This window comes from Williamsia muralis (assembly GCF_002735905.1).
GTDB classification, from domain to species: Bacteria; Actinomycetota; Actinomycetes; order Mycobacteriales; family Mycobacteriaceae; genus Williamsia; species Williamsia muralis_A.
Genome location: NZ_PEBD01000004.1, coordinates 682,602 through 797,944, shown reverse-complemented (window position 1 = coordinate 797,944; position 115,343 = coordinate 682,602). Strand labels below are relative to the sequence as shown.

The window sequence follows — 115,343 nt, the reverse complement described above, 5'->3', positions numbered from 1 at the left end:
GGCAGCGACCACCAAGAGCCTGCGTGCCGCGCTACGGTTCGTTGTCCTGTCGGCGCGGCTGGACGAGGTTATGTAGGTCTATGGACGACAAAGCAGAGGTTCCCGTACATGTGGTTCTCGCTGAGGTACCGCCCGGCGCAGCGCAGGACGACGACGAGAGCTGGTACACGTTCCCGGACGGGACCCCCGAGCAACTAGCCCGCGATCCTGGCAGCCTCGCGGAACGTCTCGATGATGTGCAGGTAGTTCTTGCGACCGTCACCGCCGTTGGCGGCGTTGTAGGACAACGGACTCGGGTGTGGGCACCTGAGGATGACGGTGTCGCGGATTACTTCAGCGTCTATCTTCCAGGCGATCCGATCCCATGCCTTCTGCGCCTTGTCCCCTGACAACACCAGGACGCGGGGCGGCTCACTCAACAGTCGTATGAAGTCGACAAGGTACGGAGCTGCACGCGGAGCCTCCTTGTTAACCGTGCGACCTGGGAACAGCGGGTTGTTTGTCGACCACCACGGCACGACGTTCCAGTTCAAGGTGATGTCGTATGGGACGCCGGCCGCTTCAGTGGCCTCGTAGTAGTTGCGCGCCGTTGGATCGTTGTTGTGTTTGCTGATGAAGCCGGAGTCACCCTCGGCAGCTCCCGAAGGGTCTTGGAAGAGCATGAGAATGCGGACACCCTTGCTCGCGGCGTCGGAGTCCAGGTACGGAATTGACTCGTTGGTCTCAGCCCGCACCTCTTCGACCCACTTGTTCAGACGACCTACTTCGCCGTTGAATCGGCGTGCGAGCCGGGCTTCTACGTTGCGCGGGGCGTGCTGCTTGCTCAGCAGCTCACCGCGCTGGTACGCCAGCTTGTTGTAGACCGTCACGAGTGGATAGTATGCCGAGTTGATCTGACAGCTCGGCCCGCCGACAGTGTGCGGTGTAGGTCCGTCGTCCGCTCGACAAGGCTGCGGCCAGATCGCTAAATCAGATCAGCCATCCTGCTGTCGCCGAACACGCCAACGTCGGCCTTGTGCTCCCGGCGCAACACCTTGAGCACGGCTCTCGCCTCAGATTCATTGAGCTTGGACCGCTGACTCAGATCGATGCCTGTGTGCCCGGCGACGACTCCGAGCGGAATGCCGTGCTTGAACAGCGCCAAGGTAGCCGACGGTATGTAGTCCTGCGAATCATTCGCATCCTCGGTGAATCGGTCGACGAATACGACCATCGCAGGACGGGTCTGCATGTAGGTCAGGAGAATGTCACCCTTCTTGAAGGTCCAGTCAGGCACGAGCCAGACGGACTTCGGGTCTCCACCGGCCATTACTTGCCAGTGATCCCGCAGCGCCTCTCGCCAGTCCGTTGAATGCGGGCGCCCGACGTAGAGGGACTGCCCCGGCTTGACGGTGGGAATTGTGTTCGTCAGCTCCATGGTTTGAGTATGCCGATCAAGCCTTGCCCTGCGTGCTCATGTAGTCCCAGATCGCCGCGTCCAGCGCTCCCGTGCTGCACCCGTACTCCTTAGCCGCTGCTTTCACCAGCTCAGACACCCGGTCGTAGTCGTGCGAGTACGTGATCCCGGCATCCTTGGCGAACCCCTTGATGTGCATGTCCACAGGCACGTGCTCAGCCGAGCCGGCTAGTACCGCGATGTAATCGACGGTCTTTTGACCCACGTACGGGATGCGACGAAGCGACCCACGGAACTCTGGACCGCGATCCTGGTCAGCCAGCACTTCTACGAGGTCAGCGACCGTCTCGATGCCCGCAGCATCAAATTGCTCGACCAGGCGAGTGATGACTTCGAGCTTCTGTGGCCCCCGCCAGTTGATTGTTTTGCTCAGGCCCTCCGAGGCGATGCGTGTTTTGAACCCCGACAGCGTGTCCGCATCCGGCCACTCTTTGATCAGGCGTTGCACCCGTGGCAGGACCGTTGACTTGTACTTCGCCTGTCGCTGCAAGGCGGCGTCGCAGATGATCGCCCCGATGTGGTTCCAGCCGCGGGCGGACTCTTTGGGCTCCAGACCAGTGGCCCGGACGTGGTGGAGTAGTTGCCGGACGTCATCTGATGAGGCCATGGGGTGATGGTTACACGTCGTAGACGTCGGGTTTGGTGTTTGATAGTCCGCATGCCAGACCAAGATGATGAGCCGGACGAAACAACACGGCCAACTATCGACAGACCCGTGAGCGTAGTCATGCGGCGTAGGTCCCGTACAACGCATTGGGTGATCGGACTCGGGCGGAACCAACGCATCGTGGCACTGGTTGGTGCAGTACTCCTAATTGTTCCGCTACTCATCATCGTTATTGATGGTCAGATCCTCCCTCTCCCAAACGGCTACACCTACCGAGCCACAGATGAAGATGGCATCTTCAACAACGATACGATCAGATTCATAATGTTCGTTGCCATCGCTGCCGGGCTTGCCATCTGGATACTAGTGTGGCAAACAATCGGAGAGGGAAACGAGACCCGCGCTCGGACGCTGGAGGCCTTGGCAAAACTCCAGAATGATCCAGGAACCAACTCCACAGACTTTGACTCCCTATGGCAGGACAATCGGAAGCGGTTGAACATCTACCATGATTTGGTCACGAGGTACGCACAGTCCACGCGTATTGCCACAATAGCCACGATCGGCGTGGGCTTCGTCTTTATCGTCATAATCAGCGTGATCGCGGTGCTTGCGAAAGACACGACAGGAGCGATAGCCTCCTCTGTCATCGGCGCTTCAGGAGCCCTTTTAACGGGATTCATAGCCAACGCGGTACTAAAGAACGCCGCAAGTTCCCAGAGTGAACTACTGTCCTTCTTCTCGCACCCGCTCGAAGTGGAACGCGCCTTGAGTGCTGAGCGCATAATCAACGACATCGGTGATCCTACCGAAAAGGCCGCATCTCAGCGCATTCTCATCGAGTACTTGACTGGACGCAAAACGGAAAGCGTATCGGATCAACCCACAACCGAGCGCGCCGAACACTGACTGACTTCGCTCATAGTCGAACTCTCTCCGCGCGAGATGCGCAAGGACACAAATGAATATGGGTAGAACTAGAAAGCTAGTGTACAAGAAGGTCAAAGCTGAACAGTTCGTTCGACTTTGGCTGGAGGCAGTCGAGAACCGCGAGAGCATCGCCTGGATCGCCAACCGCGTTGGTTGCAGCGATCAGTATGTCTCTGTGATGGTCGCGACCCTCCGCAAACAAGGCGTCGAGCTGCCGGCGATACGTCGCACGTTTGTCGAGACGATCAAGGTCGAAGACCTCAACGCACTAATACGAGAGAAGTTCGGTAACTAGCTGTGCCGCTTCTTAATTACACCACCAGCATCGCACCGACGAAGACTGTCATGGAAATCCAGGCGGCTCTAGCGAAGGGGGACGCGTCGGCGATCATGGCGAACTACGACGCTAACGGCAACATCGTGGCGCTCAGTTTCAGGATCTTGGCGGACGGTCAGGAGATCGCGTTCAAACTACCTACCGCCTGGGAGCCCGTGCAGAAGACTCTATAAGCAACGGGTGTCGCCGAAGTACCAGACACCAGAGCACGCCCTCCGAGTCGCTTGGCGCATCACCAAGGATTGGGTCGAAGCCCAGCTCGCAATAATCGAAACCCAGATGGTGACGCCTGCCCAGGTGTTCCCCCGTGCGCAGTGACCCGCGATGGATCGACTGTCTACGAGTACATGGCTGCGAACTCTCAGATGGGACTGCCCCCGGTTTGGTTGACATCTGACCTGTGAGATTCTTTCTCGCAGTGAAAGGATGTTGTCATGCCGAAGGAGTTCCGCGCCGATGTGATCGCTGTGGCCCGCAAGGGCAAAGCACCGATCCGTCAGGTTGTAACTGATTTCGGGATCTCGGAAACCTGCCTGCAGCGGTGGCTCAGAATCGCCGACCGCGACGACGGAATCGACCGCAGCGCTTTGCCAGCTGCCTCCGCTGTGTCTGACGAGTCGGCAGAGCTGCGAGAAGCCCGTAAACGGATCAAACTGCTCGAGCAAGAAGCCGAGGTGATGCGCCGGGCAGTGGGCTACCCGTCTCAAAATATCAACCCAAAATGATGTACCCGCTGGTCCGCGACCTTGCTGGCGACGGAATCCCCGTCACAGTGACCTGCCGGGTTCTCGGATTCTCGACTCAAGCGTTCTATAAATGGTGCAAATACCCAGTCTCTCAACGCGACTGGGACAACGCGCATCTGATCAACGCCGCACGCAACACATCCATGCAGACGACCCCGCGTTCGGTTACCGGTTTATCGCTGACGAGCTTCCCGAGCACGGCATCGTTGCCGGCGAAAACCGTGTAGCCCGATTGTGTAGTCAGGAACAGATATGGTCGGTGTTCAGCAAAAAGCGTGGCCTCAACCGCAAGTCGGGGCCACCGGTCCACGATGACCTCATCGACCGCAAAGTCACTGCCGACAAGCCCAACCAGGTGTTGCTGACCGACATCACCGAACACTGGACCGACGAGGGCAAGCTGTACCTGTGTGCGATCAAAGACCTGTACTCCAACAAGATCGTCGGATACTCGATCGACTCACGCATGAAGGCTTCGTTGGCGGTGCGAGCGCTGCGAAACGCTGTCGATCAACGCGACCCGGGCGCCCGCGATCGTCCACTCCGATCGTGGCAGCCAATTCCGATCGAGATAATTCGTAAAAGAGCTGTCCCACAACAATTTGAAGGATCTATCGGCAGAGTCTGGGCGTGCGGAGACAACGCCGCCATGGAATCATTCTTCGCCCTCCTTCAGAAGAACGTCCTCGATCGTCAACGCTGGTTCAGCCGCGAACAATCGCGACTGGCGATCGTCATCTGGATCGAGCGGACCTGCCATCACAAGCGCCGCCAACGCCGGCTCGGACGACTCACGCCCATCGAGTTTAAGACAATCAACCAGACCGCAACCGCGGCCTGAACCGCTCAACCCCACGAGTCAACTGGAGTGGGTCAGTCCCCCCGATCACGTTTGTGTGCGGGGACCTGTCGCTGTACCAATCCGGAACCGCCCTCTACTCAGACAACACCACCGGCTACGAGGCGTCATGCGATACGTACGTGCCGCCGACCGGCATCTAGGACCAGAACGGGTTCGGCGTGATCAGCGGATTCGAACCTTGCGGGATGGCATGCGGCGAGGACCCGACGAGCGGTGAGTCGCAAGCGCAATTCGGATGCGAACAAGGTTACGTCACTGGGCCGCTGTGCGGTGATGTGGGATCAGCTCCGCAATAGTTGACACAGCGGGGGCGCGAAGCGGTTTCTTAACCGATTTCTTCGCTCTGCGACCTAGGTCGGCAGCGGGAGCCCGCCCACTGTGCGCAGACGAAGGCAGCCTATGTACTGGCCAGCTATGTACTGGCGAGCCGAACGGGGTTTCATACTTCGTCCCCAACGAACCGTTTTGTGGAGGCCATCCACTCATCGCTTTCTCCGAACAGTCGTTGCGGAGTGCAAACGCAGTCTAGGGCACGGCGGTGGCCATCAGTCTTGGATCTCGGCGGCGAGTGTCGCCATAAGCGAGACTCGATGTGCGCGCATCGACATTGTGATGATTGCGACGCGAAGGTATCGACGACGGCAACGATGCGCTCGTCGCCGCCGACTAACCGATACTTGGTTCACTGCATCGGGCGATGAGTAGCTCTCAGTTCAAACGAGTCCACCTTTACCACCAGACGTCGCTACGCGTGCGCGAAAGCGCAGATTGCGCATCACAACACGCCCAACCACCCTCGGCCCGACTATTTACCTTGGGTAAGTATTGGAAAAGCCCCGCCGCAAGGTCTGACTGAAGACCTAGAGATGCTAGCGGAGACACGTGTGCGACTTGCAGTTTGCAGAACGAAATCTATGGGGCTGCTACAGTAACGTGGTGCTCCAAGAGGAGTCGCGGCATCCATCCAATAACGAGGCGGCTTTGCTACCCGCCTCAACATACGGTGGTGACTCAACTCATCGCCTGCATGATGCATATTTTGCCTGGATGGAAGCCAGATGGCTCTGGGCACTCCCGTGCCCAGAGCCATCCGGAGGACAAGTCGATGTGGGGAAATATCGAGTCAGATATTTATACTCTAGCAACGGCCAAAATAAAATCGTTCGAAGCCTACGCCAAGTGGGTATCTGACGAAAACGGTCGTCGTCAAAAAAGAACTATTGGCAAACCCTCACCAATTAGCGCCATCCGACCGGAATATTGGGCTCATGCCCCCGGTCACGACCCTTATCATGTCCGCGCTCGGCAGTCCACCATTGCGCATTCGCTCACCGCGAAACTGCGGGCGGGATCTTATCGCCCGCACTCACCCTCAGGCTATTTCGTTCCAAAACTCGGAGGTGGTGAAAGGCTAGTAAGTTGCTTCGAGATTGCGGACGAGGTGGTATCGAGACGGCTCTTTACATCGCTTATGTCAAAGAACCGAGCGCGTCTAAGTGCGCGTGCGTACGCATACAGAAATGACCTCACCCCCCACGATGCACTCGAATACATTGCAAGCGAGTTTTCGCGAAAGCAACGCATTTTCGTAGCAGAATACGACTTTCGGAAGTTCTTCGACACGATCGATCAAGGCAATCTTCTCAGATTATTCGATGATCTTAAGTTGCGAGTTACCTCGGCGGAGAGGTCGATAGTAGAAGCATTTCTCTCTGCACCTCAACCGATAGTGAACCCCCTCCCGTCTCTGGTGCACCCGGGACCTAGGACTCGCGGCATTCCGCAAGGAACATCAGTTAGCCTCTTCTTGGCGAACGTGGTAGTCACACCGCTAGATCGAAGGCTCGAGAGTCTAGGCGTCGGATTCGTGCGATACGCCGATGACACTCTCATCTGGAGTCATGACTATTCCTCAATCTGCCGTGCCGTGGACGAATTGCATGCAATTTCGAAAGAAATTGGCGCTGAAATTAATCTCAGCAAAAGTCCCGGTATTCACATACTCACCGCCGAGAATCAAGCGGAAATGAACAGTGTTACTTCGGTCGACTATCTTGGTCACACGATCAGACTTACGAAGCTATCCATGAAGAGCGCTACGGAAAGAAAGATCCTCCAGAGGGTCGACTCGTTGATCTACTCTAATCTACTCCGAGAACCCTTGAACGGCACCCAGAACCTAGCAAGGGTATCGACGGAAATTGACTTCGACTATGTAACATTCATCTGGCAATTGCGGCGATATCTCTACGGAAATCTGTCTGAGAGCAAGCTGCGGAAGCTTGAAAGTTCGACAGTACCGCTTATGAACTTTCACGGAGTAATGTCCTATTTCCCTTTAGTCGATGACGACGAGCAACTCTCCAACCTTGATCTCGCCATTATCTCTAGGACAGCTCTCGCACTAAAAAAGCGGTCCGCCCTGCTTTCTCCTCGCCTTGGCTATTCTGCACCACCGATTTGGAGCCTTCCGAAGTCCGAGTTACGGTACCATGTTCACAAGAGTCCCTCTAGTTCGAACATTGATTTGAGGTTCCCAACGCTATCGATCATGTCCAAGGTCATCCGGAAGGCAATCAATACCCATGGCCTTGGCGTCGTGTCGGGGAAGGTGATCGGATACAACTACAAATCTAACTAGACACCTTGATATAATTATCGTGATCGTCAATGACGACCCATCACCATCGTTTTTCAACCAAGACTATTCGGTGCGGACCGCCAACCAAATCGTCTGGCTAATACCTACTGGGCTCTCATGCTCCCAGAACCTGAGCACCCCCCATCCCAGGGATTCTAAAGCAGCTGAGTTCCGTCGATCACGGTCCATATTGGCGTCTAATTTTTTCCGCCACCATTCAACATTGTTCTTTGGCTGGGTAGCATGTACTGGACAGCCGTGCCAAAAACAGCCGTCAATAAAGACGACAACCCGTGGTCGGGTGAACACGATGTCACCCCTGCATCGCAGCGATGCCTCCGGGCGGAAGTCCACACGATATCGAAGTCCGGCCGCATGTAGGCGTCGACGGACCTGCAATTCAACTTTGGTGTCTCGTCGGCGCTGCGTTTGCATACGACGCCGAACGGAATCGTCGAGAGGCTCAGGCACCATCAGAGCGCAGACATGGTCTTAATATGTTGCAACAAGGCGTCTTTGAACGGCTGCCCTCCACTTCGCAGCCGCGAATTAGTCAGCCGCGTGTAGAAGCCAGTTGTCGCCTTGACTGACAGCGGATCGAATCGCCGGTTCAAGAGGCTGCTGATGGTCACACGCGGTACAACGAGAGGCGCTTCCCCGAGACTCCACTGCTGCCGTTCTCCCCTGATGGAAGACCCCGCGCCAGGCCACCGACTCCCGACAGCGAACTGCCGGGCGACGTCGAGCGGCTCCCCGGGGGCAATTAAACGTTGCCCCACCCACTCCGCAACCGGAACTGTCACCGCGTTTCCGACCATCTTCCAGCGCTCCCCTGGTGTTGCGCTGCCTTCGGTCCAGCCAGAGTCGAAGCCCTGCAACTGCTCGCCGACTTCGACTCGAGGTCGGACGATCGCGACGCCCGGCGAGGCCGCCTTGCGCCAGACGGCAGGAGGTGACGGAATCCCGAGCTTGGATCCGCCTTTCAGAGTTGGGACGACGTCGTCACCCCACCCAACGCCGCGGTTACCCTCCGTCCAATAGAACCCGTGTGCACGTGCCGAATTAGTAGAGGACGGCGTGTGATCGTCGACAAACAAGACCCAGCGCGGGTCTTCGGTGCGCGATGCGACGATGACGACTCGGCGTCGGCGCTGCGGTACACCAAAGTGTTGGGAGTTGACCGTCCGGTAAGCCCAGTTCCACTTCTTTTCGTCAAACCAGTCGGTGATCACCCGAATTGGCTCGCCGCCGTGGAGGCTGAGCATGTTCGTCACGTTTTCGAGCACAACCCAGGTCGGCTTTGCGCGATCGATGAGGCGAAACACTTCGCGGACAAGCCCCGACTCCTCGCCGCCGATGCCAGCAACCCGGCCCACCTGACTCAGGTCGGTGCAAGGAAACCCTGCGGTGACGACGTCCACCTCGGGAAGCGCGCGGAGGTGGCGAATGTCGCCTACAACCGGCGCATCAAACCTTCGTGCCAGCACTTGCGCAGCGGGCTGCCAGTACTCACACAGCATCTCCGTAGATACACCTGCGAGGTCGAGACCACGCTCGATCCCACCCACTCCCGAGAACAATCCCGCTGCCCGCACTCAAGCATCCTCGAGGATTTCTCGCCATTTCACAAATGGTGACGTCAGAACACCGGCACACAGAGCGTTCATGCCGAACGGCCCCGCAGAAGAACCCAATCCTTCGCCCCGGAATGGTCTCTAGATGTACCGAACTGCCCGGTTGCCGTCGGGATTCCTGGATGAGCTGCCCTACGATCGTAGGTGCTGACATTGACCACCCCCGGGCGTCAACCTGCAGGCATGAAAGAGTCGGAACTCTCGTTCTCCTTCACACCCAAGTCGATGTCCGTCGAGGAATAGGGCGTTCTCAGCCGGCCCACGCTACTTGAATCCGCCGAACGCCTCGAGCTGTACGAAGGAACGCATCGCCTTGACCCGCGAGTGCTTCTGCACCACTCTCATCCATGATAATTCTACTATCCGTCGCAGTCTTTACGCGCAAAGCGAGCTGGGATGGCAAATTGGATCGAATGGTCGTTGAAATAACATCCGCACTCGGGCGCTGCGTCGCCGCAATAATGTGTATACCAGCGGCTCTAGCCTTAGCCGCCAAACGACGCAGTAGACCCTCAATCGCTGCTTTTTCTGTAGGGTCGCTGGTCAGATCTGCGTATTCGTCGAGCACGATAATCACCCACGGCTTGCGGTCTTCTGGTTCCACCGTCATGTTGTAATCCACGAGACTTCTTGCGCGAACCGGCCTCATCAACAGATAGCGGTTCTCCATCTCCATGACCGCTGCCTCTAGCATTTCGATTGCGTCCTCCGGATAGACCCCAATCGCACCGTCAACGTGGGGATCTTCTTCGAAATCGAGCAACTCAGTACCTTTAGGATCGACCAGTCGAAGCCGAACCAGCTCTTCCGGATATCGGCACAGGCCGCGAAGGATCGTCTCCAGCGCGACCGATTTGCCGCTCCCAGTTGTGCCGGCAACAAGCAAATGCGGAGAGTCGGGCGACGAGAACTCGATCGATACAGCTTCTCCAGAGATGTCAACACCAACGGGTACTTTTAGTCGACCAAGATCAACCGGGCACCGATCCCATAACGCCTGAGCCGAAGCCGCGTATCGTTCGTCGGGCGACTTAGGTACCTCAAAAACAATGTTCCCGCGATCCAGGGAAGTACGGATCTGAAGCTCCGATGGCAATCGGAGCGCTAGCGCAATCTCCTTGACCCGGTTGACAACTCGATCAGCTGTGATTCCAGTTTGCGGAGTGACACGGAGCACATAAAAACCGGGTCCTTCAATCCATGGGTCGTTCAATGCTGGCTCAACTGCAACTTTGTGCTGATCCAGAACATCTAGCAACTGCTCGTATCGCCGTCGCAGCTCCGAGGCTCCCAAACCGTTCTCTTCGGCAGCTTTTTGACCAGGCCGGAGGTCAGACTGCGAAGTCCCTGCACCGTCCACAGAAGTTCCATTCGAAGCAGCGTCAGACAACTCGAAGGGTCGCGCGCCAATGTGTCCACCCGAGTCTTCGAGACTCCATATCCGTGCGCTCGGTTCTTCGCGACGCACTATGCATTCGATGATCTGCTTGAGTTCCAGCCGATTAATGCGGAGCAAGCTGTGCCGTCCGAGGTTACCAATGGGTGGCGCCGGAGATTCATTAGCTGCCGCGATCGCAACCGCGACCCCTCCCACTTCACCGAGGACAATTTGACCGGAAAAGATCGAGCCCATAACTGTTTGCATCAGCGACTGTGTGCCCAGCTCCTGAATGGTGCGCGCAGGTAGATCGCAGCTCGGTAGCACTAACCCGCTCGTCCGCTCTATAGCAGCGGCTAGCTCTTGTAGCCAAAAAGCGCTGTCGTCTGGAGTCGTGTCGCCTGACGCGAACGCAGCACGGCATAGATCAATTGTCCGGTCGAGTTGCTGTTCTGCAATTCCAACGTCGAAAATCTGACGGAATTTCGATTCAACCACTAAGATGTCAAGTCGCATCGTGTCGTCATCTTCGAGAGTAAACGTGAATCGCCCAAGGTCGGCGCGAGTGCGTTGGACTCGTCCGAACCAATCTTGCAACTCATCGAAGCTTAGCCAGACAACGAGATGTGGACGATCCAAAGACGAGGGACGCCATCGTTCGACGGCAAATCTACTGGCGACCAAACCGACAATCTCACTCGCCGCACTCCCGATCCCGAGTGCACGAAGCACGGCGCCTGGGACCACATTTCGTCCGACGTCATATATTCGCTCGGCAACATGATTGGTGTGTCCCTCGACCAATCGCATCTCGGCCAGCTTCCGACCGAGCCGCTTAGCGACAAATCGACGGCCGGTACCTGAACTAACTATTAGGGTGTAGGCCTCATTCTTTCCGACTCCGGGGCGTACGAGAATTACATCCGGCTTATCCTCAAGAGCATCAATTTGATCGCGCCCCACAAAAGCATCTAGTGTTACGACCCAGTGCGCGATTCTGTGCAGCTCGATAAAGAGCTTCTGTCGCTGATCGAATCTAACTTGCATCTCGAAGTAGTCGGTGTTCAACTCCTGCTGCGGCGCAACGGCTGAATGTGCATCGTGTCTTACGCATAGTGTGGACCATGACTCAAGCAACGGATCGCTCTGCGATGGAAGCATCGCCCTGACAACATTCTGGCTGGACTCTCGAAGGTCATGACTTGAATCGTGAAGCAGGGGATCGTATTTACCAGCGATAAACGCTGTCGAGTCCTTGGTTTTGGCATGGAGGGTAGTCCGAGTTCCAAAGAGGGCAGGGGCCAAAGCCAGATCAACGCGGTCGATGAAACCCCTCAGGTCGGGATCCGATTCGGTCGACCAATGTTGCAGCAGCAGTTGAACCTCCGGGAATAGCCTGCCCTCCGGGAGTTCATCCTCCCCGAACTCCGAATCGAACGCCTGTACAAGGTCATGATGGTTCCTACGATCGCTAAACACTATTAATTCCAATCGAACACCCGAGACGCGCGCACGGAGACGTCTCGCCAATCGCGTAGGTAGCTGGGTCGTGCCATCACGATCAAGCAGAAGAACGACCAATCCGTCCCGTTTATGTGGATACGTCTCGACGTACGAGACCGACACCTTCACCAACTCATCAACTGCTGCATCGTCAACAGCAGCCAGCCAGTCACGGCCCTGAGAGGCTCGGCCGCTGATCGGTGTGTACTCTTCGTGCCCGGCGGACTCTCGTACAGCAATCGCCACAGTTTCGTCCTCGCCTACTACTAACGGCGGAGTCCCGTGGGGTGAAATACGTTGGATCCACTCAAAAAACAATTCTGTGTTCTCAAGGTTTAGGTTCAAGCCGCGCGATAGAGCAATTATGGAAAGCTCAGTCATCCTTCTCAGGTGGCTTGCCAGCCAACGAAGGCGAAGGGGATGGGATCCGAGCATAACAAGCTTATCGTCAGATAGCTGCAGGATGTCAGTCAGTACCACGCCAGCCAGATCCTGATCAGGCGAATTCGCCGGCACCAGGATCGCTCGCGCCTCATTGACCACTGGTTCCCACGCAGCAACATACGCGTCCAACAAATCCGCGTCTATGCCCTCCCGCCACGCAGCCGCGTGTCGATGTCGCAGTTCAGATAGTCGCGCCGAAAATGGTCCCAATGGACGGCTTTCGCCACGCCTACTAGCCCATTCTGTAGGAAGTAGCAAGCCGTCAAAAAAGTTGTCAAATCCTGTTTCGAACTTTTGGCCGGGATCGAAATTCAAACCGCTCAGCAGCGCCCCCAACCCCGGCAAACCCGGCGTACTTGAAGGATCCCAACGAAACCTCCGTGCGCCTACCCCATTCATCTCAAGGCATAGGCGAACCGGACCCCACGCTTCGGCGGGGTCGAATTCGTCGGCAGAACCACCATCCTCGGGTCGTAGAAAATTGCAAAGACGACCATCGACGGCGAATTGGAGACGTGAATCTACAGTCAACTCCGCCATTTGTAACAACGTGCGCCCGTACAGAATCGCGAACAGCCATCTGGTCCACGGCGAGGCTTGGGTGAGCCCTTCCAACTTCAATGCAACACTATGCTCTTCACCGTCATCGAGGACGTGTACTCCATGCAATATCGCTCTCAGCGGGTCTGGCGCAAGTTGTGCGTCAGGAAAGGCGACCTTCTGCACCTGCCGGCGGAGTTTCGGTGACACGATTTCGACGAGTGCTGCAAGATCTTCGGGCGGCTCCGCCCGCACTAGCCGTTCGGCAGCTTCTTGGTCACTGTCGTTCAGACCCGGTTCAACCTCAAGGTCATCAAATTCTTCGACGCGTGTCGAGTCCTGCCGTGCAAGATCCTCGCGAAAATGCGAACCAAGACCTCTACGATCCGGCCTACGGTCGAACAGAAGTAGCCATAGCTGCAGGTCAATGGACGCTCGCGCCTCATCACCTCCCTGCAGAACTCGTCGCATAAGCGCCCTCGTAGTTTCGACCGACAGGCCCGAACTCGCTAGAAACGTTTGAGGCGGTTCGAATGATTCAATTCGTTCGCGCAAATCGTCGTCCGCGATGGCGGCGCCGCTTGGCTGCCGGAGATCACTCACATTCAGGTTCTTGGTGAGCCGAGACCGCGCAGCATTTGCCACATCGAACAGTAAATGGTCAGCGAAAAGACCTAGTGCGAATAGCGCCTCTCCCGCAGCACGGGAGACCAATTCCGGCGTCAAGAGGTCCGTGGAGTTAGCGAGTTCGCAGGTCTTCAATACGTATGCCACCCAGCGCCGTAGCGATAGACGATCGTTTGGAACAATGGCCTCGCGAACTTCACTCAACACCGATGTCAACTTGCTCGGTACGGTCGCAGTCCCGGCGACTGCTTTCCACGCCGAGCCAACGACGTCGCGAAGAATCACCTTAACTTCATCAGAATCAGAAGAATTGAGGAGACTGTAATCGTCTAGGCGTGTTATTGCAGCGAGTCCCTCTTGGTCGCCCTGTACATCCCAATCGAAAAGCAGGATTGCGGAAACCTCGCGATTCCGCCAGTATGTCAGTGTCTCTTCATCGCCAAGTAACATCTCCCCGGGAATACCCTCGATTGCCTGCCGTGTTCCGACCTTGACTATTAGACCCTCAATCGCAGGCCTCGCTGAAACTAGTAGATGCTGAACTGCTGCCACTGTTTCTTCCGCCTTGAAACCCGTGACTCGAAGGGCAGGCCGAGCTCCTCCCACCCCCTGGGTGAGCATTCTTTGCGCAGTAAGCGCGACGACACTCCCTACAATACTCTCAACATTCGCAGTCATCGCTGATCTCCGTGGACTATGCTTGTGGCGTCAGAATAATGAGTTAAAAGTCCAATAGATCGCAGGCGGGCTTTGAACGCATCTGAGTTCAGTACGAAAACCCCAGCATCTATTGAGGAGGTAAACCCAGCTTTCCCCGCAGATCTATCGTCGATCACAATCCCCAGTTCGGCAAACAAGCGAGCGCAAAAATCGTAGTACTCCACCTCGGTATTCGGCGGAATCAGCGCTGAAACTACAGACTCAAGAAGCGGGGGCTTAAAAGTAAAGTGCCGCCGCCCTACTGTCGAATTCAACGCACCCACGGCAGCTAGGCTTTCTGAGAAGAATGCGCGAGGAGATTTAGTGTAGTTTGCGTTGGCCGACGTGTACGTCTCCCAGCGAGAAACATCTTGGTCGTCACCGGATTCAGCAGCATCTGCATGCTTTTTGACCGCGTGGCTGATCAACGCAGCTACAATCTGACCGCGGAATGCTTCCAGTTGCTCCTGGGAACCCCTGCGAAGCGGGTTCGTGTTTCGAGTGGCGTCGACGAGAATCGCTTCCCTATCAAAGCCTTGGTGTCGCCGCGCCAGATGCAGTTGGTGCCGTGCTAGGCAGTAAGGAACCCAATGCATCAAACGCTCAATTCGCTGTGCCCGTGGGGCCCCCACGCGCGTGACGATCGAATTGATCCCACTGCGTAAGAGATCTGGCCACGGACTGACGGAATCAAAGCTCTGCGTCTCTGATTCTGACAACTCGTCGAACGGCAGGCTACGTGCTGAATCGTGAGAACTCAGGGCCGCCGCAACGCGACCCAACGAAGTGTTGCTGTTTCCTACAAGATCTTTCATTGCGTTGCGCGTTGCGTTTCGGCGGGATGTGTCGCGATCGGTTCGCAGAACGTAGTACGCCCAGCCACCGCCGTCGCGAAAGAAGTATCGCTCAATCGCAGGCTTGCCGCGGCGTTCCACGGCATCGTAATGTACAAGCTCTCCGACGAAAGGATAGAGGTGAGCTGCGAACCAACGCGGAGCTTTCCTTCTGCCGGGAATCTCGACAATGAGCGAGGCGAATAAGGCCTCAAGTGTTTCGTGTGTACTCGCACCTTGGAGTGCCTCGTCAAGTTTTTCGCGATCGACGTCGCTGCCTACTGCAATTCGACGCGCGATATCATGAGAGATGCGGTCGATTCGAATTGGCGATTCGTCCGGATCCAACAAGTTTTCTGGAGAATGGTTAACAACTCCCCTAGCAATTGCCAATAGTTCGAGAGCGACATAAAAACCTCTGCCTTGTTCTTGGAGGTTGACGCCAAAAACTTCCTTAACTAATTCTGCCCCACCTCGATCACGCGCCGCCATCTCAAAGCCCTCCCGAGCGAATACGATCACCGACATCGATTGTCAATGATCGTCGCTCCCCGTTGACCAATACTTCAATCTCGTCGGTACCCGACTCGGGGGGTGCCAACGTGGCAAGCAATCTCGTTAGACTGCGGATCTCGCCTTCATATTGACCCCGCGTCGTCAGACCGCCCGCCCATCGGCGAAGCAATTCAAAAAGCATAAGGTTTAACGGAATAGTCACGTTTCCGCTCGAACCTGAGATCTTTAAATACACCGTTCGGCTCGACCACTCGACAGCGATAGGCATGATTGGCTGCTCGGTACACGACTCCGCCCAATGCTGCACGTGAGATTTAACGTTAACGTTAATGCCCTGCACGCGCGCAGAGATGACAGCGGCTCGGTTCCGATGCGAGAAGAACGCCGGATCGAGGACCAGGAAATCTGGGGACTCTCCAGGGCGCCGGACGCCTTGCACGGCCTCAAGCCCCCGCAGCAGCGTGTCGCGGACCTCTACCCTAGGCGCAGATCCGGTGGCGATCTCGACGAACTCCGTGCCAGAAAGTAGGCCCATGCGACGAGCGTGATCAGTACCGCTTTCAAAGAACTCAAACCTGCGGAGAAATCCGATGTGAGACTTCATAAGATCTGATTGCCGAAGCGCTTCGCGCCGGGAACGCACACTTTGGTCGTCGTTCAGTTTCGGTGGAAGAAAAGTGATGGGTACGTCGTCTGGCTCTAGCTGATCGTCGAACTCTCTAAGCGAAACGGATCCTGGATCTAGCTGACGCAACGATGAGAACGCTGGGACCTGGCCGCGGTTAGAGGCCGACAACAGATCAGCAAAGATGGCCTGGTGGTAAAGGTGTGGATATTGCCAAACATTCCCTTGCCCACGGGTATATTTTCGATGTACATCCTGGCAGGTCAACCCGCCGGTCACAGCATACGAAATTGCCGCGAGCGCCTGGCGCGTTGTGATTACTGATCCCATTCGTTCGGCCGTAGAGAATAAGCTCCGAATGCCACCACGCCGCATAGTGCCTCGCTCACTATCGGAAAGGCTCTGATGGTTCGCATATATTGGGCACACATGTCTGGCTTCACAGCGTTGACAGGGACGCCATCGCCTACCGTCGGCTGCCCATTCTCGAATCGCCCAATCCACCAATCCGTCTCCCTGGTCCGGTGCGGTGGACTGAAAATTGAGATTGATGACGCAAACACCAGATTGCTGGTTCGCGACCGTTCCGAACTCGATGCCGTCTACGAGAGTCTCGATAATTACCTGAGATCGTCCAGTCACGTCCGCACTTACACAATTGCGTAGGTGTCCCTCGTTGGCGCAGATGATCGTGACCGCGTCGGGGGGTGTGTCGACCAATCGAGCTAGGAGCGGGGCAGCGGACTCCCGAGGCGACTCACTGAGGTCACTGAGCAGTCTCAGCGATCGACCGCTATGAGTCCGCGCAACTTCTTCTACCCCATGGCCACGTTGCCGGATTGCGCGGTGCGCCTCCACAGAATCTAGCCCCAACCGCTCTAGCACGCGGGCGCAGAGAGTGGTCTTTCCGTGCCCGGCGTCACCTGTTAAGACGACTAAACGTACGTCTCCGTCTTCGATGAGCATTTCCAGGAAGCCCAGCGTCACCGGCTCAAAGTGCCTGTCCCCGGGTTTGGTGTGCTCGTAGACAAGCTCGGCACTGCCAGTTTGGAAGGGCTGAAAGCCGCGCAGACGCAGTACGTGCGGATTTACTTCCAGAGTCATGCACGCCTCATCTACTCGATTGTCATCAGCCCGTGCGAAGATACCGGCAGCGCCCGACAATTGTGGAGCATACGGCTGTTCCGATCGACGCATGGCCGCGGGTGTGCGGACGAATCGGTCCCTTATCCCTGATTCTCTAGCGCTAAAGGTCTTACTCGCAGCGATGCACCGGCCGCAATCGTCTAGGAGGTCCCCGCCCGGTAGCTCGCTGGAGTGACTCCACGGTCACTGAGCGCTCATGTCAGATAGCTTCTGTAGCGTCCATCAGGTGATGACCTCAGCCCGTTCGCTCCGAGAGGGGACACTCGCGATGGACTTGCACTCCCTGCGGGGGGAGGTGCGACCCAACTTTGAATGTTCAAGCCCGGTGCTTTCAGTTGTAGACCTCTTCGCGGGCTGCGGCGGACTGACGCTCGGGGTCGCGCAAGCGGCAAGCCGAAAGAACCTCGGCATTGAGGTTCGGCTTGCGGTGGACTCGGAGGGCACACCGATCCGCGTCTTCGGTCAAAACTTCCCCACCGCCAAGACTGAAGTCGCGCTGGTCGAGTCGCTATTTGATGGCGACCTTGGCTCCGACCTCACGCCGACAGAGCGCAGAACGCGCTCATCGATCGGTAATGTGGATCTAATTCTGGGGGGTCCACCATGCCAAGGCCACAGCAGCCTGAACAACCACACTCGCCGAGCAGACCCGAAAAATCGCCTATATCTTCGGATGGCGCGCGCTGCAGAAGTCCTCAAACCTTCGGTTGTCGTGATCGAGAACGTCCCAGCCGTCGTCCACGACTCGGAGCACGTCGTAAAGGTAGCGACGGCTTCCCTCCACAATGCTGGATACGTCGTGACCGATGCGGTCGTCGAGCTCATTCGGGTTGGCGTGCCGCAGCGGCGCAAGCGGCACATCTTGGTCGCCGCGCGACGCGATTCCGTAAGAGAAGGACTTGAGTTTGCGAGCCTCCTGACCTTCGACGAGAGGCCTAGCCGCACGCTCCGGTGGGCAATCGGTGACCTTGAGCACGCAGGCAGCCGTTCCTGGCTCGATGTACCATCACGAGCTTCAATCCAGAACGTACAGCGTATGACGTGGCTCTTTGAGAACGACGCCTACGACCTTCCAAACTCGCTGCGCCCACCGTGTCATCAGGGAAAACATTCATATAACTCCATGTATGGCCGACTTCGCTGGGATCGACCGGCGCAAACGATCACAAGTGGGTTCGGGAGTATAGGACAGGGTAGGTTCGTGCATCCGTCGCAACCCCGTAGCCTCACACCGCACGAAGCGGCGCGAATTCAGGGATTCCCCGACTACTTCACATTCGAAGCAGCGGCCGGGCGCAAAGAATTGGCAGTCATCATTGGAAACGCCGTTCCTCCACAATTAACTGAATCGCTGGTAACCAACCTTATTGACGCCGAACTAATGAAACCGAAACGGGAGACGCGTCAGCCTTGATAGCGCGCACGCTGCGGCAATGTTGTCTCGCGAGAATCAAGTCGTCTCAAAGCAGCATGTTCTCCTCGCCAGCCGCAACACCACCCCATCCCCCAAATGCTCCCCGCTATCTGCATCCCTACCTGCTCGCATCTTCCGTCCCCCCAACCGGCACACTGATCGCTGTTTGACCCGTCAGATTCGCTGGATCACGTGAACCCCTGCCACGCGGTATGGGCCACACTCGACGCTCTTAACACCGAGGTGCGCCGCACCGTCAAGCAACGTCGCAGCACACCGCGACAAGCCCGATCCACCACCCACGACGAGGAGACCGCATGACCATCACACCGACTGGTTCATTCACCCCGCGCGACGAGGGCGACGCAGTGGCGTTCGTTCGTACCTTCCGTGCCCCGATAGACGACGTATGGGCAGCGGTCACCGAATCTGACCGGCTCGCACGGTGGATCGGCTTTTTCACCGGGGACCCTGAACAGGGCTACGTCGAGTTCACGATGAACGCCGAAGGCGACGATGTCACGCCCGCGCGCTACAACATCGAACGTTGCGAGCCACCACGAGTGCTGCGGGTGCGCACCACTGCCGAGTTCGGGACGTGGGACCTCATCGTCGAACTCTCAGAGGCCGACGGGGTCACGACACTGACCCTGAGCCAAATCATCTACGACCCAACGACAATCGAGAACACCGGACCAGGCTGGGAGTATTACCTCGACCGCTTGGTCGCCGCTCTGACCGGCGCGGACCCAAGTGCCATCGACTTCGACGACTACTACCCCGCCCAGCAGGAGTACTACCTAGGGATCCAGCAACAGGTGACCGGAGGGAAGTAGTACCCACGCGCATATCGCCCGGTGGGTTGAACGTCAGGATTCGAACCCTTCCCCCAACCATCCACCGATCTCAGCAGCAGCCAGACTTGCCCCGGTAGGAGACCCATCTCGAATGGGCCCACCAAAGTGAGTCCCTTCCACCCGCACATGCGTCACGTCATCCGACCCCAACGCGCCAACCATGTCAAGCGCATCTTCCGGGAAACATGCTTGATCCCCGGTCAATTCGACGAACAGCGTCGGTACCTGCACGCCTGAAGCACAGCTTACGAAGGCAGCGTTGCTCGACAACCCCGACCACGTCGACAACCACGCATCTGCGGTAGACAGCCGGCTGAACCCGACCAACCCATAGTTGGTGAGGTCAGGCCGACGACCGAACAACGAGCCGTACGGCCGGTCGTTCGGACTCAGTGACGGGTCTACAAACCGCAGATCGGCGTCTGTTCGATACACCGTCATCAGCCGCGGTGCCAACGCGACACGTCGATCCGCCGGATCACCCGAGACCTTGAATCGTGCACGCGCATCGGCACTCTCCGCAACGTGCGCCCGAGCGGCAGCATCAAGCCGCTCCACCCTCGCACGCTGCGCCGCCCGATACTGCTCCACGAACTCCGGCGCATACGACGACGCATCAGGCGCATCCACAAAGCCGTTGGCCGGATCAAACGGATTCAACGCTGGGTCCACACTCAACGGATCGTTCTCGTCAACCACCGACGGATCGATCAACCGCAGGAGCAACTCCCCCTGCCCAGGATGCGGCGCCATAAATAACGCACCGTCGGGCACCGGCATCTCCGCCGATGCAAGGGCAACTGGCCGGCCTGCGGGCGTGCGCGTCAGCCGCTCATCAGGAGCCAGTCCTGCCTGTTGGTGATAGAACGCAAACAGCGTTCCACCCCCGGAGTGACCCAGCGACACCACCGAGTCAAAGCCCCTGTCCCGCAGAAACACTTGGCCCGCCGCGACATCAAGCAGCGCCTGCTCGTGGATCAAGTTCAGATCGTTGTTCACCGACCGCGTGCCCTGCGTCCACACCGCAAACCCGCGGGCCAGCAGTTCAGGAACCAGCACGTGGTGGGTCAGATCCTGACGCGGATGCATCAGCGCGACCACGGTCCGCGCCGACGGGACAGTCCGCAGCACCCCAGACACCTTCGCACCGTCAGACGTGGTCAGCTCATGCACCGACGTCACCGCGTTCGACGGTTGCTCCGCGGACTCGATGTACCGGCCTGCGCCTAAGCGCTTCCCAGCATCAGCAACGGTCACAGCGGTTCCACCTTCAAGGCGTCTTTGTCCCACTGGGTGATTCGTGACGCTCCTAGTCCGGCGACGCAGCTGTACCAGACGGCATGGCGACAGCCGGTGGATCGCCGGTCGACCACGATGGCCGAATCAGCCGACACCCGGTAGTACGGCCCCACGTGATCCACGGTGACATCGGGGTCCTCGCCCGCCACGGCAGCGACCGCCTTGTTCTCGGGCACATCCAAGATGAAGAACGTGGTCATCGTCCGACCTCCACCACATCAAGCGCCGACTGCGCGTCCTGCTCCTCTTGCCACTGCGCTGCACGCTGAACGATCAGCTCAGCCTTGCGGGTCAGCAGACCGGCCATGCTCGGATTTGGCGCAGACACAACGTCGATCAACGCGTCGATGGTCAGGTTCGCATCAAGATCTTCCTGGGGTGTCACCGGACGCATCGCTCGGGTGATCTCGATCATGTAGCCGTTAGGGTCATGGGTGTAGATCGACTCGATGGTCTCGTGCTGGATCTGCATCTCCACCGGCCAGTCACTGCCGTCGAGGCGTCGACGGTATTCGAGTAGGTCGTCCTCGTTGTCGACGTGGATGGCCAGGTGCCGCGACCGGATGAAGAAGATCGGAACGTCCTCGGCGAAGCGCGAATACGAGTCGCCCTGCGGTCCACCCTCGAACGGTTCGAGGCCGAAGTAGTAGAAGAACGCAAGCCGGTCGTCGTTACCGATGTCGAAAAAGAAGTGGATGAAGTCGGGATGCTTGTCCGGACCCCAGCCAGCGGCACAAATCGAGTGCACCACAGGGAAACCGAGCACGTCGCGATAGAAGCGGACGGTGCCCGCCGGGTCGAATGTTGGGTATGCGACGTGGTCAACACCGCGCACCTTGTGGTCGAGCTCGCTCATGAGTACGTCCTTCTGTTGAGCTTGGGAATGTCAGGCCGGAACGGAAGTCACGTCTGCGCGCAGCAGACTGCCGGCACCGTCGATGGCCACGGGCAGGCCGAGGCCACGCAGCAGGCTGTACGCGCCGGCGGTCGCCGCCGACAGGACGGGAATGCCGAACTCACGCTCGGCGTCGTCGATCAGGGCAAGTGACGGCATCTGCACGCAGCACGAGAGCACCACAGCGTCGACGTCGGTGAGATCAAGCGACCGGGCGGCTTCCATCACGCGGTCGCCGGGAATGCAGCCGACCTCGGCGTTGTCAGCCACTTCAAGTGCGCGCCAGTCGACCACCGCGAAGTCCTCGGCCTCGAGGTACTCGACAACCTTCTCGGCCAGCGGGCGCAGGTACGGCGTCACGATTGCGATGCGCTTGGCATCGAGGGCACGCAAGCCCTCGACCAACGCGCCGGCACTCGACCGGATGATCGCCTCCGAACCGCCCGTCGCCAACTGCTCGGCAACGGCACCTTCCACCCGCTGGTGCTCCCCCGGTCCACCGACCATCAGGGCCACCAGGCAGGCGTAGAGGATCGCCTCAGGCGCGGCGTCGGCAATCTCCATCACGCACCGCTCACGCTGGGCGTTCATGGCAGCGAGCTCCTCCGGAGACACCCGGTGCATCCGCATACGCGTCGAGTGAAAAGAGAACTCCGAGGTGGGATGTCGCCGCAACAGGGCGGGCATCTCGGTCTCGACGGTGACGTTGGAGCTTGGCACCACCAGGCCGATTCGGTGAACGCTCATCTGGCCGTCCTTTCGAGTTCAGGCGCCAAAGACGGCACCATCGAACGTCGCGTTGACGTCTACGACGATTATTCGACGCTCACGACAATTCGTCAAGCGGCAATCTGCGCGCCCCTGAGCTGCACAAACTTCGGCGCACGCGGCACAATCGGTGAGGCGGCTCACATTTCCTGCTTGACAGCTGAGCAAACGCGTCGAATACTCAACGTCGACGTAAATGAACGAACTGCGCGGCAACTGAAGGAGAACCTGGCCATGGCATACGTGATCGGAGTGGACGTCGGAGGGACGTTCACCGATGCCGTCCTCGATGACGGGAACGGTCTGCTGATCGGCGGCAAGTCGCCGTCGACGCCCCCGGACTACTCACAGGGGGTCATGGACGTCCTCGGTGTGCTGGCGGAGCAATTGGGTCAGCCGCTCGACGAAATGCTGGCGAACACCCACCACATCGCGCACGGCACCACATCGTCGCTGAACGCCTTGGTGATGGGCAACGTGCCTGACGTCGGGTTCCTGACCACCAAAGGCCACCGCGACTCGATCTACATCATGAACGTGGAAGGCCGGTATCTCGGCCGCTCCCCCGAGCAGCTGCAGAACGTGATGGCGCAGAGCAAGTCTCACGGTCTTGTGCACAAGCGCCACGCACTCGAGGTCACCGAGCGGGTCGACCGTGACGGTCGCGTGGTGGTGGCACTCGACGAAAACGAGGTACGCGCCACTGTCAGAACCCTTCTCGACGACGGCATCACAGCAATCGCTGTGTCGCTCCTGTGGTCGTTCCGCAATCCCGCCCACGAACAACGCATCCGCGACATCGTCCACGAGATCGACCCCACTGTCTTCGTGTCCCTCTCCAGCGAAGTCAGCCCCCGCATCCGTGAGTTCGCGCGCAACGCAACAACAATCATGAGCACCCAGATCGGGCCCGGCCTGCGCGACTACCTCGGTGAGCTCGAAGGCAAGCTGCGCGAGCACAAGCTCGCCGGTCCCCTGCTGGTCATGCAGAGCAATGGTGGCGCGGTCGCCGCGTCGGAAGCTCCCGGCAACGCGATCTCCACCGTGGGTTCGGTGCTGACGGGCGGTGTTGTCGGTTCGGTGTCGCTCGGACGCCAACTGGGACACAGCAACATCATCGCCACCGATGCCGGCGGCACCACGTTCCTCGTCGGCATGATCGTCGACGGCGAACCGGTCCGATCGTCGAGCACCATCATCAACCATCACCCCATCAACGTGCCGACGCTCGAAGTCCACGCGATCGGCGCCGGCGGCGGAGCGATCGCCTGGCTCGATGCCGGCGGCAACCTGCAGATCGGACCGCACAGCGCGCAGGCCGTCCCCGGGCCGGCGTGTTACGGCCAGGGTGGCACCGAGCCCACCAACACTGATGCCAACCTGGTCCTCGGCATCCTGCCCGAACGCGGCCTGCTCGGCGGCCGTAAAGCGCTGGACCTCAACTTCGCTCGCGAAGCCATCCGCACCCGCATCGCAGAGCCACTCGGACTCTCTGTCGAAGAAGCCGCCGCCGCGATCTACGCGGTACAGAACGCCCAAACCGGAGATCTGCTGCGCAAGACGGTGGTGGAGGCAGGACACGATCCCCGCAACTTCATCGTCTACGCCTTCGGCGGTTCCGGCCCGGCGCACTGTGGGCTCTACGCCCAGGAGATCGGGGTGTCGCAGGTGGTGGTCCCCCTCGGCCAGGTGGCCTCCGCCTTCTCGGCCTACGGCCTGGCCTCCTCCGACATCGTTCTCGCCAGGGAACTCTCGGACCCAGCTGCGTTACCGCTCGATCCCGCGCGCGTGGAGCAGAACTTCAAGGTCTTGGAAGAGCAAGTCCGCGAACAGCTCGACCGGCAGGGCCTGACGTTCAAGTCGGTGGAGATCGAACGCGAGATCGACATGCGGTACGCGATGCAACTGGCCGAGGTGGCCACACCGATTCCGTCGGGCTCGTTGACCTCTGCTGAAGTTGCCACCGCCGCAGAGACATTCGAGACCCGGTACGCCGAGCTCTACGGCAAGGACAGTGGCTTCCGCGAGGCCGGGATACAGGCCATCACCTACCGGATTCGCGGCACGGGTGTCCTCCCCTTCACCCCGGAGCTCCCTGAACTGGAGGTCGCCGACTCACCGGACGCGAGCGCCGCGCACCTCGGCGTCCGGAAGGTGTGCCTCGACGGCCGCCAGGGATACGTCGACACCGACATCTACGACTACGCGGGTCTGCGGGCCGGCCACGTACTGCGTGGCCCCGCGGTCATCGAGGTACCCACCACCACTGTTGTTGTGCCGCATAACACCACGGGCGAGATCGATCGCCTCGGCAACCTCATCATCACGGTCGACCAGACCTAAAGCCACAGGAGCCCATTCATGACCGCACCGATCCCCGGCTCAGAAGTCTTCTCCAGCCGGCCGATAGATGTCGACGCCCTCTCCAGGTCGTTGCCCCCGTCACTCCCCGTCCACACCGTCACCCAGGAACAGATCGACCAGCTCGACCCGCTCACCTACGAGGTGATCCGACACCGGCTGTGGTCGGTCACCGACGAGATGGGCGACGCCCTCAAGCGCATGTCGGGATCGCCGATCGTCACCGACGCCAACGACTTCGACTTCGCCGTCAGCGACGAACTCGGACAAGAAGTGCAGGTGGGCCTCTACAACACCATGCTGGTCGGCGCCGTCGACCTCGCCATCTACTGGACCCTGCAGCACCGATCCACCAACCCCGGCATCACCGAGGGTGACATGTTCCTCTGCAACGACCCCTGGGTCGGCGGCGGACTGCACCAGAGCGACGTCATGGTCTACCAACCGGTCTTCTACGACGGCATGCTGTTCGGCTGGACGAGTGCCATTTGCCACGAGCCCGACCTCGGCGGCTCAGGACTCGGCTCGTTCGACCCGGCGGCCAAAGACGTGTTCTCCGAATCACTTCCGACGCCACCTATCAAGGTGGTCCGGGACTTCCAGCTGCAACGCGACGTCGCCGACGTATGGGTTCGACGCTCCCGCGTACCCATGCTGGTGGGGCTGGACCTGCGCGCGAAGATCGGCGCGAACAGCGTCGGCCGTGAGCGGCTGCTCGCAGTCATCGAACAGTACGGCGCCGACACCGTCAAAGCTGTCATGAAGCGCATGATGGCCGATGCCGAGAGTCGGCTGCGCGCCAAGCTGACCGACCTGCCCGACGGCACCTGGCACGCCACCGGCTATCAGGACCAGTCGAGCGTCGGCGATCGGGAGGTCCACAAGATCACCCTCGCAATGACCAAGAAGGACAACCACCTCTCCTTCGACTTCACCGGCACCGACCCGCAAACCGGCGTCATCAACTGCACGTACGCCGGCATGCGCGGCGGCGTGATGCTGGCCCTTCTGCCGATTCTCGCGGGTGACATCCCCTGGTCTGCAGGTGGTCTGATGCGATGCTTCGACCTGATCGCCGAAGAAGGCACCATCAACAACGCCACGTTCCCAGCCGCGGTCAGTCGCGGTCCGATCGGGCCGGCGTGGCTGACGGGCAACCTCGTTGCCGAGTGTCTGGCGCAGATGCTCGACCGCCACATCGAGCTCGGCAAGAACGTGATGGCGTCGTGCTGCGGCACGTGGGATACTGCGGTGGTCGCGGGCCTCGACGAACGCGGAGAACAACCCGTGCCCTTCCTGAACATCCTGATGGAGCCGATGAGCGGTGGCTACGGCGGACGCCCTGTGGCCGACGGCATGGACACCGGCGGATTGTTCTGCATCCCCATGGGCCGCATCCCCGACACCGAGATGACCGAGTTCCTCTACCCACTACTCACGTTGTGGCGCAAAGAAGAACCGGACTCGGGCGGTCCCGGACGCCATCGCGGCGGCGTCAGCGCATCGCTGGCCGTGACCCCGTACGGCACAAGTCTGCCGATGGGATTGATCTTCGCCTCCGCCGGCAAGGCGGTCGCACAGAACTCCGGATTGGCCGGAGGTCTGCCCGGTAACACGGGATTGGAAATCCTGGCGCGTAACTCCGGCATCACCGAATTGCTGGCGAGCGGTGCCATTCCGGGCTCACTCGACGATCTGGGTGCCAACAAGGAGATCGGAGCCTGCTACGCCGAGAGTCACCTCGCTCCGGGTGAGGTGCTGTACATGCACTGGCAGGGCGGTGGTGGTTACGGCGACCCCCTGCGCCGCGACCCCGAATCGGTGGCGCTTGATGTCCGCAACGGCAAGGTGACGGTGGACGGCGCTGCAGTGGGTTATGGCGTCGTGGTGAAAGACGGTGAGCTGGACACCAACGCGACCGAACAACACCGTGCTGCACTGAAAGACGAGCGCCGCGAGCGTTCCGATGTGCCCACCGGGCAGGAGTCAACGCTCGACCTGACCCGAGCCAGGCGGCTCGACGACAACCTCGTGGAGGTGACCATCGGCGACGCCCGAGTGGTCGGTTGCGCGCACTGCGGGCGACTTCTCGGCGACACCAAGACCGGCAAGCTGTCGCTGGCCGTGTACGAGGGCCCGTCGCACACCGCCGGGCCGCAGGTCACATCGGATCCTGCCGAATACGTCGACACTCCAGTAGTTTTCCGGCAGCAATGCTGCCCCGGGTGCTGGACTGCGGTGTACTCGGGCATCGTGCCGGCCGACCATCCCGACCACGTGGCCGAGCTGACCCAGCTCCTCCCGGCGGTGGCAGGCAAATGACGGTCGCCACGCCGACCGGCCGCTCCCGCTGGGGAGCTCGGCTGGTCGACTATCCCGACGAGCGGGCCGAGCGGTATCGGCGGTCAGGGTCGTGGACCGACCGGACCGTTGCCGATCGACTGCACGACACGGTGCAACGCCATCACGATCGGGTTGCGGTGGTCACCGAATCCGGGTCACTCACCTACGGGGAACTGGGCAGGCGAACTGACCAGATCGCCGTAGGGCTGGCCGACCTGGGTCTCCAACCCGGTGATCCCGTGCTGTTCCAGGCCACCAACCGTATCGAGACCGTCCTCGCCTGGTACGGGTGCCTCAAGGCCGGATTGGTGCCGGTGGCAACACTTGCCGCGCACCGTGGGCACGAGATCGGACACATCAGTCGAGCCGTGGGCGCGGTCGCCCATGTGGTGGAGGCGGGTCTCTCGTTCGATCTGGTGTCGTTCGCCCAAGAGCAAGCCGACGGGCATCCGACGATGCGGACGGTTCTGACGGTCGGGGTGACGGACGGTGCAGCCGGAACGCATGCGGTGGAAACCTTGGGTTCGGATATTGCGGACGACACCGCACGCGAACGAGTCGAACGCATCCAGGCCACGATCGATCCCCTTGATGTCTGTGCGTTCCAGCTGTCCGGCGGCACAACCGGGGTTCCCAAGGTGATCCCCCGCCGTCACGTCGAATATTGGGACAATGCACGGCTTTACGCCGAGCGACTTGGCTGGACCGAGCAGACCCGGGTCGCGCACCTGATCCCTTTGATCCACAACGCAGGCATCACGTGCGCATTGCATGCCGCACACGCGGTGGGAGCGTGCCTCGTCCTGGCCACTCCCGATGCGCCGAGCGCATTCCGGTTGATGGCCCGAGAACGCGCGACCGATGTGCTCATCGGGCACGGGCACTACCAGGCAGTGACGACCGCAGCATTCGACGAACCACGACCGCATCTGCGAACTGTTGTGCTCTCCGGCGCGAAGCCGAGTCCCGAGTTGTTCGCCCGAGCCGACGGTGACGTCGACCAGCGGGCGGGCCAACTGTTCGGGATGTCCGAGGGCCTGTTCCTGGTGACACCTCTGGACGCGCCTGCGTCAGCCAGATCGACCACCGTTGGCACTCCGGTCGCCGACGACGACGAAGTCCGGATTCTCGAGCCGGGGTCAGAGACTGTTCTTCCTGACGGCGACGTGGGCGAATTGTGTTGTCGCGGGCCGTACACCATTCCTGGGTACTTCGACGCGGCCGATCACAACCGCTCGGCATTTACGTCCGACGGTTTCTACCGGACCGGCGATCTCGCCCGCGTCACGGTGATCGACGGGGTCCGTTACGTGTCGATCGAGGGGCGGATCAAAGACCTGATCAACCGTGGCGGCGAGAAGATCAACGCCGAGGAGATCGAGCTGCTGCTCGTCAAGCATCCTGGTATCGCCAACGCCGCGGTGGTCGCGATGCCGGACCCTCGGCTCGGCGAGAGAACATGCGCTTACCTCGTTGCCGCACAGGGTGATCAGCTGTCGATGGCTGATGTGCAAACCCATCTGAATGCGCTGGGAGTCGCGAAGTTCAAGTGGCCCGAACGGCTCGAATGGCTGACAACCTTGCCGCAAACCAACGTGGGAAAGATCGACAAGAAGCAGCTGCGCGCCGATGTGGCGAGCAAGCTCAGCGCGTCGGTCCCCGTGAACCAGTGAGGACAATCGATGAAATTGCAGCGTGTCGCCGTGCTCGGCGGAGGCCCCGGCGGGCTCTACGCCGCCCGGCTCTTCAAGCGCAGTCACCCTGCCGCCGAAGTGACCGTGTACGAACAAGGCTCCCCCGATACGACTTTCGGTTTCGGTGTGGGACTCGCGTCGCGGACCCAGCGCAATCTCCGAGAAGCCGACCCGGCCTCGCTCGATGCGATCGTCGACGTTTCTCACGGGCATGAGATGTCGATGCAGGTCGGTGATTCTGTGGCCCGGCTCTCGCACGGCGAACTGCTGGCCATCGCCCGCACGTCGCTCCTGGATGTGCTGCAGCGGCACGCGACCGAGGCGGGTGTGCGCCTGCAGTTCGGACAGCGACGCACCGTCGCTGACCTCGACGCCGACCTGATCATCGCTGCTGACGGTGTCGGTAGCCCGACGCGGGCCGAGATGTCGGATCAATTCCGCCCGAACATCACCACCGGCAAGGGCTTGTACCTGTGGTGTGGAACAGATTTCGCACTGCCGAGCGCTATCTTCACCCCGGTCACCACCGAGCACGGCACCTTTGTTGCCCACGCGTATCCGTACGCATCCGATCGGAGCACATTTCTCATCGAGACCGATGAAACCACTTGGCGCAATGCCGGTTTCGACGTCACGACGCAGAACACCGGTCCCGCCGACAGTGACACCCAGTCGCTGAAGTATCTCCAGGATGCCTTCGCCGGCACTCTCGGAGGCCACTCCCTCATCGGCAACCGCACACGGTGGCTGAGGTTCCGGACGGTGACGTGCGAACGCTGGCATGCGGGCAATGTGGTGTTGCTGGGTGATGCTGCACATACAGCGCACTATTCGATCGGGTCTGGCACCAAGCTGGCCATGGAAGACGCCATCGCCCTGAATCAGTCTGTGCGCGAGTCAGAATCGCTGAACGAGGCTTTGACGGCGTACGAGGCTGCGCGCCGACCTGGTGTCGAGTACCTGCAGACCATCGCTACCCGCAGCGAATTGTGGTGGGAGTCGTTTCCCACCCGCACCGGCATGCCCGTCGACCAGCTGATGGTGGCGTACATGACCCGCGCTGGGAAGGTCAGCCTGGATCGATTCGCTGAATCGGCTCCGGACGTGGCGCGACGCGGGCTCGCCGACTACGCGGGCGTGCCGTCCGACGAAGTTCCGGGTAGCGGTGTCAGCGAATGGACGCTGCTGCAGCCCTTCGCGCGAGATGGGTTCTTCGCCGACAGCCGGTTGGCCGACGCGTCGCTGCGGTCGGATCCCGACACCGCTGTCGTCACCGTTGACCTCGAATCAGCGTGGGGCAATCCGGCTGACGAACTGCTCGCTGGCCTACATGGGCGAGTTGTGTGGTTGACGGGTGCGCCGCATCGCGGCGCAGTGCTCACGCGTCTCGACCTGGGCGAACGTGCGCGCAACACCGGGCGGATTGTGGTCGTGGAGGCCCCCGAGGCGTACCGGAGCGATCTGGCGGCGGGGTTGGCGAGCCAGCGGACGGACCTGGTGCACATCGTCGATGAGGCGGCGATCGACGGCGCAGCCGAGGACGTTCACGCGGCAGCGGTGTGACGCGCACTATTGTTCGCTCATGACCAAGTCGACGCCGGACGGGACACCGTCGACCGCGACCGGAAAGCCGGGCGTGCGCAGCAACTCGCGCCGCGAGCTGGTGGAGCGCGAGATCATGGAGCAGGCCACCCGACTCTTCGCCGAGAAGGGACTGGCCAGCACCACGTTGCAGGACATCGCTGACGCCACCGGCCTGACCCGTCCGGCGATGTACCACTACGTCAAGAACAAGGATGAGTTGTTCGCCCGGCTGGTCAGTGAGATCGCCGAAGAGCCGGCGGTGTTGCTGCACGACATCAACCAGCGCACCGACCTCGACCCGGCTGCCAAGATCCGCGAGATGGCGATGTCGATTGGGCTGCACCAGATGCAGACTCAAGACCGTTTCCGTCTGCTCATCCGTTCCGAAGCAGAGTTACCGCCGGCGTTGGCTGAAACCTATCGACAGAGCCGTCGTCGAGTGTTGCGGGAGATGACCACCGCGATGAACGAGGGAATCGCAGCCGGGCTGTTCCGTGCTGCGGACCCTCGTGTCGCGGCGCTCGGCATCATCGGAATGCTGAACTGGATCGCCTGGTGGCATCACCCCGGAGACACCGACGACGACCGCGACGTCGCCCAGCAACTCGCGGACATGGCCGTCAGCTCCGTTCTCGAACCCGACGCCGATGAAACCGAACCCGGGCCAGACCGCATCATCGCGAGGATGCGGCAGAACTTGGACTATCTGGAACAGTCGTTGCGGGTTGAGGAGTGACTCGCTGGCGGGTCCCTGTTTGCTCAGATGACGGCTAAAGCTCGCAACCGATCGGGCCGTCGTCGCGTCTAAGACGCTGGGTACACTCGACCCGCGGTGGGGACCGCGATCAAGTTGGCCGCGAGGGCGGTTATGTAAACGGGGGGAACGATGACACCAAAACCGACAGGTCCTATTCCGGCAGCGCCGGGACCCGTTCCGCAGCCTCCCCCTCAGTTCGGCGTCGACTCCGACGAGATTTCCGGAGTCTCTACCGCCTGGTCGGCAGCTGCCGAGACGATCGGTGGGTTGAACTTCTCCCCCGTTGCTGAAGTAGTAGGCACGGGAAGCGACACTCTTGCCGCCGCCCGCCAGTGCGGTGTGCCGGCGACCGACGCGATCAAGTCGATCAGTGCACGCATCGCGTCGATGGCTTCATCTGTCTCAATTTTCAGCAAGAACACGGACACCACTGACTCGTCCTCGGCTGACCAACTGAACAACCTGACCCCGCGTTGATGAGACCGGCCATAAGCCAGCTCAGAGCTTGGAATCTCGGAGGGTTGTCAACTGCGGGAAGCACCGTGGCCTCGAATGCCGCGAACCTCGATGCCGCGCTGGACGAAGTGCAACGTGCGATGGACAACGCCGGCGAATGGACCGGCCGTACACACGATGCCGCCAACACAAAAGTGGTCGAAGAGGTGGATCACGGACACGAGGTACGCAACGTCTTCAATCGACTCGCAGACGCACTCGGCGACGCGGAGCGGGAGTTGACTCACGCGCGGGAGTACACACTGGGCCAGGTCGATTCAGCGCTGGCGCAGGGCTTTTCCGTCTCCGACTCGGGAGATGTGACGCATCGAGATGCCAAACGGAAGCCAGACGCAGACCATCTAGCCTTCACCATAGGGAACGGGCTGGACGAGGTGGAGCGCCTCGACACCACATATGGAAAGGCGATCGCCGACGCGGCCCTTGATCTGGGCGCCATGAAGAACGGGCAGCCAGATATCACGCTCCCGGACGGGCGGGTTGCCGATCCTGATGACGTGGTGGCGGGTCTGGCCGGCATGTCGGCCGATGAACGCGCAGCGTTCCTCAACTCGCTGAGCCCGGACGCTATGCAAGCACTCATCGACGCCGATCCAGAAACAATGGGCAACACGGACGGAGTTCCCTTCCCCGCGAGGATTGCAGCCAACGAGATCAACATCCGCAACGCGCTGATCGATGAACGTCAAAAGGCAGAGCCTGACGAGAAGCGAGTCAACCAGCTCGCCTCGATGTTGGCGCCTGTCAAGGATCCCGAGTCAGGCGGCGCGCTCGATAAGCCCGCGACGTATGACGGCCAAAATGCCAGTACAAACGATGGAATGATGAACAAACAGTTCATTGCTTTCTCACCGACTGGCAACGGCCGAATCATCGAGATGATCGGAACACTCCATCCCGGCAACAAAGGAGTGGGCGTCTACGTACCTGGCACTGGTTCGAACCTCAACGACAGCAACACCAACCACAACGCTGCCTGGAATCTTGCTCAGTTGAGTGACTCTCCCGTGTTCCTTTACATGAACGGCGACCTCCCCCAGGAGCTCATCTCGGAGGCGCCCTTTCCCGGCGATGCCAGCTCGATGGCGCCAGGGCTGGTGGAGTTCGGCAAGGAGATAGACCGGGCAGTGGACGCGCATTCACCGGGCACGCCTGTCACGTACATCGGCCACTCGTACGGCGGATCGGTCGTCGGGTCGGCCGAACAGCTGGGGCTCCGGGCCGATCGCATTCTGTACGCATCGTCCGCGGGCACAGGCGTTTACGACGGGCCTTGGAACAACGCGAACCCAGACGTTCAACGCTTCTCGATGACCGCGCCCGGTGACATGATCGGTGCTACTCAGTCCATCGATCAGCGGGTGAACCCGCATGGGGGTGATACCGACGAAGTCCCCGGTGTGACCAGGCTTGACACCGGTTACTACAGCGCCCGGAACGGTGAGCATCCCGGCGAAGTCATCTTCGGACCCGATGGTCATGGAGACTACTGGAACGATCGAGACTCCACTGCGTTTCAGAATATGGTCGGTGTCGTCAGCGGCGGCGAGGTCACCGGATACGTCGAACGCGGGATTGAGTCCAACAACATAGATGTGGACCTGGGCGACGAGGGTGACGGATTAGACGAGGGCATCGATGGCGCCAAAGGGATTGTACTACCGGGCATTTCCGGGTCGACACTACCTCATATACCTGGACTACTACCCCCAATCACATTGCCCGAGTTCGCCGAGGACCCTTACGGCAACCCGGTCGTTACCGACAACGCAGAGTTAGGACCGAGAATCGATGTCAAATAAACGCCAGATGATCTACGGGGCGCGTACATCAATGCTCCCGGCGATAGCTATTGCGTTGGCGTGTGGATGCTCTGTGAGCGGCGGCGATGATGACGCTCCGAGCGCGGTCAAGTCGGAGGCTGAAGCTCGAAAGGTGGTGACCGACAACGTCCGGCTTGTCTATCCGGGACACACTGTCGTCGCACCCGAGCATGCAACTCTGACACCGTGCACCAATTTCGACAAGAACGCGATCGGCCTCGGTCCACCATGGATCGTGAGCGCCACTGAATATCTCGCACGTCCGGAACAGATCGCGGAGGCAGTGCGACGGGTCGACGCCCTTACCGAATATGGTTATCGGCTTCAGCCAAAAGGCCCGCTTCCTAGCTATCCAGAACAGCGCGTTTACAAGGACGACCGTGGCTATACCGTCGGCATCTCGGCTTCAAAACTCCCAGACCGAGTGGACTTCGATGTGTTCTCGATGAGTCCGTGCACGGTCGACAGGCCTTGATAGTGGCACGATTCACAGGAGCCCTAGGCAGCACTGAATCCCCGAAGGCAACGCGATCGAGCTATGCGAGCCCAAAACATCGGTCTGAGCCAGATAATCCCAATAGGCATCTGGATTCCTCGGCCAGCGCTGGACGTACTGGAACTGAATACGACTACGCCATGTGTGCGCTTGCTCTGCCATTTGCGGCGCGTCGGACCGCTGCAAACTGTGGGGCCCCAGGCGGCGAAAATCGCTCGCGCTAAATGCTTTTGATCCTCCCTGTTTCACAGACCGGTTCCCGAAGGTACATTCTCCACCCACTGACGAAGCTTTACTGACCGCAACCAGTCGCCTGAAATCGCAACCGGGCAGCTTCTCGCTGATCTGTTAAAGTTCACATCGCACAAATCGAAAATCCGGGGGGATGACTACCTCAAAAACAGTGGGAGCGATTACACGGTCGATGTCGACGCCATGCTCTCCGACATGCCCGGTTTCAAGGCTTCGGCGGACGATCAAGCGACCAGTTCGCTAGCGCAGACCCGAAACATGCTGCCAGCAGGCTATGAAGGGCCTGTCGTCTTCGAGGGAACCTACGGCGGCGATTACGGCAGATTTGAGCCGGAATTGGCTTCGAATCCGGATTGGTACATGGCAGTGCATGCATACAGCTTCGAGTCCAGCGGCGTTGCGATACCTAGCTCAGACGGAGATGGATATGAAGTTTCCTACCAGACCAGCGTGTACGACTACTACAACTGGGACACAACTGACAAGCACTGGTACCCAGAACCTTCTGATCTCAACGATCTGCACCGAGCAGGCTGGGGTCAAAACTTCGACGTAGTCGGAACATCCGGAACCCGAAACACCTCCTGGTCAACGCCGAGGTAGAGGGTGCGGCCAACTGATGCAACACGCAGACAAAGGATTACGCAATGAGACGACCGTCGGCAATGACCCAACTATTGCCGCGTTGTTCAGTCCGCGCTCTCGTCCCAGCTCTTGTAGTCGCGACAGGTGTCACGGGTTGCGCGTTCGGCATTGACATCGATACAGACGATCCCGCGGAGGCCGCGACTGTACTGAAAGTCTCGCTACCTGACAGCGCCGAAGAAGTTCAGGCCTACAGCGATTCCTCGGCGAAGGGAAACTGCACTGACTTATCGTTCCTGATGCCCACGGATCAGTGGCATCCGTACGTATCTGCCTACTTCCCAGGGCAGTTGTCAGAGGCATTCGCGAACATTCTGGTGTGCAACAGTCCCCGACCCCCATGTCCGGAGAAAGATCGTGCCTCTCGATTCGAAGCACACGACCGCATTCTGGTGGACAATTCCCCTCAGGACCGGACCGTGTTAGTCATCACGGAGTGCACGCCAGGACAGACTCTGATTGCGTGGAAGAGCAGCAAAAGCTGACGGACAGCACCATCTCTTCGCTAGGACGTCAGAAGGCCGGTCAGTAGCAAGGTTGCCAGCGAAACGCTTGGACCTACTCGCGCCACAGTCACCTCCATCGGCTTTGGCGAACGGCGCGTTTTATGGCCTCCGACCATACGACTTACAAACCGCGGGCCGCCTCGCAATAGTCATTTGTACTGGTCATCTCCATCAAAGCGTATGCAGGATGAGGACGAAATCAGCTCGTACGATCGGGTGCCGTCTTGTCCGACGTCAACCCACAGCTGGACAGCATAACCAGCGTCGTTCTCGATCCACTTGTTCTCTGAATTAAGCTTTGCCGGATTGTCGAAATACGAATATTGGCGAGCTTCTAGCGCAGCAAAACCCATGTTGATTTGTTCAATTTCGAGAGGGGTGGGCTCCAGCAAACTCTGAGCGACCCGCATACTCCAGGGAGGCCCTGACGCAAAGCTGTTCTTCCCGGTCGTGCACCCGGTCATGTTGGGCGGAGGAGACAATGGGTTCTCCGGGAACGGGTAATTAGGATCCCACGAGGGAACGACTTCATGAAGGTTATTGTTTATGACCCGCCACGCTTTGTCGCGTGGGATGTCGCGAACTTGCACCTCCGCGTCGTTATAGCTATAGCACCCGGCCAGGAGAAGGACCGCAACAACAGCCATTAAAACCACCGGACGGGTTTTCATGATCACCACGGCAGTTTCGGCGGAACGTCGGGGAGGGGTCCTGGCAGGTCGAGATCCCCGTGAAGCGGATCGGTGGGCTCACCAGGATTCCAGCCACGTAGCTGGGAGATCGTCGGACGCATCAGCGCGGCATCAACCTGGTGAAGGAATCGGCAGTGGTGCGATCGTTCTCACTGGACGTCACCGTGAAGGTTCGCAGACTCTCACCAAGCGTCGTCAGTCTGGCGCCAATCGACTCGGTCGCGTTGGTGGCGGCCACATTGCACGCCACAACCGCAGCGAAGGTTCGTGATCCCGCGCCACTGGCACACGCCATGCCAGAGAAATCGAGACCGTTTACAACGACGCCCTGTTGCTGCCACGTGCTTGCGGTCGCCATGACCTCCGCCGGACTGATACTGAACGTCTCGCTGACATCGTTCGGAGCCACCCCTACCCCCAGACTCATCCGCGCCGAGCGCGGTCTACTTACGTTCGGCCTTCACGAAAAGCGGATGACCGAACGACTCCCCCGGTCGGAAATGGTACATCGCCCGCCTGACAGTCGCTCGCGGTGCAGTACGCCACTCGACGGGCCGCATCTGATCCCCTCAGCACCTAGATGCCCCCACTCGCAACGCCAGTCACAACCCGCTCACGAAACCCGAGTTTGCTCGGTCCGTAGGCCGAGCAAACTCGAGAACAATGAGCGAATGCGTTGCGCTAGCGGACGGTCAGGACACCACATGCCGGTCGGCAACAGTGAGCGCGGCATCGAGGATGGCCAGGCCCTCTCGTACCTCGTCGGCGCTCACCGTGCACGGCGGCACCGCGTGGATGCGGTTGAAGTTCGCAAACGGCAACAGTCCCTTCGACTTACAGGCAGCAATCACCTCGTTCATGGCGGTGCTGGTACCCCCATATGGCGCCATCGGCTCACGCGTGGCCGGATTGGCCACCAACTCGATGGCCCAGAACACTCCGAGCCCCCGCACCTCGCCGACCGACGGGTGACGGGTAGCCAACTCCCGCAGTCCCGGACCGAGAACGTCGGTACCGATACGGGCCGCATTCTGGACGATCTTCTCTTCCTCCATCGCATTGATGGTGGCGACCGCCGCCGCCGTGGCGAGCGGATGGCCGGAGTACGTCAGGCCGCCCGGGTACGGTCGGTCAGCGAAGGTCGCGGCGATGGCATCGCTGATGGCAACGCCGCCGAGTGGGACATACCCGGAATTCACACCCTTGGCGAAGGTGATGAGATCCGGGGTGACGTCGAAATTGTCGATGGCGAACCACTGCCCGGTTCGCCCGAACCCGGCCATCACCTCGTCGGCGATGTAGATGATCCCGTAGCGGTCGCAGATCTCTCGGACGCCCGCCAGATATCCCGGTGGCGGCACCATGATTCCAGCGGTGCCGGGCACAGACTCGAGGATGATCGCCGCTATCGAAGCGGGGCCCTCCATGGCGATCAGTCGGTCGAGATGCTCAAGCGCCCGGTCGCACTCCTGTTGCTCATCAGCCGAATGAAAGGTGGAGCGATAAAGGAATGGCCCGTCGAAATGGACTGTGCCACTGGTCCCGTAGTCGTTTGGCCAACGCCGGGGATCGCCGGTCAGATTGATTGCCGTGTCGGTACCACCGTGGTAGGAGCGGTAACGCGAGAGCACCTTGTATCGCCCGGTGTGTAGCCGCGCCATGCGCACCGCATGCTCCACCGCATCGGCACCACCGTTGGTGAAGAACACGCGGTTCAGGTCGCCAGGTGTTCGCTCGGCGATCAGCCGGGCAGCCTCGGACCGTGCGGAATTGACGTGTTGTGGCGCGACGGTGCAGAGCTTCGCCGCCTGTTCGGCGATCGCGGCAACAACTTTCGGATGTTGGTGCCCGATGTTGGTGTTGACCAGCTGCGAGGAGAAATCGAGCAACCGATTGCCTTCGCCGTCCCAGATGTACGAGCCCTGCGCGGCAACGATTGTCATCGGGTCGATCTTGGCCTGTGCCGACCACGAATGGAACACGTGTGTGCGATCGAGTTCGTAAGCACGTCGACCCTCGGCCAGTGCGGAGTCGATGTCGTGGCCAATGGGGAGAGTGGAAGCTACTGCAGTCATGGGAAACTCCGTGCGTCAGTTGTTCTGCGGGAAACCGAGATTGATGCCGCCGTGGCTCGGGTCGAGCCAGCGGGTGGTGACCACCTTGGCGCGGGTGTAGAAGTGCACGCCTTCGGTGCCGTGCGCGTGAGTGTCGCCGAACAACGAGTTCTTCCAGCCGCCGAAACTGTAGTACGCGGTGGGCACAGGGATCGGAACATTGATGCCCACCATGCCGACCTCGATCTCGTTCTGGAACCGACGTGCCGCGCCACCGTCGTTGGTGAAGATGGCCGTGCCGTTGCCGAACGGCCCGGAGTTCACCAGATCGATGGCCTCGTCGTAGGTGTCCACTCGAACTACGGACAGGACGGGACCAAAGATCTCGTCGGTGTACACACTCATGTCGGTGGTCACGTGGTCGATGAGCGTTGGGCCGAGCCAGAATCCGCCCAAACCACCGTCAGCCTGCACCTGGCGTCCGTCGACCACGATGGTCGCGCCGTCGGCTTCACCGGCGTCGACGTAGGAGGCAACCTTGTCGCGGTGGGCCTTGGTGACCAGCGGCCCCATGTCGGTGCCGCGGGTTCCGTCGCCGATCTTCAGGCCCACGGTGCGGTCGGCGATCTTGGCCACGAGTTCATCGGCGATGCCGCCGACGGCGACGAGCGCGGAGATCGCCATACACCGCTCCCCCGCCGAGCCGAAGCCGGCATTCACCATGGCATCGGCTGCCAGGTCGAGGTCTGCATCGGGAAGAACGATGGCGTGGTTCTTGGCCCCGCCGAGTGCCTGCACACGCTTGCCGTGCGCTGTTGCCGTCGAATAGACGTACTGCGCAATGGGCGTGGAGCCGACGAACGAGATGGCTTTGACCACAGGATTGGTCAGCAATTCGTCGACGGCGACCTTGTCACCCTGCAGCACGTTGAACACGCCCGCCGGCAGACCTGCCTCGGCCCAGAGTTCGGCGATCCACAACGCCGCCGACGGGTCCTTCTCACTCGGCTTGAGCACCACGGTGTTTCCCGCGGCGATGGCGATCGGGAAGAACCACATCGGGACCATGGCCGGGAAGTTGAACGGGGAGATGATGCCGACCGGCCCGAGCGGCTGACGAAGCGACGCGACATCAACCTTGGTCGAGGCGTTCTCTGTCATCCCGCCCTTGAGCAGATGGGCTATGCCACAAGCGAATTCGACCACTTCCTGGCCGCGACTGATCTCACCGAGCGCATCACTGACCACTTTGCCGTGTTCGGCGGTGATGATCTCGGCCAGCTCGCCCTTGCGCGAGTTCAGCAACTCGCGGAAGGCGAACAGCACGGACGTGCGCTTGGCCAGTGATGTGTCTCGCCACTGCGGAAATGCAGCTCGCGCGGAATCGATCACCGCACGAGCGTCGTCGACATCCGCCAATGCCACGTTCCCGGTGATCTCACCGGTCGCGGGATTGGTGACCGGGGCAGTGCGGTCGGCCGCGCCGGCGAAGGCTTGGCCCCCACTCCAATGGCCGATGGTTGACACGGTGGTGGCGGGTTTGTCGGCAACGGTCTGCGTCACGGGGGTCCTATCGTCAAAGGGACTTCTCTGGGTTCCAGCATTCACGCTGACCAGTCCCGATGGGGCCGACAGTATGTATTCTTCAACTTCGATTGCCTTACACTGTGTCAATGCAGCCGACGGTCGCGGACATCCTCGCACTCCCAGTGGTCCAGGCAGGGCGGCCCGAACTGGTCTCCGACGGCTCTATTGATGTGCCGGTCCGCTGGGTGCACGTCAGCGACCTCGCCGACCTGTCCGACCTGCTCGAGGGCGGCGAACTGGTGCTCACCACCGGCCGCGCGCTGGCTGACACCCCGGCGCGGGACACCTACCTGCATGGCCTGGTCACGGCGGGCGCGGTCGGACTGATCGTCGAGCTGGGGGTCCATATCGATGAGGTGCCGAGATCGGTCATCGAGGCCGGCCGCTCACTCGCCTTTCCAGTCATCGCCTTGCACCGGCAGATCCGGTTCGTGCAGCTCACCGAACAGGTGCACCGCACCATCGTCGCCGACCAGTACGGTGAACTCGAGTTCGCCCGCAGCGCTCACGAGATTTTCACCGACCTCAGCATGCGCCGTGCGAGTGTGGACGAAATCGTCACGGCCGCAGCGCACATGCTCGGGTCACCGGTGGTACTCGAAGATCTGAACCGGCAGGTTGTCGCCTTTGCCGGCGCCGAGCCCGCAACACTGTTGACCGACTGGGACCGTCGATCCCGCCTGACCCCTGAGGTCGACGTCCACAACAACGCCGACCCTGACACTTGGCTCGCCCGGCCCGTGGGCGCGCATCCCCAGACCTGGGGCAGGTTGGTCGCGCCGCAGACGCACGATGCCGGCAACCGATCGGTGGTCATCGTCGAACGAGCCGCTCAGGCGATCGCCCTCAACCGGATGACCGAGCAAGACCGCAGCTCGCTCGAACTGCGCGCGCAGGGCGGCCTGATAGACGACCTGCGGCACAACCGCATTCGCACCGAGGCAGAAGCAACGGCCAGAGCATTCGCGCTGGGGCTTCGACGCAGCCCCGCGTACATCGCGATGACAATCCGACTCCGCGATACCGGTGGCGCGGATCAGGTGCTGGTGCAGCAACGTCGAGCCCGCATTCTCGACTCGGTCACGCACACGATCAAAGTCGAACGGCACACCGCGCTCACCACGGCATCCGAGGGCGGGAGACGTATCGACGTGCTGCTGGCCCAGCGGCACACCGCTGCAACCGCTCAGCGTCTCGACACGATGACCGACGTGTGCATCGCGATCCGGCAGACCATCATGCGGGTCGAAGGCGTGACGAGATGCGCGATCGGTGTCGGCCCCGAGTCGACTCAGATCACCGATGCGGCACAGGGTCTCGACGAATCCGGTCACGTTGCCGACGTCGCGCTCGCCCTCCCCGACGAGCGCCCGTTCCATCGGTCATCCGACACCCGTCTTCGAGGACTGGTCGCGTTGATTCGCGACGATCCGCGGGTGCAAGCGTTTGCTGAAACGGAATTGCGGGGTCTGCTCGAGCACCGCGCGAAACACGGTGACGAACTGTTCGCGCTACTGCGTCGCTACCTCGACCTCGGCGGCAACAAGGCCGAACTCGCCAAAGCACTTGGGCTTTCGCGGCCTACCCTCTATGCCCGCCTCGACACGCTGTCGCGACTACTGGGCGCTGACCTCAACGACGCCGAGTCGCGCACGTCCTTACACACGGCGTTGATGATCATCGATCCATCGTGAGTGGTTCACCCGAGGAGATCCGGCAATCCGTCGGATACCTTCATCGGAAACTCCGGCGCACGCTTCTCGAGGAATGAGTTCACTCCCTCGCGAACGTCGTCGGAGGTACCGCGAACGAAGATCGCCTTCGACTCGGCGCGATGAGCGGCCTCCGGGCTGTCCGCACCGAGCATCGCCCACATCAACTGACGAGTCAGCGCCACCGAGACAGGAGCGGTACCTGTGACCAGATTCGTTGCTATCTCGATGGCCCGGTCCAGCACCTGATCCACAGGCACCACTTCACGGACCAGTCCGCGTTCCAGTGCCTCTGTCGCCGAGACCATCTTGCCGCCCATCGCCCATTCCAAGGCCGTCGAGATACCGACTATTCGGGGCAGGAACCAGTTCGAACAAGCTTCGGGAACCAAACCGCGACGCACGAACACAAAGCCGAACTTGGCTGTCTCCGAGGCAATTCGAATGTCGGCAGGCAAACTCATCGTCACTCCGACACCGGCCGCCGGGCCGTTGATGGCCGCGACCACAGGCTTGGTGGACCGATAGATCCTCAGACTCACCCGGCCGCCCTCATCGGGCGGGGCCTCGCCGCTGCCGCCGTCGTCGAGAACAAAGGTGTCGCCCCCGCCACCGAGGTCGGCTCCGGCGCAGAAGGCTCGTCCTCTGCCGGTGATGACCACTGCGCGAATCGAATCGTCGGCATCACATTGATCGAACACGTCGATCATCTGACGATGCATCTCGCTGGTGAACGCGTTTAGCCGATCCGGGCGGTTCAGCCAGACGAGCGCGATCTCACCCCGGCGCTCCAGTTCGACAACGGGTTCCGACTTCGCCTCTGCCACCGCAGCTCCTCAGATTGCCTCAAGACACATCCCACTGCGAACAAGACAATCACCAGACGGGGCGTGAGAGTGCACCGACCCGCCGGCGGCAGTCAGTCCAGAACGGTCGCCAGGTCGGCGAGAGTCTCGGCTGCGGAATACTTGGGTTCCCACCCGAGCACGTCACGCGCCTTCGACGTGTCCATCACCACCGACGTCTTGAGGATGTTGACCCACTCGGCATCCGACGGTTTGACGGGCAGACGGTTGATCACCTCGGCAACCACGTTGATCGATCCAGAGGGAACCTTCACGGGCCGGGCGCCGAGGACACGACCGATGTCCGACAACGACACCGTGCCGGAACCGGCGATGTTGTAGGCGCCGGCCGGCGCGTCGGTGGTCGCGCACAGAGCGATGGCCCGGGCGACGTCGTCGTGATGGACGAGCTGCACCGGCACCCCGGTGTCCGGGAACGGAACCTTGGCACCGGGAATGGAGCCCGCCACCTTGCGGACGGGCTCGGGGATGTAGTTCCACGGCATCGCGTCTGCCAGAGCGGTGGCCTTCGGACCGGAGACGATGCATGGGCGGAGCATGAAGAGCTCGATCGCCGAATCCTTGGTGATCTCAGCGATGACCTTCTCGACCTCGGCCTTCTGCTCGGAGTAGTAGTGCTCACTCGAACCGCGTGTGGGTACGTCCTCGGTCAGCGGCACAGGGTTGTCGGAGTGATAGCCGTAGGCCGCGACCGACGAGGTGTAGACGATGCGTTTCGGGCGCTCGGCCGCGATGGTCGCCTCGAACACATTGCGAGTGCCGGCGAGGTTGATGCGCTGCCCTTCGCTGCGCGAACCCAGGACGAGGAACGCCAGGTGCACCACCACGTCGGCGTCGCCGACCAGAGCATCAACTGCGTCGCGGTCGAGAATGTCACCTTGGCGATACTCAGTTTTGGTCCAGCCGTGCGATGACGGGTCGAACTCCCGCCGTGCCATCCCGAGGATTCGATCCACCCCCGGGTCGGCCTCCAAGGCCGTGACTGCCGAAATCCCGATTTCCCCTGTCGGCCCTGTGACCGCAACTGTGAGTCCCATGGCCGGGGAGGTACCCCGGCGCCTGCCGACTTATTCGTAGTCCGGCTAACGTCAGCTGCCGAGCACTGCTTCCAACTTCTCGCCCATCTTGTCGGCGAACGCGTGGGTCGCCTTCATCGGACGCAGCATCACGGTGAACTCGTCGATCTCTCGGTCTGGGTTCTCGTGGATGAAGTCGCACCCGTGAACGTCGAGGCCGTCGACCTTCGCCCTGAACACCAGGCCGGTGTAACCGTCGAGCGGTGAGTCCAGCTCACGAATGTATTCGAAGTCCTCGAACGTCTCGAACGCGGTGCGCAAGATGGCGGCCACCGTCTCGCGCCCTTCGTAGGGATGAAACGCCACCGGACTGTGAAAGGTGACCGATTCGGACAGCAGTGACTCGATGTCGTCAATGTTCTTCGCCTCGACTGCAGCACGGAATGCGTGCACAGGAACCTCCTCGTCGTCGCCGTGCAACCACGCTAACGGCAGGTGCTGCCCGTCGGGCGGGATTCGGCAAACGGAACCGGGCGGGCACGACACGCGCTACGCGTCGTTCACAACAGCAACTTCTTCTGCACCTTGCCCATCGCATTGCGTGGCAGCGACTCGAGCACCCGAATCTCTCTGGGTCGCTTGTGGTTCGACAGCTCTGTCGCAACCAGATCGATCAGGTCTTGCTCCACGATCCCCTCGCCCACCACACAGGCGACGATCCGCTGACCGAGGTCATCGTCCGGAACGCCGATCACCGCGGCCTCACGCACGCTCGGGTGCCCCAGGAGCACGGTCTCAATCTCCCCCGCGCCGACCCGGTAGCCTCCGGTTTTGATCAGATCCGTGGATGACCGGCCGACGATTCGGTGCATGCCGTCCGCGCCGATCACCGCGACGTCGCCGGTGGCAAACCATCCGTCCTCCAACCAGGATTCTGCGGTGGCGTCGGGCCGGTTGAGGTATCCGGCAGCCACCATCGGTCCGCGAAGCTGGAGCGCGCCAATGCTTTCCCCGTCGTGCGGGACGTCTACTCCCTCGTCGTCGCGCAGGCGCGTCTCGACGCCGGCCACCGGTGTACCCACCCAGCCGGGTCGCCGCTCGCCGTCGGCACGAGTGCTCAGGGTGATCAGTGTTTCGGTCATGCCATAGCGTTCGACGATCTCGTGGCCGGTGAGGTCTTTGATGGTGGTGAACACCGGAACGGGTAGCGGGGCACTCCCGGACACCAGGAGCCGGGCCGTTGCGAGCGCGCGCGCCGAGTCCTCGTCCGCGGCGATCCGAGCCCAGACCGTCGGGACCCCGAAATACATCGATCCGTGCGCCGCAGCGTAGGCCTCGGGGGTCGGCTTCATGGTGTGCACCAGCGAACCGCCGACGCGGAGCGGACCGAGGGCACCCAGCACCAGGCCATGCACGTGAAAGAGCGGAAGACCATGAACAAGAACATCATCCGCGGTCCACGCCCAGGCGTCGACGAGGGCGTCGAGCCCAGCCGCTATCGCACGGCGGGTCACCGGCACACCTTTGGGCAAGCCCGTTGTTCCCGATGTGTAGATGATCAACGCCGTGGAGTCCGGGTGTGGCTCGGGATGGCTGTGCCACGAGCGCGCGTACATCCGCACCGGAACCACCGGCAGACCCGGTTCAGCGGGCGCGGCCCCCAGCCACGCCTGCGCACCGGAGTCGGCGAGGATGTGCTCGCGCTCGGCCGTGCCTGAGTCGGGAGGTACCGGGACCACTGCGACACCCGCAATGAGCGCACCGACGATGGCGACCACTGTCTGGGCGGTGGGTTCGGCGAGAACCGCGATGCGCCGGGCACCACGGATCCGCTCGGCGACCGACGTCGCGGCGCCGACGAGGTCACTGCGGGACAACACCACATCCCCCACGGTCACCACCGCAGGTTTGTCGGCGCCGTTGGCGAGAGCAGACTGATTCAGCGTCGGGAAGAGAACCACGGGTTTCACCTTGTCACATCGCTGTGCCGGCCCCAGTGGTCAGCCGCCGCCCAGCATGGACTCGGGACGGAACAACTTTGGCACTGAGCCGGCCGTCACCGACTGCGCCAGGGTCTCACCCAACACCGGCGCGTGTTTGAAGAGATTGTGACCGGCCAGGACAAAGATGTGATCGGCCTGCCAGATGGCGACGCCATCATCGCCCCAGGGCAAGGTGGTGAGCCAGCAACTGATGGGCTGCAACGGCTTCGGGTCGAGGCCCGGAAGCGCCCTCGCCACATAGGCTGCGGCGCGGTCGATCAGCTCTGCCAAGGCATCCGGATCCGCCACACCACCGGGCTCGGTCGTTTCCACTTCACGGGCGATGCCCAGTCCGAACGCCGACCGATCAGGGTGCGCCGCCGCGTAGATTCCGGCCTCCTCGAACACTCCACTGCCGTCTTGCAGATTCGGCAGGGCCGCAAGGGTGTCGTCACGCACCCCGAACGACGCCCGGGCATGCGCCTTCACCGTCACCGGCAGCGACAGTCCGATGCCGGCTGCCAACTGAACCGTGCCGCGGCCCGCGCACACCACCGCGTCACCGTGGACACTCGCGTTCGAGCCGGCCCGTACTTCGACTCCTGCATCACCCAGCGGACGCACCGCCAGAACGTGGTCTGTGACAACCGGTGTGGCCAGGCTGTTCTCCAGTGCGCCGATGGCGGCCTGGGCGCGGATGGCACCTGCACGTTCGTCGAACACCGCGGGGCCGTCATACGACGCGAGAATTGGCATCAGCGAACGCAATTCGTCCCCGGACAGGTGCCGTACCGGGATGGCCGGACGCGACTCGAGGGTGTCGAACCCACCGGCCGCGACCTCTCCGAGAGCGATCGACCCGTCTGCCGAGATGAGCTCCGTGCCGAAGTCAGCGGACCACCGGTCCCAGAGCTCCCGCGCCTCGACTGCAAGATCCACCATGCGGGGATCATCATGCGCGTGGCGGAAAAGTCGTGATGCGCCAACCGATTGCCCGCCGCCCGGCGGGCCGCTGTCGTACACGGTGACGGACAGTCCACCGCGCTGTAGTGCGTAAGCGGTGGACAGGCCGACGATGCCCGCTCCGATGACAGCTACGTCTGAGGTCGGTTGCACCTCACCCACGATAGTGCCGAAGATTCGGAGGAGTCAGTGTGCGATCGACGCCGCCGCGAGTTCGGCCAGGGAGTCGAGACCTGCAAGATCGGTGCCACCGCCTCGCTCCGATGCGGTACCCAGTAGCGCCTGCAACTTCGTGTTCAACGGTGCGTCCACGCCGTGCAATCGGGCGAGCAGAGCGATCTCGCCATTGAGGTGGTCCACCTCGTGCGAGCCTGCTCCCCGCGCGAAGCTCTGCCAGGTGGACTGCTGCCCCGCGACCACGTCGATGTCGGGATCGAAGCTGGTCTGTTCGGCGTTGATCACCAGGTCGCGGGTGGCTCCGTACCCGATTTCCGCTGCGGCGAGGACCCTGCGCGCCTCGGCTTCCAGCGCCGCCCCGATCCGGACCCGATCGGACTCGGCGCCCGCGAGCACTTCGAGGCCGTTCTTGACGCTGTGGAGGATCTTGGTTGCCTTGATCTTGGTGATGTCGGAGGTCTCCGAGACGTCGATGTTCACCGCCCGCAGATCTGCGGCGAACTCGCGAATCGCGTCGGAACCGATGCCGGTGGAGCGATAGGGCTGCCCCAGGTGCACGCCGCCCAGGCTCGGCCTACCACCCACCCTCACTTCGCCGACCTCGGTGTAGCGCGCCGCGATCAAGACAGTTGCACCGATGATGTGCGCGAACCATCGGGCCACGGCTCGCTCGGCGTCGAGGCCGTTCTGCAAGGTCACCACCGGTAGCGTTTCCGCGGCAGATCCGACCACGTCACCGGCCGGCGAGTGAACGGGCTTCCACGCCAGGGTTTCCGCGACATCGCCGACGTGCTGGGTCTTGACGGCCAGCACCAGCACGTCACCGGTGCGCAAGTGCAGTTCGTCGATCGCGACGGCGTCGAGTCGAACACTTCGGGTGCCCGCAGAGGTGCGGAAGGTCAGCGGGTTGGCGCGCAGATGGTCGAGGTTTGCGCCTCGGGCCACCACCACGACCTCGGTGCGGTCACTGAGGGCGGCAGCGAAGCTGGCTCCGACTGCCCCGGCTCCGACGATCACGTATCTCGACATGAGCTGAAGCTACCGCCGCCCCCGCAGAACCAACAGGTGACAAGCTCTTTCGAATCAATCCGGTTCCATGTGGCCGACCGATCAGACATTGCGATCATCCGGAATTGGTGATCACACCGCTCGGGTGGACATGATGAACCGTGACCTCCTTTGCCCTGTGGGAACAATCGCTCACCGGTACCGTCCGCACCGGCGCACAGATCCCCGACGCGTACCGCATCGATCGTTCGGGATTCAGTCCGATCGGCGCACCAGAAGTGCTGGTGCAGGCGAAGACCATCGACGATGTTCAACACGCGGTGACCTATGCGGCGGACACCGATTGGTCGGTGGTGATCCGGGGCGCTGGAACAGGTTTGGCCGGAGGCGCCAGTGCCGGAACAGGCTCACTTGTCCTCGACGTGAGTGGCCTGAACCGCATCACCGACATCGCGCCCGCCGACGAACTCGCAGTGGTGGAACCGGGTGTCATCACGGCCGCGTTGGACGCCGAAGCGGGCCGGTACGGCTTGCGTTACGCACCCGACCCGGCAAGCGCCTCGATCTCCACCATCGGCGGCAACATCGCCACCAACGCAGGCGGTCTCCGATGCGTCAAATACGGCGTGACCGGCGACTCGGTCCTGGGACTGAGCGTTGTGCTGGCCGATGGCCGGTTGATTCACACCGGCCGCCGAACTGCCAAAGGTGTTGCAGGCCTCGACCTCACCAGTCTGTTCACCGGCTCGGAAGGGACTCTCGGGGTGATCGTGTCGGCGACGGTCCGCCTGCAGCCGACCCCCATCGACACGGTCACCGTCGCCGCGTACTTCGACGATGTCGAGCAGGCGGCCGCGGCAACCACTGCAGTTCTGGCCGCGCGTGTTCGACCCTCGATCATGGAACTGCTCGACGAGGCGTCGCTACGGCAGAGCCGGGACTTCCTCGGTCTGCCATCGGATGCCGCGGGCGCTTTTGTGGTCGCGCAGACCGATGGGTTCGGAGCTCACACCGAGGCGCGGATCGTGCAAGAAGTGTTCGGGCAGTTCAGCTATCGGGTCAGCGTGGGTGACGATCCGCAGGTGTCCGACGAGTTGCTGGCAATTCGCCGAGCAGCGCTACCTGCGTTGGAACGCCACGGCCGAGCGCTCATCGAAGACATCGCGGTGCCTCGTACCCGCATTGCCGACGCCATTCGGGCGGTCGCCGAGATCGCCACCCGGCACCGCACCGCCATCTACACGTTCGGTCACGCGGGCGACGGTAACCTGCACCCCATCATCGTGGTTGACCGCGATGACCCGGATGCATATGAGCGTGCCGTCGCCGCTGCCGACGAGATCTTCGGCACCGCACTGGCTTTGGGCGGAACCATCACCGGCGAACACGGCGTCGGGGTACTCAAACGACGGTGGCTCGAACGAGAGCTGGGACCCGACGGTGTCGAACTACAACGGACCATCCGCCGGGCACTCGACCCGACGGGGCTGTTCAATCCCGGCAAAACGGTCTGACTGCGCCGCGGCAGTCCAGGTCGGGCGTTCAGGCAGGCCCGGTGGCAACCGGATTGGCGGCGCCAGAACTCCACTGCGACCACGAGCCCGGGAACAGCGCCGCGTCCACGCCGGCGACCTTCAGCGCGACCAGGTCGACGGCGGCTGTGACTCCTGAGCCGCAGTAGACACCGACCGGTGCGGAACCGTCGGCACCGGCTGAGGCGAACAGCTCACGCAAGTCATCTGCGTCGCGGAAGGTTCCGTCTTCACCCAGGGTCGCGGTACTCGGGGCGTTCCCGGCACCCGGGATGTGTCCGGCGACCGGATCGACGGGTTCGACCTCTCCGCGGAAACGTTCGGGTGCGCGGGCATCCACCAGAACACCCGAATCGGTGAACGTGGCGACGTCCTCGGCGGTCAGGGTGGCCAGGGCCCCGCGGTAGAGATCGGTATGCGCCAGCGTGACGTCGCCGACGGCCGGTGACTCGGCACCCTTCGCCAGCTCCTCACCGGCGGCCACCCACGCACTCAACCCGCCATCGAGGATCCGAACACCTGTGATGCCGGCAGCGCTCAGTACCCACCACGCTCGGGCCGACCCGGCGCGATTCCAGTCGTCGTAGACCACCACCGGAACGCCGTCACGCACACCCCACCGGCGGGCGGCCGTCTGCAAGACGTCACCGCTGGGCAAGGGATGGCGGCCGCGGCCGGTCACCGAATGATCGGACAGTTCCGTCTCGAGGTCGACGTACACCGCGCCGGGGATGTGCCCGCTCTCGTAGTCGTCGCGGCCGTCCGGACGGTCGAGTCGCCAGCGCACGTCGAGCACCGTCACCGGGCCATCACCGGCAATCAGCGACGCCAATTCGGTTGTGGTGATCAGGACTTCGTCGCGCGAGGTCATCAGGCAACTCCTTGTAGGTGTGTTCCGGCGTCGCCGGCCTTGTCGGCAACCGTCCGGTAATGCGCGGTGACCGCTTCGACGGCAGCCTGCTCCACATCGGTGTCGATGCCGCGCCGGGCGACGAGCCGGACGTCGATGTCGCCCATGTCCGGCAGCTCGTCGACCTCCACGAGGCCGTCGGGAACCGGCCCTGAGAAAGGTAACAGGGCGATTCCGAGACCTGCGCGCGCCGCCGCGAGAACACCGTCGAGATTGCCGGACTCGGCACTGACCGTCACCGAGTAGCCGAGGTCGTCGAGCTGGGCAAGCGCGCGACGCCGCAGCCCACACGGTTCCTCGAAGGCCACCAACGGGATCGAGCCGTCGACCTGGGCGATGTTCCAGCCCGTCGCCGCCACCCACCGGAGCGCAAGGGCCCCGACCTCGGTGCCGATCGGCTCGGCGTTGCCGCCCAGCACCACAGCGAGATCGATCGCCCCTTTGTTGACCGCCTCGGCCAGCGAGGTGGATCGCTCGATGCGGAACTGCAACCACACGTCCGGGTACGCGCCGCGTAGCGCGGTCAGCAGTTCAGGCAGCAGCCCATCCGCGGCATGCTCGGTGGAACCGATGGTGAGCTTGTCCGGCACAGCCATCGAGAACCGTTGCAACACCTCGTCTTGCGCCGCAAGCAACTTCCGGGCCTCCAGGACCAGGCGCTCCCCGGCTGCGGTGAACCTGGACCCGCGGCCGTCCTTGACCACCAGGGACTGTTTCAGTCGCTTCTCGAGCAGGCGGACGTGCTGGCTCACCGTCGGCTGACTCAGATGGAGAGAATCTGCCGCGCGCCGAAAGCCTCCTGTTTCGGCTATCGCGACAAGGGTGCGCAAATGCACCAAGTCCAACGGATCCGCCATCACACACTCACCTGTTCCCGCAAAACTCGACTAGATATCTGGGTATGGACTACAGAATCCTCTATCGGCGCCGGCGATGCGCAGTTTGATTCGCGGCGCGTAAAACCCTGGCGCATCGGCCCGATGTAGGGCTATCTGATGGCATCGGCGAATGCTCTGACCTGCACATATGAGATCAGTACAACCAATTGATTCCGATCGGCAATACGAATCGGAATCGGTGATCTCAACCCTGGTTCAGGGGCCCGAACGCCCCTAGCATCCATTTCCGAACCAGGCCCGGTCTTTCGGTCCTGCTCGCCACAGACACGTCAGGAAGGACCCCCCACATGACCGCCGATCCGTCCCAGGAGTCGTTGCCGGTGCCGGCCAGTGCCGCATCGAAGGTCGAGTTCATCAGCCTCACGCACCTGAACCCGTCCACCGAGCTCAACCCGATCCCGTCTCGTGGCATCGACCTTCCGTTTTTCCGCCGCTACGTCCGGTCCCTCGAGGACGGTGGCTTCGATATGACGCTGCTCCCGTACGGGTCCAACAGCGCCGATTCGTTTGTCATGGCCTCTGCCGTAGGGCAACTCAGCAGCACGATCAAACCGATCGTCGCGCTGCGTCCCAACACGGTGTTCCCCACGGTGGCCGCGCAGCAGCTGGCTACCCTCGACCAGCTGACCGAAGGTCGCGCGCTGGTCCACCTGATCTCCGGTGGCAACGACGCCGAGCAGGCCCGCCAGGGTGACTACCTCACCAAGGAGCAGCGCTACACCCGCACCGACGAGTTCGTCGACATCCTGCGGGATTCGTGGACCAAGACAGAACCTTTCTCCCACAGTGGAACCCACTACAAGTTCGACAACTTCGGTCCCGGCTTCGCGCCGTACGGCGCGCAGGTCCCGATCTCGATCGGCGGACAGTCCGATGCCGCGTTCGAGATCGGCGGACGCAAGGCCGACATCTTCAGCTTCTGGGGAGAACCGTTGGCGGACATCAAAAGCCAGATCGAGCGGGTGCACCGTATCGCCGCCGAGTCCGGCCGCACGGATCGCCCACGAATCTGGGTGACGTTCCGCCCCATCATCGACCGCACCGATGATCTCGCGTGGGCCAAGGCTTACGACTACGTCGACCGTATCGAGGCCAACTTCTCGAAGAACCCGATGTACAAGGCCATCGCCGGTAACACCCCGCAGAACGTCGGATCTCAACGTGCACTGGACTTCGCGAACCGGAAAGACATCTACGACCGGGCCCTGTGGACCCGGACCGCGGCAGCCGTGAACGGTGCAGGCGCGTCCACGGCTCTGGTCGGCAGCGCCGAGACGGTGGCGGCCGCCATCCTCGACTACATCGACCTGGGCGCCGATCTCGTCTCCATCCGTGGATACGACACCCTCAACGACGCCATCGACTACGGCCGTTACGTGGTGCCGCTGGTCCGTCAGGAACTCGCGCACCGGGAGGCCACCGGCAAGCGCGGCACACTGCAGTCCGATCATCTCGGTGCCTTCGCGACGGCCGGACAGGCATGACGGTCACCTCGGTGCGGGCCGTGACGCTCCCGACACCCGACCTCTCACCGTCGGGCCTCAAGGCGCTGACCGCCGAAGTCGCTTCCACCGCTGAGCAATACGACCGAAGTGGAGATATCCCGGTGGCCGGCCTGGCTGCCGCCCATCGGGGCGGGTACCTCACGGCCACCGTGGCAGCACGGTTCGGCGGTCCCGAGGCCGGACCGTTCGAGGTCGTGCAGATCCTCTCCGCGCTCGGTGAAGGCGACCCGTCTGTGGCACTCATCGCCGCCAACAACCTGGCGATCCACCAGATGCAGGCGGCCACGAACTCGTGGCCCACCGACCTCTACGACGACCTGCTCCGGCAGTCGGCGCAGGGACCGGCCCCGGTCAACGTGATCCGCGCCGAGCCGGAACTGGGCGCACCGGCCCGCGGCGGTCTGCCCAAGACCATCGCGCAGCGGACTGCACACGGTTGGACCCTCACCGGTCGCAAGACCTTTGCCACCGGAGGCACGGCACTGGCGTACCACCTGGTCTGGGCGATCACCGATGAAGAGGAGCCGAGGGTCGGGCACGTGATCGTTCCCGCCGACTCCGCCGGGATCACCTGGCACCAGACCTGGGATCACCTGGGGCTGCGCGCCTCCAACACCCACGACGTCAGCTACGCAGGTGTCGAGGTCGGCGAGGAGAACTTCCTCGAGATCCCGAAGACCGATGGCGTCTACCGCGACCCCGCAGTGGCCACCGGCCCAACGGGTTTCGGCCATCCCGCGCTGTACGTCGGAGTTGCGCGGGCGGCCCGTACGGCATTCGTGACATACGCCCGTGAACGCGTACCGACCGCGTTGGGCCGTCCCATTGCCGAGACCGAACGCATCCAGGCCATCGCCGGTGAGATCGACGCCCAGATAGTGCAGGCCGAAACCCTGCTCTACGGAACACTTCTGCGCGTCGCCGCCGACGATCCGGCCGTGGCGGCAGGCCTGTCGCTGGTCAAGGTCCAGATCGCCCGGTCGGTGATCGCCGCAGTCCAGACCGCGGTCGCCGCCCTCGGCAACGCCGCACTGACCCGGCACAATCCGCTCGAACGACACCTGCGCGACGTGCTCTGTGTTCGCGTGCATCCGCCCCAGGAAGACACCGCTCTGCTGGCCGCCGGTCGCTCACTCCTGCGCGGCTGATCCCGCTCGACCGCTTCATCAACTCACCCGAAAGAAGAACCACGACAATGCGTCAACACACCCGCACGAGATCCGGCCGATGGAAGGTCGCAGGCGCACTCGCCCTGATGTCGACCCTGGTCGCGACCGCGTGCAGCTCCGGCGGAAACGCCGAATCCGGCCCCAGCGGCGACGCCGCCAATCCCGTCCGCGGCGGCACACTCGACATCGCCTACTTCCCGGACAATCCCACCTTCACCTGCGTTGACCCGTTCCAGACCTATTGGATCGAGCACCGCTCGGTGATCCGCAACATCGCGGATTCGTTGACCGACCAGAACCCGGACACCGGCGAGATCGTGCCGTGGCTGGCGAGCAAGTGGGAGATCAGCCCGAACGGCCTCGACTACACCTTCACCCTGCGTGACGGCGTGACCTTCTCCGACGGAGCACCGCTGAACGCCGAGGCCGTCAAGACCAACTTCGACGGGTTCATCGACCTGGCCAGGACCAGCGGCGGAACGGCCTTCGGCGCCAGCTACATCCTCGGCCTCGAATCGGCCACCGTCGTCGATCCGCAGACCGTGAAGTTCCACTTCACCCAGCCGAACTCGTCCTTCCTGCAGGCGACGTCCACCACAAACCTCGCCTTGATCTCGCCGGCGTCGTTCCAGAAGACGCCGGAAGAGCGGTGCCTCGGCCAGTTCAGCGGTTCCGGTCTGTTCACGCTCGACAACTACACCCCCGGCCAGGGCATCTCGCTCAGCCGGCGGGCCGGCTACACGTGGGGGTCGAACCTCAACAAGAACACCGGGGAGGCGTACCTCGATTCGGTCAAGTACAGCTACGTCGCTGAGGACAGCGTCCGCACCGGCAACCTCGTCAGCGGCGCCGTCGACATCACCTGGCCCCGCAATCCGCTGACCGTCGAGGATCAGGAATTGATCAAGAACTCCGGCGGCTACATCGAGTCGCGGTCACTGCCCGGCGTCTCGAACACGTTGTTCCCGAACGTCAGTGCCGGCAAACCGCTGTCCGATCCGCAGGTCCGTCAGGCGCTGTACAAGGCCACCGACCTCAAGACCAACGCCGCCACCGTCTACGGCCCGGATTACCCCGTGGTCGAGGGTGTCTTCGACCTCACCACGCCGTTCTTCCAGTCGCAGGCCGGCAAGCTGGGCTTCGATCCCGAAGGTGCCGGCAAGTTGCTCGACGCCGCCGGCTGGACCAAGCCCGCCGGCAGTGATTACCGGTCCAAGAACGGTCAGCAGTTGACCCTTACCCTGCCCGTCGTCGGACAGTTCGCTGCCGGTAACGAGCTCCTGCAGGATCAGTGGCGTCAGGTCGGCATCGACCTGCAGTTGAAGGTGGTCACTCAGGCCGAGTCGATCGGTCTACTCAAGAGTGGTGGCTACGATCTGATCGGAACCTACTTCACCCGCGCCGATCCCGGTGCGCTGCAGTTCATCCTGGTCGAATCGCTCGCCAACCAGAAGGCGATTGCCAAGAACGCGGCCACCCCCGAGGTGGCGGCCCAGATCCAGCAGTTGTTCACGAAGGCCGTGCAGACCACCGACGAGGCCCAGACCAAACAGGCCTACGACGATCTGCAGAACCTGCTGATCGATCAGGGTGTCGGCTTCCCGCTGTTTGAACGCCAGCAGCTGGCCGGCGTCAGCAACAAGGTCAACGGCTTCCGGTTCACGTCCGAGAGCTTCTTGGCTCTCAACGACACGTTCCTTCAGCCGTAATCGACCACGCATCAACCGAGCTCGACCGGTTGGCCCCGGGTGAAGACCACCGGGGCCAACCGCCACAGGAAGGAACCGCAGCCATGCGCAGGTACATAGCAGGCCGAATCGCCCAGGCGGTTGTGGTGTTGTGGGCAGCATTCACGTTGACGTTCGTGATCCTCTACCTCCTGCCGAGCGATGCCGTCGGCATTCAGCTGGGCGCGGCCGGACTCGACCCGGACACCATGTCGCCGGAAGAGTTGCTGGCCGTCAAGTCCAGGTACGGACTCGACAAATCCATGATCGACCAATACTTCTCACTGCTGAGCGGCGCCGTCCGCGGAGAATGGGGCCTGTCGATCTCCAAGCAGGCACCGGTATCCGACCTGATCGCCGAACGCCTCGGCGGCACGCTGACCCTCAGTGTGCTGGCCGGGCTACTCGCAGTCATCGCCGGAACCGTCCTCGCGTACCTCGCCGCGTTCGTCCATTTCAAGCCCGTCCGGATCCTGCTGGACCGCTTGCCCGCGTTCGGCGTTGCGGTTCCGTCCTTCCTGATCGCCCTGATCCTCATCCAGGTCTTCGCATTCAACCTCGGCTGGCTGCCCTCGCAGGGATCGGGTGGTGCCGAGTACCTCATCCTGCCGGTGATCACGATGGCCATCCCCACCACGGCGGCGTTGGCGCAGGTGCTGACCCGGAGTTTCAACGAAACGCTGAGCGAGCAGTACATCGTGACCGCCCGGGCCAAGGGCCTGTCCCGCGGTGCCGTCCAGCTCAAGCATGCGTTCCGCAACGCCGCCCTGCCGGCGCTGACCATCTTCGGCCTGCTCGTCGGGGTGACGGTGACCAGCGCCATCGTGACCGAGACCGTGTTCAACCGCAACGGGATCGGCAAACTGGCACAGGAAGCGGTTCTCGCCCAGGACATCCCGGTGGTACTGGCCATCGTGACACTGGCCGCCGCCGCGTTCGTCCTGGTCAACCTGATCGTCGATCTCCTCTACCCGCTGCTGGATCCGCGCATCGCCCACACGACGAAAGTCCGCACGAAGACAAAGGTGAGCTGACATGACCGAGACGCTGAAAGACCGCATCGAGAACGGTCGAGCTCCGCTTCGCTCCGTCTCCGGCATCACCAGTTCGAGTGCCAGTGCACTGGGGATCGATCTGCCGGTGGAGCGGCCGGTCGCGAAACCTGATCACTCGCTGACCCCACCCGGGGCGACAGAGCCCGGCGGTCGCTGGGGCCCGCTCCGCGAGACCACGGCCAAAGCGGTTCGGCGGCCTCTGTTCGTCCTGACCGTGCTGTTCGTCGCGTTTGTCGGGGTGTCGGCGTTCTTCCCGTCCTGGTTCACTTCCTACGACCCCTACCGGACCGCCCCGGCCGACCGACTGTTGGCGCCGAGCACAACGCACCTGTTCGGTACCGACGAGATGGGCCGCGACCTGTGGACGCGGACACTGTACGGATCAACCTTGACGATCGAAGCGGCTCTGATCGCCCTGGCCATCGCAGTCGTGGCCGGACTCACGCTCGGCGTGATCTCGGGGTTCTTCAGCGGCGTCACCGATTCGGTGATCATGCGGTTCGTCGATGTGCTGCTGGCCATTCCCGGCCTGCTGCTGGCCTTGGCGATCGTCACCGCGCTCGGCTTCGGCACCGTCCCCGTCGCCATCGCCGTGGGTATCGGCATCGTCCCAGGTTTCGCCCGGACGACCCGCGCCGAGGTACTGAGGGTCAAGACCCTTCCCTACGTGGAGGCGGCCCGTGCGGGTGGCGCCTCGTGGACGCGAGTCCTGTTGCGGCACATCTTGCCCAACTCGTGGGGTCCGGTCGCGGTCCTCGCCGTCCTGGACTTCGGTGTCGCGATCATCGCGATCGCTGCACTGAGCTTCCTCGGCTTCGGTGCCGCACCACCGCAGGCCGAGTGGGGCACCCTCGTCTCCACCGGACGCAACTTTCTCGTCACTGCCCCGTGGGTCTCGCTGATGCCCGGTCTGTTCATCGCGATCACGGTGCTTTCGCTCAACCACATCTCCAAGACCCTTCAGGAACTCGAACGATGACCACCAGCCTCCGCAAGTCGGCATCTGATGCTCGCGTCCCCATCGTCGACATCCGTGGCCTGACCATCGGCTACCGACGGAACCGGCAGGTGACGCCTGCCGTCCACAACCTGGATCTGCAGGTGAATCCGGGCGAGGTGGTTGCGGTCGTCGGCGAGTCGGGTTCCGGCAAGACCACCACCGCGAACGCGATCATCGGGTTGTTGCCCGCCAACGGGCGAGTGACGTCTGGATCGATCAAGGTCGGCGGTGTGGAGATCGCCGGCGCCAAGGAGAAAGTGGTTCGGCGACTTCGTGGTTCGGTCGTAGGACTCATCCCGCAGGACCCGATGGTGGGACTGAACCCCACTCAGCGCATCGGGGTGCAGGTCGCCGAAGCCGTGAAGCTGCGTGGTGTCCGCGGAGCCGAGATCGGTGACGAGGTGATCGACGCTCTCACCAAAGCGGGCCTCGACGACCCCGCCGAACGTATCCGCCGCTACCCACACGAACTCTCCGGTGGTCAACGTCAGCGCGTTCTGATCGCGATCGCGCTCGCCGGCAAACCCGACCTGATCATCGCCGACGAACCGACCAGCGCGCTCGACGTCACCGTGCAGGCCCGCATCCTCGACCACCTCGAGTCACTCGTACGCGACACCGGCACCGCCCTGTTGATCATCACCCACGATCTGGCGGTCGCCGCGGACCGCGCCGACCGGGTGATCGTCATGCAGCACGGGCACATCGTCGAAGAGGGTTCGCCGGCAAGCATTCTCGTCGAGCCCGACAACTCGTACACCCGCCGACTGATAGCCGCGGCACCCGCGCTCGCCCAGGGCGGCGTCATCACACCCCGTTTCGTGGTCGCTCCCGACCGGGTCGAGGTCGACAATCCCATCATCGAACTCGACTCGGTGACAAAGAGATTCGACGTGAGCGGGGGCGAGCCGTTCACCGCCCTCGACGGGATCTCCGTTCGCGTCGCCGCCGGCCGGACCCACGCCCTCGTCGGAGAGTCCGGATCGGGCAAGACCACCACTCTGCGGGTGGCCATGGGCCTGGAGAAGCCGACATCAGGCCGGGTTCGCTTCGAGGGCACCGACATCACCGATCTTTCCTGGCGTGAACTCCGACCGCTGCGCCGGCGATTCCAGCTGGTTCATCAGGATCCGTTCGCCTCACTCGATCCACGCTTCACCGTGCGCGACAGCATCATCGAGCCGCTGGTGTCGTTCCGGATCGGTGATCGCCGCTCACGCCATCACAAAGCCGCGGAACTGCTCGACCAGGTGGGCCTGCCCCGCGACCACCTCGATCGGTTGCCGGTCGAGTTGTCGGGTGGCCAACGCCAACGTGTGGCCATCGCCCGTTCCCTGGTGCTCGAACCCGAAGTGGTACTCCTCGACGAACCCGTATCGGCGCTCGACGTCTCGGTGCAGGAGCAGATCCTCGAACTGCTCGCCGAACTGCAGGAGCGTCTCGGCCTGACCTATCTGTTCATCTCCCACGACCTCGCCGTGGTCGCTCAGGTGGCACATACCGTGTCTGTGTTCGAAAAAGGCAAGATCGTCGAATCCGGCTCTGTTGCAGACGTATTCCAGCATCCGTCGAATCCGTACACCCAGCGCCTGCTCGACGCCATCCCAGGCAAACGCGCAGCCGCGCGCACCGCTTCGCTGACCCACTGACCATCTGATCTCCCACTCTCGCTGTACCGACCCGAACCGAAAGGCATCACGGTGACCACTTCCGCCACCACAACAGACCATTGGCTCGACCAGTGGCATCTCTGGCGCGCCGACCGCGACGTCGCCGCGACCGCACCCCACGGTCTGGCTTCGGTCACCGGCACGTACTGGCTCGATGATCAACCGCAGACAATCAACTCGCTTCCCGGGTCGTGGACGGCCGTTGATGGCGCGGCCGTTGTCAGCCGTCCCGGCGAGGCCGATGCCCCCCTCGATCCCGGCTCGAAGCAGGATTTTAATGACGTGACGGTGGCTGTCCTCGCCCGTGCAGGACGCGTGGCAGTCCGGGTCTTCGACCCGCAAGCGCCCACCCGCCTGGCACTGTCAGGCATCGAAGCTTTTGACCCGGATACGTCCTGGGTTCTGGATGGGACCATCGAACTCGACGCGGACGAACTGCCGTTCGATCACGTCGACGGGTTCGTGGGTTCGAAGGCCACTGCGACCATAAGAGTGACGGTGGACGGGACGGCGCTTACGTTGTCGGGCATCGCGAGGCCGGACGGGGGCGCTCAACTCGTGTTCGCCGACTCGACCAACGGCAGCGAAACGCAGCGGTTCCGATTCCTCGACGTCGAGCCGGCGGACGCGGACGGCCGCGTGGTGGTGGACTTCAACCGGGCCTACCTGCCGCCGTGTACGTTCACCGATCACTACCTGTGTCCGCTGCCGCCGCAGAACAACCGGTTCGACTTCCCGGTACGGGCCGGCGAACGCCACCTGATCGCGAAGGGCTGATCAGGCGGCGGCCGGCGCTTGTGCGTCAGACGCGCTCGAGAACCACCACGGGGATGGGACGCGACGTCTTGGTCTGGTAATCGTCGTAGTCCGGCCACACCTCGACCATGCGAGACCACATCGCCGGCTTCTCCTCGTCGTTGGCCACTCGCGCTCGAACGGCAATCCGCTCGTCTTTGACCTGGATCTCCGCTTCGGGGTTGTCCTGCAGGTTGAGGAACCAAGCAGGCGGCGCGTCTGCTCCACCCTTCGATGCCACCACCAGATAGGCATTGTCTTCCCAGGTGCGGAAGATCAAGGCATGCCGTCGCTCGTCGCCGGACTTTCGACCCTTGGTGAACAGGATGAGTATCTCAGTACCCTTCCAATGGAAACCCTCTTCCCCGTTCGTCTCGAGATAACGCTGGACGTGCGGTTCGCCGTGTAGTTCATCAACATTTGCCATCACTACAGCGTGCCAGCGAAGTTGTGATCAGTCGAGCATGTGCCGGATGTCGTCGGCACTGACGGTCGATGAGAACCTGTTCCCGTCGTCGACCACGGCACTGAACAGCTCCCGTTTCCGGTTCTGCAGCGCAACCACTTTCGCCTCGATGGTGTCAGCCGACACCAGCCGGTACACGGTGACCGGCCGGGTCTGGCCGATTCGGTGAGTGCGGTCGACAGCCTGCGCCTCGGCCGCCGGATTCCACCAGGGGTCGCACACGAAGCAGTAGTCGGCCTCGGTCAGGTTGAGGCCGAAACCGCCCGCTTTGAGGCTGATCAGGAAAACCTGGGTGGTGCCCTCGGTGAACGCGCTGACCGCTTCGGCGCGTTCACGCGAGGACAGTGAGCCGTCGAGGTAGCTGTAGGTGATGCCGTCACCGTCGAGTTCGCGCCGCAGCACGTCCAGGAAGCCGGTGAATGAACTGAAGATCAGGGCACTGTGTCCCTCGGCGATGAGCTCAGGAAGCTGCTCTCGGATGAAGTCGACCTTCGCCGACGCAACCTCGGCGTCCGCCGGATCGACGAGTCCGGCGTGCAGACTCAACTGCCGGAGCATGGTCAACGAGCGGAAGATCTGGAAGCGGTTCTTCTCGAGGTCACCCAGCAGCCCGAGGACGATCTCGCGTTCGCGCACCAGACGGGTGTCGTAGATCTTGCGGTGCCTCGCCGACAGCTCGACGTGCAGTATCTGCTCCTGCTTGGCCGGGAGATCCCGAGCGACTTGGTCTTTGGTGCGCCGCAACATCACCGGCTTGATCCGCTTGCGCAGCACGGGGAGACGTTCGGGGTCTTCGCCTTTCTCGATGGGTTTGCGGAAATAGTCTGCGAATGCCTTGGGGTCGGGGAACAGTCCCGGCACGGTGATCGAGAGCAGTGACCACAGTTCCATCAGATTGTTCTCCATCGGCGTACCTGTGATGGCCAACTTGAACGGTGTGGTCAAGCGCCGTGCGCACAGATGCGCTTTCGAGTTGCGGTTCTTGACAAACTGGGCCTCATCGAGCACCAGTGCCGCCCACTGTTGTTCGTCGTAGGCTGGGAAATCGATACGCAGCAACGCGTAGGTGGTGATCACAACATCGGCGTCGGCGATGATCTCGGCCAGGGGCGTACGCCCACGCGCTTGCGTCGCTGTGATGGTGACCGCTCGCAGATCCGTGAACCGGTGGCATTCCGAGGCCCAGTTGTTCACCACACTGGTGGGTGCGACCACAAGGAACCGGCCGGTCGCGCCGTTCTCTCGGGCCCGGGCGAACAAAGCCAGCGTCTGCAGGGTTTTGCCGAGCCCCATGTCGTCGGCCAGTACGCCTCCGAAGCCGTTGTCCCACAAGAAGGACAGCCAGTTCAGCCCGTCGAGCTGGTAGTCACGCAGAGTCGCGTCAAGCATCGCCGGTGGTCGGACTGGTTCCGGTGGCCGTGCCGCACTGAGCTTCGCGATGCGCTCCTGCCACGCCTGCAGCTGTTCATCGACCACGCCGAGTTCGAGCAGTTCCTCCCACAGTGTGACGTTCGTGGGTACTGCGGGCACCCTCCCGGACTCGGCCTCACCGAGCACCTCCGCCTCGTCCATCAGCTGACGCAGCTTCACGAGTTCGGGTGAGTCCAGCGGGAAGTAGACGCCCGATGGCAACAGCATGTGCGTTGCGCCGGTGGACAATTCGGCGAGCACCTCCGCGATGGGTATCTGCTCACCGTCGACGTCCATGGTGATGTCGAGATCGAGCCAATCGGTGTCGGCAGATTGCGAGCCCGCGATGCGCAGCCGTGCCCGCTCGGTGACCTGCCGGTAACGCTGCGCCACCTCGGCGACCTCGACGATCAGGTCGTCGCGGCCTGCGAGTGCCGGTAGCACCTCGGCGCACAGCCGCGCCGTTTCAAGGGGGTTCAGGTGCACGTCGTGCCGCAAGAAGTGCGTGGTGACACCGTTGACGGCCTCCGCGTAGTCGGCGGGTTCTACCTCGTCGGTCTGCCGGACCCGGCCAGAGCCTTGCTGTGCGTCGAAGGCCGCGATCAGTCGCCGTCCGGCCGCGCCCGAGGTGAGGGCGACCGCAGCCAGCGCATCGCGAATCGACTCCCAGATCCGCTCCTCGACCACTCGGTCTCGCCATGACGGCTGTGTGCCGATGGCGTCGTCCAGGTCGCGAGGTGTGCTGTTGACCAAGTAGCGCATCGCCCAATGGGTATGCGCGACATCGCCGGTGAAACGGACGGTCATCACCGGCGTCGGGCCAGAGATGGTGGGCGCCACGAACACCGAGTCGTCGACCCGGATCGGTACCGACTCGCGGAGCCGAGGCAACACCACATCGGCGAATCTGGAGACGTCCGCGGCGGGGATGACAATCGGTTGGTCACCTTGCAGCAACGCCGCGGCGGGCGCGTCGGCCGAGTCGAAGGGGGCGAGGGTCAGGACGCCATCGGCATCGAGATAGCCGATTCCGTGCGGATCGGCCTTTCCCAGAATGGTCACCTCAGACGTCGGCACCGCGTTGCCGTCGATGGTCACCTCAATCGAGACGTGGGCATCGGCTCCGACCTCTCCGCTGACCGAGACGGTGAGCCCAGCCCGTTTGGCGACGTGCACGGTATTGATCCCCGAGGCCGGATCACCGAGCAGACGAATATCCGCTGCTGCTGCTGCATCGAGTTGTTGCCAGATGGTGGCAGGCGCTTCCGCGAGGATCAGCCCGTGCGGAAGTCCGTACGGGGTGGTCCGCATGGAATCGCGCGCCATCGACTGCAGCACCGAGAGCTGTTGTGCCGCAAATGTTCCAGACTTGATATCGATGATGGCCGGCCAGTCGACACCTGACTTGATCCAGGCGCTCCGGGTGCCCGGTCGCATCGGCCGCAACGCGAGCTGGGTCCGGCGAGCGCGCGATGCGAACAGCGAAGGCGAGCTGAGGAACGCCTGCAGCGCAAGCTTTTCGGGAGGTTTCGGGTGGTTCTCGGAGTAGAGCACCTGCAGCGTGCGCTCCCATTGCGGCGAGCGTTGGATCGGCGGAGTGGCTGCGGTGGCGGCCTCATCCGCGAAGGTCAGCAGTAGTGCGACGGCATGCTTGCAGAAATAGCCGACAGGACACGTGCATCCGGCATCGGCGAGCTTCCAACCAGGGCCGAGGTGGCTGAAGGCGACGCGCACCGAATACGTGGCGACGCCCGTGCCCTGACAGCGCCCGGTGAGTCTGCGTTTGCCGTCGTCCCATTGCACGGCGGCGACACGGTGTTGTCGCGCATACGCCGACCCACGTTGAATCGCCCCGGCGTCGAAGTCGTCCTTCAACGCGTCCGGGGTGATGGTGTGCGCCCACTCGGTGGTCATTGGTTGCAGGTTATCGCCGCACGCAGACACGACGAGGCCGGCAGGGGTGAGACCTGCAAATCGGCTTGACGTGGCGGGGCGCTCTTGGGACGTTGTGCGTGCACCGACGACAAAGGACTCACCGTGGACCAACTCAATCGCCGCAAGGAACGCCAGGGCGATCGCGCACTGCTCGACCAGATACTCGACGAAGCCAAAGTGGCCACCGTGACCACAGTGGTCGACGGCCTTCCCTGGTCTGTTCCGATGCTCTTCGCTCGGCACGATGACGAGATCCTCTTGCACGGTTCCACAGGAGCAGGCGCTCTGCGACACATCGCAGCAGGTGCCCCGGTGGCGCTGTCAGCGTTCATCGCCGATGGACTCGTGGTGGCCGACACGCTCTTCGATCACTCCATGAACTACCGGTCGGCAGTTGTTCGCGGTGTCATCGAGAAGTCGTCGCTCGACCCGGCGCAGGCTCTGACCGCCCTCAGCGACAGCATTCTCCCGGGCCGCAGTGCCGAGGTGCCACCACACACGAGCAAACAACTGGCCGCGACACTGGTGCTGTCACTACCCATCATCGATGGGCAATGGATCACGAAGGCGCGCAGGGGCGGCCCCGGTGACGACGATGCTGCCGGCTGGACCGGCGAGGTGCCGATGCGACTGGTCTACGGCGAGCCGGTCACCCATACCGCCGGTGACGTTCCGGAGTCGGTGCGGCGGTTGGGGTGACGGGGCGGCGGCCGGCCAAGTTCGCTCCGCTCGCCTGCGTTCGAGCCGGTTGCACCGGGCTCGAACGCAAATAGGTGGAGCGAATTCAGTCGGGTGGGTCGAGCTCGGTTGATTGTCAGACCCCTCCTCTAAAATCGAACACATGAGCGAAACGGCCGATCTGATCGCCGCCATCCAGCAACTGGATGCCGGCGCGTTGGTGGCCGTCCGCGAGGCCGTCTCGCAACAACTGCTGGCGGTGCCGTTGTCGTCGATGACCGACGACGAGGTGGTCGCGGCCACCGCGATGGTCGAGACTGGCGCGCGCCGAGATGATGCGGTGAAGATCCGATGGGCGGTGGAACTGCGTGAGCGTGGTGTCGCGGCAAAACGAGGACTCAAGCCGGCCAGGTTTCTCTCGACACTACTGCGGCTCACCCCCTCCGAAGCCAGCGCCCGCAGCAAAGCCGCTGAGCGAGTGGGGTATTGGCACGAACTCAACGGAGAACTGCGGCCTGCCGCGTATCCGGCTGCAGCGGCGGCGATGGACGCCGGTGACTTGGAGTTTGCGCACTACCGGGTGATTCACCGCGCACTGGCCAAGTTGCCCAATTCTCTACGGACGCCAGGACACTGGTCAACCATCGAATCGGATCTGGCAAACCAGGCCTGTGCGCTGTCGCCAGATCAGCTGGAAAGCGTTGCGCAGCGGTTGCTTGCCTACCTCAACCCCGATGGCGAGTACACCGACGACGCCGACCGGGCCCGCCGTCGCGACCTGACGCCGGGGCGCCAAGACGTCGACCACATGAGGGGATCTCCGGGACGCTGGATCCCGCGACTCGTGCACTCTGGGACGTTGTCGCAGCGAAATGGGCGCAGCCAGGCATGAACAACCCCGACGACCCCGAATCACCCGGCGGCGACACCGATCTCGTTGACAGCACGGTTCTCGCTGCCGCCGCCGAACGAGACAACCGCACACAGGGTCAACGCAACCATGACGCGTTCAAGAAGATGCTGGAGACGGTCGTCGGGTCGGACACTCTCGGAAAGCACCGCGGACAGCCGGCCATCGTCGTGGCAACCATGACGCTCGACGATCTGGAGGCCGAGACCGGCATTGCCACCACCGCATCGGGAGGCACCCTCCCCGTCCGGGATGCACTCGCACTGGCAGGTAGCAACCGAAAGTTCCTTGCGCTGCTCGACAACGCACACCGGCCGCTGTTTCTCGGCCGCGAAAAACGTCTGGCATCGGCGATCCAGCGAATCGCATTGATCGCGGCCGAACGCGGATGTTCGCGACCCGGCTGCGATCAGCCTGCCACCCGGACCGCAGTGCATCACATGCACGAATGGAAAGACGGTGGACGCACCGACATCACCGTCCTGACCCTCGTATGCGACGGCGACCACGCTCAGGTCCACGACGGAGAGGGCGGCTGGATCACCGAGCTCATCACCTCGGAAACCGGACCCCCAGAATGGGTCGGCCGCGTCGGGTGGAGGCAACGCGGCACCGACGACGCGCTGACTCCGAACGACACGCATTTCCCCGACCGGCGATACCAGCGAATGGTAGACGAACGGCGCGAATAAGAAGAAGCTCACGCAGCATGGTTTCGCCAGCGAGCCAAACACGAACTGGCCGAGCAAAAATGGCGGATCGAGCACCCGATCTGGCATCGAGAAGAACAACGCTGGATCGACGAGGTGGCACAGCTACCCGACCCCTGCCCACCTCCCGAGAGTTGGTTTGAGGATGTCGCATAGCCGTCTGGCCGAAACTGTTTCAACCAGTTCAGATCTCGACACCACCGATGCGCCGGAGACGTTCCGTCCGCCACCCGGCGCGGGCTTCAACCGTGCTGTCGTCCAACGCCTCGATCTCGGCGGCGAGCCGGTCACCCAGCTCCGGCAGAAAGCCGCCCAACGCGGCCTCGGGAACCACCACGTCCACGATGCCGGCGGCGTGAAGATCGGTGGCACGGATTCCCTGGCTCCGTGCCATGTCGGCCGCGTGGTCGGTGTCCCGATAGACAATCAGGCTGGCGCCCTCCGGCGGCAGCGGAGACAACCACGAGTTCTCCATGGCCACCACCCGATCCGCAGGGAACAGTGCCAGCGCGGCTCCCCCAGCCCCCTGACCCAGCAGCACCGCCACCGTCGGCACCGTCAACGCAGTCAGCTCCGCGATGCAATGAGCGATCTCGTTGGCCAGGCCCGACTCTTCGGCTTCGGCGGACAGATCGGCGCCCGGAGTGTCGATCACCGTCACCAGCGGCAGATGCAAACTCTGCGCCAACCTCATACCCCGGCGGGCAAGCCGCAAATCTGCAGGTCCCACCAGCGAGCCGGGCACCTGACGGTTGCGGTCCTGCCCGACCACCACCACCGAATGCCCACCAAAACGCGCCAACGCGAGAATGATGCCGCTGCGCGAATCCAGTTCGCCGCCACCGGCCAATTCCACCGCCTCGTCGGCCGACTGGCGCAGCAACTGACTCACGCCTGGTCGGCCGGGATCCCTCGATTGCTCCACCACATTCCAGGCCGACGATTCACCCACAGTCCCCTCGGACAGTGCCGGGGCAGAAGACGGCACGGCCGGCTCACGTCGCGAGTGATCGGCGTCCACCAGCGGATCGACCAGAAGCCTGATGATGCGTGATGCGGTGAAACCCAAATCATCAACCGCCACAACAAGATCCACCAGACCGTGTGAACGCAGGTTCTCCGACACCTGGACGCCCTCAGGAAACGCCTCGCCGTACAAGCCCTCATACACTCGCGGGCCGAGAAAGCCGACAAGAGCGCCCGGCTCGGCCAACGTCACGTGTCCCAGCGACCCCCACGAGGCGAACACCCCACCGGTGGTCGGATGACGCAGATACACCACGTACGGAAGATGCGCGGCTTTGTGATCTACGACTGCCGCCGTGATGTTCACCATCTGCAGAAAAGCCGCAGTCCCCTCCTGCATCCGCGTCCCGCCCGACGCCGGGAGGGCGAGCAACGGCAGACCTTGAGCAGTCGCTCGGCGGATCGCGGTGACCACGCGACGTCCCGCGTCCCTGCCGATCGACCCGCCCAGAAAACCGAACTCACTGACAACAACGGCCATTCGCACCCCGTTGACGTCCGCTTCACCGCAGATGATCGACTCGTCGAGTCCGGTGTTCTCGCGGGCGCGACCAATGTCCGCGGCGTACCCGGCATCGTCCGGAAGCGCCGTGATCTGCGAGTCCCACGGGTGCCAACTGCCCTCGTCAGCGAGCTTGGCCAGCAATTGCGTCGCCGAGATGCGCTCGGGTCGATCCGTCCGATCAGTCACCCATCAACCGTAGAACCCTTGCCCACCGTTGCCAGCGCAGATGGCGGATTCGTCACGTCCCGGTCAGAAGTACTGGGCTCCTCCGTCGACCGAGATGTGTTCGGCAGTCATGAACGACGACTCGTCCGACGCCAAGAACGCGACCACGTTGGACACCTCATCCGGGGCTGCTGCGTACTGGTTGAGAAACGGAGTACCCATGGGCGCCAATCGCGGATTGGCTGCATTGGTCTCTTCGATGCGGGCCACCATGTCGCCCGACCCCATCGGCGTGGCGACGGCACCCGGATGCACGCTGTTGACCCTCACGTTGTGCGCACCCAATTCGGCAGCGAACGCCCGGGTCATGCCGGTGACGGCATGCTTGCTGGTGGTGTAGTGCACCATGAACGGCTGCACCTTCTTTCCGGCATACGAGCTGATCAGAATGACCGACCCGCCTCCACGCTCGACGAGGTGAGGCGCCGTCGCCATCACGGTGTTCCACACGCCGGTGACGTTGATGTCCATGTGATCGCGGAACATCTCCGGGGTCGCCTCGTCCCAGGTGGCCGGAATACAGATGCCGGCGTTGGCGACCACGATGTCGAGCCCACCGAACTGGTTCACCGCATCCGCGGCGAGGGTCCGTAGCCCCTCGAGGTCGCGAACATCGCCCTGACGAAGAAGTGCGCTGCGACCCTCGGCCTCGACCAAATCCGCGGTCTCGGCGAGTTCGGCCGGCGTCGCCGAGTCGTACGGAACACCCGGCAACTGCCCGGCAAGATCAACACCCACGATGTCGGCGCCTTCACGCGCCAGCCGCACCGCATGCGCGCGACCCTGTCCGCGGGCCACTCCCGTGATGAATGCGACCCTGTTCGCCAGCCGTGTCACTACGCCCACCAATCGTTGTTCCCCGCGGCACGTCGCCGTCGCGAGCGCTCGAACCGACTGTAATTGGCCTGCATGAGCTGAGATGCAGTGGTCGCTCAGATGCACTTAACTTCGGCCTGAGTCGAATCCTTCCGCGGTATCGCGAATCAGCGAATGCTCACCGGCATGAGATTCGACGGCATGACTATTTCCACCGAAGTCCCCTGGTGGGCCGAACCACGGCGATGTACCGGAGCGACTGCCGGACAGTCATGACGTCGCCCGCATCGTAATCACTCCGTATTCGATTCTCGAACAACATCATTCGCACAAACACAGGAGATCGTTGCATGAGCAACACCAACCGTTCCGTCGCCATCATCGGCGCAGGTCAAACAGGCGTCTCGGCGGCCGTCGGCTTCCTCAACGCAGGATTCGACGTGACCGTCTACAGCGAGCGTGATCAGAGGAGCTTGCTGCACGACGTATCCGCCACCGGCACCGCGGTGACGTTCGGCCTGTCGCAGCAATCCGAGACGGCCTTGGGTGTCGACAACTTCGCCGGCCGGGCGCCGCAGGTCACCGGGATCAGCGCTCGCACCATCACCGGCAGTGGGCACGACTACACCGAGCTCCTCGACTTCGACGCAGAGTTCCCCGGATTCGAGGCGATCGGTGTCGACACCAGACTCAAGGTCGACGAGCGTCTCACCCTGTTCCTCGAAAAGGGTGGTCGGTTCGTGGTCGAGAACGTCGATCCGGGCCGCCTCGACTCCATCGCAGCCGAGAACGACCTGACCCTTCGTCGCCACCGGCAAGGCCGGACTGTCCAGCCTGTTCACCGTCGACGAATCACGGTCACCCTACAAGAGCCCACAACGCAGCGTCCTCCTGCTCACCGTGACCGGGCTGGGTCACGACCCAGATGTGTTCGCGCACCGCAGCCCCGCGGGCCCGAAGCACCAGGCGTTCAACTTCGCCGACCAGGGCGAGGGCTGGTGGGGCCCCTACCTGCACAAAGACGCCGGACCGTCATGGTCGTTCCTCGGGTGGGCGCAACCCGGCAGTGAATGGGAACGCCGGTTCCAGTCGGTCACCGACGCGCACTCAGCCCACAAAGTAGTGATCGACTTGCATCGCGAATACTTCGACTGGGACCTGCCCGAGGTGCTCAGCACCCAGGTCATCGAGGAGGACCCTCACTCCTGGCTCCAGGGAGCGGTCACGCCCACCGTGCGAAACGCGCTCGGGCACACGGCAAGTGGACACCGGGTGGTTGCTCTTGGTGATACAGCCGTGGCCTACGACCCCATCACGGGCCAAGGAGCGCAGAGCGGGTTCATCCAGGCCGCACAGTTCGTGGCCGCCGCCAAGGACCACGAGGGCGAGTTCGACGACGCCTGGATCACCGCCACCTACAACAACTTCCTGACCAGCCGTGTGGACGCCGCCAACCTCGCCACCCGGATCTTCCTGCGCGACCCGGTGTTCCAAGAATACGCCGCGGTGCTGTTCCCGGCTGCGGCAACCAACCCCAAGTTCGGCTCAGCGCTGTTCGGCCTGCTCTCGGATCCGTCGCCGGTGCTCTCCATCAACTCCGTAGACGACGCCAAGTCGCTGATCACGCAGGTGACCGGAGAGGACGCCGACTCCATCCTCGCGAAGTTCGAACCGGCAGGGAGGTTCTCACGGTCGACCTACCGTTCGCTGACCCCGGTCGGCTGACCACCTGAACCAACGGGCGATGGCGGCGATCCGTGATGGATCGCCGCCATCGCCCGTTATTGTCAGCACCATGACTGTCGAAGAGCGGCGAGCGGATCTGGTCGAGGCCGCGCACCGCCTCGCCGATCACAGCCTGGTGATCGGCACGGGTGGCAACCTGTCGACGAGGGTCGGCGATCGGGTGCTCGTCACAGCCAGCGGTGCTGTTCTCGAATCGCTGACCGCCGACCAATTGGTGGTGACCGACCTCGACGGACACGTAGTCGAGGACACCGATCACGTCCCGACGTCCGAGCTGCTCCTGCACCTGGAGATTTACCGCTCCACCGATGCGGCCGCGGTCGCACACGCCCATCCGGTGGCTTCCATCGCGGTGGCCAACCTCGTCGATGAACTGCCTGCGGTGCATTACACCGCGGCGTTGGTCGGTGGCGCCGTGCGCGTGGCGCCCCACGAGATCTTCGGCACCCAGGAACTCACCGACGCCGTGGCCGAGGCGCTGACCGAGCGGACTGCCGCCCTGATGCGCAACCACGGTTCCGTCGCCTACGGCCCTACGGTCGAAGCAGCCTGTGAGCGCATCGAATTGGTGGAATGGCTGGCCGAGATCTACTTACGGACAGCCGCCGTCGGCGATGGCGCCGTGCTCAGCCGAGACCAGCTGATCGCGGTGGCCGTCGCCGCGGCGAACTGCGGCTACTCACCGCTACCCAGGAGATGATGCATGCAGGTCGTGACGTTCGGAGCCCATGTACTCGATGTGGTTGTCCACCCGGTTGATTCGATACCTGACGGCCAGGGCGCGGCCCTTGTCCCCCACATCCGGTTGGTGCCCGCGGGGCCGGCCGGTGGCACCGCCATCACGCTGGCCAAACTCGGAGCGGTGGTGTCGACGGTCGGCGCCGTCGGTCGCGACGACTCCGCCGACCTGCTCATCACGATGCTGCAGCGTCGCGGTGTGGTCACCGAACACCTTCTGCGAGTGGATGATCAACCGACGTCGATGAGTGTGTTGCCCATCCGCAGCAACGGCGACCGGCCCGCACTGCACATGCCCGGCGCCAATCTGGCGTACCCGCTCGATCGTGTGCCGCTGGACCTTCTCACGTCCGCGGATCACGTACACATCGGCGCGCCCGAACTGCTCAACCCATCGGAATTGGCAGGGGTACTGGAACGAATCCGGGCCGCGGGTGTCCGCGTCTCGGCCGACATTCTGGCGCCGGGAGATCCCGGGGTGCTGTCGTGGATCGAACCCGTTCTGCCACACCTGGATTACCTGCTGCCGAACGACGAGCAGGTGCTGGGCTTCACGGGTGCCACCGATCTTGTGGCCGGTTGTCGCGCCCTCATCGACCGGGGTGTGGCGTGTGTGGCGGCCACTGCGGGCGCAGACGGTGCCTGGGTTGTCACCGGCGACAGTGCCGAACGCGCCGCAGCCACCGATGTCGAGGTTGTCGACACCAGCGGCTGCGGTGATGCGTTCTCGGCCGGATTCATCGCGGGTCGTCTCCGCGACTTCAGCCTGCTGCGGTCAGCTCAGCTCGGCTGCGCGGTGGCCGGAGTGGTCGCCACCGGGCTGGGCAGCGATCACGGCGACTTCGACTGGGAATCGGCAACCGCCGGCCTACCGGCCTGAGGTTGCCGCCGGCCTGAGGTTGCGAAAGAGACAGGTCCGTCAGACGCCTTTCACGGCGTCGGCGATGGGCGTCTGACCACCGGTGAACTCAACCGTCGTTCCGACGCTGGACTGCGTCTCGAGGACTGCAGCCAGGACCTCTGCCACGTCGTCGCGGGACACGCTGGTTCCGGCTTCGGCGCCGCGTTCCTTGGTGGCGATCCGGCCCGTACCGGGTTCATCGGCGAGAGCGCTCGGTCCCACGATCGTCCAGAGGAGTGTGGTCTGACGGAGATGCTCGTCGGCTGCCGCCTTGGCTTCGGCGTAGGCATGGAACGAATTGTCCTCGGGAACACCATGATCCGGTCCGGCACCGAAGTACGACACCTGGACGTAGCGGGTGATGCCGGCCTGCTGCGCCGCGTCGATACTGCGGATGGCGGCATCACGGTCCACGGCGTACGTGCGCTCGGGGCTGCCACCCCCGGCGCCGGCAGAGAACACCACGGCGTCGTGGCCCTTGATGGCCTCGGCGATCTCGTCAGTCGAGAGGTTTTCCACATCTGCGATGACCGGGGTGGCCCCGGCCTGCGTGATGTCGTCCGACTGGTCTGGATTGCGGATCAGGGAGCTGACCTGATGTCCCTGGCCGGTCAAGATCTTGGCCAGCTTCAGCGCGATCTTGCCGTGGCCTCCGATGATGGCGATTCGTGACATGCATCGTTCCCTTCGTCGTTGATGGGCCCTGCGTGTTGGAGCACTGAGGAGCACAACAAGACCGGCCGTCGCGACATTCCGAGGGGCACGGTGATGGGAACAGCCCGGTCGACGGGAACTTCGGCCCGGTCGACGGGAACTTCGGCCCGCTCGACGGGAGTAACGGCCCGCTCGACGGGAGTTACGGCCCGGTCGACGGCAACAAGAGCCCGGTCGACGGGAGTAACGGCCCGGTCGACGGGAGTAACGGCCCGGTCGGCGGGAGTAACGGCCCGGTCGGCGGGAGTTACGGCCCGGTCGGCGGGGGGACAGACAGAACAGCTCCACCCGTCCCAGTCGCAGACGGGTGGAGCTGCCGGTCAGAACAGGCGCGCTACTTCTGGGCAGGCAACACGTGCTCTCCGGTCTTGTCGCAGGACAGTGCCAGCGAGCTGATGTACTGCTTCTCACCGTTCGGGCCGGGTTTGTTCGAGGCGAGCATGTCGGGGCGCTCGAACTCGATACCGGTCACCGAACACAGCAACTTGGCATCCGACGGGTTGCCGTACTCGTCGAACATCGGCAGGTCGATTCCGTCGTCGGTGCGTCGCAGGTAGTACTTGCCCTTGGTGATCACCGCGATGATCGGCGGCAACACCAGCGCGAGGATGGTTGCGACGATCGGCGAGTACGGCTGGATGGCATCACCGAAAGCGTGGAAGTACACCAGCACCGACAACCCGCCGGCGAGGATCACGCTGACGAACCCGACCGGGTTGAAGTTGTACAGCATCCCCCTGCGGAACTCGGGCACCTTGGGCGAGAGCTTCAGGACGTACTTGTTGAACACGATGTCCGAGGCCACCACGACGATCCATGCGATGGCGATGTTCGCGTAGAAGTTGAGGATGTTGTTCAGGAAGCTGAACATGTTGGCTTCCATCAACACCAGCGCGATCGCCACGTTGAAGAAGACGAAGAACAGTCGACCCGGGTAGGTCTTGGTGATACGGGTGAAGCTGTTGGTCCAGGCCAGCGAGCCCGAATACGCGTTGGTCACGTTGATCTTGATCTGCGAGATGACCACGAGGATGACGGCGAGGGTCATCGCCAACCAGTGCGGCATGAACTCTTCGTAGACTGCGAGGAATTGCTCCACGGGTTCGTTGGCGACTCCGGCCTGGTCGGCGAAGTTCATGATCAGGTAGACGGCCAGGAACAAGCCGACGATCTGCTTGATCGCACCGAAGAACACCCAGCCCGGTCCTGCGGTGATCACAGCGATCCACCAGCGACGCGAGTTCTCCGGTGTCTTGGGAGGCATGAACCGCAAGTAGTCGATCTGCTCGGCGATCTGCGCGATCAGCGACAGACATACACCGGCGGCGAGCATGATGCCGGCGAAGTTGACGCCGTGTCCGCCCTGGGCGTCGGTGCCGCCACTGAATGCGAGGAAGTCTCCGATCGCGTCGGGGTGCTTGATCACGAGGTAGACAAACGGCAGCACCATCATCACCAGCCACAGGGGCGTGGTCCACACCTGCAGTTTTGCCAGTGTGTTCATGCCGTAGATGACCAACGGGATCACCATCACCGATGAGATGAGGTAGCCGAGCCACAGCGGGATGTGGAGACCCAGTTTGAGGCCCTGCGCCATGATCGAGCCCTCGAGGGCGAAGAAGATGAACGTGAAGGACGCGAAGATGACGTTGGTGACCACCGAGCCGTAGTAGCCGAAGCCGCTGCCACGGGTGATGAGGTCGAGGTCGATGTTGTACCGGGCGGCGTAGTACGCCAGCGGGTAGCCGGTGAGGACGATGACCACCGCGAAGATGAGGATGCCCCACAACGCGTTTCCCGTGCCGTTGGCGATGCCGATGTTGGCACCGATGGCGAAGTCGGCCAGGTAGGCGATGCCACCCAGAGCCGACGTGGCGACCACCGCGGGGCCCCACTTGCGATAACTGCGAGGCGCGAAACGAAGGGTGTAGTCCTCCAGCGTCTCGCTCATCGCGTTGATGTTGGTCGGCAATTCCCCCGCGGCTATCGGATCCACCGTTTTGTCTGCAGACATATCTCTCCCTCGCGTCATGCCCACGTTTTCTCTGAACCAGAGACTGCGAGGAACGTAAGGCCGCCGTGTATCTGGGAGGCTGCAGCCGTGTTACCACCACGAAAACCCACTTGAGCACGGGGATCGTCGAGGGGTCGTGGCCAGGACCGGTTTGGAAAGGCCGGGGAGGTTCTACTTCCCGATGAAGTTCGGCTGACGTCGCTCGACCCGGGCGGCGCGGCCCTCGGCCATGTCCTGGCTCTGCCAGGCCCTGACCATCGCTGCGACGTGGTCGGGTGCGGCCTCGTCACGGGCACCGTCGTCGCCGAGAACCAGCTTGTAGTGCTGCAGGGTCAGTGGGGCCAGCGCGGCGATGCTCGCGGCCCACTGCTGCGCCTCGGCCAGATCGCCGATCCGGTTGGCGAAACCGACGGCAGCAGCTCTGTCGGCACTGAGCGAGTCACAACCGATCAGGATGCCCGCCGCATCACCCGCACCGACAAGCGAGACGAGACGCTTGATGGTCCATTCGTCAACTGTCACACCGATCTTTGCTGCGGGGATGCCGCACCACGCCGACGGCGACATCACCCGCAGATCAGCGGCCATCGCGAGCTGGAGTCCGGCCCCCAACGCGGCGCCGTTCAGCGCGGCGATCACCGGTACCGGGACGCTCTCGACAACCCGGAGCATCGCCAGCAGTTCATCGAGAAAGGTCTGCTCGTAGACCGGGCCGGACAGATCCGCGCCCGCACAGAAAACGGTTCCCTGACCGGTGAGGACGATTGCCCGCACCCCCGACCCTGCCGCGTCGGTCATCGCCACCGACAGCGCTTCCACCAGTTCGTAATTGAGTGCGTTCCGCTGCCGCTCTCGCTGCAGTTCGATGGTCAGCACATCGCCATCCCGGCTGGTCCCAATCATGGGCGTCAGCGTACCGCTATTGTTCGACAGGTGAACTCCAACGCCTTCGGAGACCGGGCGCGTACCGATGTACTCGTCATCGGTGCCGGGCAGGCGGGCCTATCGGCCGGGTATTACCTGGGCAAATACGGCCTCCGTGATCGAACCATGATCGTCGACCACTCCCCCGGGCCCGGAGGCGCGTGGCAGTTCCGTTGGCCGACATTGACTTTGGCCGGGGCCAACAACGTGCACGACCTTCCCGGCTTCGGCCTGTCGGAAGCGCTCGGCGTCGAATGCGACCAGTGGCCGGCGTCCACGGCGGTGCCCGACTACTTCGGTCAGTACGAACAGCGGTTCGGACTCGACGTGCATCGACCTGTCGACGTCCGGTCGGTGTCATTCGACGGCGACGACTTCTTGGTCTCGGCCTCTGATGGCTCACAGCTGATGGCGCGCACCGTGATCAACGCAACCGGAACCTGGGATCGACCATTCATCCCGTATGTGCCGGGTATCGAGACGTTCACCGGGACACAACTGCACACCCACGACTACAGCAGGCCGACCGATTTCGACGGTAAGCGTGTTCTCGTGGTGGGAGCCGGCATCTCGGCCATCCAGTTGCTGATCGAGATCGCACGCAATGCCGAAGGCGCACAGACCTTTTGGTGCAGTCGCACCGAACCCCATTTCAACAGTGCCCCGTTCACCCCCGAACATGGCCGGGCCGCAGTGGCGCGCGTCGAGGAACGTGTGCGCGCCGGGCTTCCGCCCGGGTCGGTGGTGTCGGTGACGGGGCTGCCCGAGAACGACGCGATACGCGCCGCACGCGCGGACGGCATCCTCGCGTGGCGACCGATGTTCACCCGCATCACACCCACGGGAGTGTGCTGGGACTGTGGGACACCCGAGGGCGGAGGTGGCGGTGGTGATCATCTGGATGTCGACGTCATCCTGTGGTGCACCGGCTTTCGGAGCGCCCTGGACCATCTGGCGCCACTGAAGTTGCGGGCTCCGGGCGGCGGCATCGTGATGACCGGCCGGCTGGCGACCGTCGTCGCATCAACACCTCGTTTGCAACTGCTGGGCTATGGCCCTTCTGCCTCCACCATCGGCGCGAACCGCGCAGGCCGCGAGGCGGCCCGGGTGGTGCAGAACATTCTCGCCTGACGCGCCAGTTCGACTGGTGCCGCGGCCGCAGCACAGTGGCAGTGCACTGCAACGTTCAGACCACATTCCGCCCGAAATCCGGTTCGTCCTCAGCTGAGATGGTCAAATCGATCTACAGCGGGTCGGGCCGAGGTGAGGTGTGCGATGCGATACACGGACAGCAGACGTGGCCCGGGCCGACGCCGGACTTTATGCGCCGCGGCAACGATTTCCGTGCTCCTCGCCTTCATCTCGGTTTCCCCAGCCGCTGCCGACAGCATCCAGGGATCAGACAGCGTCAAAGAATCGACGGTGTCGCTGTGGGAGGTACCCACGCTTCCCGGCCCGGCTCAGAACACGCATCATGAGGCCTCCCGCCATGTCGGCGATCACCCGGGTTCGGCGCCGCCCGGCGTCAACGACTTCGCCTGCACCCCATCACCGACGCACCCGCGGCCGGTTCTTCTGCTCCACGGCACGGATTCGAGCGCCTACTCCGATTTCGCGAAGATCGGGCCCCGGCTCGCCGCCGAGGGCTTCTGCGTGTTCGCGGTGAACTTCGGCGGGCGTGCGGGTGGCGACAACTTCGGCACCGAAGACATCGTGGAGAGCGCTCGGCAGGTGGGCGGCTTCGCGGCCGAGGTACTGAAAGAGACGGGAGCCACGAGGCTGGACATCGTCGGGTATTCGCAGGGCGCCACGGTCGGCCGGTATTTCGTCAACCGCCTGGGTGGGTCGACGAAGGTCGGGCATTGGGTGGGTCTGGCATCCCCGTCGTACGGCAGCTCCCTGTACGGGTTGGTGCCGATTGCCGCCCGGATCCCCGGCGCTCTCGACGTCGCCGCCACCGTGATCCCACCCGAGCTGGTCTCCACCGCACTGTGGCAGCAAGTGCAGGGTTCACCGCTGCTCGCCGAACTCAACGATGGTGGCAACGACACGGTCCCCGGCGTCGAGTACACCACTATCGGCACGCAGGTGGACGAAGTGATCCAGCCGGCGGCGACCGTTGCACTCAAAGGTGCCGGCGCAACAAATCTGTTCATCCAGGATCGCTGCCCGGCCGATCTGAGCGGCCATTTCCGTCTGCCTTACGACGACTATGCCGTCGGGCTTCTACTCAATGCCCTCGATCCGGCCTCGGCGGCACCCACCTGCAGGCCGATCGCGCTGGGCACGGGCATCCTCGAGATGGTGATCGCGGAGAATTCGTGAGGCTGGCGATCACAAAGCGCCCTCCACATATGGCAAACATTGACATTCTGTTGTGTTTTCCCAACAATTGACCGTGTGAGTCCGGTCAAGAAGGCAGGCCATCTGCCGATCTACAACCGCATCGGCGTCCTACGCGCCGAGCGCCGGATGTCACGCGCGCAACTTGCCGAGCTGGTGGGCGTGAACGTCCAGTCCATCGGATCGCTCGAACGCGGTGACAACTATCCCAGCCTCGACCTGGCATTTCGCATCTGCGATGTGTTCGGGCTCCCGGTGGAGGCCGTCTTCAGTCGCCACGAGTTCGGGGCGATGTCGACGCAGTTGTATCGCACGAATGGAGGGCCAACATGAACGATCCCAACTCTGTCATCCCACAGCAGGCCATCCCGGGATGGTGGCGCGGGTACGAGTCGGCGCAAGCACGACGGCATCAGAAGTTCATGGCGCGCTCGGGCACAAGGTTCAACGGTCTACGCAACCGACGGTCGGCCCGCCGGTTGATCATCGCGCTGATCGCCACCATGCTCCTCATCTTCGCAACGGCCATCGCGATGTTCTTCACCGATTGGGCGGCCGTACCGTTTGTCGGCCTGGTCTTCTGCGCGCTGCTGCCCCTGGTCTACGCCTTGAAGGTGGTGACCCTCAACGTGTCCGACGCGCCGGCCGCTGTGCTCGATGAAATCCAACTGGCCAGCCGTAACGCCGCACGTTCCATCGCCTACACCGCGCTCTGGATCTCGATGTTCATCCCGTACGCGATTCTGCTCATCCTGTCGACCGGGCGCGGCGACAGCGTAGACGCGCAGGCCATCTACGGCAGTGCCGTTCTGCTCATCATCCTCGTGACCGCCGCCACGTGCATTCCCACCTGTCTGATCGGATGGTGGTTACCCGACCCCGATCCAGAGGACTTCGCCACCTATCCCCAGGTGGTGGCCAATGAAAACGTCAGCCAATCAGGAGGATTCGAACAGTGAACGCTCCCCTCATCGTCGACGGTCTCAGTAAGAGATACGGGTCCCTCAAGGCCCTCGACAACATGTCCTTCACCGTCGCCCCCGGCGAGATCTTCGGATTCGTCGGTTCCAACGGCGCCGGAAAATCCACCACGATGCGCATCATCCTCGGTGTGCTGTCGGCAGATTCGGGTCGAGTACTGCTGGGCGATTCCCCCATCGACCTCGACACGCGCCGTCGCATCGGATACATGCCCGAAGAACGTGGCCTGTATCCCAAGATGAAGGTGGGCAAACAGCTCTCGTTCCTCGCACAGTTGCACGGCCTGTCTCGCGCCGAGGCCGATGACCAGGTAGAGACCTGGGTACGACGGCTGGGTGTGTACGAGCGGATCAACGACGACGTGAACAGCTTGAGCCTGGGCAATCAGCAGCGTGTACAGCTGGCGGCCGCTCTTGTTCACAGCCCCGATGTGCTGGTGCTCGACGAACCGTTCTCCGGCCTGGATCCCGTCGCCGTCGACGTGATGAGCGACGTGCTCAAAGAAAAAGCCGCGCAAGGTGTTCCGGTCATCTTCTCGAGCCACCAACTCGAACTCGTGCAACGCCTGTGTGACCGGGTCGGCATCATCTCCTCCGGCACCATGCGGGCACTGGGCACCGTGGACGAACTCCGGTCGGCCGGCGAGATCCGGCTCGACGTCGGCGCACCACAAGCCCCGCCCGGCTGGGCCGATCATCTGCCCGGGGTTGTCGGCACCATCCAGAACGGGTCGATCACCACGGTGAGCATGACGCCGGGAACTGACGAGCAGGCAATTCTGACCGCTGCCCTCGCCACGGGGCCGGTCACGCACTTCGCCCAATCCCGACCCGACCTGACCGAACTCTTCCGAGAGGTTGTATCCGCATGAGTGTGAACGCTTCCGACCCGAACAAGCACCCGACGTCCGGCTCGGGCCGGATGAGCGCGTGGCGAGCCATCAACCTGGTTGCCAGGCGCGAGATCACCACCCGCGCGGCCACCAAGTCGTTCCTCATCACCAACGTGATCCTGCTGGTGGTCATCGTCGCCGGCATCATCGTTCTCTCGATCTTCACCGGCGACGACAAACCGACGAAAGTCGGACTGGTGGGCGACAACTCGCAGTTGTCGGAGACGATCGTCGCGGTCGGCGACGCATCCGGGGAGAACATCGAGATTGTGCCCATCGGCAACGCCGACGACGCCCGCGCGCAGGCGAAGGAAGGCGACGTGAAGGTCGCGTTGGTCCCCGGCGCCGCCGGAACCAACAACTACGAAGCCGTCACCAAAGACGACCTCGACGGCAGCCTCGAAGGTGTGTTGCGAACGGCCGTGAGTCAGGACGGGTTGACCAAGGCCCTGGCCGCGGAGAACGTGGACCTTTCGGCCATCAGCGCCGACTCCACACTCACCGTCAGCGAGACAGACCCCGCCAAACCCAATGAAGGGCAACGTATTGCCGTGGCGCTCGTCGGTGTCTCACTGCTGATGTTCGCCGTACTGCAAGGCGGTTCCATGGTGGCGGCGGGAGTCGTCGAAGAGAAGACATCCCGGGTGGTCGAGTTGTTGCTCGCAACGATCAAACCGCTACATCTGCTGTGGGGCAAGATCGTCGGCATCGGATTGATGGCCTTTGCGCAAGTGGTCCTGTTGGGCGGTACCGCGCTCGTAGCCGCCCTTGCCACGGGCATTCTCGACGTGCCCACGGCGGCCGGTTCGATGTTCGTCGCGGTTGTCATCTGGTTCGTGCTGGGATTCGTCTTCTTCGCAACCCTGTACGCCGCAACGGGCGCAGTGGTGTCGCGGCAGGAGGAGCTCGGATCGAGTTCGGCCCCGCTCACCATCCTCGCGATGGCGGTTGTGTACTCGGCCTACTTCGGCATCGGCTCCCTCGACAGCACGTTGATGCAGACGCTGGCGTGGATACCGCCGTTCTCGGCGTCGATCATGCCGGTGCGGATAGCAACCGGGGACGCAACGGTGGTCCAGGTGATCGTCACCATCGTCCTGATGATGATCGCTTGTGCGGTGGCGGCGTGGCTCGCCGCCCGCATCTACCAGCGCAACATCCTGCGCACAGGGGCCCGCGTGAAGTGGAAGGAAGCCATCAAGGGCTGACCGAGCGAGTCGCCCCGAAACGGTCCTCGACGAGTTGGGCGGCATGCGTGGCGGCGGCGCCAGGTGCGATCAGTGCACCGGCGACCGCCGCCACTCGTGTACTGACAGCAGGGTCGAGGATCACCTCCAGGCCGGCCGCCAACCGCTCGGCGGTCAAGCCCTTCAATCGGCAAAAGGTCCCGAGGCCAAGAGTTTTCACCTGCCGGCCCCAGTACGCCTGGTCGGCGCCACCGTGGCAGACCATCGTGGGCAACCCGGCCCGCAGTCCTGCGGCGGTGGTTCCTGCCCCACCGTGATGCACCGCGGCGCGGCACCGTGGCAGCACGGCCGCATGATCAAGCGATTCGGCGAAGAACACTCCGTCATCCGACGGGTCGGGTCCGGTGGTCCGCCCTTTCATCGTGATCAGCGCGCGGACCCCGACCGCCGCACAGGCTTCGGTGATCACCCGGGTGAGTGCGGCCGAATCGAGGACCGGCACACTGCCCACCGTGACGAAGACCGGTGGATCACCTGCTGCCAGCCACTGATCCAGAGCCCGGGTGGCCTCCTGGGTTGCAGCGGCATCCCCAGCTGCTTCACCTCGCGCGTCGGCGGGAAGATCGAGGTAACCGACGATCGGCTTGCGACTGCCCCATTCCTCGACCAGACCGGGGAACAACACTGGATCGTAGGCCTGGATCTGAAGAACCTCGCCTGTCATCAATCTCTGGTGGAGCGACTGCTGCACAGCGGGTAATCCGAGCCTTTCGCGGAACGAGTTCTCCGCACCTCGCCCGACCATGAACCCCAGCGCGTCGGCCAGCTTCCACGACGCACGATTGATCGCAGCCGGACCTGGCAGCACGACTCCGGGAACGGCGCCGACCACGCCGTTCTCTGAGAACGGTCCGAAACGCAGCACCGAGAACGGCACGCCGAGCTTCTCGGCGATCGAGTACATCCGTTCCTGACAGAGGGGTCCGCTCACCACACCGTCCACGCCGGTGAGTTCGGCGTCGGGTCCGGTGAGCAGATCCACCGCGTCAGCGTCGAACGCTGCGAAACCCTCCTTGATCGCAGCGCCGGCCAGCCGCAACTTCATGTACGGGTTCTTGGTCCGCAGGATCTCCTGCCCTCGCGGGCTGTCCCACACCGAGGCGGTGTCCGAACCCACCGAATACGCGATCAGGCCGAGATCCCGGGCGAGCGGGACGAAGTTCGGCGGCACGACCATCCTGACGTCATGGCCGCGACGCTGCAGATCGAGCCCGAAGGCCAGACCCGGCTGGATGTCGCCGCGGCTGCCGTAGAACATCAACACCAATCTCATGCCCGCACGATAGACAACGAAAAGTGTTGTCGCTGCGCGGAATGATGCCGCAGTGAGGTCCGGATGACCGCGGTAACGCGGGTGTAACCGCGAAGAAACTCCAGACGCCTAGCGTCGCCCGATATGACCCACGCTGACTCTCCGTCGATGAGTGTTACGGACGAATCGCCTACCGCACCCAAGGCTGCCCGGCCGCTGGGCACCGGTATCAACATCTCCGGGCTGACCAAGGAGTTCAAGTCCGCGGGACTGCGGGGCGGGTCGTCGGTGACCGCACTCGACAACGTCGACCTGCAGACCTCGGAAGGCGCTTTCCTGTCGCTTCTCGGGCCGTCCGGATGCGGAAAATCCACGGTCCTGCGCATCCTGGCGGGTCTCGAAGAGGCCACTGCCGGCACGGCGCTGATGAACGGGCGCTCACCGAAAGAACTCCAGTCGCAACACGGGCTGGGCATCGCCTTCCAGGATTCCGCGCTGCTGCCGTGGCGCAGTGTCGAATCGAACATCAAGCTGCCGTTGCAGGTCGCGGGAATCTCCGTCGACAAGAGTTTCATCGACGAGCTGATCGCCCTGGTCGGTCTCAAGGGCTTCGAGAAGGCCAAACCGGCCACCCTGTCCGGAGGCATGCGTCAGCGCGTATCCATCGCCCGCGCGCTGGTCGTCAAACCCACAGCACTGTTGCTCGACGAACCCTTCGGTGCCCTCGACGACATGACCCGCCAGCGCCTGAACATCGAGCTGCTGCGCATCTGGACCGAGAAGCCGGCCACCACACTCATGGTCACCCACGGCATCGCCGAAGCGGTGTTCCTCTCCGATGTTGTCGCCGTGATGAGTCCCCGACCAGGACGGGTCCTGGAGACGGTCACCATCGACCTGCCCCGCCCGCGCGTACCCGACATGATGCGGACCCCCGAGTTCCACGCCCTGCATGACCACCTCAGCGGCCTGCTGTTCGGCAACAAGGGATCGGCGGGCGTCGCGTGACCACCCTCACCGCAGGCAAAGGGATGGGCGGCGCGCAGATCACCGGCCGGGCACAACTGGTCGGGAAACGCTGGGGTGCAGGAGCAATCGGCATTGTCGCGGTCCTCATCATCTGGACGATGGCCGGGTACTTCGAGTGGTTCAAAGGCACCATCCCCACCCCGCTGGCCGTCATCGACGCCATCGGGGACAAGGGTTGGGACTACTACATCAACAACTTCACACCCACGATCGAACTGTCTCTACGAGGGTTTCTGTGGGGCAACGTACTCGCCATCGTCCTGGCGCTGCTGGTGGTGATCATCCCGTTGATCGAGGGCGTGGCCACCCAGCTGGCCATCATCAGCTACTGCACGCCGATCATCGCGGTTGCGCCCATCGTGCAGGTGGCGTTTGCCGAGGTACAGACCATGATCGTGTTCCTCGCGGCGATCTCGGTGTTCTTCACCACCATGATCGGAACGTTGTCGGGCCTTCGCTCGCCACATCAGGCCAGTCTCGACCTCGTCAAAGTGTATGGCGGAGGCACCTTTTCGCAGCTGGTGCGGGTACGCATCATCTCAGCTCTGCCGAGCACCTTCGGGGCGTTGAAGATCGCCGCACCGGCAGCGGTGCTCGGTGCCGTGCTCGGCGAGTTCCTGGCGATGCCGGAAAAGGGTGCGGGGCCGGCGCTCATCATCGCCCAGCAAAGCGGCGACATCCCGGCCGTGTGGGCGATCGCTCTCGTGGCGGGAGCAGTCGCCGGGATCGGCTACGGCATCGTGGCGTTCTTCTCGGTCTTCGTCACCCTCTACAGCACCGGAATGGTAGGCAGCAAATGACCGCCGCCACCACATCCCAAGCTCCACCGACCGCTCCGGTTCCCGCGGCCGCAGCAACGCGGGCAAACGCCGGCAACGGCAAGGCGATCGCCTGGGAGATCGCCAAGTTCATCGGCTCGCTCGTGATCTCGTTCTTCCTGATCCTGGCCATCTGGTGGTTGTTCCTGCTGGCGTACCCGGATATCGGCCCGATCATCGGCAAGACCCCGGTGGACGTGTTCCACTACCTGTTCACCGACCCGACGGCCTCTGCCGACCGCAGCGCGATCCTCGACAATCTGTGGATCACGCTGAAAGACGCCGGGATCGGGTTCGTGTGCGGCATGGGCGCAGCAGTGGTCGCCGCCGCGCTGTTCGTGATGTTCCGCCCGGTTGCCCAGACGTTCATGCCGATCGCCATGTTGCTGCGGTCGGTACCGCTGGTGGCGATGACCCCGCTGATCACGCTTGTGGTGGGACGCGGTGTGGCCGTCGTCGCGGTGATGGGCGGGATCGTGGTGTTCTTCCCCGCGTTGGTGATGATCATGACCGGACTGGCGAATGCGCCGCGGCAGATCAACGACGTGATCGTGGCCTACGGCGGAACCCGCCTGACGGCTATGAAGATGGCGGCGTTGCCCTCGGCTGTTCCAGCACTGTTCGCCGCGGCCAAGGTCTCGGTGCCCGGCGCCATGATCGGAGCCACCGTTGCCGAATGGCTCGGCACCAACAAGGGATTGGGCGCCACCCTCCAGCAGGCGCTGCCCGCGGCAGCCTACAACGAGCTATGGGCGTCGGTGCTGGTCATCACGGTCGCCTCCATCGTGCTCTATGCGTTTGTCGGTGTCGCCGAGAAGCTCGTGCTGGCGCAGATGGGCACCACCCCGACCTAAGGCAGCTGCCGGTGGCGCAGATTCACAACTCGTTACAAACAAACGCACGTGCGCAATGTGGCCGAAACCGCGCCACCTTAAGTTCTGCCGAAGGCGGATCTCGATCTGAAGTACCGCCGACGTTCACTGAAAACAGGAGTCTGCACATGGCTTACACGTTCGACCGCCGATCCTTCCTTCGGTACTCCCTGATCGCCGGTGGCGCTGTCGGAAGCGCCAGTGTTCTCGCTGCCTGCAGCTCCGGCAGCAGCGACAGCGGCGGGGACAGCACCACCAATCCCAAGGTGCAGTTGTCGTGGCAGAAGAACATCGAGTTCGCCGGCGAGTACTTCGCCATCGAGAACGGCTACTACGAAGCCGCCGGACTCGGCACCCCCGAGCTGATCACCGGCGGCGGGCCGGGCACCGGCGTCGAGACGGGCCTGACGTCGAACAAGGTGTGGATCGGTATGACCGCCCCGCAGCTGACCGCCCCGGTGATCCTGCAGGGCGCCAAGCTCAAGACCGTCGCTGCGACGTTCCAGAAGAACCCCTTCTGCATCGTGTCGTCGGCGGGTAGCCCGATCCTGAGTCCCGAGGATATGAAGGGCAAGAAGATCGGCGTCCAGGCGTCGAACGAGAACGTCTTCAAGGCACTGCTCACCGCAAATGGCATGACCGACGCGGACATTCAGAAGATCACCGTGCAGTACGACCCGACCCCACTGACCAAAGGTGAGGTCGACGGCTGGGTCTCGTATGTCACTAATGAGCCGATTACGTTGGCAGAAGGCGGTTTCCCCAACGCGAACTTCCTGTTCGCCGACTTCAATCTGCCCCTCGTCGCCGAGACCCTCGTGGTCCGCCAGGAGACCATCGACAACGAGCGAGACAAGCTCAAAGCTTTCATCAAGGCCGACATCCAGGGCTGGTACGACGCGGTCGCCGACCCGGCCAAGTCGGCCGAGCTGGCCGTCACCAAGTACGGCAAGGATCTCGGCCTCGAACTCGGCGAGCAGATCAAAGAAGCCGAAGCCCAGAACACCCTGGTGGTGTCGGACGAGACCAAAGCCAATGGCCTGCTGACGATGTCAGATGAACTGATCGAGCTGAACATCGAAGCGCTTGCCAAGGCGGGCTACGACATCAAACCGGCCGACATCTTCGACATGTCGATCGTCAACGAGATCTACGCGGAGAACCCGGAGCTGAAGAAGCCGATCTGATCCTTCCCAATCACCCGTCGACCGGGCCGTTGACCCCAACGAGCGGGCCCTTGTTCGCACTGAACGTGCTCCGGGCAACCAGTGGTGGGCCAAGTCGCGGGAGAACTGCACGGTCGACGGGGACTACGGCACGGTTGATGGGGATAACGGCACGGTCGACGCGGGTAACGGCCCGATCGACGGGAGTAACGGCCCGATCGACGGGAGTAACGGCCCGATCGACGGGAGTAACGGCACGGTCGATGGTCAGCTGGGGAGGTGGTTGTAGCGATCCAGGGCCACCCGGCGCTGTGCCGAGTGGTCCACGATCGGCTCCGGGTAGTCGTCGGGCCGCAGTGCGCCGGGTTCGTGGACCGCGCTACCCGGAATGGAGCGGAGCTCGGGAACCCAGCGACGTACGTAATCCCCGGAGGGATCGAACTTCTTGCCCTGCGTGGTGGGGTTGAACACCCGAAAGTACGGTGCCGCATCGGTTCCCGACCCCGCGACCCACTGCCAACCGTGCTGGTTGCTCGCCATGTCGCCGTCGATGAGTTGATCGAGGAACCATGCCGCGCCGCGCTGCCACGGCAGGTGCAGGTCCTTGATCAAGAATGATGCGACGATCATGCGCAGCCGATTGTGCATGAACCCACTCCCCGAGAGCTGACGCATACCCGCGTCGACGATCGGATATCCGGTCTTCCCCTCGCGCCACGCATCGAAGTCCGCATCGGCGTCCGCTCCCGAGTCGTGCTCCATCGCATCGAACTTCTTGTTCAGGTTCCACCACACCGAATCGGGTCGCTGGTACAGCACATCGGCATAGAAGTCGCGGAACGCCAATTCCCTGACGTAGGCGGCCTGTCCGGTCCCCTCGGATTTGCCGAGTTTGGCAAGCATCGCCCGCGGATGGATGTTGCCGTACTTCAGATACGCCGACATCCGGCTGGACGCCTCGAGATCGGGCCGGTTGCGGTCCTGCTCGTACCCGAGCACGCCGTCGGCGATGAACTCGGCGAAACGCTCGTGCGCGGCGTGCTCGCCGGCAGGAATGTCGAGTGTGGCCGGCGGGTCGGGAATGTCGATGGACTCGACACCTGCGACGTCACGGGGGTCGATCCAGTCCGCGGACTCCAGTCCGGTGTCGGCCGGCTCCCGCCATCCGTGTGCCTTCCACGTACGGAAGTAAGGGGTGAACACCCGGTAGGGCTCACCGTCGTCTTTGCGAACGCGACCGGGCGTCACCGCGTAGGGCGATCCTTCGGCGCGTAGCGGCACGTCGCCCAGCGCTTCGTCCACCTTGCGGTCTCGGCGACGTCCGTACGGGGCGAAGTCGGCGGTGATGTGCACCGCCTCGGCGTCGATGGCCTTCGCGATGGCGGGAATCTGATCCTCGGGCGCTCCGCGGACGATCAGGAATCTGCCGTCGAGCTGGTTGTGCAGATCACGGAGCGACTCGTACAAGAACGCCAGTCGTCGATCGCCCGACGATGCCTCGAGTCTGGGGTCGAGGACAAAGCAGGCCAGGACGCGCCTGCCCTCCGCGGCCAGCAGCGGTGGCAGATCACCCAGCCGCAGGTCTCGACGAAGCCAGAGCAGGATCGGTTGTTGGTCCATGCACCCATCCTGCCGAAAACAGCGGCGAAGGGTGGTACATCAATGTCGCGAATGCTTCGGCGGATGCAACAGCAGGTCGATGACCAGCGCAGTCCATCCCGTTTGATGACTCGCACCGAGACCGGCCCCGTTGTCTCCGTGGAAGTACTCGTTGAACAACAGGTTGTCTTTCCACGCGGGGTCGGTCTGGAGGATCTCTGTTCCCCCGTACACGGGACGGCGGCCGTCCGCGTCGGGCAGCCAGATCGACACCAGTCGGTCCGCCAAGTCTTGGGCGATCTCGAAGAAGTCGGAGTCGGCGTCCGCGCCGGTGGGGTAAGCCATCGTCGCCTCGGTGCCGAAGAAGCGGCCGTACTGCACCAGCGCGCGGATCGCCAGGTAGTTGATCGGGAACCACACCGGACCCCGCCAGTTCGAGTTGCCGCCGTACATGGCGGTCCGCGACTCCGCGGGCTCGTAGTCGATGACCGCGCCGGTGGCACCGGGCAACGTGTACGGCTCGCGATACTTCTTGGACAAGGAGCGCAGACCGTGGTCGGAGAGCATTGCGTCCTCGTCGAACACCGTGCGCATCAACGACCGCAACTGGTCGGCAGACAGCACCGACAGCAGGATGCGCGGTTTGTCGTCGTCGGTGCGGATCCGGCACGATTGCCCCTCCCCGATGCCGAGAGCCGCGAATCGCCGGGTGAATCGCTTCCGTAACCTGCTCATCCGCTTGGCATTGCGCGCAGGGATCTCCGCGGCAGCCAGCGCCGGGATCAGCCCGACCAGACTCTGCACCTTGATCGACTCGCAGGTGCCGCCAGGGTCGGTCAACCGGTCGTAGTAGAAGCCGTCCTCCACGTTGTACAGGCCGGATTCCTTGAGCGACTGCGCGATCAGGGTGAAGTGCTCGAGGAACTTGATCACCATGTCTTCGTAGACCGGGTCGTGGTCGGCCAGTGCCAGCGCGATGCCCAGCATGGCCTCGGCATAGAACGCCATCCACCCCGTACCGTCGGACTGCTCCAGGGTGGTGCCCGGCGGCAGGTGCGAGCGGTCGACCGGACTGATGTTGTCGAGTCCGAGGAACCCGCCACCGAACACATTGTTGCCGTGCGGATCCTGCCGATTCACCCACCAGGTGAAGTTGAGCAGCAGTTTCTGGAAAACTCGTTCGAGGAACTCGACATCGTTGCTGCCGTCGATGTTGAACACCCGCAGCGCCGCGAGGGCGTGCACGGGCGGGTTGACGTCGTCGAAGCTCCACTCATAGGCGGGCAGAGCACCATTGGGGTGCAGGAACCACTCCCGCAGGAGCACGATCAACTGGTACTTCGCGAACGCCGGATCCAGATGCGCCCACGAGATGGAGTGAAAAGCCAAGTCCCAGGCAGCAAACCACGGGTACTCCCACGGGTCCGGCATCGCCAGGATGTCGAACGCATCGAGGTGCCGCCAATCGGTGTTGCGCCCGTGCTGATGTCCCGCTGGGGGCGGCGGCTCCGCGGGATCACCGTCGAGCCACCGCCCGACCTGGTAGGAGTACATCTGCTTACTCCAGATCAGACCCGCGGCGGCCTGGGTGAGGATCCGCATCTGCTCGGCGTCGAGATCTGGGCCGATGGCGGCATAGAACTCGTCCGCCTCGGTTTGCCGCTGCGCGGCGATTCTGCCGAAGTCGTTTCCCGCCCAGTCACTCTCATGGGATCCGGCATCGTCAGGCCCCGACAAGCGCACCCGCGCCTGCACCGTTTGTCCCGCGGGCACGTCCAGGTGATACCACCAGGCAGCCTTGGTTCCGCGCTCCGCCGGATTGACCGTCGCGGCGCCCGCGACCACGTGATCGTTGACCCCGTCCTTCGGGTACGGCGTGATCGGGTCACCGCCGAAAATCTTGGGAATGTTGGTCTCATTGTCGCAGAACAGGACCCGCGGCTCGGTCCCATCACTTGCCGGCGCCGCCCGCAGACGGTAGCCGTCGAGCCGGGCGTGTTCGAGGACCACCGCATCGCCATCGGCTTCAAGGGCCGGGATGTTCTGCTCGCCGCCGACTCGCCAGGTGTTTCGGAACCAGCCGGTGGGCAGCACGTCGATCGACGCGTCGTCCGCGCCGTTGTTGGTGACGCTGATGGTCATCAGGATGTCGGTCGGACTCGCCTTGGCGTAGGTGACGTCGACAACCCAATACCGCCCGTCGTCGAACACGCCGGTGTCGAGTAATTCGTACTCGAAATCGTCGCGACCGCGCCGGCCGTTCTCCTCCACCAGTTGTTCGTAGGGGAACGCCGCCTGCGGATAGTGGTAACGCCACTGCAGCAGAGCATGACTCGGCAGCCCCTGCAGATACCACCAGTATTCTTTGACGTCTTCACCGTGATTGCCCTGCGGGCCGGTGAGTCCGAACATGCGCTCCTTGAGAATGGGATCGGTGCCGTTCCACAGAGCCAGCGCCAAGCAGAACTCGTGCCCGATGTCGGAGATCCCGGCCATCCCGTCTTCGTTCCATCGGTAGGCGCGGGAACGGGCATGGTCGTGCGGGAAGTAGTCCCACGCATTCCCGTCATCGCTGTAGTCCTCACGCACGGTCCCCCAAGCCCTTTCGGACAGGTACGGTCCCCAGAGGTACCACGGGTTCGCATCGTGCAAGCCGTCTTCGAGACGCCCGGTGGCTTCGGCGAGACGTTGGTGCTCGGCCGTGCCACCTGGCCGTCGATGTTGCCCGTTCACTCAGATCGCCTCGCGTTCAGCATCATCGGTGGTGTCCTCCGCAGGGACCGGCTCCACACGGAACAGATGCCACAGCCTGGGGCCCAGCTCGACGAACAGGCCCTCGGTCAGATCGGCGGCGCTCCGGCGATACCGCAGATCGCGGGTGTCGTCGACGAGATCGACCTCATCGACCGGCGCGACGTGCTGCGGGTCCAGCGCCCCGGGGGCGTCCCATGCTGCTCGAACCATGCCACTGGCGACCTGGTCGCCGAGGTTCACCACGACGACCCAGCGGGTATCGCCGTGCCAGGTCCACGCCAGCAGATCCGCGGTGGTGGAGTTGTCGGCCCATCCGGTGATCTCGGCCGTGGCCCACGATCCGGTACGGAATACATTGTCACGCACAGTTTTCATCAGTCGGCCGTAGAAATCGAGCAGCTCGTTGTCGACCTCCTCGACCGGGCTGCGGCCCAGCTGCACAGGGAGATGCACCCGCCGGCCCTCGAACTGGCCGTCGTAGACCAACCTCGCGCCGGGCTGAGTGAACGACGTGACAGCCGCAATCTTGTGCTTCTCGAGCGACAACACCGATGCGGCCCTGGGCTCGTCGTGATTTTCGAGGAATCGGACGAGCCGACTGAGATGGTCCGATTCGGCATCGAGTCGCGATCTGACCGCGGCCGCGTCGCCCCCTTCGACGAGGCGGTCGTAGAGACCCTTGTCGTAGCAGTAGTCGAATCCCTGCTCCTGCAGGGCGGCCTCGAGGTCCCAGTACGCCTCCGCGATGAATGTGAAGTCGGGGTGTACTGACCTCACAGCTCCGATCACGAGTGGCCAATACTCCTGTGCCGGAAGATCTCCCGCGCGTACACCCCATGTTCTTCCGAACACGTCGTTCATCATCAGCATCGCCATGTCGCACCGCACACCATCACACTGTTCGGCGATTCGCGTGAGGGTGGTGATGACGGCCGCACGCAACTCGGTGGAGAAGGCGTTGAGTTGCACGACGTCGGGCCACGCGGGGAAGTAGGGATCGCGGCCGTTCGCGAGTACCTTGCCGCCGACCTCGAGGAAGGACGCCGGTTCCTCGCGCAGGTCATCCGCGGTGCCGCCGACGAAGAACTCCGGATGGGCGGTGGTCCACGAGTGGTCGGGCGCAACGTGGTTGGGCACGAAGTCCAAGATCAAGCGAATCCCGCGGTCGGCAAGCGCCTGCCGTGCCGACGCCAGCCCATCGGTGCCGCCGAGCATCGGGTCCACCTCGTATCCACGGATACAGTACGGCGAACCGACGATGTCATCGATGGTGAAGTCGGGCAAAATGTCCCGGCAATGCTGCACCAGGGTCTCGTCCGCTCTGGCGATCGCGACGCCGGCCGGGCTGCGCTGCCACACCCCCATCAGCCACACCGCATCAGCACCGCACGCCGCGATCGCGTCCCATGCCTCGCCGGGGACATCACCCAATTCGACGCGCCGACCGCACCTCCTGCTGAGCTCGTCGAGCCACGGCCACGTGTTGATCTCGTAGATGAACGGGTGCGCGATCACCCCGTAAACCTATCGCGCACAAAGCGTCAGTGGCTGTGAACGCCCAGGAGATCACCGCCCGTTCACCTGGGGTGACCGCGAGATGTGCTGGAGACAGCAAACAGCCCCGCACGGTCACCGTGCGGGGCTGCTGCGAAAAATGCGTACCGGGACCTAAGAAATGCCGAGCAGATCGATCACGAAGATCAGCGTCTTACCCGACAGCCGGTGTCCGGCGCCCTCGGGCCCGTAAGCGAGCTCCGGCGGCACGGTGAGCTGGCGGCGACCGCCGACCTTCATGCCGGGGATACCCTCCTGCCAGCCCGGGATCAGCCGGTCGAGCGGGAAGTTGGCGGACTGGCCGCGATTCCACGAGGAGTCGAACTCCTCGCCTGTCTCGTACTCGACGCCGACGTAGTGGACGTCGACCACTCCACCGGCAACAGCGACATCACCGTCGCCGATCACCAGGTCGGTGCTCACCAGTTCGGTGGGTGCGGGGCCTTGGGGGAACTCGATCTCAGGTTTTGTCATGGTTCAGCGCTGATCCATATTCAGGTAGTCACGTTCGGTGTATCCGGTGTAGATCTGCCGCGGACGGCCGATCTTCCCGGTCGGGTCGGCGTTCATCTCACGCCAGTGCGCGATCCAGCCGGGCAGCCGGCCGAGTGCGAACAACACGGTGAACATCCGGGTGGGGAACCCCATCGCGCGGTAGATCAGGCCGGTGTAGAAATCCACATTCGGGTACAGCTTGCGCGAGATGAAGTAGTCGTCGCTCAGGGCCACTTCTTCGAGCCCCTTGGCGATGTCGAGGAGATCGTCATTGACGCCGAGGAGCTCCAAGATTTGGTCGGCGGTCTCCTTGACGATCGCGGCCCGCGGGTCATAGTTCTTGTAGACCCGGTGCCCGAAGCCCATGAGCTTGACGCCGTCTTCTTTGTTCTTGACCTTGTTCATGAACTCCTTGGTGTCGCCACCGGAGGCCTTGATGTCGTCGAGCATCTCGAGCACGGCCTGGTTGGCACCGCCGTGCAGCGGGCCCCAGAGTGCGTTGATGCCACCGGAGATCGAGGTGAACAAGTTGGCCTGCGACGACCCCACCAGGCGAACCGTGGAGGTGGAGCAGTTCTGCTCGTGGTCGGCGTGCAGGATGAACAGCATGTCGAGGGCCTTGACCACGTCCGGGTTGACCTCATAGGGCTCTGCGGGGAAACCGAACGTCATCCGCAGGAAGTTCTCGACCAGGTTCAGCGAGTTGTCCGGGTACAGGAACGGCTGTCCGGTGGACTTCTTGTAGGCGTACGCCGCGATGGTGGGCAGCTTCGCCAGCAGGCGGATGGTCGAAAGCTCGACCTGCTCGGGATCTTTCGGGTCCAGGGAATCCTGGTAGTACGCGCTCAAGGCGTTGACTGCGCTGGACAGCACCGGCATGGGGTGCGCGTTGCGCGGGAACCCGTCGAAGAAGCGCTTGAGATCTTCGTGCAGCAGCGTGTGGCGACTGATCTTGTTGGTGAACTCGTCGAGCTCGGACGGGGTCGGGAGCTCACCGTTGATCAGGAGGTAGCTGACCTCGAGGAAGCTCGATCCCTTCGCCAACTGCTCGATGGGGTATCCGCGGTAGCGCAGGATTCCGGCATCGCCGTCGATGTAGGTGATCGCCGACTTGGTGGACGCCGTGTTGACGAAACCGCCGTCGAACGTGGTGAGTCCGGTCTCGGCGAGGAACTTCCCGAGTCCGACGCCGTTGGCGCCTTCTGTCGCTTCGACGATGGGAAGCTTGATCTCGCCGCCGGGATAGCTGAACGTGGCCTTGGCCTCCGCTGCCGATCCGTTGGCAGACACTGTTTCGGCGGACACTTGGTCCTCCCCTTTTCGACGGGCTGCACCGGTCTCGTGAACCGGTGCAGGTGTTTTACCTCCGGGGTCGTCGTAACGATCGTGCGACCCGGTTAACAACCTAGTCGGTTTCAAGCTCGCCCGCCCACGGAGGGTCCGCGCCGGGCCGCGACACGGTGATCGCGGCTGCCCGGGCGGCGAACTGCAGGGCCTCTGACCAGTCGTTTTCGGTCATCGTGCGGAGCAGCGCGGGGTCGAGGAAGCGGTGCGTGCCCAGCCAGTGCAGCAGGGCGCCACAAATCGTGTCACCTGCCCCTATGGTGTCGATCACATCGACTCTCCGGCCGGGTACACGCGCGGTGAGGTCGGGAGTGCGAACACTGAGTCCATCGCCGCCGTGCGTGATGACAACCGCGCCAACGCCGGCTTCGATCCAGCGGTCCGGATCTGTTCCGGCGGCGCCCTCGGCCAGCCATTCGGCGTCGTCGTCGGACACCTTGACGATGTCGAGCGACGGCAACCACGAGGCGAAGCGCCTGCGGTAGGCGTCGGGGTCGTCGATCACACCGGCGCGGATGTTGGGGTCGAGCAGGGTGAGGCGGCCCTCGCCATGACTGCGGTGCAGGAGCTTCTCGTAGGTACTGGCCCCGGGTTCGAGCACCATCGACAAGGTTCCGAAAGCGAGGGCGGCGACCGTGCGTGGTAGCTCACCCGGGTCGCTGACCAAGCGGTCGGCGGTGCCCTGCAGATAGAAGTTGTACTGCGCCGATCCGTCGTCGCCGATGCTGGTGAGAGCAAGCGTGGTCGGCTCCGAACCACGTTGCAGCAGAGACAGATTCACCCCCGCAGAGCGAAGCGCATCGGCGAGGGCATCGCCGAATGCATCGGTGGACACCCGCGAGCACAACGACACCGCTGACCCGAGGCGGCCCAAGGTGATCGCGGCGTTGAACGGGCCACCGCCCAAGGCAGGTGTCAGCGGACTGAGCGCACCGGGTGCAGACGGCACCAGGTCCACCAGCGCTTCTCCACACACGACGATTTCTCTCACGGCGCCACCCTCATTCCCGGAATCGCAGGCCCCAGCGCCCGGTCCAGATCTGACCCGGTTCGAGCACGATCAGATCGGTCCCGGTGGCCAGCGCGTTGGGCGGCGCGGTCATCGGTTCGATGGCCACGGCCCTGCCGCGACCGGGGTACGGCTGGTCGTGGTCCGGGTCAGCGGTGAAGGCCTGGACCCACGAGAAGTTGAGGTCGGTCCACAGTTCGGTGGTCCCGTCCGAACCGATCAGGCGATGGGTGATGATGCCGTCGTCATCCGCCATCGCGGTGAACGGGGTGTCGAGCCACACTCCCTTAACCGGTCGCGGTGTCCGGAAGTCGAACTCGGTGCCGGCGACGTCGACCGGGTCACCGTCGGGGAGCTGGCGTTCAGGGTCTAGCGGCTGGTACTGCTGCGCAGCCAGCTGCAGTGAGCAGTCGTCGGCGGGGACGTCGCCCACGCGGACGAAGGTGTGCTGGCCCAATGCGTACGGCGCGCGGATGGTCCCGGTGTTGGTGGTGGTGTGGGTGACGGTCAGGCCGTCGGGTCCCACCGCGTAGGTGGCGGTCAACTGGAGGTCGAACGGCCAACCGGGATGCTGCCCGACGGCGACGCCGAGGGTGACCGACGTCGGGGTCTGGTCGAGGACATTCCAGTCCACCATCCGCACGAAGCCATGGTTGGCGTTGTTCCGCCCGGCTTCGGTGATGGGGAGCTCGTACGACGTGCCGTCGAAGGTGTATCGGCCGTCGCCTGTGCGGTTCGGCCACGGCGAGAGCACCAATCCGCACGAGAGCGGAGGCTTGACCCCGGGTTCGATCTCCCAGGTCTCGGTGAGTAGTCGACCGCGCCATCTGACGGCCCGGAGCCCTGCGCCGGTCGCGGCGATCTGTGCGCTGTATTCATCCGCTTCGATGCTGTGCCCGGCCACATCGGTCAGCTTAGCCGCCGGACGCGGCGCGAACCCGGACCTCAACTGCCCGATGTACAGCAGCGACCGCGTACAACCGCTTCTGCTAGCCTTTCGGCCGATCCACTCGATTACAGGGGGTAGCGGTGGAACGGGGTCAAGAACTATTCGCTGACACGCGGACCATGGCGCGGCACGCGCGCAAGTTGGCGTTGGCAGCTACTCAAGCGGAGTCGAATCTCCAGAGCGACAGGATCGGTATTGCCGACGCGGCCGCGAAGTGGCCGGGGCAATCCAGCACGGCTATGAGCCAACTCGACACGCGTTGGGACACAGCGATAGACGCATTGAGTCGGAGCGTCGAATCACTTGCGGCCAACGTCACCCAGGCCACATCGACATACTTGGAGACCGACGCTACCAGTGCAGCCCACGTCGAAACCCGTACGCTGACGTGAGCGTCACGCTTGACGACGTCGACCAATGGGACGCTGAAACGCTAGGCGAGGTATTTGATCGGTGTCAGCGGATTGACAATGAATGCGTTCGACTCAACGATACGCTCAACGACGTTGGCCGCCTTGAGGGTTGGGGCGGTGAATCTGCGGTTGCTGCCTCCAGTTCGCTGAACAGCGTGAGGATCGATGTCGGTGAACTGATGGTGCAGGCGACGCACATTCGAAGAGCAGTCGACATAGCACAAACCGAAGTTCAAAGCGTAAAGCGTCGGCTCGAGTCCGCCCGATTGGAAGCAGCAGAACGGTCGTTGCTGATTGCGGGTGACGGGCACGTTTCCGAGGACATCAGCAATAGACCGGACATGACTGGCTGGACTGTACGCCAAATTGAGCGCTATACCGACGAGAAAGTACTGCAGATCCGCGCCCTCCAAGCGGAAGTCGACTCGATTCTGCAAGCAGCCAATGACGCCGATCAAGACCTCGCGGCGGCAATTCTGGGTGCGAGCGGACAAATCAATGTGGCGCATTCCAATCGAAATCAACTCGAGCGCGATGCGTTCCACAAGGCCTTCAACCGCGATCCAGTCTCAGAGACCGATTGGAAGACAGCGGCAATGCTAAACACTGCGACCTACGACCCCTCGTCGCGTGGCGTTCCATCGGAAGTCGTGGTCGCGAGAATCAATCCAGTCCCTGGTCAAGGGATAGTCAAACTTGGACTGTTCATTCCTAGCAGGCAAGTTTTCAACTTTCCGAAAGATGACTTCGGAGACAATCGTGGTTTCGACAGCAACTTCGGCCCGGAGGATACCCGGGCAACCGTATATTTGGACTACGAAAATGGAGTTGTCATCACCCGCCAGAACCCGTCAGTTCAAGTCGACGGTCAGGTAGGTGTTGATGCCCCCGAGGCGTATACTTGGCAATTGCCCGATGGAACGGTCATGGTCGATTACAAAGCGACCAATGCGTTCGCTCCGCCTGGAGCCGAGCTAGCAGACCGCGTCGTCCGCGGCAAAGTGATACTCACGCCCGGCGAAGACGGCCCCGATCTCTACGGCAATATCGGCGATTACCCTTCGGCCGAAGCGTATTCGGAACGTACGGGCGAACCGACTCGCACAATCCTTAGGGACCTCGCGGACAACACCGGCCCCCGCGGGCCACTTCTCGAACTCGGTAGCTATCACGTTGTCGGCGAAAGGCCCGAGCAGTTCGATCAACTTTATGAAGACAAAGCGGGCCCAGGAAGCCGCGCAGTCGTGCCACATATACGCGTCGATGGAACACGGTCCGGGTCGGCGTCCGATCCGCCAACGACTGTGATCGTCGACTGATGCCGCACCCCATCGGGATCTCTCGGGTTCGCGACCACGCGTGGCTCCTGTCGACAGCAATTACGGTCTTGGTTACCGGTTGCGGATTCGGACTATGGGAACGTCAGGCGCGTGATGGTGACCCTTCAGTCGGCCTGCCCAACCCCGCCTTCGCAGTCGCCGCCCTTCTTGCATTCGACGCCCTGGTGTTGATCGCGATTCACCGCCGGCGGATGTCGTTGATTCTCGCTACCGGGCACGGCATTTTGATCGCAGGTTTGTTGTTCAGCGCTGTCCGGCTGATCGATGCCCATGGATAAACGCTTCTTCGGGCCATGGACGCATCCCGGACTGGCCGTGGGGCTTGGACTGACGCTGGCGGGTTACTTCGTATTTCCGCTCCTGTGGTTGTGTTTCTTCGCGGCGCTGATCGGCCTTAACTCCACAAGGCCGTCGACCACGCAACTATGCTGCGGGGTGTCTCTTTCTGTGGCGATACCGGCCATCGGGTTGGCGGTCTATTCACTATGAGCGATAACGCACAATGCCTGTTTGCACAGATCAGACCTGCATCGTCTTTCTCCGCCGGCAGGTTGCCCACCGGTTATTCGGCCACGCCGATGGTGTCGCGGGTGATCGCCTCGACCGCACGCTAGGTCGCGTCGACGTCGTTGACCCAATCCGATAGAAGTCGAATTGACATTCCGCGACGCCTTTATCACGATCTCCCGGCATGCAGGCCGGTGTAACCGCGGTTGAGCAACTTGAACAGGTGGTTCTGCGACTGGTCGTAGTGCCGGGCATCGCGAATCGCGGACAGCGACAACTTGCGCACTCTGCACGCCGTATTCCTACCCGTTGAGCGAGTCTTTCCGGCGGCTCCTTAACCCGTGCCATGGCGCGGGCTGGGCGGTCGAGACGGGGCCGATCGTCGTCGTGACGGTTGACACATCCACTGAGACGGATCTAGAGTTCCGTCTCAATGGCCGTCTACGAAGGATGTCTCCGGTGACCGACCTCCGCGATTCTCAGCCGATCACACCCGTTGATCCGCCGGCCCCGGCGGACGTGGCGCAGCTACTCGGTCCGGATTCGGTGACCTGGAAGTTCTTCGGCGGCTGGCACGGAATGCTCATCGGCCTGTGGTCCGGCTCGATGCAGAACATGCACCCAAAGCTCGGTGCGGCAGTGTGGGAGCACTCCGACTTCTTCGGCGAACGCTGGGAGCGGTTGATGCGGTCGCTCTATCCGATCATCGGGGTGGTGTTCGACGGCACGGAGGACACCGGCCGCGAGGTTCGTGACTACCACCGCGAGATCAAGGGTGCGATGCCCGACGGCAGCCGCTATCACGCGCTCGATCCAGACGTCTTCTACTGGGCGCACGCCACCTTCTGGTACGGAAACATCCGGTGCGCGGAGGTCTTCGGACCACCGATCACCGAAGCGGAGAAACGTCAGCTGTTCGAGGAGTCACGCACCTGGTACGCGATGTACGGCGTCAGCACCCGGCCATGCCCGGATACCTACGAGGAGTTCGGAGAGTATTGGGATCACATGTGCCGCAACGTCCTTCAAGACCATCCCGCTGTCCGCACGGTACTGGACATCTCCGAACTGCCACCGCCACCGTGGATGTCGTGGATGCCCCGACCGGTGTGGAAGCACATGGTCCGGCCCACCGAACGGTTCTTCACGTGGCTGACGGTGGGCCTGTACGACCAGCCGGTTCGCGACATGATGGGCTTCACGTGGTCAGAACGTGACGAGCGCCGTTTCCGCCGGTTCGGCAAGGCCGTCGACACCTTCATGCGTTTGTTGCCCGAGCGCTACCGCAAACATCCGCGCTGCCGCGACGCCTGGGACCGGCTGGCCGGGGCCGTGCCCGCCGAAGCACCACTGCTGGACACCCCGGTACGCAATCTGCCTCCCGAAGCCGTCCGTGGCGAGCCGATGCACTACTGCCCGGTGACGGCGGCGCGACGGGCGAACCTGCCCTGGCAGTCCAACGAGACCGCACTCTGACGAACTCGACCGGGCTTCGGGCCCAGCGCTGAAGATCACCGTTGTCATGACGACCACCAGTGTCATCAAGACCACACCGGTCGACCGTAACGCGGCCACCTGGGGATTCGACTAGTCCTGCAGCACCGAAAGCGCACGCCCACGCCGTCCCGCACCGGGGCGGCATGCCCGGGCAGCGCCCAAGACAAGCCGACTGGCGCTCACGGCCAGATGCCCTACCATGTCCGGCGGAGCATCGACCATCGGCCGTCCCCAAAACCGGGACGGCCTGCCCCGGCGACAAGTCGCATGCGGAGGACCATGACCATCACCACAGCCGAGCCACGACCGACACTGCAGAAGGTGCCGCTGACCACCGAGGCGGCGCGCATCGGCGCCACCGCCTGGCACGCCGTCTGCGGAGGCGCGCGCTTCGCCACCCGGGTACGCCACAAGCAGGACGCGGCCGCAATCGGAGCCGGCGAGACACGCAACACGTTCGCCGCCCTGGGCCCGACCTACGTCAAGCTCGGGCAGCTCATCGCCTCGAGTCCAGGCGTGTTCCCCAAGGTGCTCTCCGATGAGTTCCGGTCGCTGCTCGACAGGGTGCCCCCTGCCGACCCCGAGCAGGTTCGTGCGCTGCTGACCAGTCAGCTCGGCCGCGACCCCGACGAGGTGTTCGACGACTTCGACGCCGAGCCGATCGCTTCGGCGTCCATCTCACAGGTCCACACCGCGACGCTGAAGACCGGAGAGTCGGTGGTCGTCAAGATCCAGCGTCCGGGCATCAAGGCCCGGCTGGCCGCCGACCTGCAGATCCTGCAGCGCACCGCCGCGCTCGTAGAACTGTCGTCGTACGGACGGATGCTCAGCGCCAAAGCGGTGATCGAGGACTTCACCGCCAACCTCCATTCCGAGCTGGACTTCCGCACCGAAGCCGCCGCCATGGAGGAGTGGACCGCGGCCATCTCGGGGTCGAAGTACGCCGACAAGGTGCGTGTACCGAAGGTGTACTGGGACCACACCACCGAGCGGGTGCTCACCCTCGAGCGCGTGGACGCCATTCGCATCGACGACGTCAAAGCCATCCGCCGCGCGGGTCACGACGGCACCGAGATCGTCAAGACGCTGCTGATGTCGTTGCTCGAGTCGGCCTTCACCGACGGGATCTTCCACGGCGATCTGCATGCCGGGAACGTTCTCGTCGACGCCCACGGGCGCATCGTGTTCCTGGACTGGGGCATCGTCGGCCGCTTCGACGACAACACCCGGATGATTGTCCGTGAACTGCTCGGAAACCTGATGCGCAGCAACTACGAGGCCGCCGGTCAGGCCCTCGCCGCGCTCGGAACCTTCGGGAAACCGGGTTCGGTTCGCGAGACCGCCAAGGACCTGCGACGCGTCGCCGCCCCCATCGGCGGGACCGAACTGGGGAACATGGCGTACGCCGACCTGGGCCGCCAACTCGCGAACCTCGCCAAGAACTACGACGCCCGGCTCCCCCGTGAGCTGGTACTCGTCGGCAAGCAGTTGCTCTACGTGGAGCGCTACATGAAGCTGCTCGCCCCGCGATGGAAGGCGATGGCCGACCCCCAGGTTGTCGGATACACCGCAGGCCTGCTGAAGGATTCGGCCCCCAGCCGCACCCGCACCTCCGCCCGATAGTGTGCGGTCCTGGCGATCAAAACGCCAGGTCGCATCCGCCAGAAGGCCACATCACCGGGAGATGCGGTAGCGGACAAAGGCGGGGACGGCGAGGGCAGCGAGGACTGTTCCGATCACGACGAGGATCCCGCCGCCTGCGGTGGCGACCGCGGTGCCGACCGATGCGGCCGCGGCGCCATGTGCGACGTCGGCAATGCGCGGCCCGCCCGCGACGACAACGATGAAGACGCCTTGAAGGCGCCCTCGCACATCGTCATTCGCGGCCGCCTGCAGCATCGACATCCGGAACGCGGCCGACGCCATGTCGGCAGCGCCGCCGATCATGAGTAATGCCACCGCGATCGGGAGCATCGGTAACGCCGACCCCGAGGCGAAACCGACGCAGATCCCCACCCCGGTGATCGCCACACCCCAGATGAGGATGCAGATGATCACCGCGTACCCCTGACGCTGCACTCGCGAGACCCAGCCGGAGAACACTCCCCCGATCACCGCACCCGCGGCGATGGCCGAGAACAAGAGCGCAAAGGCCACACCACCACCGTCTGGTCCGCCGAAACTCTCGTGCGCCATCTGCGGGAACAGCGCCCTGGGCATGCCGAAGATCATCGCGATCAGGTCCACCAGGAACGACATCATCAAGACTTTGTGACCGCCGAGATAGCGGAATCCCTCGATCACCGACTTCAAGCCCGGCGTGCCCCGTTTGTCCGGTCCCTCCGGTCGCAGCGACGGCAACCGGATCACCGCCCAGATCGTGGCGAACAGGAACAACGTGTCCACCAGGTACAGCACGGAATAACCCAGGATCGGGATGAGCGCCCCACCCACCAGCGGGCCGGCGATCCCGCCGGCCTGCATCACCGTCATGTTCAGCGAATTGGCTGCGGGCAGTTCGGTTTTCGACATCAGCTTGGGCAGGATCGCCGACCGCGTCGGCTGATTGACCGCAAAAAAGGCCTGCTGTACCGCGAACACCACGAGGATGAACCACACGTTGCCGAAGCCCAGCGCCGACTGCACGAAGAACAGAGCGCTGGTCGCGATCAACCCGAAGGTCGTGATGATCAACAGGATTCGCCGGTCCATCACATCGGCAACCGCCCCGCCCCAGAGGCCGAAGATCACCAGCGGGACAAGGCCGAACAATCCGGTCAGTCCCACGTAGGCCGAACTGCCGGTGAGTTGATAGATCTGTGCGGGAACCGCCACCACCGTCAGTTGCGCACCGATGACCGTGACGATGTTCGCCCACCACAGGCGTCGGAAATCAGGGTGTTGCAGCGGGGTGGTGTCGGCGAGGAACCGGCGCGTCACCTCGTCCGTACCCCGGAACCCGAACCCGGCAGGACCGGCCGGATGAGCGTGGTCGGTGTCACGGCTGCAATCTCACACTGCGCCACCGGCCGTCGACGAGCGTGCACCTAACCCGGTTGTGCAACCTGTTGGCCCGGCCCTGCCAGAACTCCACCTCGGTCGGCGTCAGGCGGTAGCCACCCCAGCGTGGCGGCACCGGAACCGGTTGATCCCCGTCCGCGCCACCGAACTGGTCCGCGATCGCCGCCGCACGCTCCTCGAGCGCCTGGCGTGACTCGATGGGTGCCGACTGTTCGGACGCGTAGGCACTGAGCTGAGAACCACGCGGCCGCCTGACCCAGTAGTTTTCGGTGGCCTCGGCGGGCACCTTGCTGACGGGCCCTCGAAAATGCACCTGCCGCTCCATCCCGATCCACGGGAAGGTGACCGAGGCATACGGAGTGGACGCCAGATGGTTTGCCTTGTCGGAGTCGTAGCCGGTGAAGAACACCACGCCGTCAGCATCGGCCCCCTTGCACAGCACCGTGCGGGTGGACGGATGGCCGTCGGCATCAACCGTGCCGAGAACCATCGCGTTGGGTTCGGCGATCGCGGCATCGATTGCTTCGCGCAGCCATTGACCGAACAGGGCCAGCCACGGCGGATCCCCTGCGAGCCAGCTCGGGTCGAGGTTGCCGCGCACCCCATCCGCACCCGCCGCGTCGTCACCGCCCGATGCCGAATAGGCCACCCGCATACTCGACAGATCCACCGGTTCGTTCGTCACGACGAATAACGCTACTCCCGGGTAACCGCGGCTGGAACGGGCTACTACAGTCCTAGGCAAGTACGGCAGTCGGTGCCCCGAGACCGCGGGTGACAGCGCGGCCGCAGTGTGCAGCTCGAACCGCGAGGAGTGCGATCGATGGCAGTCAATGTGCAGGTACCGGAGGGATTCGTCGAAGGTCTCGAGGGCGTCACCGCCTTCACCACCGAGATCGCCGAGCCGGACAAGAACGGCGGAAACCTCCGATACCGCGGGGTCGACATCGAAGACCTGGTCGAGAACAACGTGACCTTCTCTGATGTCTGGGCGCTGCTGGTCGACGGGAAGTTCGGCGACGGCCTCCCCCCGGCCGAGCCCTTCCCGCTGCCCATCCACACCGGCGACGTCCGCGTCGACGTGCAGGCCGGGCTGGCCATGCTTGCTCCGATCTGGGGCTACAAGCCGCTGCTCGACATCGACGAGTCCACCGCACGCAACAACCTCGCCCGCGCCTCGGTGATGGCGCTGTCGTACGTCGCCCAGTCGGCACGCGGCATCCATCGTCCCGCCGTGCCGCAGGACGTGATCGACGAATGCGACACCGTCACAGCACGTTTCATGACCCGCTGGAAGGGTGAGCCGGACCCCGCGCACATCCGCGCCATCGATGCCTACTGGGTCAGCGCCGCCGAACACGGCATGAACGCCTCCACGTTCACCGCCCGCGTCATCGCCTCCACGGGCGCCGACGTCGCGGCGTCGCTGTCGGGTGCCATCGGTGCGATGTCCGGCCCGCTGCACGGGGGCGCACCGGCCCGCGTGCTGCCGATGATCGAAGAGGTCGAGCGCACCGACGACCCCCGCGGCCTGGTCAAGGGCATCCTCGACCGCAAAGAAAAGCTGATGGGTTTCGGTCATCGCGTCTACCGCGCCGAAGATCCCCGGGCCCGGGTCCTGCGCCGCACGGCCCAGGAACTCAACGCCCCGCGCTATGAGGTTGCTGCCGCGCTCGAGCAGGCCGCCCTGACAGAACTACGCGAACGGCGCCCCGACCGCGCCATCGAGACCAACGTGGAGTTCTGGGCCGCGGTCATCCTCGACTTCGCCGAGGTGCCGCCGCACATGATGCCCGCCATGTTCACCTGCGGGCGCACCGCCGGTTGGTGCGCACACATCCTCGAACAGAAGCGTCTGGGCAAACTCGTCCGTCCTGCCGCGCTGTATGTGGGCGCTGCACCCCGCCGCCCGGAAGACGTCGAAGGCTGGGCCACCATCGCCGGCTGACCCGGAAATGGTGGGTTCGGGCGAACAAATCCCCAGGTCGCGCTCGCCAAAACCCACCATCATCGGGTTCGGGGGCGGTCTCTAGACTGGTCGCATGAGCGAAACGATCACCATTCCGGCCGACCTCCTGCCCGCTGACGGCCGATTCGGTTGCGGCCCTTCCAAAGTCCGCCCCGAACAGCTGCAGTCGCTCGTCGACACCGGTGCATCGGTGTTCGGCACCAGCCACCGGCAGGCCCCGGTCAAGAACGTTGTCGGTTCCATCCGTAGCGGTCTCGCCGACCTGTTCAACCTGCCCGACGGTTACGAGGTGGTGCTGTCCAACGGTGGCACCACCGCCTTCTGGGACGCCGCGGCGTTCGGTCTCATCTCCAAGCGGTCGCTGAACCTCACGTACGGCGAGTTCTCCAGCAAGTTCGCCACCGTCGCGAAGAAGGCCCCGTTTCTCGACGACCCGATTGTCGTCTCCACCGAGCCGGGCACCGCGCCGAGCATCTCGACCATCGGCGCCGAGCAGTACGAGGGCGTCGACCTGGTCGGCTGGGCCCACAACGAGACCTCCACCGGTGTCGCGGTGCCGGTGACGCGCCCCGACCTCGCCGGTGACGCCCTGATCGCCATCGACGCCACCTCCGGCGCCGGCGGCCTGCCGGTGAACGTCGCCGACGCAGACGTCTACTACTTCGCCCCGCAGAAGTCGTTCGCCTCCGACGGCGGCCTCTGGATCGCCCTGATGAGCCCGGCTGCCCTCGACCGGATCGCCACCATCGGCGCCTCCGATCGCTGGTGCCCTGAGTTCCTGTCGCTGCCGACCGCGGTGGACAACAGCAGTAAGAACCAGACGTACAACACCCCTGCTGTCGGGTCTTTGCTCCTGCTGGCCAACCAGATCGAGTGGATGAACAACCAGGGCGGCCTCGACTGGTGCACCGCCCGGACCGCCGACAGCTCCAGCCGGCTCTACGACTGGGCCGAGGCCAGCGAGTTCGCCAGCCCGTTCGTCGTCGACAAGACCTACCGCAGTCAGGTGGTCGGCACCATCGACTTCAACGACGACGTCGACGCTGCCGCAGTCGCGAAGATCCTGCGCGCCAACGGCGTGGTGGACACCGAGCCGTACCGCAAGCTCGGCCGAAATCAACTGCGCGTCGGCATGTTCCCGGCCGTCGAGCCTGATGACGTCAGCAAGCTCACGGCGTGCATCGACTATGTGGTCGGCGCTCTGTAAAGGCCAAACCACCACTCAACACACCCCCGCTGAGCTGGGATTTTTCGGGCGTGTCACAGCATGCGATCTGCTGAATCTGCATTACGCTGTCGCTAATGCAGACCGACGCAAGTGTAAGGCTGGCTCCCTGACGTGAAGGAGGAGCAGATGCGTGAGCTTCGAGTCATCGGCCTGGAGCCGGACGGCAAAAAGGTGATCCTGCAGGACACCGAGTCGAGCGAGAAGTTCCGCATCCCCGCCGACGACACCTTGCGCGCCGCCGCTCGCGGCGATCTGACCCGGATGGGTCAGATCGAGATCGAGATGGAGAGCACGCTTCGTCCGCGAGAGATCCAGTCGCGCATCCGCTCCGGGGCGTCGGTCGCTCAGGTCGCCGCTGCTGCCGGCGTGCCGATCGACCGCGTCGAGCGTTTTGCGCATCCGGTTCTGCTCGAGCGCGCACGTGCCACCGAACTCGCCGCGCAGGCTCACCCGCTCCGCTACGACGGCCCGGCACTGTCCACGTTGGCGGAGGTGGTCGCCGCCGCACTCGGAGCTCGCGGGCACAACCCGGACGACACCGAGTGGGACGCCTGGAAGGGCGACGACAACCGCTGGGTTGTCCAGGTGAGCTGGCGCGTCGGCCGATCGGTGAACCGTGCACATTGGCGTTACGTTCCGGGTTCCAACTCGGGCACGGTCGAGGCCATCGACGAAGTGGCGGACGAGCTGACCGATCCGGACATGAGCCGGCCGCTGCGGAGCGTGATCGCCGTCGCGCCGGTCTCGGAGGACAACACCTACGACTACGACCACCCCGAGCTCGCGTTCGACTACACACCTCCCCCAGCGGCACAGGTGACACCCGTCTCACGGCCCGCACGTCTGACCGTGAAGTCCGACGGAACCGAAGCCGTGACCGTGGACGCCGACTCTCTGACCGGCGCCCAGACGGCCCGGCGCATACCGGCGAGGCGGGCCGAACCCGTGCCCGCGCAGCAGGTCGACAGCGAGCCGACCGTGACCGAGCCCGCGCCGACCAGCACCGACGATCATGACGACCACCACGACCACGACGACGCCCCGGAGACCCCCGCGGCCGAGCAGCAGCCACCCGCGCCGCGTAAGCGTGCTCGCAACAGCCGCAAACCCGCCGTGCCGACCTGGGAAGATGTTCTGCTCGGTGTCCGGAGCAGTGGCAACACCTGACGCAGGCTAGGTTGTTTGATGCACGTCATGTCGGACAGCAATCACGGAAAGGCTTGAATTGGCAGCGAAGGCGTCCATGCTCTGGTTCGTCAATTCGAGCGATCCGGCGGCCGAGATCCGCGAGGGCGTGACCAACGACGAGAATGCGGCGCAGGCACTGGCCACGGATTTGTTCCCCGACATGACCCTGCTGCCGGTCGGACAGTGCGATCTGGTGGAGGCCGCAATCCCGGCAGCCGACCAGCTCTTCGTCGGCGTCTACCGCTCTTTGGCCGTGGTGACCGGACCGATCCTGCGGACCAGTAGTCCGTCCACTCTGCCTGAGCAGTGGACCGCCGCGCTGCCGGCGCAGGCAACGGTGTTCCTCAACACCGATCCGGAGTACTCGGTCGGTGCATTCGCGCGCTGGGAGGACGGGATACTGCGCCGGTCGTTCGCGGCCAACCCTGTCGACATCTACGAGAACATCGGCCTCCCGTTCATCTTCGAGGGTCCGTTCTGGGCCGGTGAACGCCCGCTCGTGTACGCCGAGGGCGCCATCCCAGACCCCCAGGCCCTCCCCTTCCACCCGCAGGAGTTCGCCGAGGAGGCGATGCGGAGCTGGCTGGGCTTCCGCATCACCACCCCACGCGACCCGTCGGACTCCGATCCGCACTCGATCCGGTTGTCGGGCTTTGCGATTCGGCCGAAGGGTTATCAACCCGACCAGCGTTCGGATGAACGGAACCTCGCCGAACAGCACCATTCCGACGGCCAGTATCCGACCGAGCAGCCGCAGCGACCCGTCCAGGAGTCGGCGCCCGCACCTGCGGTCAAGCGCGTGGCCCGGTGGTTCGGATTCGGACCCAAGGCTTGATGCAGGCCTGACGCCTGACTCGTTCTACGAGCCCGTTCAGCGAGCCCGCTCGTAGAACGCGAGGGCCGCGGCAGTCGCGACGTTCAGCGAATCCGTTCCGCGTGCCATCGGGATGCGGGCGCGCACATCGCCCGCACGCATCGCCGTCTCCGTCAGTCCCGGCCCTTCGGCTCCCACCATGAACGCCACGCGCGGGGCATCCACCACCTGCGACAGGGTCGCCACCTCCGGGTCGGGGGTGAGTGAGATGATGCGAAAGTCGTTGCTACGCAGTACGTCCAGATCCGCCGGCCAGCTCGTGGCATGCGCGAACGGAACCAGCAGTACGTGGCCCATCGACACCCGGACCGATCGGCGGTAGAGCGGATCGGCGCATGCCCCACCGAAGATCACCGCGTCCACACCCAGGCCTGCCGCGTTACGGAATATGCTGCCGATGTTCTCGTGGTCGTTCACACCTTCGAGCACCGCGACGGTGCGCGCGTCGGCCAGGATGTCAGGCAGCGCAAGGGGTTCGGGGCGGCGCGCCACGGCGAGCACACCACGATTGAGGTGGAACCCCACCACCTGGGCCATCACGTCTGCGTCAGCGCGAAAGAACGGCACCCCGCTGACGGCAGGATCGGTGAGGGTCTCACCGAGTTCACCCAACCTCTTGTCCACGCCGAAGAATGCGTGCGGCGCGAACCGGGAAGCGACCATCCGCTGTGCCACGAGCACACCCTCCGCGATGACCAGACCCCTTCCGGGGCGTCCTCCGGCGAGGACCGGGAGATCCGGCCGCCGGTCGACCGAGTTGAGGTCGCGGAAGTCGTCCACGCGTGGGTCGTCGGGGTCGTCGATGTCGATGACCGTCACCGCGAGGTCCGACACAGGTCCTGCCTGGTGAGCGTGCGATCCGACCATCCGACTAGTTTGCCCGACGGCCGATATGGCAGGTTGAACGGGTGAGCAAAGGTAATCTGACGCTTCGTCGCGCAAATGAATCCGACTGGCCGGCCATCGCGACCGCAGATGCCCGGGCCTTCGCGTTCGTCAACCCCCTCGACGAAGAGGCGCTGGCCGACATCCGCTCGAAAGTTCGCGATGACGACGTCATCGTGGTGCACGACATGTCCGATCCCGAGCGGCCGACGCTGGTCGGTGTGTCGATGTTCTTCCGGATGACGATGTCGGTTCCCGGCGGACATCGGGTATCGCTGCCCGGGTTGTCATGGGTGTCGGTGGCCTCGACGCACCGCCGCCGCGGCATCCTGCGGATGATGATCACCGAGCTGTTCGAGCAATGGGAGCGCGAGCAGTCCGTGTTCTCGATCCTCACCGCATCCGAGGGCACGATCTACGAGCGATTCGGTTACGGCCCTGCCGCTTTCGAGCAGCAGGTTCGGATCGACCTGCGCCGCGCACAACTGCGCGCACCGGCCCCCGAGGATTCTCGGGTTCGCTACGCGGACCCGGACCAGATCCGCGACCGGGTTCCCGAACTGCACGATCGCTGGGTCTCCACCAGGCCTGGCGCAATCGTCCGGGCGCCGGTGTGGTGGAACATGATCTTCGCCGACCGTCCGATCCTGCGCGACGGACGAAGCGGGCTGCACTACCTGCTGCACCCCGACGGATATGCCAGCTACCGGATCCACCACGAATCGGAAAGCGCTTCGGTGGCGGAGGTCTCGGAGTTGTTCGCCGTCACCGACGAAGCGCATTCCGATCTCTGGCGGGTGCTGGTGGGCCTCGACCTGCTGCCCGCCATCACCGCGACAACACCGGTCGACGATCCGCTGCCGCTGAAGTTGACCGATTTGCGTGCTCCGTCCGTCACGGGCATCCGCGACAGCATGTGGCTGCGAATCCTTGATGTGCCCGCGGCCCTGACGATGCGCGAGTACGGTCTCGACGCCGAGTTCGTGATCGAGGTGTCCGACAAGTTCCGCCACTCGGGGGGCCGGTTCAAGCTCGCCATCACCGACGGCCGGGCCGAGGTCACCGAGACGGATGCCGAACCGACGGTGACGATGGACATCTCCGTGCTGGGCAGCCTCTACCTGGGGGCGTACCGCGCGGTCGACTTCGCATCGGCAGAGCGACTCTGGGCCGTCGACGGTCCCACGCTCCATGCGCTGGATCAGGCGCTGAGCACCGACCGCAAACCGGTGGCGGGCACGTTCTTCTAGTCCCGTTCCGGGGTGCGGCGTTCAGTCGCTCTCTGCGACGATCGATTCGATGATGCCGACGGCGTCACGCAACGTCGCCATCTGGTCGTCGTCGAGGCGTTTGAGCTGGGCACGCAGCCATTCCTCACGCGCATTTGCCTCATCGACCACAACGTCGGTTCCCGACGGCGACAGCGTCACGATCACCTGGCGTCCATCGGTGGGGTGCGGTTCGCGCTTGACCAGGCCGAGGTCGGCCAAGGACGCGATGACCCTGGTCATAGACGGAGGTTGCACACGTTCCCTCGCTGCGATGGCGCCCGGGGTCATCGGGCCTTCCCTGTTGAGGGTTGCCAACGCCGAAAGCTGCGTCAGCGACACCGGCGATGCCGATCGGCGACCGCGCAAGTGCCTGGTCAACCGGACAACGGCGATCGCCAGATCGCTCGCGAGCTTTTCGTCATTGTGATCCACGCGATCAAGGATAGGTGAGCCCGCGCTGAATGCACCATGAACCGGCGATGTTCATGTGTTCGGTTCACGAGTGAATGCTCGTTAACTTCTTAAAGGACAGTTCGTATCGTAGTGCTGCACAAGCCCTCCCCCACGTCCGAGATTACGCCTGGACGAGTGCCTAAATGAGTGAACTTTCGACTGCGTACGAGTTGGCCTGCCACGTTTCCGCCACTAGTGTCGACTGCATGCCCGAACCCATCCCAGCGCTGCCGCGCACACTGACGGCACCGGAGCCCGTGATCGTGGTGGGCATGGTCGGTTTCCTCATCGCGACCGTACTGGTTGTCGTGTGGGACCTGGGAACCGACAACACGCTCACCATTTGCCTGGTGGGCCTGGGCGTCGGTCTGTTCGGCTGCTTTGTGGTGTCTCTGCAACGGTGGGCGATCCGGCGAGGGAGCCGCGCCGCCCAAGACGGCCTGTCCTGAACACCACATAGGTCGCCGACGCCACGAAGACCACCCCCAGGAGCCAGCCCGCGCCGACATCGGTCATCCAGTGGACCCCGAGGTACACGCGACTCCAGCCGATCGCCACGGCCAGCACAGGAGCCACCAGGAGCACCAGGCGGTGCGCTCGCACCCACGAACTGCTGTGATGGCCGGCGACCGCGATCAGGCCATAGATGATCGTCGCCATCATCGCGTGTCCGGACGGCATCGAGAACGTGTCGATGTCCAGCAACCGAGCGTCCGCGGGCGGCCGTTCCCGTCCGAACAGGTGCTTGAGCCCGACCATCAGGCCGTACCCGATCAGTGACCCGGCACCGACCAGCACCGCCGACCGCGTTTGTCGCAGCACGAGCAACGTGATGGTCACCGCCACCGCCACAAGCGTCATGGTGATGGTGTCGCCGAGGGTGGTGACGACCTTCATCGTCCGGGTCCACGCGTCGGTCCGGTTCGCCACCGACCATTCCCAGACAGAACGGTCCGGCCCGAAGGCAGAATCAATGCGGAGAATGCCCGTCGGGTCAGTCAGGGATGACGTGGAACTCGGCATCGATGTGGAGCGCCCCTTCCTGATCGCGCCAGAACGGAACCCGGCGTCGACTCGTGGTGCCGTCGTGGTGCACCTCGACAACCAATTCATCATGTACCCGGATGGGGCCGGTGGGCAGCGGTCTGCTCTGCATCAACGCCGATCGCAACGCGCCGGGCTCGGCCTCCCACGTGGAGGGCCTGCCCTCCCGCACCGGTTCTGCAGCGAATTCCTCGGTCGCGAGCGGCATGTCGAGCAGGTCGGCGAGCGCCGATGCCAGCCCGATCTGCGACGGCACCACGGTGATGAGTCGACCGGGGTCGATGGCGGCGGCGAGCCAGGGGGCGTCGAGGACAACCGCGTCCTGCGCCACGTCTCCGGCGAGAGTTCTTGCAGCCGTTGGTGGTTCGACGTCGTCCAGCTCGATACGGCCGGCCCGCAACGCCTCGGCGAGCGCGGTGTGAGCCGTGGCCGCCACCAACGGTGAGACCACCCGGTCGGCCTCGGACAGCCGGTTCAGCATGAGCCGCGCCGCATCGATGTCCTCGACATCGGCATTGCCCAGCGCGCCGGAGATCTCGTCACCGCGCGGGTGATCGATGGGGTCGAGCAGGCCTGCGATGGTCAGGTCGCTCGGTGCGCGCCAGCCCGCGAGCGGTACGCCGTCGACGACCGCATAGTGGCGCAGCCACCAGCAGGTGTACCCGGCCCGATCGGCCAACAACGGTGCTGCGTCGCCAGATTCGGCCAGCAAAGTCAGCGCGTCAGGCCACCGGTCGGGGTCGACGAGGTCGAGATCGCGGACGGCCGCCAGCGTCTGCGGCGGGTCCTCCAACGTGCTCCACCACTGCTCTTCGTCGGGCAGGTCGTGGTCGGGGCCGGTTGGATATTCCTCACGCAGCACCGTGAAGTCCCAACCCACGCCCAGAGCGCGGAACGCCGCCTGGCCGAACTCCTCCACCAGATCGGCCGAGACGATTCCGAATGGCGAATCATCGATCAGCACAGCTGAAAGCGGACTGCCCGGCAACAGCAGCTCGTCCGCCGGCCGCATGTCGTCGTCATCGGTGGGTAGCTGCAACTGGCCCAGCCAGGTCGGAACCACCACGTCTGGAGCCGCGCGGAGCAGACCGAGCACACTTCGCACCAGATGCTCATCGGCCGGGTCCTCGTCGATCTCACTGCGAAGGGCAGGGTCGGACAGCATCTCCCCCACCGTGATCCGCTGAGCGCCGAGCCGTTCGAGCAGATCGTGGTTCGCCGCAGGATGGACGGTCGGGAGCCAGCTGGGGGCGACAACGTCGGCATCCTCGTCGCCGCGGTACGGCGGCAGCACGGTTCCGCGGGCACCGGGAAGGGTCCGTCCGTCGGTCAAGGGCACCGGGAGGGCCCCGAGTTCGTCGACCTGGCCCTGCGCCACCACCGACAACTCCGCGTAGAGGTCGCCCCACCACCGTGGTTCGCGTTCCAGACCGGTGAGCCGTTCGGCCACCTCGGCCAGCCCGATCTCCCTCACACCCACCGACCTCAGCGTGCTGAGCGAGCCCCGGCCGGACAGGTCGGGGTGTACCAGTGTCGTGATGACCTCGCCCAACAGGCCGGCGAGCCCGACGGTGAGGTCGGGCAGCACCTCGGCCCGGGAAGCGATCAGGTCGTCGCCCTCGGCACCTGGAACCCAGGCGTGCCCGGCCAGCTCGGCGATCAGCGCTTCACGCAGTCGTTCATCGTCGCGTCCGGCCGGGAATCCCGGCGCCGGGACGAGCCCCATCCGCTGATCGATGGGCAGCTCGGCCACGATCTGTGCGTAACCCTCTGCCAACACGGCGATGTCGGCGTCGGGGTGCAGCCCACGACGATCAGCCGTCAGCTGCACATCGCCGACGCAGATGGCCGGCACGGTGAGCTCGACGTCGGTGCGGGTCGGCGCACGAAGCACATCGCGACGCACCCGAACCGCCCTGCCGTCGCGCAGCGGGAGCAACCAGCGAGCACGCGGCGCCACGAGTTCACGCCAGCTCGCACCGCCGACGGAGATGATGTCGCCCTCGCGGACGCGTCGAAAGGTGTTGTCGGGCAGGGTTATCGTGTCGATCGATTCGAGCTCGAGCAGCAATTGCACACTTTCGGCGGCAAACCCGTCGAACATCGCGGCCATGTCGATCGAGTTGTCGATCTCCATCACCACCTCGGTGTCGAAGCCCTCGATCGGCGCGGCGTCGATCGGCCAGGCCAGGCGCAGCGTCGGTACCTGCTCCACCACCGCCCCGTTCGCGGCGAGCTCGGCACGCGTGCGTTCGGCAGAGAACTCGAATGATCCGGTCTTCGAACGGATCTCGACATGACGCGTCACCGCGGCAACAGCGGTGAACCCCACCCCGAACCGTCCGATCAAGCCGTCGCCGTGTTTGCTCGAGGAACGCAGCGCCGTCAGGGCAGCGGCACCGTCGGAGTCGACAGGTGCGCCCGTGTTCGCGATGTGCAGCCACCGACCGTCGTGCCACACACGAACCGAACCGATGATCCCGGCAGCCGTCGCGGCATCGGCGGCGTTGGCGACCAGCTCGGTCAGCAGGCGATCGCGGTACCCGACGCCGACGAGATCTGTTTCGGCAGCAGTGTCTTCACGCAGACGGGTGGGCGAGGTGAGCCACGACCCGAGAATCGAGTCGCGCAGACGGCCGAGGCCGAACGGGTCGGACGGCTGCACGACAGGGTCAGGAATTGGCGTGGATCTCAACCGCGCCGTCGTCGTAGGCATCGTAGGCAGGGCTTCCGCCGCCGGTGGGCGCCTCGACATCCGAGTGGGCGCCGCACCCGTACTCGGCGTGCACCACACGACCGTCCGCGGCGTATTCGTTGGCGCACACACCGAACGCGGCGCGTAGCGAACCGACAACAGGGAGGTAGAAACCGCACGTGCCGCAGTTGTGCCGGGCGCTCCTGGCCATCTCGGAGGCCGGACCGTGCTCCCCCTCGACCCACCGCGAAGCCGCGTCGAGCCGACCCTCGCGGCTCAGCAGTCGTTTGCGGCCCAGACCCAGTTCGGTCGCCACAGCGGACTCTTCACTGAAGGGGTCGTTGTCGTCGTTGTCGACGTACCCCGGGACCAGCCTTGGGTCGTCGGCGGGCGTCGCGAGCAGATCTCCGGGGTTCAGGTCTCCCGGGCGAACCCGCTCGGCCCACGGAACCCATTCCGGAGCGGTGAGGGCAGTGGAACCCGGCAGCAAGGCCACCTCGTTGACCGTGACGTCGTCGCAGCCAGGGCATCCGGCCAACACCACACACCACTGCCATCCGCGATAGCCGGGCACGTGGGCGGCGAAGTAGTGGGTGACCGTGAAGGCGGCCTCGGTGACCGCTTCGAGGTGGTCACCGACCTCTTTGTCGTCGGCGTCGATCGCGGCCCTCGCCTGCGAGACGGCCGCGGTCAGCAGCGCTTCCACGCGTTTCTGCTCGGCGTCATCCCTCTCCTGGTCGACATGATCGCCGGGCCCGTCGTGATCAGTCACTGCGTCTGTCTGCTCGGTAACCGCGTTCACGCCCTCCAGTGTGCCGTATCGGGGCGCGCCGCAAGTGCCCGAGGGTTGGTAGGCCTGCGTCGGATAGGGAACAATCGGGAA

The 115,343-nt window shown here is 63.4% G+C and carries 98 protein-coding genes and 1 pseudogene (1 of these 99 only partly in view); 51 read left to right on the top strand and 48 right to left on the bottom strand.

The window, feature by feature from the left end:
* Positions 1-76 carry the end of a T3SS (YopN, CesT) and YbjN peptide-binding chaperone 1 gene (locus CSW57_RS04420; protein ID WP_442316345.1) on the top strand. The gene continues 1,085 nt to the left of window position 1, outside the view, so 76 of the gene's 1,161 nt are visible here — the last part of the coding sequence; its start codon lies beyond the left edge, outside the window; the stop codon is at positions 74-76.
* Positions 77-194: 118 nt separating this feature from the next.
* On the opposite strand, the gene CSW57_RS04415 is transcribed toward CSW57_RS04420, so the two are convergent.
* The 3 genes from CSW57_RS04415 to CSW57_RS04405 form a co-directional block, all read right to left on the bottom strand.
* Positions 195-869 (bottom strand): uracil-DNA glycosylase family protein, encoded by a 675-nt coding sequence (locus CSW57_RS04415; protein WP_099381592.1) that lies wholly within the window; start codon positions 867-869, stop codon positions 195-197.
* 95 nt (positions 870-964) lie between these two features.
* A complete protein-coding gene (locus CSW57_RS04410) occupies positions 965-1,417 on the bottom strand; it encodes a hypothetical protein (protein ID WP_143696474.1) in 453 nt (150 codons plus the stop codon).
* A 16-nt stretch (positions 1,418-1,433) separates the two neighbouring features.
* Positions 1,434-2,063, bottom strand: a complete 630-nt coding sequence (locus CSW57_RS04405) for a hypothetical protein (protein ID WP_099381590.1) — start codon at positions 2,061-2,063, stop codon at positions 1,434-1,436.
* A 180-nt stretch (positions 2,064-2,243) separates the two neighbouring features.
* Between CSW57_RS04405 and CSW57_RS04400 the strand changes: the two genes are divergently transcribed.
* From CSW57_RS04400 to CSW57_RS04370, 5 genes are all read left to right on the top strand, one after another.
* On the top strand, positions 2,244-2,972 hold the full coding sequence (locus tag CSW57_RS04400) for a hypothetical protein (RefSeq protein ID WP_143696473.1): 729 nt from the start codon (positions 2,244-2,246) through the stop codon (positions 2,970-2,972).
* A 538-nt stretch (positions 2,973-3,510) separates the two neighbouring features.
* Complete coding sequence (locus tag CSW57_RS24405; RefSeq protein WP_189339127.1) at positions 3,511-3,648, top strand: hypothetical protein; 138 nt, start codon at positions 3,511-3,513, stop codon at positions 3,646-3,648.
* Positions 3,649-3,764: 116 nt separating this feature from the next.
* Positions 3,765-4,055: a transposase gene (locus CSW57_RS24625; RefSeq protein ID WP_099381586.1), complete on the top strand. Its 291-nt coding sequence runs from the start codon at positions 3,765-3,767 to the stop codon at positions 4,053-4,055.
* A gap of 91 nt (positions 4,056-4,146) precedes the next feature.
* Positions 4,147-4,917, top strand: coding sequence for an IS3 family transposase (locus CSW57_RS04380; RefSeq protein ID WP_099381585.1), 771 nt, complete (start codon positions 4,147-4,149; stop codon positions 4,915-4,917).
* 1,027 nt (positions 4,918-5,944) lie between these two features.
* Positions 5,945-7,579 (top strand): reverse transcriptase domain-containing protein, encoded by a 1,635-nt coding sequence (locus CSW57_RS04370; RefSeq protein ID WP_143696472.1) that lies wholly within the window; start codon positions 5,945-5,947, stop codon positions 7,577-7,579.
* A 63-nt stretch (positions 7,580-7,642) separates the two neighbouring features.
* Here CSW57_RS04370 and CSW57_RS04365 read toward each other — a convergent pair whose 3' ends face one another.
* The 5 genes from CSW57_RS04365 to CSW57_RS24245 all read right to left on the bottom strand — a co-directional run bounded on the left by CSW57_RS04365 (position 7,643) and on the right by CSW57_RS24245 (position 16,708).
* Entirely contained in the window at positions 7,643-8,014 is a 372-nt protein-coding gene (locus tag CSW57_RS04365) for a very short patch repair endonuclease (protein ID WP_099381583.1), read from the bottom strand.
* 38 nt (positions 8,015-8,052) lie between these two features.
* Positions 8,053-9,174 carry a DNA cytosine methyltransferase gene (locus tag CSW57_RS04360; RefSeq protein WP_099381582.1) on the bottom strand — a complete coding sequence of 374 codons (1,122 nt, stop codon included), beginning with the start codon at positions 9,172-9,174 and terminating at the stop codon, positions 8,053-8,055.
* 289 nt (positions 9,175-9,463) lie between these two features.
* Complete coding sequence (locus CSW57_RS04355; protein WP_099381581.1) at positions 9,464-14,383, bottom strand: FtsK/SpoIIIE domain-containing protein; 4,920 nt, start codon at positions 14,381-14,383, stop codon at positions 9,464-9,466.
* The gene (locus CSW57_RS24250; protein WP_143696471.1) at positions 14,380-15,759 is read right to left on the bottom strand and encodes a hypothetical protein; all 1,380 of its coding nucleotides are present in this window, start codon (positions 15,757-15,759) and stop codon (positions 14,380-14,382) included. The genes CSW57_RS04355 and CSW57_RS24250 overlap by 4 nt, the downstream gene beginning before the upstream one ends.
* A complete protein-coding gene (locus CSW57_RS24245) occupies positions 15,731-16,708 on the bottom strand; it encodes a hypothetical protein (protein ID WP_143696470.1) in 978 nt (325 codons plus the stop codon). The genes CSW57_RS24250 and CSW57_RS24245 overlap by 29 nt, the downstream gene beginning before the upstream one ends.
* A gap of 1,141 nt (positions 16,709-17,849) precedes the next feature.
* Here CSW57_RS24245 and CSW57_RS04335 point away from each other — a divergent pair.
* A complete protein-coding gene (locus tag CSW57_RS04335; RefSeq protein ID WP_189339126.1) occupies positions 17,850-18,938 on the top strand; it encodes a DNA cytosine methyltransferase in 1,089 nt (362 codons plus the stop codon).
* Positions 18,939-19,255: 317 nt separating this feature from the next.
* A complete protein-coding gene (locus CSW57_RS04330) occupies positions 19,256-19,774 on the top strand; it encodes an SRPBCC family protein (protein ID WP_099381576.1) in 519 nt (172 codons plus the stop codon).
* 33 nt (positions 19,775-19,807) lie between these two features.
* Here CSW57_RS04330 and CSW57_RS04325 read toward each other — a convergent pair whose 3' ends face one another.
* From CSW57_RS04325 to CSW57_RS04310, 4 genes are read right to left on the bottom strand one after another with little or no spacing between them, the layout of a single operon-like run.
* Positions 19,808-21,052 (bottom strand): alpha/beta hydrolase, encoded by a 1,245-nt coding sequence (locus CSW57_RS04325; protein ID WP_099381575.1) that lies wholly within the window; start codon positions 21,050-21,052, stop codon positions 19,808-19,810.
* On the bottom strand, positions 21,049-21,294 hold the full coding sequence (locus CSW57_RS04320) for a hypothetical protein (RefSeq protein WP_099381574.1): 246 nt from the start codon (positions 21,292-21,294) through the stop codon (positions 21,049-21,051). The genes CSW57_RS04325 and CSW57_RS04320 overlap by 4 nt, the downstream gene beginning before the upstream one ends.
* Positions 21,291-21,950, bottom strand: a complete 660-nt coding sequence (locus CSW57_RS04315; RefSeq protein ID WP_099381573.1) for a VOC family protein — start codon at positions 21,948-21,950, stop codon at positions 21,291-21,293. The genes CSW57_RS04320 and CSW57_RS04315 overlap by 4 nt, the downstream gene beginning before the upstream one ends.
* Before the next feature lie 30 nt (positions 21,951-21,980).
* On the bottom strand, positions 21,981-22,736 hold the full coding sequence (locus tag CSW57_RS04310) for a maleate cis-trans isomerase family protein (protein WP_099381572.1): 756 nt from the start codon (positions 22,734-22,736) through the stop codon (positions 21,981-21,983).
* 255 nt (positions 22,737-22,991) lie between these two features.
* On the opposite strand from CSW57_RS04310, the gene CSW57_RS04305 reads away from it, so the two are divergent.
* The 5 genes from CSW57_RS04305 to CSW57_RS04285 are packed head-to-tail and all read left to right on the top strand — an operon-like array spanning position 22,992 to position 31,475.
* Entirely contained in the window at positions 22,992-25,100 is a 2,109-nt protein-coding gene (locus CSW57_RS04305) for a hydantoinase/oxoprolinase family protein (RefSeq protein WP_099382042.1), read from the top strand.
* Positions 25,101-25,118: 18 nt separating this feature from the next.
* Entirely contained in the window at positions 25,119-27,440 is a 2,322-nt protein-coding gene (locus CSW57_RS04300; RefSeq protein WP_099381571.1) for a hydantoinase B/oxoprolinase family protein, read from the top strand.
* The gene (locus CSW57_RS04295; RefSeq protein WP_099381570.1) at positions 27,437-29,134 is read left to right on the top strand and encodes a (2,3-dihydroxybenzoyl)adenylate synthase; all 1,698 of its coding nucleotides are present in this window, start codon (positions 27,437-27,439) and stop codon (positions 29,132-29,134) included. Before CSW57_RS04300 ends, CSW57_RS04295 begins: the two co-directional genes overlap by 4 nt.
* Before the next feature lie 9 nt (positions 29,135-29,143).
* The gene (locus CSW57_RS04290) at positions 29,144-30,718 is read left to right on the top strand and encodes an FAD-dependent monooxygenase (protein ID WP_099381569.1); all 1,575 of its coding nucleotides are present in this window, start codon (positions 29,144-29,146) and stop codon (positions 30,716-30,718) included.
* Between the two features lie 19 nt (positions 30,719-30,737).
* A complete protein-coding gene (locus CSW57_RS04285; RefSeq protein WP_099381568.1) occupies positions 30,738-31,475 on the top strand; it encodes a TetR/AcrR family transcriptional regulator in 738 nt (245 codons plus the stop codon).
* A 212-nt stretch (positions 31,476-31,687) separates the two neighbouring features.
* On the opposite strand, the gene CSW57_RS24240 is transcribed toward CSW57_RS04285, so the two are convergent.
* Positions 31,688-31,927, bottom strand: coding sequence for a hypothetical protein (locus CSW57_RS24240; protein ID WP_143696469.1), 240 nt, complete (start codon positions 31,925-31,927; stop codon positions 31,688-31,690).
* A 45-nt stretch (positions 31,928-31,972) separates the two neighbouring features.
* Between CSW57_RS24240 and CSW57_RS04280 the strand changes: the two genes are divergently transcribed.
* The 3 genes from CSW57_RS04280 to CSW57_RS04270 all read left to right on the top strand — a co-directional run bounded on the left by CSW57_RS04280 (position 31,973) and on the right by CSW57_RS04270 (position 35,186).
* The gene (locus CSW57_RS04280) at positions 31,973-33,814 is read left to right on the top strand and encodes an alpha/beta hydrolase (protein WP_099381567.1); all 1,842 of its coding nucleotides are present in this window, start codon (positions 31,973-31,975) and stop codon (positions 33,812-33,814) included.
* A 73-nt stretch (positions 33,815-33,887) separates the two neighbouring features.
* Positions 33,888-34,310: a hypothetical protein gene (locus CSW57_RS04275; protein WP_099381566.1), complete on the top strand. Its 423-nt coding sequence runs from the start codon at positions 33,888-33,890 to the stop codon at positions 34,308-34,310.
* 456 nt (positions 34,311-34,766) lie between these two features.
* Positions 34,767-35,186 carry a hypothetical protein gene (locus tag CSW57_RS04270; protein ID WP_099381565.1) on the top strand — a complete coding sequence of 140 codons (420 nt, stop codon included), beginning with the start codon at positions 34,767-34,769 and terminating at the stop codon, positions 35,184-35,186.
* Between the two features lie 697 nt (positions 35,187-35,883).
* Here CSW57_RS04270 and CSW57_RS04265 read toward each other — a convergent pair.
* The 4 genes from CSW57_RS04265 to CSW57_RS04250 form a co-directional block, all read right to left on the bottom strand.
* Positions 35,884-36,411, bottom strand: coding sequence for a hypothetical protein (locus CSW57_RS04265; protein WP_143696468.1), 528 nt, complete (start codon positions 36,409-36,411; stop codon positions 35,884-35,886).
* Positions 36,412-36,526: 115 nt separating this feature from the next.
* Positions 36,527-36,835 carry a hypothetical protein gene (locus CSW57_RS04260; RefSeq protein WP_099381563.1) on the bottom strand — a complete coding sequence of 103 codons (309 nt, stop codon included), beginning with the start codon at positions 36,833-36,835 and terminating at the stop codon, positions 36,527-36,529.
* A gap of 283 nt (positions 36,836-37,118) precedes the next feature.
* The gene (locus tag CSW57_RS04255) at positions 37,119-38,501 is read right to left on the bottom strand and encodes an aspartate aminotransferase family protein (RefSeq protein WP_099381562.1); all 1,383 of its coding nucleotides are present in this window, start codon (positions 38,499-38,501) and stop codon (positions 37,119-37,121) included.
* Positions 38,502-38,516: 15 nt separating this feature from the next.
* Complete coding sequence (locus tag CSW57_RS04250) at positions 38,517-40,007, bottom strand: CoA-acylating methylmalonate-semialdehyde dehydrogenase (RefSeq protein ID WP_099382041.1); 1,491 nt, start codon at positions 40,005-40,007, stop codon at positions 38,517-38,519.
* 146 nt (positions 40,008-40,153) lie between these two features.
* Between CSW57_RS04250 and CSW57_RS04245 the strand changes: the two genes are divergently transcribed.
* Entirely contained in the window at positions 40,154-41,761 is a 1,608-nt protein-coding gene (locus CSW57_RS04245) for a PucR family transcriptional regulator (RefSeq protein ID WP_099381561.1), read from the top strand.
* 5 nt (positions 41,762-41,766) lie between these two features.
* On the opposite strand, the gene CSW57_RS04240 is transcribed toward CSW57_RS04245, so the two are convergent.
* The 6 genes from CSW57_RS04240 to CSW57_RS04215 all read right to left on the bottom strand — a co-directional run bounded on the left by CSW57_RS04240 (position 41,767) and on the right by CSW57_RS04215 (position 47,812).
* Entirely contained in the window at positions 41,767-42,606 is an 840-nt protein-coding gene (locus CSW57_RS04240) for an enoyl-CoA hydratase-related protein (RefSeq protein ID WP_099381560.1), read from the bottom strand.
* Between the two features lie 92 nt (positions 42,607-42,698).
* Positions 42,699-43,682: an SDR family oxidoreductase gene (locus CSW57_RS04235; RefSeq protein ID WP_099381559.1), complete on the bottom strand. Its 984-nt coding sequence runs from the start codon at positions 43,680-43,682 to the stop codon at positions 42,699-42,701.
* A 51-nt stretch (positions 43,683-43,733) separates the two neighbouring features.
* Positions 43,734-44,114 carry a nuclear transport factor 2 family protein gene (locus tag CSW57_RS04230; RefSeq protein WP_099382040.1) on the bottom strand — a complete coding sequence of 127 codons (381 nt, stop codon included), beginning with the start codon at positions 44,112-44,114 and terminating at the stop codon, positions 43,734-43,736.
* Between the two features lie 107 nt (positions 44,115-44,221).
* The gene (locus tag CSW57_RS04225; protein WP_370623901.1) at positions 44,222-45,622 is read right to left on the bottom strand and encodes an acyl-CoA synthetase; all 1,401 of its coding nucleotides are present in this window, start codon (positions 45,620-45,622) and stop codon (positions 44,222-44,224) included.
* A 39-nt stretch (positions 45,623-45,661) separates the two neighbouring features.
* Complete coding sequence (locus CSW57_RS04220; RefSeq protein ID WP_099382038.1) at positions 45,662-46,759, bottom strand: NAD(P)/FAD-dependent oxidoreductase; 1,098 nt, start codon at positions 46,757-46,759, stop codon at positions 45,662-45,664.
* A 33-nt stretch (positions 46,760-46,792) separates the two neighbouring features.
* Positions 46,793-47,812, bottom strand: coding sequence for a ketopantoate reductase family protein (locus CSW57_RS04215; protein WP_223249021.1), 1,020 nt, complete (start codon positions 47,810-47,812; stop codon positions 46,793-46,795).
* A 140-nt stretch (positions 47,813-47,952) separates the two neighbouring features.
* On the opposite strand from CSW57_RS04215, the gene CSW57_RS04210 reads away from it, so the two are divergent.
* A complete protein-coding gene (locus CSW57_RS04210) occupies positions 47,953-49,305 on the top strand; it encodes an FAD-binding oxidoreductase (RefSeq protein WP_099381558.1) in 1,353 nt (450 codons plus the stop codon).
* Positions 49,306-49,333: 28 nt separating this feature from the next.
* Here the strand turns inward: CSW57_RS04210 and CSW57_RS04205 are convergent, their stop codons facing one another.
* Both CSW57_RS04205 and CSW57_RS04200 read right to left on the bottom strand, forming a co-directional pair.
* The gene (locus tag CSW57_RS04205; RefSeq protein WP_099381557.1) at positions 49,334-50,194 is read right to left on the bottom strand and encodes a sulfurtransferase; all 861 of its coding nucleotides are present in this window, start codon (positions 50,192-50,194) and stop codon (positions 49,334-49,336) included.
* Positions 50,194-51,090: a LysR family transcriptional regulator gene (locus CSW57_RS04200; RefSeq protein WP_099381556.1), complete on the bottom strand. Its 897-nt coding sequence runs from the start codon at positions 51,088-51,090 to the stop codon at positions 50,194-50,196. The genes CSW57_RS04205 and CSW57_RS04200 overlap by 1 nt, the downstream gene beginning before the upstream one ends.
* Before the next feature lie 329 nt (positions 51,091-51,419).
* On the opposite strand from CSW57_RS04200, the gene CSW57_RS04195 reads away from it, so the two are divergent.
* The 7 genes from CSW57_RS04195 to CSW57_RS04165 all read left to right on the top strand — a co-directional run bounded on the left by CSW57_RS04195 (position 51,420) and on the right by CSW57_RS04165 (position 60,035).
* Positions 51,420-52,616 (top strand): LLM class flavin-dependent oxidoreductase, encoded by a 1,197-nt coding sequence (locus CSW57_RS04195; protein ID WP_099381555.1) that lies wholly within the window; start codon positions 51,420-51,422, stop codon positions 52,614-52,616.
* Positions 52,613-53,785, top strand: coding sequence for an acyl-CoA dehydrogenase family protein (locus CSW57_RS04190; RefSeq protein ID WP_099381554.1), 1,173 nt, complete (start codon positions 52,613-52,615; stop codon positions 53,783-53,785). The genes CSW57_RS04195 and CSW57_RS04190 overlap by 4 nt, the downstream gene beginning before the upstream one ends.
* Positions 53,786-53,832: 47 nt before the next feature.
* Complete coding sequence (locus CSW57_RS04185; protein ID WP_099381553.1) at positions 53,833-55,515, top strand: ABC transporter substrate-binding protein; 1,683 nt, start codon at positions 53,833-53,835, stop codon at positions 55,513-55,515.
* A gap of 83 nt (positions 55,516-55,598) precedes the next feature.
* A complete protein-coding gene (locus CSW57_RS04180) occupies positions 55,599-56,567 on the top strand; it encodes an ABC transporter permease (RefSeq protein ID WP_099382036.1) in 969 nt (322 codons plus the stop codon).
* A 1-nt stretch (position 56,568) separates the two neighbouring features.
* Positions 56,569-57,567 carry an ABC transporter permease gene (locus tag CSW57_RS04175; protein ID WP_223249020.1) on the top strand — a complete coding sequence of 333 codons (999 nt, stop codon included), beginning with the start codon at positions 56,569-56,571 and terminating at the stop codon, positions 57,565-57,567.
* On the top strand, positions 57,564-59,237 hold the full coding sequence (locus CSW57_RS04170; protein WP_099381552.1) for a dipeptide ABC transporter ATP-binding protein: 1,674 nt from the start codon (positions 57,564-57,566) through the stop codon (positions 59,235-59,237). The genes CSW57_RS04175 and CSW57_RS04170 overlap by 4 nt, the downstream gene beginning before the upstream one ends.
* A 51-nt stretch (positions 59,238-59,288) precedes the next feature.
* Positions 59,289-60,035, top strand: a complete 747-nt coding sequence (locus CSW57_RS04165; protein WP_099381551.1) for a DUF1684 domain-containing protein — start codon at positions 59,289-59,291, stop codon at positions 60,033-60,035.
* A gap of 25 nt (positions 60,036-60,060) precedes the next feature.
* On the opposite strand, the gene CSW57_RS04160 is transcribed toward CSW57_RS04165, so the two are convergent.
* Positions 60,061-60,480, bottom strand: a complete 420-nt coding sequence (locus CSW57_RS04160) for a nitroreductase family deazaflavin-dependent oxidoreductase (protein ID WP_099381550.1) — start codon at positions 60,478-60,480, stop codon at positions 60,061-60,063.
* A 27-nt stretch (positions 60,481-60,507) separates the two neighbouring features.
* The gene (locus CSW57_RS04155; RefSeq protein WP_099381549.1) at positions 60,508-63,843 is read right to left on the bottom strand and encodes a DEAD/DEAH box helicase; all 3,336 of its coding nucleotides are present in this window, start codon (positions 63,841-63,843) and stop codon (positions 60,508-60,510) included.
* A gap of 123 nt (positions 63,844-63,966) precedes the next feature.
* On the opposite strand from CSW57_RS04155, the gene CSW57_RS04150 reads away from it, so the two are divergent.
* From CSW57_RS04150 to CSW57_RS24765, 3 genes are all read left to right on the top strand, one after another.
* Complete coding sequence (locus CSW57_RS04150; RefSeq protein WP_223249019.1) at positions 63,967-64,563, top strand: pyridoxamine 5'-phosphate oxidase family protein; 597 nt, start codon at positions 63,967-63,969, stop codon at positions 64,561-64,563.
* Between the two features lie 142 nt (positions 64,564-64,705).
* Entirely contained in the window at positions 64,706-65,434 is a 729-nt protein-coding gene (locus CSW57_RS24770; RefSeq protein WP_099381547.1) for a DUF222 domain-containing protein, read from the top strand.
* On the top strand, positions 65,359-66,144 hold the full coding sequence (locus tag CSW57_RS24765; protein WP_317615569.1) for an HNH endonuclease signature motif containing protein: 786 nt from the start codon (positions 65,359-65,361) through the stop codon (positions 66,142-66,144). Before CSW57_RS24770 ends, CSW57_RS24765 begins: the two co-directional genes overlap by 76 nt.
* A gap of 202 nt (positions 66,145-66,346) precedes the next feature.
* Here CSW57_RS24765 and CSW57_RS04135 read toward each other — a convergent pair whose 3' ends face one another.
* Positions 66,347-67,879 (bottom strand): carboxyl transferase domain-containing protein, encoded by a 1,533-nt coding sequence (locus CSW57_RS04135; RefSeq protein WP_099381545.1) that lies wholly within the window; start codon positions 67,877-67,879, stop codon positions 66,347-66,349.
* A gap of 63 nt (positions 67,880-67,942) precedes the next feature.
* Complete coding sequence (locus tag CSW57_RS04130) at positions 67,943-68,755, bottom strand: mycofactocin-coupled SDR family oxidoreductase (protein ID WP_099381544.1); 813 nt, start codon at positions 68,753-68,755, stop codon at positions 67,943-67,945.
* Between the two features lie 329 nt (positions 68,756-69,084).
* On the opposite strand from CSW57_RS04130, the pseudogene CSW57_RS04125 reads away from it, so the two are divergent.
* From CSW57_RS04125 to CSW57_RS04115, 3 genes and pseudogenes are all read left to right on the top strand, one after another.
* Positions 69,085-70,459, top strand: a pseudogene (locus CSW57_RS04125) (styrene monooxygenase/indole monooxygenase family protein).
* Between the two features lie 70 nt (positions 70,460-70,529).
* Positions 70,530-71,180, top strand: coding sequence for a class II aldolase/adducin family protein (locus CSW57_RS04120; protein ID WP_099381543.1), 651 nt, complete (start codon positions 70,530-70,532; stop codon positions 71,178-71,180).
* 3 nt (positions 71,181-71,183) lie between these two features.
* A complete protein-coding gene (locus tag CSW57_RS04115) occupies positions 71,184-72,098 on the top strand; it encodes a carbohydrate kinase family protein (protein ID WP_099381542.1) in 915 nt (304 codons plus the stop codon).
* Positions 72,099-72,137: 39 nt separating this feature from the next.
* Here CSW57_RS04115 and CSW57_RS04110 read toward each other — a convergent pair whose 3' ends face one another.
* The 3 genes from CSW57_RS04110 to CSW57_RS04100 all read right to left on the bottom strand — a co-directional run bounded on the left by CSW57_RS04110 (position 72,138) and on the right by CSW57_RS04100 (position 75,750).
* Positions 72,138-72,794, bottom strand: a complete 657-nt coding sequence (locus CSW57_RS04110) for an SDR family oxidoreductase (RefSeq protein ID WP_099381541.1) — start codon at positions 72,792-72,794, stop codon at positions 72,138-72,140.
* Positions 72,795-73,167: 373 nt separating this feature from the next.
* Positions 73,168-74,847 carry a purine-cytosine permease family protein gene (locus CSW57_RS04105; RefSeq protein WP_099381540.1) on the bottom strand — a complete coding sequence of 560 codons (1,680 nt, stop codon included), beginning with the start codon at positions 74,845-74,847 and terminating at the stop codon, positions 73,168-73,170.
* 171 nt (positions 74,848-75,018) lie between these two features.
* Positions 75,019-75,750, bottom strand: coding sequence for an enoyl-CoA hydratase (locus CSW57_RS04100; RefSeq protein ID WP_099381539.1), 732 nt, complete (start codon positions 75,748-75,750; stop codon positions 75,019-75,021).
* 30 nt (positions 75,751-75,780) lie between these two features.
* Here CSW57_RS04100 and CSW57_RS04095 point away from each other — a divergent pair, with 30 nt between their 5' ends.
* The 6 genes from CSW57_RS04095 (at position 75,781) to CSW57_RS04070 (ending at position 81,195) form a co-directional block, all read left to right on the top strand.
* Positions 75,781-76,902 carry an NAD(P)-binding domain-containing protein gene (locus tag CSW57_RS04095; RefSeq protein WP_099381538.1) on the top strand — a complete coding sequence of 374 codons (1,122 nt, stop codon included), beginning with the start codon at positions 75,781-75,783 and terminating at the stop codon, positions 76,900-76,902.
* Between the two features lie 144 nt (positions 76,903-77,046).
* Positions 77,047-78,096 carry an esterase/lipase family protein gene (locus CSW57_RS04090; protein ID WP_099381537.1) on the top strand — a complete coding sequence of 350 codons (1,050 nt, stop codon included), beginning with the start codon at positions 77,047-77,049 and terminating at the stop codon, positions 78,094-78,096.
* 75 nt (positions 78,097-78,171) lie between these two features.
* A complete protein-coding gene (locus tag CSW57_RS04085) occupies positions 78,172-78,447 on the top strand; it encodes a helix-turn-helix transcriptional regulator (RefSeq protein WP_099381536.1) in 276 nt (91 codons plus the stop codon).
* Positions 78,444-79,073, top strand: a complete 630-nt coding sequence (locus CSW57_RS04080; RefSeq protein WP_189339125.1) for a hypothetical protein — start codon at positions 78,444-78,446, stop codon at positions 79,071-79,073. Before CSW57_RS04085 ends, CSW57_RS04080 begins: the two co-directional genes overlap by 4 nt.
* Positions 79,070-79,966 carry an ABC transporter ATP-binding protein gene (locus CSW57_RS04075; protein WP_099381535.1) on the top strand — a complete coding sequence of 299 codons (897 nt, stop codon included), beginning with the start codon at positions 79,070-79,072 and terminating at the stop codon, positions 79,964-79,966. Before CSW57_RS04080 ends, CSW57_RS04075 begins: the two co-directional genes overlap by 4 nt.
* Positions 79,963-81,195 carry an ABC transporter permease gene (locus CSW57_RS04070; protein ID WP_099381534.1) on the top strand — a complete coding sequence of 411 codons (1,233 nt, stop codon included), beginning with the start codon at positions 79,963-79,965 and terminating at the stop codon, positions 81,193-81,195. Before CSW57_RS04075 ends, CSW57_RS04070 begins: the two co-directional genes overlap by 4 nt.
* On the opposite strand, the gene CSW57_RS04065 is transcribed toward CSW57_RS04070, so the two are convergent.
* Positions 81,185-82,507 (bottom strand): glycosyltransferase, encoded by a 1,323-nt coding sequence (locus tag CSW57_RS04065; protein ID WP_099381533.1) that lies wholly within the window; start codon positions 82,505-82,507, stop codon positions 81,185-81,187. The genes CSW57_RS04070 and CSW57_RS04065 overlap by 11 nt on opposite strands.
* 147 nt (positions 82,508-82,654) lie before the next feature.
* On the opposite strand from CSW57_RS04065, the gene CSW57_RS04060 reads away from it, so the two are divergent.
* The 4 genes from CSW57_RS04060 (at position 82,655) to CSW57_RS04045 (ending at position 86,392) form a co-directional block, all read left to right on the top strand.
* Entirely contained in the window at positions 82,655-83,494 is an 840-nt protein-coding gene (locus tag CSW57_RS04060; protein WP_099381532.1) for an ABC transporter ATP-binding protein, read from the top strand.
* Between the two features lie 23 nt (positions 83,495-83,517).
* Complete coding sequence (locus tag CSW57_RS04055) at positions 83,518-84,315, top strand: ABC transporter permease (protein WP_099382034.1); 798 nt, start codon at positions 83,518-83,520, stop codon at positions 84,313-84,315.
* Positions 84,312-85,187 carry an ABC transporter permease gene (locus tag CSW57_RS04050; RefSeq protein ID WP_223249018.1) on the top strand — a complete coding sequence of 292 codons (876 nt, stop codon included), beginning with the start codon at positions 84,312-84,314 and terminating at the stop codon, positions 85,185-85,187. The genes CSW57_RS04055 and CSW57_RS04050 overlap by 4 nt, the downstream gene beginning before the upstream one ends.
* Before the next feature lie 146 nt (positions 85,188-85,333).
* Positions 85,334-86,392 (top strand): ABC transporter substrate-binding protein, encoded by a 1,059-nt coding sequence (locus CSW57_RS04045; RefSeq protein WP_099381531.1) that lies wholly within the window; start codon positions 85,334-85,336, stop codon positions 86,390-86,392.
* A gap of 246 nt (positions 86,393-86,638) precedes the next feature.
* On the opposite strand, the gene CSW57_RS04040 is transcribed toward CSW57_RS04045, so the two are convergent.
* The 7 genes from CSW57_RS04040 to CSW57_RS04010 form a co-directional block, all read right to left on the bottom strand.
* Complete coding sequence (locus tag CSW57_RS04040; RefSeq protein ID WP_099381530.1) at positions 86,639-87,991, bottom strand: cryptochrome/photolyase family protein; 1,353 nt, start codon at positions 87,989-87,991, stop codon at positions 86,639-86,641.
* Between the two features lie 39 nt (positions 87,992-88,030).
* Positions 88,031-90,703, bottom strand: coding sequence for an MGH1-like glycoside hydrolase domain-containing protein (locus tag CSW57_RS04035; RefSeq protein WP_099381529.1), 2,673 nt, complete (start codon positions 90,701-90,703; stop codon positions 88,031-88,033).
* Positions 90,704-92,239: an alpha-amylase family glycosyl hydrolase gene (locus CSW57_RS04030; protein WP_099381528.1), complete on the bottom strand. Its 1,536-nt coding sequence runs from the start codon at positions 92,237-92,239 to the stop codon at positions 90,704-90,706.
* Between the two features lie 153 nt (positions 92,240-92,392).
* Positions 92,393-92,752: an FKBP-type peptidyl-prolyl cis-trans isomerase gene (locus CSW57_RS04025; protein WP_099381527.1), complete on the bottom strand. Its 360-nt coding sequence runs from the start codon at positions 92,750-92,752 to the stop codon at positions 92,393-92,395.
* Positions 92,753-92,755: 3 nt separating this feature from the next.
* Complete coding sequence (locus CSW57_RS04020) at positions 92,756-94,078, bottom strand: citrate synthase (protein WP_023960053.1); 1,323 nt, start codon at positions 94,076-94,078, stop codon at positions 92,756-92,758.
* A gap of 100 nt (positions 94,079-94,178) precedes the next feature.
* Positions 94,179-95,108 (bottom strand): carbohydrate kinase family protein, encoded by a 930-nt coding sequence (locus tag CSW57_RS04015; RefSeq protein ID WP_099381526.1) that lies wholly within the window; start codon positions 95,106-95,108, stop codon positions 94,179-94,181.
* Between the two features lie 10 nt (positions 95,109-95,118).
* Positions 95,119-96,030 carry an aldose 1-epimerase family protein gene (locus CSW57_RS04010; protein ID WP_099381525.1) on the bottom strand — a complete coding sequence of 304 codons (912 nt, stop codon included), beginning with the start codon at positions 96,028-96,030 and terminating at the stop codon, positions 95,119-95,121.
* A gap of 164 nt (positions 96,031-96,194) precedes the next feature.
* Between CSW57_RS04010 and CSW57_RS24830 the strand changes: the two genes are divergently transcribed.
* The gene (locus CSW57_RS24830) at positions 96,195-96,467 is read left to right on the top strand and encodes a WXG100 family type VII secretion target (protein WP_143696467.1); all 273 of its coding nucleotides are present in this window, start codon (positions 96,195-96,197) and stop codon (positions 96,465-96,467) included.
* Positions 96,464-97,807 (top strand): hypothetical protein, encoded by a 1,344-nt coding sequence (locus CSW57_RS24235; RefSeq protein ID WP_143696466.1) that lies wholly within the window; start codon positions 96,464-96,466, stop codon positions 97,805-97,807. The genes CSW57_RS24830 and CSW57_RS24235 overlap by 4 nt, the downstream gene beginning before the upstream one ends.
* Positions 97,808-97,932: 125 nt before the next feature.
* Here the strand turns inward: CSW57_RS24235 and CSW57_RS24400 are convergent, their stop codons facing one another.
* Positions 97,933-98,100 carry a hypothetical protein gene (locus CSW57_RS24400; RefSeq protein ID WP_189339124.1) on the bottom strand — a complete coding sequence of 56 codons (168 nt, stop codon included), beginning with the start codon at positions 98,098-98,100 and terminating at the stop codon, positions 97,933-97,935.
* Positions 98,101-98,722: 622 nt separating this feature from the next.
* Between CSW57_RS24400 and CSW57_RS03980 the strand changes: the two genes are divergently transcribed.
* Both CSW57_RS03980 and CSW57_RS03975 read left to right on the top strand, forming a co-directional pair.
* Complete coding sequence (locus CSW57_RS03980) at positions 98,723-99,811, top strand: oxygenase MpaB family protein (protein ID WP_370623895.1); 1,089 nt, start codon at positions 98,723-98,725, stop codon at positions 99,809-99,811.
* Positions 99,812-100,111: 300 nt separating this feature from the next.
* Positions 100,112-101,455: an ABC1 kinase family protein gene (locus tag CSW57_RS03975; RefSeq protein WP_189339123.1), complete on the top strand. Its 1,344-nt coding sequence runs from the start codon at positions 100,112-100,114 to the stop codon at positions 101,453-101,455.
* 51 nt (positions 101,456-101,506) lie between these two features.
* Here CSW57_RS03975 and CSW57_RS03970 read toward each other — a convergent pair whose 3' ends face one another.
* Both CSW57_RS03970 and pdxH read right to left on the bottom strand, forming a co-directional pair.
* A complete protein-coding gene (locus CSW57_RS03970; RefSeq protein ID WP_099381518.1) occupies positions 101,507-102,772 on the bottom strand; it encodes an MFS transporter in 1,266 nt (421 codons plus the stop codon).
* 58 nt (positions 102,773-102,830) lie between these two features.
* Positions 102,831-103,508, bottom strand: a complete 678-nt coding sequence (pdxH, locus tag CSW57_RS03965) for a pyridoxamine 5'-phosphate oxidase (protein WP_099382032.1) — start codon at positions 103,506-103,508, stop codon at positions 102,831-102,833.
* Positions 103,509-103,676: 168 nt separating this feature from the next.
* On the opposite strand from pdxH, the gene CSW57_RS03960 reads away from it, so the two are divergent.
* From CSW57_RS03960 to CSW57_RS03945, 4 genes are all read left to right on the top strand, one after another.
* Positions 103,677-104,801, top strand: a complete 1,125-nt coding sequence (locus tag CSW57_RS03960) for a citrate synthase 2 (protein WP_062795471.1) — start codon at positions 103,677-103,679, stop codon at positions 104,799-104,801.
* Positions 104,802-104,895: 94 nt separating this feature from the next.
* Complete coding sequence (gene serC, locus CSW57_RS03955; protein ID WP_099381517.1) at positions 104,896-106,029, top strand: phosphoserine transaminase; 1,134 nt, start codon at positions 104,896-104,898, stop codon at positions 106,027-106,029.
* A 147-nt stretch (positions 106,030-106,176) separates the two neighbouring features.
* Complete coding sequence (sepH, locus tag CSW57_RS03950; protein WP_099382031.1) at positions 106,177-107,217, top strand: septation protein SepH; 1,041 nt, start codon at positions 106,177-106,179, stop codon at positions 107,215-107,217.
* A gap of 76 nt (positions 107,218-107,293) precedes the next feature.
* A complete protein-coding gene (locus CSW57_RS03945; protein ID WP_099381516.1) occupies positions 107,294-108,073 on the top strand; it encodes a DUF6928 family protein in 780 nt (259 codons plus the stop codon).
* 36 nt (positions 108,074-108,109) lie between these two features.
* Here CSW57_RS03945 and CSW57_RS03940 read toward each other — a convergent pair whose 3' ends face one another.
* Positions 108,110-108,946, bottom strand: coding sequence for a TrmH family RNA methyltransferase (locus tag CSW57_RS03940; RefSeq protein WP_099382030.1), 837 nt, complete (start codon positions 108,944-108,946; stop codon positions 108,110-108,112).
* A 74-nt stretch (positions 108,947-109,020) separates the two neighbouring features.
* Between CSW57_RS03940 and CSW57_RS03935 the strand changes: the two genes are divergently transcribed.
* Complete coding sequence (locus CSW57_RS03935; RefSeq protein ID WP_099381515.1) at positions 109,021-110,247, top strand: GNAT family N-acetyltransferase; 1,227 nt, start codon at positions 109,021-109,023, stop codon at positions 110,245-110,247.
* Positions 110,248-110,268: 21 nt separating this feature from the next.
* Here the strand turns inward: CSW57_RS03935 and CSW57_RS03930 are convergent, their stop codons facing one another.
* Entirely contained in the window at positions 110,269-110,700 is a 432-nt protein-coding gene (locus CSW57_RS03930; protein WP_030169615.1) for a MarR family winged helix-turn-helix transcriptional regulator, read from the bottom strand.
* A gap of 227 nt (positions 110,701-110,927) precedes the next feature.
* Between CSW57_RS03930 and CSW57_RS03925 the strand changes: the two genes are divergently transcribed.
* Positions 110,928-111,170 carry a DUF2530 domain-containing protein gene (locus tag CSW57_RS03925; protein ID WP_099381514.1) on the top strand — a complete coding sequence of 81 codons (243 nt, stop codon included), beginning with the start codon at positions 110,928-110,930 and terminating at the stop codon, positions 111,168-111,170.
* Here the strand turns inward: CSW57_RS03925 and CSW57_RS03920 are convergent.
* The 3 genes from CSW57_RS03920 to CSW57_RS03910 all read right to left on the bottom strand — a co-directional run bounded on the left by CSW57_RS03920 (position 111,058) and on the right by CSW57_RS03910 (position 115,262).
* Complete coding sequence (locus CSW57_RS03920; RefSeq protein ID WP_223249017.1) at positions 111,058-111,651, bottom strand: phosphatase PAP2 family protein; 594 nt, start codon at positions 111,649-111,651, stop codon at positions 111,058-111,060. The genes CSW57_RS03925 and CSW57_RS03920 overlap by 113 nt on opposite strands.
* A gap of 64 nt (positions 111,652-111,715) precedes the next feature.
* Entirely contained in the window at positions 111,716-114,430 is a 2,715-nt protein-coding gene (locus CSW57_RS03915; RefSeq protein WP_223249016.1) for a sacsin N-terminal ATP-binding-like domain-containing protein, read from the bottom strand.
* Between the two features lie 7 nt (positions 114,431-114,437).
* Positions 114,438-115,262 (bottom strand): DUF3027 domain-containing protein, encoded by an 825-nt coding sequence (locus CSW57_RS03910; RefSeq protein WP_370623892.1) that lies wholly within the window; start codon positions 115,260-115,262, stop codon positions 114,438-114,440.
* Positions 115,263-115,343 lie beyond the last annotated feature (81 nt).

Excerpts from the sequence above, each read along its gene's own strand:
- CSW57_RS04410 (WP_143696474.1), bottom strand. The coding sequence starts at position 1,417 with ATGGAGCTGACGAACACAATTCCCACCGTCAAGCCGGGGCAGTCCCTC.
- CSW57_RS04405 (WP_099381590.1), bottom strand. The coding sequence starts at position 2,063 with ATGGCCTCATCAGATGACGTCCGGCAACTACTCCACCACGTCCGGGCC.
- CSW57_RS24625 (WP_099381586.1), top strand. The coding sequence starts at position 3,765 with ATGCCGAAGGAGTTCCGCGCCGATGTGATCGCTGTGGCCCGCAAGGGC.
- CSW57_RS04380 (WP_099381585.1), top strand. The coding sequence starts at position 4,147 with ATGGTGCAAATACCCAGTCTCTCAACGCGACTGGGACAACGCGCATCT.
- CSW57_RS04365 (WP_099381583.1), bottom strand. The coding sequence starts at position 8,014 with ATGCAAACGCAGCGCCGACGAGACACCAAAGTTGAATTGCAGGTCCGT.
- CSW57_RS04355 (WP_099381581.1), bottom strand. The coding sequence starts at position 14,383 with ATGACTGCGAATGTTGAGAGTATTGTAGGGAGTGTCGTCGCGCTTACT.
- CSW57_RS24245 (WP_143696470.1), bottom strand. The coding sequence starts at position 16,708 with ATGGGATCAGTAATCACAACGCGCCAGGCGCTCGCGGCAATTTCGTAT.
- CSW57_RS04330 (WP_099381576.1), top strand. The coding sequence starts at position 19,256 with ATGACCATCACACCGACTGGTTCATTCACCCCGCGCGACGAGGGCGAC.
- CSW57_RS04320 (WP_099381574.1), bottom strand. The coding sequence starts at position 21,294 with ATGACCACGTTCTTCATCTTGGATGTGCCCGAGAACAAGGCGGTCGCT.
- CSW57_RS04315 (WP_099381573.1), bottom strand. The coding sequence starts at position 21,950 with ATGAGCGAGCTCGACCACAAGGTGCGCGGTGTTGACCACGTCGCATAC.
- CSW57_RS04310 (WP_099381572.1), bottom strand. The coding sequence starts at position 22,736 with ATGAGCGTTCACCGAATCGGCCTGGTGGTGCCAAGCTCCAACGTCACC.
- CSW57_RS04305 (WP_099382042.1), top strand. The coding sequence starts at position 22,992 with ATGGCATACGTGATCGGAGTGGACGTCGGAGGGACGTTCACCGATGCC.
- CSW57_RS04300 (WP_099381571.1), top strand. The coding sequence starts at position 25,119 with ATGACCGCACCGATCCCCGGCTCAGAAGTCTTCTCCAGCCGGCCGATA.
- CSW57_RS04295 (WP_099381570.1), top strand. The coding sequence starts at position 27,437 with ATGACGGTCGCCACGCCGACCGGCCGCTCCCGCTGGGGAGCTCGGCTG.
- CSW57_RS04290 (WP_099381569.1), top strand. The coding sequence starts at position 29,144 with ATGAAATTGCAGCGTGTCGCCGTGCTCGGCGGAGGCCCCGGCGGGCTC.
- CSW57_RS04285 (WP_099381568.1), top strand. The coding sequence starts at position 30,738 with ATGACCAAGTCGACGCCGGACGGGACACCGTCGACCGCGACCGGAAAG.
- CSW57_RS04280 (WP_099381567.1), top strand. The coding sequence starts at position 31,973 with ATGAGACCGGCCATAAGCCAGCTCAGAGCTTGGAATCTCGGAGGGTTG.
- CSW57_RS04270 (WP_099381565.1), top strand. The coding sequence starts at position 34,767 with ATGCTCTCCGACATGCCCGGTTTCAAGGCTTCGGCGGACGATCAAGCG.
- CSW57_RS04255 (WP_099381562.1), bottom strand. The coding sequence starts at position 38,501 with ATGACTGCAGTAGCTTCCACTCTCCCCATTGGCCACGACATCGACTCC.
- CSW57_RS04245 (WP_099381561.1), top strand. The coding sequence starts at position 40,154 with ATGCAGCCGACGGTCGCGGACATCCTCGCACTCCCAGTGGTCCAGGCA.
- CSW57_RS04235 (WP_099381559.1), bottom strand. The coding sequence starts at position 43,682 with ATGGGACTCACAGTTGCGGTCACAGGGCCGACAGGGGAAATCGGGATT.
- CSW57_RS04215 (WP_223249021.1), bottom strand. The coding sequence starts at position 47,812 with ATGTCGAGATACGTGATCGTCGGAGCCGGGGCAGTCGGAGCCAGCTTC.
- CSW57_RS04205 (WP_099381557.1), bottom strand. The coding sequence starts at position 50,194 with ATGACCTCGCGCGACGAAGTCCTGATCACCACAACCGAATTGGCGTCG.
- CSW57_RS04200 (WP_099381556.1), bottom strand. The coding sequence starts at position 51,090 with ATGGCGGATCCGTTGGACTTGGTGCATTTGCGCACCCTTGTCGCGATA.
- CSW57_RS04195 (WP_099381555.1), top strand. The coding sequence starts at position 51,420 with ATGACCGCCGATCCGTCCCAGGAGTCGTTGCCGGTGCCGGCCAGTGCC.
- CSW57_RS04190 (WP_099381554.1), top strand. The coding sequence starts at position 52,613 with ATGACGGTCACCTCGGTGCGGGCCGTGACGCTCCCGACACCCGACCTC.
- CSW57_RS04185 (WP_099381553.1), top strand. The coding sequence starts at position 53,833 with ATGCGTCAACACACCCGCACGAGATCCGGCCGATGGAAGGTCGCAGGC.
- CSW57_RS04180 (WP_099382036.1), top strand. The coding sequence starts at position 55,599 with ATGCGCAGGTACATAGCAGGCCGAATCGCCCAGGCGGTTGTGGTGTTG.
- CSW57_RS04175 (WP_223249020.1), top strand. The coding sequence starts at position 56,569 with ATGACCGAGACGCTGAAAGACCGCATCGAGAACGGTCGAGCTCCGCTT.
- CSW57_RS04170 (WP_099381552.1), top strand. The coding sequence starts at position 57,564 with ATGACCACCAGCCTCCGCAAGTCGGCATCTGATGCTCGCGTCCCCATC.
- CSW57_RS04160 (WP_099381550.1), bottom strand. The coding sequence starts at position 60,480 with ATGGCAAATGTTGATGAACTACACGGCGAACCGCACGTCCAGCGTTAT.
- CSW57_RS04155 (WP_099381549.1), bottom strand. The coding sequence starts at position 63,843 with ATGACCACCGAGTGGGCGCACACCATCACCCCGGACGCGTTGAAGGAC.
- CSW57_RS24770 (WP_099381547.1), top strand. The coding sequence starts at position 64,706 with ATGAGCGAAACGGCCGATCTGATCGCCGCCATCCAGCAACTGGATGCC.
- CSW57_RS04120 (WP_099381543.1), top strand. The coding sequence starts at position 70,530 with ATGACTGTCGAAGAGCGGCGAGCGGATCTGGTCGAGGCCGCGCACCGC.
- CSW57_RS04115 (WP_099381542.1), top strand. The coding sequence starts at position 71,184 with ATGCAGGTCGTGACGTTCGGAGCCCATGTACTCGATGTGGTTGTCCAC.
- CSW57_RS04110 (WP_099381541.1), bottom strand. The coding sequence starts at position 72,794 with ATGTCACGAATCGCCATCATCGGAGGCCACGGCAAGATCGCGCTGAAG.
- CSW57_RS04105 (WP_099381540.1), bottom strand. The coding sequence starts at position 74,847 with ATGTCTGCAGACAAAACGGTGGATCCGATAGCCGCGGGGGAATTGCCG.
- CSW57_RS04100 (WP_099381539.1), bottom strand. The coding sequence starts at position 75,750 with ATGATTGGGACCAGCCGGGATGGCGATGTGCTGACCATCGAACTGCAG.
- CSW57_RS04090 (WP_099381537.1), top strand. The coding sequence starts at position 77,047 with ATGCGATACACGGACAGCAGACGTGGCCCGGGCCGACGCCGGACTTTA.
- CSW57_RS04080 (WP_189339125.1), top strand. The coding sequence starts at position 78,444 with ATGAACGATCCCAACTCTGTCATCCCACAGCAGGCCATCCCGGGATGG.
- CSW57_RS04070 (WP_099381534.1), top strand. The coding sequence starts at position 79,963 with ATGAGTGTGAACGCTTCCGACCCGAACAAGCACCCGACGTCCGGCTCG.
- CSW57_RS04065 (WP_099381533.1), bottom strand. The coding sequence starts at position 82,507 with ATGAGATTGGTGTTGATGTTCTACGGCAGCCGCGGCGACATCCAGCCG.
- CSW57_RS04060 (WP_099381532.1), top strand. The coding sequence starts at position 82,655 with ATGAGTGTTACGGACGAATCGCCTACCGCACCCAAGGCTGCCCGGCCG.
- CSW57_RS04055 (WP_099382034.1), top strand. The coding sequence starts at position 83,518 with ATGGGCGGCGCGCAGATCACCGGCCGGGCACAACTGGTCGGGAAACGC.
- CSW57_RS04050 (WP_223249018.1), top strand. The coding sequence starts at position 84,312 with ATGACCGCCGCCACCACATCCCAAGCTCCACCGACCGCTCCGGTTCCC.
- CSW57_RS04045 (WP_099381531.1), top strand. The coding sequence starts at position 85,334 with ATGGCTTACACGTTCGACCGCCGATCCTTCCTTCGGTACTCCCTGATC.
- CSW57_RS04040 (WP_099381530.1), bottom strand. The coding sequence starts at position 87,991 with ATGGACCAACAACCGATCCTGCTCTGGCTTCGTCGAGACCTGCGGCTG.
- CSW57_RS04025 (WP_099381527.1), bottom strand. The coding sequence starts at position 92,752 with ATGACAAAACCTGAGATCGAGTTCCCCCAAGGCCCCGCACCCACCGAA.
- CSW57_RS24830 (WP_143696467.1), top strand. The coding sequence starts at position 96,195 with ATGGCGCGGCACGCGCGCAAGTTGGCGTTGGCAGCTACTCAAGCGGAG.
- CSW57_RS24400 (WP_189339124.1), bottom strand. The coding sequence starts at position 98,100 with ATGGGCATCGATCAGCCGGACAGCGCTGAACAACAAACCTGCGATCAA.
- CSW57_RS03975 (WP_189339123.1), top strand. The coding sequence starts at position 100,112 with ATGACCATCACCACAGCCGAGCCACGACCGACACTGCAGAAGGTGCCG.
- pdxH (WP_099382032.1), bottom strand. The coding sequence starts at position 103,508 with ATGCGGGTGGCCTATTCGGCATCGGGCGGTGACGACGCGGCGGGTGCG.
- CSW57_RS03960 (WP_062795471.1), top strand. The coding sequence starts at position 103,677 with ATGGCAGTCAATGTGCAGGTACCGGAGGGATTCGTCGAAGGTCTCGAG.
- serC (WP_099381517.1), top strand. The coding sequence starts at position 104,896 with ATGAGCGAAACGATCACCATTCCGGCCGACCTCCTGCCCGCTGACGGC.
- sepH (WP_099382031.1), top strand. The coding sequence starts at position 106,177 with ATGCGTGAGCTTCGAGTCATCGGCCTGGAGCCGGACGGCAAAAAGGTG.
- CSW57_RS03945 (WP_099381516.1), top strand. The coding sequence starts at position 107,294 with ATGCTCTGGTTCGTCAATTCGAGCGATCCGGCGGCCGAGATCCGCGAG.
- CSW57_RS03925 (WP_099381514.1), top strand. The coding sequence starts at position 110,928 with ATGCCCGAACCCATCCCAGCGCTGCCGCGCACACTGACGGCACCGGAG.